Origin of the sequence: Wolbachia endosymbiont of Tribolium confusum (assembly GCF_020405475.1) — a bacterium.
Classification (GTDB): Bacteria; Pseudomonadota; Alphaproteobacteria; order Rickettsiales; family Anaplasmataceae; genus Wolbachia.
The window spans coordinates 57672-144275 of sequence record NZ_JAIZNT010000003.1 but is presented as its reverse complement, the minus strand read 5'-3'; the positions used below and the strand labels follow the sequence as shown (position 1 = coordinate 144275).

61 protein-coding genes, 1 tRNA gene and 4 pseudogenes (1 of these 66 cut by a window edge) are annotated in these 86604 nt (G+C 33.8%); 35 read left to right on the top strand and 31 right to left on the bottom strand.

What is annotated here, in order from left to right:
* The 12 genes from LEM02_RS03165 to LEM02_RS03110 form a co-directional block, all read left to right on the top strand.
* Positions 1 to 826 (top strand): phage tail sheath family protein (locus LEM02_RS03165; RefSeq protein WP_226079691.1); only part of this gene is annotated, 826 nt, incomplete at its 5' end.
* Positions 827 to 837: 11 nt separating this feature from the next.
* Positions 838 to 1344, top strand: coding sequence for a phage major tail tube protein (locus LEM02_RS03160; RefSeq protein ID WP_226079690.1), 507 nt, complete (start codon positions 838 to 840; stop codon positions 1342 to 1344).
* A 61-nt stretch (positions 1345 to 1405) separates the two neighbouring features.
* Positions 1406 to 1606, top strand: coding sequence for a hypothetical protein (locus LEM02_RS03155; RefSeq protein ID WP_007303020.1), 201 nt, complete (start codon positions 1406 to 1408; stop codon positions 1604 to 1606).
* Positions 1590 to 1871: a type II toxin-antitoxin system RelE family toxin gene (locus tag LEM02_RS03150; protein ID WP_143688798.1), complete on the top strand. Its 282-nt coding sequence runs from the start codon at positions 1590 to 1592 to the stop codon at positions 1869 to 1871. The genes LEM02_RS03155 and LEM02_RS03150 overlap by 17 nt, the downstream gene beginning before the upstream one ends.
* A gap of 83 nt (positions 1872 to 1954) precedes the next feature.
* The gene (locus LEM02_RS03145; protein ID WP_017532593.1) at positions 1955 to 2212 is read left to right on the top strand and encodes a phage tail assembly protein; all 258 of its coding nucleotides are present in this window, start codon (positions 1955 to 1957) and stop codon (positions 2210 to 2212) included.
* A gap of 109 nt (positions 2213 to 2321) precedes the next feature.
* Positions 2322 to 4613, top strand: a complete 2292-nt coding sequence (locus LEM02_RS03140) for a phage tail tape measure protein (RefSeq protein ID WP_226079689.1) — start codon at positions 2322 to 2324, stop codon at positions 4611 to 4613.
* Positions 4613 to 4960, top strand: coding sequence for a phage tail protein (locus LEM02_RS03135; RefSeq protein ID WP_226079687.1), 348 nt, complete (start codon positions 4613 to 4615; stop codon positions 4958 to 4960). Before LEM02_RS03140 ends, LEM02_RS03135 begins: the two co-directional genes overlap by 1 nt.
* On the top strand, positions 4957 to 5166 hold the full coding sequence (locus LEM02_RS03130; protein ID WP_226079685.1) for a tail protein X: 210 nt from the start codon (positions 4957 to 4959) through the stop codon (positions 5164 to 5166). The genes LEM02_RS03135 and LEM02_RS03130 overlap by 4 nt, the downstream gene beginning before the upstream one ends.
* On the top strand, positions 5163 to 6128 hold the full coding sequence (locus LEM02_RS03125) for a phage late control D family protein (protein ID WP_226079683.1): 966 nt from the start codon (positions 5163 to 5165) through the stop codon (positions 6126 to 6128). The genes LEM02_RS03130 and LEM02_RS03125 overlap by 4 nt, the downstream gene beginning before the upstream one ends.
* Positions 6129 to 6186: 58 nt before the next feature.
* Entirely contained in the window at positions 6187 to 6732 is a 546-nt protein-coding gene (locus LEM02_RS03120; RefSeq protein WP_214303457.1) for an ankyrin repeat domain-containing protein, read from the top strand.
* Between the two features lie 67 nt (positions 6733 to 6799).
* Positions 6800 to 7021, top strand: a complete 222-nt coding sequence (locus LEM02_RS03115; RefSeq protein ID WP_015589022.1) for a hypothetical protein — start codon at positions 6800 to 6802, stop codon at positions 7019 to 7021.
* An 8-nt stretch (positions 7022 to 7029) separates the two neighbouring features.
* Positions 7030 to 7944 (top strand): patatin-like phospholipase family protein, encoded by a 915-nt coding sequence (locus tag LEM02_RS03110; protein ID WP_226079680.1) that lies wholly within the window; start codon positions 7030 to 7032, stop codon positions 7942 to 7944.
* Positions 7945 to 8039: 95 nt separating this feature from the next.
* On the opposite strand, the gene wmk (LEM02_RS03105) is transcribed toward LEM02_RS03110, so the two are convergent.
* The 8 genes from wmk (LEM02_RS03105) to LEM02_RS03070 form a co-directional block, all read right to left on the bottom strand.
* Positions 8040 to 9026 (bottom strand): WO male-killing family protein Wmk, encoded by a 987-nt coding sequence (gene wmk / locus LEM02_RS03105; RefSeq protein WP_226079678.1) that lies wholly within the window; start codon positions 9024 to 9026, stop codon positions 8040 to 8042.
* 46 nt (positions 9027 to 9072) lie between these two features.
* On the bottom strand, positions 9073 to 9981 hold the full coding sequence (wmk, locus tag LEM02_RS03100) for a WO male-killing family protein Wmk (protein WP_006013992.1): 909 nt from the start codon (positions 9979 to 9981) through the stop codon (positions 9073 to 9075).
* An 86-nt stretch (positions 9982 to 10067) separates the two neighbouring features.
* A complete protein-coding gene (locus LEM02_RS03095; protein ID WP_226079676.1) occupies positions 10068 to 11255 on the bottom strand; it encodes a hypothetical protein in 1188 nt (395 codons plus the stop codon).
* Positions 11256 to 11425: 170 nt separating this feature from the next.
* Positions 11426 to 12091 (bottom strand): JAB domain-containing protein, encoded by a 666-nt coding sequence (locus tag LEM02_RS03090; protein WP_226079674.1) that lies wholly within the window; start codon positions 12089 to 12091, stop codon positions 11426 to 11428.
* Positions 12092 to 12260: 169 nt separating this feature from the next.
* Positions 12261 to 13199 carry a WO male-killing family protein Wmk gene (gene wmk, locus LEM02_RS03085; RefSeq protein ID WP_226079672.1) on the bottom strand — a complete coding sequence of 313 codons (939 nt, stop codon included), beginning with the start codon at positions 13197 to 13199 and terminating at the stop codon, positions 12261 to 12263.
* A 68-nt stretch (positions 13200 to 13267) separates the two neighbouring features.
* Positions 13268 to 15064, bottom strand: a complete 1797-nt coding sequence (gene mutL, locus LEM02_RS03080; RefSeq protein WP_226079670.1) for a DNA mismatch repair endonuclease MutL — start codon at positions 15062 to 15064, stop codon at positions 13268 to 13270.
* A gap of 118 nt (positions 15065 to 15182) precedes the next feature.
* The gene (locus LEM02_RS03075) at positions 15183 to 26909 is read right to left on the bottom strand and encodes a DEAD/DEAH box helicase (RefSeq protein ID WP_226079668.1); all 11727 of its coding nucleotides are present in this window, start codon (positions 26907 to 26909) and stop codon (positions 15183 to 15185) included.
* Positions 26910 to 26918: 9 nt separating this feature from the next.
* On the bottom strand, positions 26919 to 31448 hold the full coding sequence (locus LEM02_RS03070) for a hypothetical protein (RefSeq protein WP_226079666.1): 4530 nt from the start codon (positions 31446 to 31448) through the stop codon (positions 26919 to 26921).
* A gap of 465 nt (positions 31449 to 31913) precedes the next feature.
* Here LEM02_RS03070 and murD point away from each other — a divergent pair, with 465 nt between their 5' ends.
* From murD to LEM02_RS03050, 4 genes are all read left to right on the top strand, one after another.
* Positions 31914 to 33269 (top strand): UDP-N-acetylmuramoyl-L-alanine--D-glutamate ligase, encoded by a 1356-nt coding sequence (murD, locus tag LEM02_RS03065; protein WP_226079665.1) that lies wholly within the window; start codon positions 31914 to 31916, stop codon positions 33267 to 33269.
* 18 nt (positions 33270 to 33287) lie between these two features.
* Complete coding sequence (locus LEM02_RS03060) at positions 33288 to 33878, top strand: COQ9 family protein (protein WP_226079664.1); 591 nt, start codon at positions 33288 to 33290, stop codon at positions 33876 to 33878.
* A gap of 302 nt (positions 33879 to 34180) precedes the next feature.
* Positions 34181 to 34462, top strand: coding sequence for a helix-turn-helix domain-containing protein (locus LEM02_RS03055; protein ID WP_226079663.1), 282 nt, complete (start codon positions 34181 to 34183; stop codon positions 34460 to 34462).
* A 307-nt stretch (positions 34463 to 34769) separates the two neighbouring features.
* On the top strand, positions 34770 to 36110 hold the full coding sequence (locus LEM02_RS03050) for an ankyrin repeat domain-containing protein (protein ID WP_226079662.1): 1341 nt from the start codon (positions 34770 to 34772) through the stop codon (positions 36108 to 36110).
* Positions 36111 to 37019: 909 nt separating this feature from the next.
* On the opposite strand, the gene LEM02_RS03045 is transcribed toward LEM02_RS03050, so the two are convergent.
* Complete coding sequence (locus LEM02_RS03045) at positions 37020 to 38057, bottom strand: class I SAM-dependent methyltransferase (protein ID WP_226079695.1); 1038 nt, start codon at positions 38055 to 38057, stop codon at positions 37020 to 37022.
* Between the two features lie 82 nt (positions 38058 to 38139).
* Between LEM02_RS03045 and LEM02_RS03040 the strand changes: the two genes are divergently transcribed.
* Both LEM02_RS03040 and LEM02_RS03035 read left to right on the top strand, forming a co-directional pair.
* Positions 38140 to 38532 carry a hypothetical protein gene (locus LEM02_RS03040; RefSeq protein WP_226079661.1) on the top strand — a complete coding sequence of 131 codons (393 nt, stop codon included), beginning with the start codon at positions 38140 to 38142 and terminating at the stop codon, positions 38530 to 38532.
* The gene (locus LEM02_RS03035) at positions 38533 to 38814 is read left to right on the top strand and encodes a DUF2610 domain-containing protein (protein ID WP_007302102.1); all 282 of its coding nucleotides are present in this window, start codon (positions 38533 to 38535) and stop codon (positions 38812 to 38814) included.
* On the opposite strand, the gene dapD is transcribed toward LEM02_RS03035, so the two are convergent.
* The gene (gene dapD, locus LEM02_RS03030) at positions 38815 to 39657 is read right to left on the bottom strand and encodes a 2,3,4,5-tetrahydropyridine-2,6-dicarboxylate N-succinyltransferase (protein ID WP_226079660.1); all 843 of its coding nucleotides are present in this window, start codon (positions 39655 to 39657) and stop codon (positions 38815 to 38817) included.
* 38 nt (positions 39658 to 39695) lie between these two features.
* Here dapD and LEM02_RS03025 point away from each other — a divergent pair, with 38 nt between their 5' ends.
* Together LEM02_RS03025 and sdhA are read left to right on the top strand one after the other, a co-directional pair.
* The gene (locus LEM02_RS03025) at positions 39696 to 40106 is read left to right on the top strand and encodes a zinc-ribbon domain-containing protein (RefSeq protein ID WP_226079659.1); all 411 of its coding nucleotides are present in this window, start codon (positions 39696 to 39698) and stop codon (positions 40104 to 40106) included.
* 287 nt (positions 40107 to 40393) lie between these two features.
* Positions 40394 to 42193: a succinate dehydrogenase flavoprotein subunit gene (sdhA, locus tag LEM02_RS03015; RefSeq protein ID WP_226079657.1), complete on the top strand. Its 1800-nt coding sequence runs from the start codon at positions 40394 to 40396 to the stop codon at positions 42191 to 42193.
* Here the strand turns inward: sdhA and LEM02_RS03010 are convergent.
* The 9 genes from LEM02_RS03010 to rpmE all read right to left on the bottom strand — a co-directional run bounded on the left by LEM02_RS03010 (position 42165) and on the right by rpmE (position 53503).
* Positions 42165 to 44450 (bottom strand): ankyrin repeat domain-containing protein, encoded by a 2286-nt coding sequence (locus LEM02_RS03010; protein WP_226079656.1) that lies wholly within the window; start codon positions 44448 to 44450, stop codon positions 42165 to 42167. The genes sdhA and LEM02_RS03010 overlap by 29 nt on opposite strands.
* A 250-nt stretch (positions 44451 to 44700) precedes the next feature.
* Complete coding sequence (gmk, locus tag LEM02_RS03005) at positions 44701 to 45309, bottom strand: guanylate kinase (protein ID WP_226079655.1); 609 nt, start codon at positions 45307 to 45309, stop codon at positions 44701 to 44703.
* Positions 45310 to 45343: 34 nt separating this feature from the next.
* Positions 45344 to 47113, bottom strand: a complete 1770-nt coding sequence (locus LEM02_RS03000) for a pentapeptide repeat-containing protein (RefSeq protein ID WP_226079654.1) — start codon at positions 47111 to 47113, stop codon at positions 45344 to 45346.
* A complete protein-coding gene (locus LEM02_RS02995) occupies positions 47097 to 48071 on the bottom strand; it encodes an ankyrin repeat domain-containing protein (protein ID WP_226079653.1) in 975 nt (324 codons plus the stop codon). The genes LEM02_RS03000 and LEM02_RS02995 overlap by 17 nt, the downstream gene beginning before the upstream one ends.
* A 648-nt stretch (positions 48072 to 48719) precedes the next feature.
* Positions 48720 to 49607, bottom strand: coding sequence for an aspartate carbamoyltransferase catalytic subunit (locus LEM02_RS02990; protein ID WP_226079652.1), 888 nt, complete (start codon positions 49605 to 49607; stop codon positions 48720 to 48722).
* 80 nt (positions 49608 to 49687) lie between these two features.
* A complete protein-coding gene (locus tag LEM02_RS02985) occupies positions 49688 to 50704 on the bottom strand; it encodes an extracellular solute-binding protein (RefSeq protein WP_226079651.1) in 1017 nt (338 codons plus the stop codon).
* Positions 50705 to 50793: 89 nt separating this feature from the next.
* Positions 50794 to 52383 (bottom strand): hypothetical protein, encoded by a 1590-nt coding sequence (locus LEM02_RS02980; protein WP_226079650.1) that lies wholly within the window; start codon positions 52381 to 52383, stop codon positions 50794 to 50796.
* A gap of 91 nt (positions 52384 to 52474) precedes the next feature.
* Entirely contained in the window at positions 52475 to 53269 is a 795-nt protein-coding gene (locus LEM02_RS02975) for an NAD kinase (RefSeq protein WP_226079649.1), read from the bottom strand.
* Between the two features lie 21 nt (positions 53270 to 53290).
* Positions 53291 to 53503, bottom strand: a complete 213-nt coding sequence (gene rpmE, locus LEM02_RS02970; RefSeq protein WP_226079648.1) for a 50S ribosomal protein L31 — start codon at positions 53501 to 53503, stop codon at positions 53291 to 53293.
* A 125-nt stretch (positions 53504 to 53628) separates the two neighbouring features.
* On the opposite strand from rpmE, the gene fabD reads away from it, so the two are divergent.
* Positions 53629 to 54588, top strand: coding sequence for an ACP S-malonyltransferase (gene fabD, locus LEM02_RS02965; protein WP_226079694.1), 960 nt, complete (start codon positions 53629 to 53631; stop codon positions 54586 to 54588).
* Between the two features lie 333 nt (positions 54589 to 54921).
* On the opposite strand, the gene gpmI is transcribed toward fabD, so the two are convergent.
* The gene (gene gpmI, locus LEM02_RS02960) at positions 54922 to 56418 is read right to left on the bottom strand and encodes a 2,3-bisphosphoglycerate-independent phosphoglycerate mutase (RefSeq protein WP_226079647.1); all 1497 of its coding nucleotides are present in this window, start codon (positions 56416 to 56418) and stop codon (positions 54922 to 54924) included.
* Positions 56419 to 56613: 195 nt separating this feature from the next.
* On the opposite strand from gpmI, the gene LEM02_RS02955 reads away from it, so the two are divergent.
* A complete protein-coding gene (locus tag LEM02_RS02955; protein WP_226079646.1) occupies positions 56614 to 57270 on the top strand; it encodes a leucine-rich repeat domain-containing protein in 657 nt (218 codons plus the stop codon).
* 87 nt (positions 57271 to 57357) lie between these two features.
* Here the strand turns inward: LEM02_RS02955 and LEM02_RS02950 are convergent.
* Positions 57358 to 57429: transfer RNA gene (locus LEM02_RS02950), tRNA-Asn, on the bottom strand.
* 495 nt (positions 57430 to 57924) lie between these two features.
* Between LEM02_RS02950 and LEM02_RS02945 the strand changes: the two are divergent.
* The 3 genes and pseudogenes from LEM02_RS02945 to LEM02_RS02935 all read left to right on the top strand — a co-directional run.
* A pseudogene (locus LEM02_RS02945) lies at positions 57925 to 58578 on the top strand (transposase); the annotation flags it as partial.
* 66 nt (positions 58579 to 58644) lie between these two features.
* On the top strand, positions 58645 to 59877 hold the full coding sequence (locus LEM02_RS02940) for an IS256 family transposase (RefSeq protein WP_226079221.1): 1233 nt from the start codon (positions 58645 to 58647) through the stop codon (positions 59875 to 59877).
* A 48-nt stretch (positions 59878 to 59925) separates the two neighbouring features.
* Positions 59926 to 60084: pseudogene (locus LEM02_RS02935) on the top strand (transposase); the annotation flags it as partial.
* On the opposite strand, the gene LEM02_RS02930 reads toward LEM02_RS02935, so the two are convergent.
* Together LEM02_RS02930 and alaS are read right to left on the bottom strand one after the other, a co-directional pair.
* Positions 60079 to 61098: an ankyrin repeat domain-containing protein gene (locus tag LEM02_RS02930; RefSeq protein ID WP_226079645.1), complete on the bottom strand. Its 1020-nt coding sequence runs from the start codon at positions 61096 to 61098 to the stop codon at positions 60079 to 60081. The pseudogene LEM02_RS02935 and the gene LEM02_RS02930 overlap by 6 nt on opposite strands.
* 258 nt (positions 61099 to 61356) lie before the next feature.
* On the bottom strand, positions 61357 to 63927 hold the full coding sequence (gene alaS / locus LEM02_RS02925) for an alanine--tRNA ligase (protein WP_226079644.1): 2571 nt from the start codon (positions 63925 to 63927) through the stop codon (positions 61357 to 61359).
* A gap of 218 nt (positions 63928 to 64145) precedes the next feature.
* Here alaS and LEM02_RS02920 point away from each other — a divergent pair, with 218 nt between their 5' ends.
* The 6 genes from LEM02_RS02920 (at position 64146) to fmt (ending at position 68406) form a co-directional block, all read left to right on the top strand.
* On the top strand, positions 64146 to 65102 hold the full coding sequence (locus LEM02_RS02920; RefSeq protein WP_226079643.1) for a hypothetical protein: 957 nt from the start codon (positions 64146 to 64148) through the stop codon (positions 65100 to 65102).
* 288 nt (positions 65103 to 65390) lie between these two features.
* On the top strand, positions 65391 to 66161 hold the full coding sequence (locus tag LEM02_RS02915; protein WP_226079642.1) for a hypothetical protein: 771 nt from the start codon (positions 65391 to 65393) through the stop codon (positions 66159 to 66161).
* A 205-nt stretch (positions 66162 to 66366) separates the two neighbouring features.
* A complete protein-coding gene (locus LEM02_RS02910; RefSeq protein ID WP_226079641.1) occupies positions 66367 to 66810 on the top strand; it encodes a PAS domain-containing protein in 444 nt (147 codons plus the stop codon).
* 90 nt (positions 66811 to 66900) lie between these two features.
* A complete protein-coding gene (gene rpmI / locus LEM02_RS02905; RefSeq protein WP_226079640.1) occupies positions 66901 to 67107 on the top strand; it encodes a 50S ribosomal protein L35 in 207 nt (68 codons plus the stop codon).
* A gap of 21 nt (positions 67108 to 67128) precedes the next feature.
* Positions 67129 to 67494: a 50S ribosomal protein L20 gene (gene rplT, locus LEM02_RS02900; protein ID WP_226079639.1), complete on the top strand. Its 366-nt coding sequence runs from the start codon at positions 67129 to 67131 to the stop codon at positions 67492 to 67494.
* Between the two features lie 12 nt (positions 67495 to 67506).
* Complete coding sequence (gene fmt / locus LEM02_RS02895) at positions 67507 to 68406, top strand: methionyl-tRNA formyltransferase (RefSeq protein WP_226079638.1); 900 nt, start codon at positions 67507 to 67509, stop codon at positions 68404 to 68406.
* 87 nt (positions 68407 to 68493) lie between these two features.
* On the opposite strand, the pseudogene LEM02_RS06885 reads toward fmt, so the two are convergent.
* A pseudogene (locus LEM02_RS06885) lies at positions 68494 to 68641 on the bottom strand (WPE palindromic element domain-containing protein); the annotation flags it as partial.
* Positions 68642 to 68768: 127 nt separating this feature from the next.
* On the opposite strand from LEM02_RS06885, the gene purH reads away from it, so the two are divergent.
* Positions 68769 to 70289, top strand: coding sequence for a bifunctional phosphoribosylaminoimidazolecarboxamide formyltransferase/IMP cyclohydrolase (gene purH / locus LEM02_RS02885; protein ID WP_226079637.1), 1521 nt, complete (start codon positions 68769 to 68771; stop codon positions 70287 to 70289).
* Positions 70290 to 70744: 455 nt separating this feature from the next.
* On the opposite strand, the gene nth is transcribed toward purH, so the two are convergent.
* The 3 genes from nth to icd all read right to left on the bottom strand — a co-directional run bounded on the left by nth (position 70745) and on the right by icd (position 74207).
* A complete protein-coding gene (gene nth / locus LEM02_RS02880; protein ID WP_226079636.1) occupies positions 70745 to 71383 on the bottom strand; it encodes an endonuclease III in 639 nt (212 codons plus the stop codon).
* Between the two features lie 21 nt (positions 71384 to 71404).
* Positions 71405 to 72706 (bottom strand): molecular chaperone DnaJ, encoded by a 1302-nt coding sequence (locus LEM02_RS02875; protein WP_226079635.1) that lies wholly within the window; start codon positions 72704 to 72706, stop codon positions 71405 to 71407.
* An 82-nt stretch (positions 72707 to 72788) separates the two neighbouring features.
* The gene (gene icd, locus LEM02_RS02870) at positions 72789 to 74207 is read right to left on the bottom strand and encodes an isocitrate dehydrogenase (RefSeq protein WP_226079634.1); all 1419 of its coding nucleotides are present in this window, start codon (positions 74205 to 74207) and stop codon (positions 72789 to 72791) included.
* Between the two features lie 89 nt (positions 74208 to 74296).
* Between icd and LEM02_RS02865 the strand changes: the two genes are divergently transcribed.
* Positions 74297 to 74854 (top strand): RDD family protein, encoded by a 558-nt coding sequence (locus LEM02_RS02865; protein ID WP_226079633.1) that lies wholly within the window; start codon positions 74297 to 74299, stop codon positions 74852 to 74854.
* Positions 74855 to 74928: 74 nt separating this feature from the next.
* Here the strand turns inward: LEM02_RS02865 and LEM02_RS06880 are convergent.
* The 3 genes and pseudogenes from LEM02_RS06880 to serS form a co-directional block, all read right to left on the bottom strand.
* Positions 74929 to 74994 (bottom strand): annotated as a pseudogene (locus LEM02_RS06880) (WPE palindromic element domain-containing protein); the annotation flags it as partial.
* Between the two features lie 183 nt (positions 74995 to 75177).
* Entirely contained in the window at positions 75178 to 76449 is a 1272-nt protein-coding gene (gene purD, locus LEM02_RS02860) for a phosphoribosylamine--glycine ligase (protein WP_226079632.1), read from the bottom strand.
* Positions 76450 to 76482: 33 nt separating this feature from the next.
* Positions 76483 to 77763, bottom strand: a complete 1281-nt coding sequence (gene serS, locus LEM02_RS02855; RefSeq protein WP_226079693.1) for a serine--tRNA ligase — start codon at positions 77761 to 77763, stop codon at positions 76483 to 76485.
* 136 nt (positions 77764 to 77899) lie between these two features.
* Between serS and LEM02_RS02850 the strand changes: the two genes are divergently transcribed.
* Positions 77900 to 79387 (top strand): hypothetical protein, encoded by a 1488-nt coding sequence (locus tag LEM02_RS02850; RefSeq protein ID WP_226079631.1) that lies wholly within the window; start codon positions 77900 to 77902, stop codon positions 79385 to 79387.
* A gap of 12 nt (positions 79388 to 79399) precedes the next feature.
* Positions 79400 to 80350, top strand: coding sequence for a tRNA dihydrouridine synthase DusB (gene dusB, locus LEM02_RS02845; RefSeq protein ID WP_010402373.1), 951 nt, complete (start codon positions 79400 to 79402; stop codon positions 80348 to 80350).
* Between the two features lie 34 nt (positions 80351 to 80384).
* Here the strand turns inward: dusB and LEM02_RS02840 are convergent, their stop codons facing one another.
* Positions 80385 to 86604, bottom strand: partial view of a DNA-directed RNA polymerase subunit beta/beta' gene (locus LEM02_RS02840; RefSeq protein ID WP_226079630.1) — the 3' portion only. 2300 nt of this gene lie beyond the right edge of the window; the window shows 6220 of its 8520 coding nt (coding positions 2301-8520); its start codon lies off the right edge, out of view; its stop codon occupies positions 80385 to 80387.

The window sequence follows — 86604 nt, the reverse complement described above, 5'->3', positions numbered from 1 at the left end:
AGAGGCGTTCCTCAGTAGTGAAAGTATAGTTCATGTTGCGCCAAGAATACTAATTGCACCTCAGTTTACTCATCAATTATCTGGAGATGCTGGAAATCCAGTGGTTAGCGCTTTAATTCCTATAGCAGAAAAGCTAAGAGCAATAATAGTAGCAGATGGACCAAATACCAATGATGAAGAAGCAATAAAATGGAGAAAAAGTGTACGCAGCTCAAGAGTTTACGTGGTTGACCCATGGATTAAGTTATTTATTGAAGGAAAAGAAGAAATCTTGCCATCGAGTCCATTTGTAGCTGGTTTAATAGCTAAGATAGACAGCGAGCAAGGCTTCTGGCACTCACCTTCAAATAAAGAAATAAACGGTATTGTTGGAACAAGCAGGCCTATTGATTTTACTCTCGGTAATACAAATTGCAGAGCAAACCACTTAAATGAAAATGAAGTAACAACGATAATTCATCAAAATGGCTATAGGCTTTGGGGAAATAGGACATGTTCAAATGACTCAAAATGGGCTTTTTTGTCAGTGAGAAGGACTGCAGATTTAATTAACGATAGTTTACTTCGAGCTCATTTATGGGCAGTTGATCGCAATATTACCAAAACCTATATAGATGATGTGATTGAGGGGGTAAATTCTTATTTGGCCAATTTAAAAGCACAAGGAGCGATTATCAGTGGAAAATGTTATGCAACTCCCGAACTCAATACACCGGCAAATATTGCAAGCGGAAAAGTGTCTTTTGATTTTGAGTTTACACCGCCATATCCAGCTGAGCAAATAATATTCAGATCCCATCTTGTAAATAATAGTGTAATAAGTTAGGAGAAAGTGAAGTGTTACCCAAAATATTGAGAAATTTTAACGTATTTGTTGATGGTAGAGGCTATGCAGGGAAAATAGATGAAATAACGCTACCAAAGCTTACAATAAAAACAGAGGAGTACCGTGCTGGTGGTATGGATATTCCAATAAATATTGACATGGGCATGGAAAAGCTTGAAGCAGACTTTACTTTTGCTGAATACGACACAGAACTCTTTCGGCTATTTGGGTTGATAAATGGGAATTCAGTAGCTTTGACACTCAGAGGTGGAATGCAAGGAAGTGGTAGTAACGATATTGAAGGAGTAATAATCAACCTTAGGGGCATATTCAGAGAATTTGATTTTGGTAACTGGAAACCTGCTGAAAAAGCAACGCTGAAGTGTACTGTAGCTGCTCATTACTATAAACTTACCATAGGTGGTAATGAACTGATAGAGATCGATGCTGAAAATATGATAAGAAAGATAAATGGTGTTGATCAAATGGCCTTGCTACAAACGATTCTAGGGATCTAATATGGTTGACAAAATTACATAAAAATGTTAAAATATAAGAAGTTGTAGGTATATAGTTAATATGGATTCTAAAGCTCATACAAATTCCATAGAGCAGCTAACTGGTTTACTTGTTAGTGTAGCACAATCTCAAGACAAGTCCGTTTTAAAGTTATTAACTGAATTAATGGAAGAAGAAATTGAAGATATGGAATTATCTAAGATTGCTGACGAACGCTATAAAGAAAAGAGGGTTAAACATCAAGATGCCTTCTGGGATTAAGCCTTACAATATAGACTATTCAGAATCTGTTATAAAGAAAGACATTCCGGCTCTTCCAGCAAAAGTAAAGTTAATGATTAAGAAGGCAATAATGGAGCGTCTAACAGCTGATCCAATTGGACTTGGAAAGCCATTAAAGCACAACTTAAGCGGGCAACGTAGTCTACGTGTAAGTACCTACCGTATACTTTATTACATAGATGCGCCAGAGCATACAGTAGTTATTACTTCAATTGAACATAGGAAAGATTCTTATCAAAGCTAATCCTATTTATAGCACCATACAAAGAAATTAGTTATGTAAAAGCCGATATAGACTTTTATTTAATTAGCTTTTTAAGGAGGAATATGCAAGCTATAACACTTAATAATCCAATAACAGTAGATGGAATTTCTGTCTCAGAACTTACCATTAGACGTCCAAAAGTTAGAGACTACTTGGCAATAGAACGCATTAATGGTAGTGACCTAAATAAGGAAGTAACTTTGACTGCCAATTTGACATCAGTTGCAAAAGAAGCAATTGAAGAGTTAGATATTGCTGATTATGTGAAAATTCAAGAAGTATTAAAGGATTTTTTTTCACCGATTATCCAAAAAACTTGAGATTAGAAATACTAGTGCTTGGCTCTATCATAGGTGGTGGAGTTGAGCACATTCTTGATATGGAGATTAGTGAGTTTATTTTATGGAGCAAATTAGCTAGGAAGTTCAAATGTCAGTATTATCGATAAAAATAGGTGCGGTACTTGATGGCAGTTTTAATACTGTAATAAAGGGCAGTAGTAATCAACTTACTTATCTTGGTGAGAATATAAGAAAGCTTGATTCATCTTTAAAATCAGTATCAAAGTTTAAGCAGTTGGGTAGTGATGTTTTGACTAGCAGGAGGTCGTGGAAGGGCTTTGAAGATCAGGTAAAATCTTTAGCTAAACAAATGAAAGCAATAGAGAAACCAAGCAAAACTTTAAAAGCTGAGTTTGATAAAGCTAAGTTTTCTGCAACAAAAGCAAAAGAAGCATATTTGAAAAAGAGAGATGCTTTGAATTCATTTAATGAAGAAGTAAGAAAAAGTGGAAGAAATATTAAGTCATTAGTAAGTAATCAATATAAACTTGGCTCATCTGTTGAAGCGCTAAAAGGTAAGTATGGTAAGCTTGGGTCTGCAATACGTAATCACCAAAGTTTTTTAGCAAGCAAAGCACATTTTAAGTCACAAATTATAGAGACTATTGGACTAGGTCTTTCGCTTGCAGCTCCGATCAAGGTTGCGATTGATTTTGAAAGTGCTATGGCTGATGTAAAAAAAGTAGTAAAATTTGTGCAAAATGATACTAAAGATGAAGCATCAAAGTTTGCTAAAGAATTAAAGAAATTATCTCGTGAAATACCCTTGTCAGCTGCAGAATTAGCACAAATAGCTGCAAGTGGTGGTCAACTTGGTATTGACAAAGATGATCTTATGAAGTTTACAACAGTAGTTGCTAAAATGACCACAGCGTTTGACATGTCTTCAGAAGAAGCTGGTAATGCTATTGCGAAAATATCCAATGTCTATGGAATTAAAGTTGATGGTATGGAAAATGTAGGTAACATAATAAACCATCTTTCAGATAATACTGCTGCCAAAGCTAAGGAAATGGTTCTTACACTGAATAGAATTGGTGGTAATGCTAAACAGTTTGGTTTAGAAATTGATCAAGCAAGTAGCTTAGCAAGTGCGTTCATAAGCTTAGGTAAACAACCTGAAAAAGCAGCAACTGCTATAAATAACTTTCTTAGTAAACTACAGACTGCAAGAGAGCAAAGTCCTGAATTTCATGATGCATTAGATGAGATGGGAACAAGTATAGAAGAGCTTGAACAAACCATTAAAAAAAATCCTCAAGAGGCAATATTGCAATTTCTTGAAACTTTAAAAGAAATAGATGATCAAGAGCGTGCCGGTATTCTTATGAATCTATTTGGTGCTGGGTTTCAAGATGACATTGCTCTTTTAGTAGGAAGCTTAGACATTTACAAGAAAGCTATTGAACATTTAGCTGATAAAGAAAAATATAACGCTTCAATGCAGGACGAATTTAACAATCGGGCAAATACTACAGCTAATAAATTACAATTACTTAAAAATGCAGTATTTGAAGCTGGCATGAATCTAGGGTCAGTAATGTTACCTACTTTAAATTATGTAGCTGGAAGTTTGAAAACAATAACAGAGCGTATAGCTTCTTTTGCAGAAAAACATCCAACTTTAACTACGGCAATCATGAGTACTTTAGCAGCTTTGATAAGTTTAAAAATTGCAGCAGTAGGACTAGGATACGGATTTACATTGCTAGGAAGTACGATTTTTGGTCTGAAAGCAAACCTACTTGGAGTATTTTCATTTTTATCAGCTACAGTTTTTCCTGCAGTAATAACAGGACTAAGAGCAATAACGTTTGCTGTAATGAGTAACCCGATTGGACTTTTAGTAGCAAGTCTTGTCACTGGTGCAGCTCTTGTTATCACTAACTGGCAAAAAGTGAAAGACTTTTTCTCTAGCTTTTGGAAATCACTCATTAAACCTATAGGAGAAGCTTTTTCATGGATGGGAAATACAGTAAGTAGTATATTTGCTGAGAATAGTCCGATTAGAAAATTTGAAAATAATGGAAATGTTGTTAATGAGCTTTCTAAAAATAGCATTTTCAGTAACGGAACCTCATTGACAAATAATAGTGCTATTAAACAATTTTCAGAAAATAGCAAAAGCAATTTTGAGAATTTTAAAATTAAAAGTGTTATAGAAGAAAAAAGAGCTATAGAACAAGAAGAAGTTGAGAAAGCATTCAAGAAAAGTAGATATGAAAATAGGGAATCGAAAGTATATAACCAAGCATTCTATCAAACGTTTAATATCAACATTAAGTCTGAAGATGTGCGCAGTGTTGCTGATGCAGTAATAGAAAGGTTTAGAGAACAAGCACGTGGAGCACTTTTTGATATAGTTGAAGAGTTGCATTAATGTTGCTTGGGAAATGTAAGCTTGAACTAACAAGCCTAAGATACATTAAAGAAGAAAGGTGGTATACAATTGAATGTATTGAAAAAACGTCGCTACAAAACATTGGCTCAGGAATTGAATGTATTGATTTGACAGGAGTGATTTATCCACATTATCAGAGTAATGGCTTAGAACAGCTAAAAAATATACGTGATACTCAAGAACCACACGTTCTAGTTGATAATTCAGGAAATGTGCTTGGAAATTTTGTCACTACTAATGTAGAAGAAAAACAGATATTATTTTTTCCTGATGGAAAACCAAGAAAAGTTGAGTTTATTTTGAAGTTAAAAAGTTACAGCAAGTGATTTATTATTACACTAAAGAAAACGAAATGTTAGATGAAATTTGCTGGAAACATTATGGATACAGTAGTGGAGTAGTGGAGGAAGTATTGCTTAAAAATCCAGGACTTGTAGAACATGGAAGTTTTTTGCCCGCTGGATTAAAAATTAAGCTTCCTAAAATTCAGAGAATATTGAAAGAATCTGTTATAAATATTTTAGATGAATGACACCAGATTTTGATATAGTAGCAAAAAATAACCCAGTAACAGAGGTTTTAAAAAAGAGTTTAATATCACTACGTGTAACTGATGGATCCGGTACTACAAGTGACGAAGCCGAGATATATATTAGTTATAGCTCTAGCGCTTTAGAACTTAAGGGTAATTTACAAATTTTTCTCGGATATAAAGAAACAGGTTTACTACCTATGGGAGTATATAAGGCAAATCAAATTACAATACAAAGTCCACCACAAACTTTAAGAATAAAATGTGATGCTGCAAGTTTAAGAGGATCATTAAAGGAAAGAAAATCAAAGGAATGGAAGGACATTACCTTAGGAGATTTAATTAAAGAAATAGCACAAAAGCATGGGTATGAAAGTAAAGTCGCTGAAAGATTTGAAAATATATTTGTACCACATATCATCCAAGCAGAAGAAAGCGACATGAGTTTTTTGGAAGGATTAGGGAAAAAATATGATGCACTAGTAAAACCAGCAGGAGGATATATAATTTTTATTCCAAAGGGAGAAGCAAGATCAGCAACTGGAAAGATGTTAGGCACAACAGTACTTACACCTAAAGATGTTATAAATTGGGAGGTAAATTTTAATGTGCGTAACAAATATGGATCTGTTATTGCAAAATGGCACAGTTATGAAAAGGGAGAAACTATAGAAGAGGAAGTGGGAAATGAGGGTCCAAGTTATACTCTGCAAACGCTTTACTCTACTGCAGAATCAGCAATTAGTGCAGCAGCAGCTAAGTTAAGACAATTAAAACGTAGTACATCAAATTTAAATGTAACTGTTCCTGGTAATCCAGAATTATTTGCAGAAGCTAAGATCAGTCTTTCAGGATTTTGTCAGGAAATTGAAGGTGAATGGATAATTAGCAAGGCAGAACATATTCTCAATAATAGGGGATATCAAACTATAGTAGAGGCAACAGTGAGCAAAGCTGTTTAAGTGAAACTTAAGCAAATGATTATTTAATTCTAGATGGGTATAATTATTGCAGTACTACATGAGCAGAAATGTAAGAAGGCTTTTTCATAAAAATTCAATTATACGTCAAGGAGAATTTGATGGATTAATTTTTCTTATAGTGCTAACGGTGTGTATTGTGGTTATATATTTTTCCTTGTTTAAAAAAGGAGATGAGAGTTACAGCGCCACATTAGAAATCGCAGCTAAGAACTGTGACTTAGAAACTGTGAAATCCTTGATAAAAGATAATATAAGTATTGGTGAAAAATCATTACGTTATGTTGCAGGAGAAGGATGTTTAGAAATCGTAAGGTTTTTAGTAGAAGATGGTATTGATATTAATGCTACTAATAAATTTAAATGGACAGCGCTACATTCTGCTGCAGATCAAGGCTATTTAGAAATCGTTGAGTTTCTATTAGAAAAAGGAGCGAATCCTAACATAAAGGATAGCAATGGAAAAAGCCCTAGAAGAATAGCTGTAATGGCATCAAGGCACAACAAAGATAAACCTTACAGAGAAATAATAAAGCTACTTGCAGAAGCAGAGGATCGATACAAATCAATAGAAAGAAATCACTAAAGCTGTAAGTTTTCTATAATCTGTATATAAACTTCTAAAACTATCCATAACAAGTTAATATTTTCACATGAAAAAGCAAAAAATCCCAATAGCGGTAATAATAACAATAGTTCTACAGACTGTAGGATTCATATGGTGGTTGGCAAAACTTGACTTACGTGTACACATCCATGATAAATTTATAGAAAAAAACCAAGGACTAATCGAAATAGTCTATCGACTTGAAGAGAGAGTGAAAAACCTCACTGAAGAAGTCAACGAACTTGAAGCTATTCACAAACACAAATAAATTTTACAGTGACAAAGTACATTTTATCTGTAGATGGAGGTGGCATTAGAGGGATAATACCTGCCATTATTCTAGCAGAAATTGAATCTAGGACAAAAAAGCCAATTTCCCAGATTTTTGATTTAATGGCAGGAACCTCAACCGGTGGGATTATTGTTGCTGGACTTTGTAAAAGCAATAAACTTCAATACTCTGCCAATGATTTGGTTGAACTTTACCAAGAGTATGGAGCATATATCTTTCAATCATCATTTTGGAGAAAATCAATTGCTTCTTGGCTGAGTGGTTCTCAGTACTCATATAGAAATATGGAATTTATTCTCAACAAATACTTTGGTGAAAGTACTATGGCCGATGTTGCGAGTAATCTACTACTCACCAGTTATGACATTCACAATAGTTGTGAATTTTTCTTCAAAAGTTGGAAAGAAAAAAACATTAAGTTGAAAGATGCACTCAGAGCTACAACAGCTGCTCCAACGTACTTCACACCAAAACGTCTGAAAATTAGCCAAACAGAGAGAGTATTGATAGATGGTGGAGTGTTTGCCAATAATCCAGCGGCTTGTGCATATGCAAGTGGCAAGAGGTTATTTCTAAATGATGAGATTATACTGCTATCAATAGGCACTGGTGGAACAGATAGAAGTATAAAGTATGCTAACTCAAGGAAATTTGGCAAAATAGGGTGGATCAAGCCACTACTGAATGTGATGTTTGCCTCTGGATTGGATTGCGTTGATTATCAACTAGAACAAGTAATAGACGATAAATATATAAGAATACAATCGCAATTGAAAGTAGCATCGACTGAGATGGACAATATTACACTCAAAAATATCAAATCTCTTCAGCAAGAGGCAAATGCAATGATAGAGGACAACCAGAAATTAATAGATAAACTTTGCGATTCCATATCTTAATTTATACCAAGCAAAATTCAACTGAGCCAAAAAAGTTGGTTAGCAAATTCTGCTGGTTAAATCATTAACTAACTTTACTTATATCTTAAACATATTCAATTTTCACACTCACCCAACTCATCAGCAGTTAGGCCACTTGCTCGCACAATAATATCAATAGCAACACCTTCCTTAACTAGATCTTTTGCAATCTTGATTTTCTCTGCTTTTTTAACCTTTTCTTTACCAGTTTGCATTCCTTCAGATAAAGATCTGGCTACCGTATCCAGTAATTCTTGATCCTCAATTTTTTCGCATTTACCTATAAACCCAAAAACTGGCTCATTTTCATATTCTGTTAGTCCAAGAGCTTTAATGTTAACTGATAATGTCTTTGCTATCTTATATAATATTTCAATTGGAATGTCTGTATATCCTCGTTCATAGTCGTGTATTTCTTTAGGTGTTGAACCGATTTTATTTGCCAAGTCCTCCTGAGTGTATTCCCGTATTAATCTCTGCTCTTTTATCCTTTTCCCCACTTTGTAGAGTATAGAATCAGTACAAATTTCTTTCTCTATATCATCATATTCATAAGTAGATAAGCGAGTCACTTGGGAAATAATATCAACTGAAACTCCTTCTTTCACTAGATTCTTTGCTACTTCTATTTTCGCTTCTTCTTGGCTAATTTTCTCGCTAATATATACAAACCTTACTAATGGATACAGCTTCTTGCGTAATTCCTGATCCTTAATTTCTCTATGTATTTTTGTTAGATAGACTATTTCTTTATCCTCATCTTCATACCAACTGTTTTCTCTTAGTACTGTTGGTCCTGGAAGTAGATCTATAACATTAACTGACAATGCTCCTGCTATTATATACGATTCTTTGATTGTAATAGCCTTGCACCCTAGTTCAAAGTTATGTATTTCCTTATATGTTAAACCAATTTTGCTTGCTAATTTTGCCTGAGTATACCCTTGTACTATCCTACAACCTTCTATTTTTTTCCCCAGCTCGTAGCTTACTGAGCCAATATGCTCTGAATTATCATAGATAAATCCTCTAAAAGCTGTTTTTCCTACAGAAGCAAACATATATTCTATCACAAAAAAATCCACTATTGGCTAAGTTTTTATGAAATCACAAAAATTTCTCAATCATATAATTTGATAAGCCTGTCGTTTGCAAGATAATATCAACAGAAATTCCTTCTTTCACTAAATTCCTTGCAACTTCAATCTTCTTTTCCTCTCTGACCTTTTCTCTATAAACATGTATACCTTCAAATAAAGACTTGATTAGCATATCGCGTAATTCCCGACTCTCAATCTTTTTGTATTCTTCTATCAACTTTGATAGCTTTTCTTCCGCTTCACTATCCTCATCTGATTCGGGAAGTAGATCTATGATACTGATTGATAATACCTTTGCTATTTCATCTAACATTTCAAGTGAGACAGCAGCTCTCCCTTGTTCATATTCGTATATTCCTTGATTTGTTATGCCAACTTTATTCGCTAAATCTTTTTGTGTATATCCTCGTATCAATCTCCACTCTTTTATCCTTTGCCCTACTTTGTATGGAACCGGAATTTTGTTCTCCTCATACTCACCAATAGATAAGTTAGTTGTTCGAGAGATAACATGAGCAGAAACTCCTACTTTCATCAAACCCCTTGCTACTTCTATTTTTACCGCTTTTCTGCTTCTTTCCTCACTCAAACGAATAAATTTGGTTAATAAATAAAATACCTCGCTTAATTCTTTATCTTTATAACCCTTTACTAAATTTAATATTTCTTCATCTTCAAAATATCTTTTTTCATTTGGTAGCGTCTCTCCACAAACTAGACCTTTAACATTTACTGATAATGCTTCTGCTATAGCATATAATTTCTTAATTGGAATTTTACGACTCCCTTTTTCATATTGCAGTATTGCCCAGTACTTTACACCAACCTTCTCCGCTAAATCCTTCTGAGTATACCCTCTCTCTAACCTCCAATTTTTTACTTTTTGCCCTACCTCACAGTCTAGACTTTTTTCCATACAAAGAACCATACATATAATATTTTCTACTATAGCTCAAAGGCTCCAGATATAATGGTAGACTCTGGAACCTTAAAATAAATGAATTAAAGCCCCCTAAAAGTTTCTTTACTATTTTCACGTACTTTATCTACCCATGAAGACAATTTTTCACTTGGGCTATCAACCTCCTTCATAAGCTGCTTGCTATTCCATATGCCACATCTCATAAAACTTCCCTTTTCTACTGCTTCTTTAAGTTTTACTCCAGCAAAAAGACAATTTTTTCCTATTTCTTCGCCTCTTTCTTGTAATTTAGACCACATTTCCTTATTTTCTACTCTGACTTGTACTTGATCATATTTTTTTACATCGTGGTACAATATAATATCTAGCTTACCAATGCTTGTAGGAAATTCTAATATAATAGAGCTTCCATCTGACATATCGATATAGTTTCTTATACCTCCCTTCTCACTTTTAACCTCAACTGCATCATTGCCAATTTTTAAAATATTACTTCCTAGCTCTCTTTTTGCTTCCAGTATTTTGGCTACCTCTACCTTGCTATCCCCAGAAAATTCTATATACGATGTTGTATTATCTATTTCAACATCTATTAATTCTCCTTCTTGCACAGCACTTTCGCCAGCTTTCTCTAGTTCTTCTAGTCTCTCATCTATATGTGGCTGAACTTCTGGTTGTAGCTCATTATAGATTTCACCTATCAATTTATTCTCCAATAAAGTATCATGAAACTCTGCACCGTTTAGCATTAATTTACGTATTAGCTTTTTACGATCAGCCTTATCAAATTTATGAAAATGTGTGCCCAGTATCACATATTCCGCGAAGCTCCACTCTCCATCATTACATGCATTTAGCCTTGCTCCAGCAGCTAGTGCTTCGTCTACAACCTTGTGCAGTTCATTTGGACTTTTTGCTCTTACCACAGCACTCTTAAACCAGCTCAACTTTTCTGCACTTGGCTTTATTTTTTTCAAAGCTGAAGCAAATGGATTTTTATCTTCTTGATCACTTACAGGTTTTGTGCCATAAACATAGTCAAATCCTTTCCCACAGTTGATTTTGTTTTCGCGAACTTCTCTACCAGGGAAAGGTGCTATTTCCTCAGGCTTTTTAGCCTTATTAATTTTGCTTACAAAGGTGTTAGTACGACCTATTCCTACAATAGCATTTAACACCTCACCTTTTGATAATCTATCAAGATCAATGTTTAACTCGTAAGTACCTCCTTCTTGATCATCAAAAGGTACAATTATTTTATTACTCATATTAGCCTCCGCTATTAAATATACTTTACTAAGTCTACAACCGACTTTATTACTTTATTATTAATTCAATATATACTTTCTCATTAATTATAAGCAATGGTTAATGTACTTGCAAATACTTTCTTCATTCAAGTAGTTAAACAACTCATGAAAATCTTCAAATATCTGCTTTATAACAGTCCTTGCTCTTTAAAACTAAAATATCCAACACTTGTAATGATAATGTGATCCAGTAACCTAATCCCTATAGTCTGACAAGCTTCAGCCAAGTCTTTAGTTACAGCTTGATCCTCATCAGATGGCTTTAACCTTCCTTCTGGGTGGTTATGCGATATTATTATTGACGTCGCTTTTCTTATTAATGCCTTTCTTGTTACTTCTCTTATGTAAAAAGGTACCTTATCCACTGTACCAGTGAACACTTCTTCCCCCTTTAAACGGCACTTTTGATCAAAATATATTATTTTCATCTTTTCCTCCTCTGAATAACCAATACTCACCCTCAAATATTTTACTATGGTTTCCAAGTTATCCATTACAGGTCCTTTCTTTAACTCTTCTCTTGGTACTCTCTTTGCAGCTTCCTTTAGGCATAAAATTACTGCTACTGTAGAGTCAGTTATCCCTTCTATAGTTTTCAAGTCATCTATTTCCTGGCCTAAAACTCCTCCTATTCCAAAACTATCTATTAGCTTTCTAGCAATAATTCGAGCTTCTTCCCTGTCATGCACTGCACTTAGAAACGTTTCTATTACTTCACGATCAAGTAGTGCTTTACCGTTGCTTTCTAATGCTCTGAATTCTATTTCTTCTCTACGATCTTTCTTATTATTCATAAAAATTACCCTTCACTAATAACAAAATGTTTTTATATATTTACTGCTGTTTTTTGTCAGCATTGGCATAAGGCCATAGCTTTTGAGTGAAGTCAAATCAATTTTTCAATCTTTTTTACTTATTTTTTCATCAAAAAGTAAAGATATTAATAGATACTGATTTTTTATTTTAAATTTGTTGAATTTCGTCTAAAGAGATGCCCACTGTTTTTAAAATAATATTGATAGAAATTCCTTCCTTAACTAAATTCTTTGCAATTTTCATCTTTTCTACTCTCTTCACTTTCTCTTTGCAAACTTGTATGCTTTCAAACAGAGATTTTATTAGTACATGACGTAATTCTTGGCTTTTAATCTTTTTGTATTCTTCTATTAACCTTGATAGTTCCACTTCACTATTCTCATTTTCTCTTGTTTCTGGAAGCAGATCTGTAATATTAATTAATAGCATCTTTGCTATTTCATCTAACATTTCAAGTGAAACAGCAGCTCGTCCTTGTTCATATTCATATATTCTTTGATTTATTACGCCCACTTTGCTTGCTAAATCTTCTTGAGTGTATCCTCGTATCAATCTCCATTCTTTTATTCTTTGACCTACTTTATACGGAATAGAAATTTTTTTCTCATCATTATCATATTCATCAATAGATAAACTGGTCGTTTGAGAGATAACATGAGCAGAAACTCCTTCCTTAACTAAACCCTTTGCCACCTCTACTTTTACTGCCTTTCCACTTTCTTCCTCACTAATACGGATGAATTTAGTTAATAAATAAAACGTTTCACGTAATTCTTGGTCCTTAATCTCTTTATGTCTTCTTACTAGATTTAATATCTCTTCTTCCTCATACCTTTCCTCATTTGATACTTCTTGTCCGCAAGCTAGATCTCTAGCAGTTGTTGATAATGCTTCTGCTAATTCATATAACTTCTTAATTGAAATTCTGCGTGTTCCTTTTTCATATTGCAGTATTACCTGATATGTTGTATCGATTTTTTTTGCTAAATCTTTTTGAGTATATCCCTTTGCTAACCTACGATTTCTTACTTCCTGTCCTATTACTTTGTAATCTAAAAAATTAGAGCATTTATTCTCTTTTTTCACATTTTATACTCCATAACCAGAAGAGCTGTTACGTATACTTAATTGGGAACCTTTTTGACAAACTGAACTCATCTCCTTTCAAACAATTTTTCTATATCAATTAGTTTCATTTCTATATAAGTTGGTCTTTCATGACCAGAATATGGAGTTTTCTCAATTTGTCTTAGTATCCCATTCATCTCTTCCAATTTCATTTTTCTTCCTGCTCCATGGCAAGCGATTGTGGCTGATATTTTATTCACCTTATCCTCTATTGGCAACGTATCTTCCATTTCCATTAACTTATCTACTATATCAACTAGCATCTCTTTTATATCTATTGTTCCCAAGATTGCAGGTATTTCTTTTATCGTTACTTTATCTTCTGATTGTATTTCAATATCAAAACCCATTTCAAAAAGCTCATCTTTATAAGTTTTAACCATCCCCATTCCAGCTTGGTTTTTAATTTCAACTGTTTCAGGAAGAAGTTTTTGTCTTTTTATGCTTGATTTTTGCTTTAAGCACTCGTATATCAACCTCTCATAGGCTGCATGTTGATCTACTATAATCAGCCTATCTCCAGCCTCAGCAATAATGTAAGTATTGTGGACCTGACAACGTGCATATCCTAGGGGATGATCCTCTACCAAATCAATTTGCTTCCTTTCTAAAACCATCGTTCCCTTTTGGGGTGGGGATTCTCCATACTTAAAAGTTTCTGGTAAGCTTTGCCTTCTTTCATCTGGTGCATTGAATTCTTTCATTAGACGATTTTCTAAAAGACTTGGTCTCTTTTCATAAAACTCTTTTTGATCTTTTTTCTCTTGACTATCAACCTGCTCTTGGCTTTTACTATCATTAAAAATTAGCTCCTCTTCAATACCTTGATCACCCGCTGCAAATCTCGTTGATAGTGTTTTTATTATCCCTCTTCTCACTATTTCATATATTAGCCTTTTATTCTGAAATCTTACTTCCGATTTATTTGGATGCACATTTACATCTACTTGGTCATATGGTACTTCTAAATGCAACACTGCAAAAGGATACCTATTGTTTGGAATAAAATCGTGATACGCATATCTAATTGCACCAACAAGTAGATTGTCTTTTATTGGCCTTCCATTAACAAACGTATAAATCTGAGTTGAGTTGCCACGATTGACATTATGTTTACAGATGTGTCCCTTAAGTTTGATGCCTTCTTCTTCCTCTTTAACTTCCAGTGAATTGCTTTGAAATTCTTCTTCTATTTCACATAATCTGTTGAACAGCGAAGTTTGCTTAACATATTTTAAGAGCTTTTTATTACCAGAAGTGAGAGTAAACCCAATACTATAATTAATCATCGCTAAGTTATTCACAATATCAACAATACTTTGTGTTTCTGCCCTTTCGGTTTTTAGAAACTTTAGTCTATTTGGTGTAGCAAAAAATAAGTCACGAACTTCAATATATGTACCTTGCAACAAAGAACAAGGGGTAATCTCTCTTATTTTTTCTCCTCCCTCATACCTTATAGACCATGCTTCCTTTGCTCCACTTGCCTTAGACGATAATTTCATTCTGCTTACTGCTGCAATTGAAGGTAAAGCTTCTCCCCTAAACCCAAGGTGCTTGATTTCTATTAACTCACTATCGCTTAATTTTGAAGTGGCATGCCTCATAAATGCTAGTTCTAAGTCGTCCTTTTCTATTCCATTTCCATCATCTGTCACAGTTATAAGGTTACGCCCACCACTTTCTATTTTGACTTCTATCTCTAAACTTCCAGCATCTATTGCATTTTCCACTAATTCCTTTACTACACTTGCTGGCCTCTCTATTACCTCTCCTGCTGCTATACGGTTTATAGTTTTTGTATCTAAAAGAATTATTGCCATACTTCCAATTCTCATTCTGATTAGTTTAATGTCAATGAAAATCAAGTTCTAAGCTACTGAATTACCTATTAGCAAGATCAAAAAACTTAAAAAGGAAAATATTTTTTAAATTTGTATCTCAAAAATCTGGGCTTGGGTATGAACGACCTCTAATTTCATCTCTGTTGTTAATTTGAGATATGTTTCCTGTTTCAACTCTTTCTAGATAGGTGTTAGGCTTATTGGGTGGAAAAAATACTCTTGTTATAGGTATCGTAGGTATACTATTATCATCAATACTATATTGACTGCGGCTTCGATCAGGAAGTCTTTTATTTTCCGCTGGATTTATAAGTATATGTCCAGTAACTCCTTCAGGGGCTTGTTTATTATGGCGGATAACATCATATCCAACATGAGGACCATGTGGTCCCTGTAAATCTGATTCAATTATAGGGTTATCAACGTCAATTCTTAATGTATATTTCACGTTTTCTTTAATATCTCGAACCCATATTTCAACTGTAGCTTCCATCTCTACTGGATATAGTGCTATGTCTATTTTACCGAATTTTCCAGTACATAGTATTGTATCATATCTTGTTGCCTTAAAATTTGTGGGATCAACAGATATACGTTTTTTACCAATATTAGAAAGTGCTTGGTTAATTTTATCAAGAGCTTCATTGTAAGCTTTAGCACGTTGTAGATGAGATTCCTTATTTGTTAGCACCCTATCTTCCCGTAAGTCTACGTCTTTATTTTTATCAAATTTCCATTCCCCTCTGGAATTAGAATGTTGATATGGCGATTGATTTTCTGCTTGTTCATTTAGTGTGCTAGTAGGTACAGAAATGTAACGCTTACCACCAAACGCACCAAGAGATATAGGAAGCCGGTGCCAGCCTTGCTGAATGTGATACCGTATTCCTTTATCATGTTTAATACAATCAGCTACCTTATCTCTGAATCCTTCTGGTGATATTATATTTTTTAATTCAGGTATAGCTTCTGATAAAGCCTCATATAAGCAATTATTTTTTGATTCACTACTTCTATTGTTTTCTGATGTGATGCTTCCACAAAACTCAAAATGATTATCTTTGAGCTCAAGTGGAATAATTATCCTTTCTGATCCTTCAGACATAGAGGAAAATTCTTGTCTTATACCACCATCTCCTTCGACAATAATGGTTAGTCCTGAAATTACAACTCTCTGCTCTTTTAGTATCTTATATACTACTTGAGTACACGCACTAACACATATCATATCCATTGGAATGTTTTCTCGGACTATATCTGCGAGCAAGTCAGGATTTCTAGTTTTAATCATCAACTTTCGCAAATCTTTATGATATTTTTCCGTAATATGGTTTTCTGTTTTAGATGTATTGTCACATTGTTGTTCACTCTGTAGCTTTTCCTTGTGCTCCTGTTTCAATCCTTCAAAGCGCTCAAAATACCCACTTTCTTTGTAAGACTGATATGCTTCTTGCACTTTTTTTCCAATACATCTAACCAGATGATTAGCGCCTTCTTTAAGGACAGGGCTCACAATATGCCGTGCTATAATTTGCCCAGCCTTTTCGCGAAGCAATGATTTCCACTGATCAATTACTCCTTTTTTAAAACTCTCATAATCTTTCTCCACTTCTTGTTTTTGATTGCGTTCTAAGTCTTTTTCCAGCTTATTTAGTCTACCTTTTATTTCCTGATCTAAGTTACCTAAAAGATTATTAGTAATCACTATTATATTGGCAATCTGAACAGAACGTTCTGACCAAACCATTATCTTACTAATAGCATGAATAGGTAATACCAGCTTATTACTTGTTTTGCTTCTTTTTTTAACAGCTTCTGCAATTCCTTGAGTTACACTACTAGCTATCTTGTTGGCAATAGGTAAAAACTCTTCCACATAACTTTGCCTAGTAAAGACACTCTTAGTTAAGTCACCTATAACTTTTTCTGCTCTTTCTCTTCCTAATACTTTATAGGCTTTTTCTAAACTTATAGAGATATTATGTTCTTCTACTTCGCGTTCAATATCTGACAAAATATCAGAGGCTATGCCTTCACATAGTGCTTGAAGGTAATTTTCAACGAGTGTATCAACTCCTGCATTAGCTAAGCCAAGCGCTAACCCTTCTATAGTTTTTAATGTAATACGCTTTGCAACTTCTTTTCCTACTACTTTCCAACCTGCAGTTTGAATCAGCTGAGTTCCGGACATTTCTGCTACTTTCTTACCAAATTCAAAATTAGGTCCAGCTAGTTTATGACCAAAACGTGATACCTTAGCACCTCTTGAAAGATAAGCTCCTATACCAACAGTAACAGCTGTCATCATTAAACTTTCAAGCTTATGTTGTCTATAATCTTCCCAACTAAAATGGCCTGATTTTAAAGCACCTGCTGCAAAGAAGAGATCATTTACACCCTCGCTAACAAATGCAGCACCAACATGGGTCATAATACCCACTGAATATAACTCTATAGCAGTACCTACAGCTATTTGGCTTACTCCCATAGCAGTTACTGCTACAGTGTTGATAAGCATTTCTTGTGTCCATTTCTTCTCTTCTAATTGTAAAAGTTGATCTAATCCATTGAGAAAAAAGACATGCACTTCCTCTATATTTGCAAATTCACCTTGACCACAAAACTCAGTTAGAGATTTTAGTTTACTATCAGGAACCTTTAAAGCTTTCAATGAACTTCTTGATCTTTTCAAGGTGCTAACAATATTTTTAATTGTATCTTTTTTCGCTAGTTGTAATTGATTGTCTAAAACTTTTTCCACTATTTTATCAATACTTTGCAACTTGGTCAGTACGTTTTCATGGCTTCCTTCGGGAAAAAAGTTTAAAGGTTTTTGTCTTTTGTCAGGGCTATTAATATAATAAAGATCTTGTACTAAAGATTTGCCAGCATTTTTAATGTTTTCCTTGCTAATACCCTCATCTTGTATAGACTGCATTGGATCGTACTGGGTAATCCATCCTTTCTCAACCAAGAAGCCAAAAAGCTTTTCTATACACTCTTCTTGAATGAGTGTACTTTTAGAAAGTATACATTTAAAATTATCTTTAGTCATTTTTTGACTATATATACTCTTCAACTTTTCCTCTAAGTCTTCATCTTTAGTTGCTACCATAGTAGGTCTGATAATTTTCTGTTCTAATAATTCCAAGACTAAACTTTGATGTGGTTTTGTTATTAATTGCAGACGAACAGGAAAGTTTTTTTCTTCTAGCTGCACTGCAATTTTTTGAAGGGCTATTCTATAGGTAAAACATGTAGATAATAGTCCTTTTAGGACATTCTCATAAACTGGACAGAAAGAAAGCTGAACTTGTTTGATTTCATCAAATTTGATCTTTAGTCCATAAGCACTATTTTCTGAGCCATCCTTTTTTTCAATGACCTTTTGTTTAGCTAGTTCTGCTAAAATTTTTTCAGCTTCACTTTTAGTGATATTTACTTTAGTAAAGTCTTCCAGAGTAATGGAATCGTAACAAGGAAAAGTCATAGATTCAATTTTACTTTGGTCTATATGCGCTTTTCTGTTAAATGAAAGTACTCCTCTCTCTTTCAATATTTTATATTTGTCTTTGCCTACAATCTTTATAAAATCATCTTTTTTAAAAATATTACCTTTATTTTTCTGTTGTGTAACCCATTCTACATTTAAAAGAATCTGTTCATTATTGAGCTCTAGAGTTTGCTTTTCTAACTCTTTTTGGTTTATTTTTCCAGTCAGATGATCCAATAATGAAGGATCTGTTTCTTTCAATTTTTCATTATTAACTACAACACACTTAACTTCTTCATTTAAGATTTTTTGTTTAATCAATGACTTCCAAAATGCTTCTCTGCTAGGCAATTGTACTTCTTTTTTTAATTCTTTTTGAAATTCTTTCTCATTAATTTCCTTCCCTTCATATTTGGAAAGAAAAATTTTTAATGTTTCAACTGATACTCCATAGCCAGCACTGATCACTTTTAGCTCTTCTTCAGAAATGCTCTTTTTTACTCTCGGCTTTTTTAGCATGCCCTTTTCAAGAAGATCCTTATATAGACTTTCAGCCAGCTCTTCCTTAATATCATTATTAGCAAAAGATTGTGGAGTAATAGTGTGTCCAAAAATATCATCTATAGACCGTGAAAACATATAACAAAGGTTAGCCAAGCTCTTTTGCTGTTCTTCATAAGCGTCGATTTGAATGATACTTTCGTTATTATTCTTCTTAATCTTACCAATAATACCTGCTGCATTGATAGCAAATTTACTATGCTCATCTAAAAGCCTTGCAGCTTCTCGCAATTCTTGCTTAAATTCTTTCAAAACTTTCTCATCTTCTTCTTTTAAAGGCTTTTGTTCTAAATCAACCTTCTTTACTAATGCAAATGCCTTGTAATAACGTGCTGCTTCAGAAAAATATGGCTCTTTTTTAATCACCTCATCAAACAGCTCAAGGGCATTTTTATGAGCATTTTTATGTTCCTCATTTTGAGAGAGATACTTTCCAAGTTTAATCATTTGAATTGGATTTTCTTTAACCCAGGCTAACCAGTTTGTGCTATCATATTCAATAATTAGAGTTGGAGGTCCTTCATACGAAGGTAACCACTTTTCGCTATACCCAGTGTCTAAATTCTTTAATCGTGAGATAAATTTGTCCAGTAGGTTGTAAAGATTTCTTTTATCCTGTTCACCTGTCAAATTTCTTACATATTTAGTGTGTTCATCTAACCAGAAAGCCCATTTGTCCAAGCAACTCTGCAATAAAATTTCTTTAACTTCAGTAGGTACTTTTTTATCATCAAGGTCTTTCTTCAATTGTTCGTACTGCTCTTTGAATGCTTTAAAACAGCTTTCTTCCATAGTAATCTGAGTATCATAGTAAGCTTTAATGTCAGATATACGATGTAATTCTTCCACATCACGCTCTTTCTTTAAATCAAGTATTTTTGAGTTACTATATTCTTGTCCTTTTGAATCCATGATGATTAACTGACCAGAACCCTGGTCTCCACTTCTTGCTGCTCGCCCAAATGCTTGCTGTTCAACTCGAATATTGCTAGGTAGGTAAGTTAAACAAACATGTAATCCTTCTGCTTTCCTCAATTCTTCTGTAATTTTTATGTCAGTTCCACGGCCAGCTAAGTTCGTTGCAATAATAATCTGTCCTTGCCCCAGCTCTTTGTTACCTTGAACAATTTCAAACCCTTTATCAAACTCTTCGTAATCTCTTGTATATGTATGAACATGTTTTGCATCCTTTCCTCCAAAAGCTTTGTATAAAGTCTCTACATCATTTACTGTTTCACAGATGATTAAAACAGATCGTTTTTTTTCCTCAGTTAGCCTTTTTGTTTCATTACATATGCGCTTTATCCATTCATCTTTGCCAGTACAAAGAATAGGTTTTTCCTCACGAAATTGCTTAGACTTGGCTGTAGGGATAGTTACAAAGTCTACCTCATGTATCTCCTGCAATAAATCTCTTTCTCTCTGTGACCCTAAGGTGCCTGTTAATCCATATAAGTTACTGTACAATTTAAAGAAAGAAACATTAGAGATAAAAACAGCTTTTAAGCTTTGTAAAGATAATTTACATCCATGTTTGAGTTGTAAAAATTGGTGTAATGCTTCATCCCATTGAGAATTAGCTTGATCTGTTCCTGTATCTCTATCAAGAATTGTAATATTAGGATTGCGATCTGGACTACTTCCGGTTTTATCTACATCCACTACATAATCCTCTCCTGCTTTCATGAAGAACGCGGTTATAGCATTATTAATCCAAGATTCTAAGTGCTGTTCAATAAACGGTCTGAGATTATTGGGAACATGTATAAATTTTTCTCTTTCAATGCACTCTTTTAAAAGGTAAAGAAAACGATCTTTGTAACAATTAAATTCAGGTGAAAGTACTTTATTAAGTTCATTGTCATTAATGTTTCCTTTTAACAATTTGCCCTGATCATCTAATATCTCAGTTTTGATTAAACGTTCCCACATAATATTTTTTTGCTGCTCGCTTAATTCAGACCCAAGCTTTCCAATATCTTCTTTTTTCACCAATCCATATAAGTCACTTATCACTGCTTCTTTAATTGCTTTAGCATCAAAAGCATAGCAAAGTTCTTTATTATCTCTAGCTGGTCTATTAATCCACTGCCAAATGTAAATGTAAACAGATTCCAGCTTATCTAGTCCTGCCAGATCATGAGATAAGTACAACATATTGTTACCTTTATCGAGCAACATACTATCTACTTCATCAACAATTACATTGTTAAAATTACGATCTCCTAAAATATTTTTCCCATAAAATTTATCTAATAAATAATCGCGCTGGAAATTAGATAAATCACCATATACCACTTGATTACCTGAATATGCTTCCTTTCTTTTTTCAATATCTTCACTACAGTTATGTGATACATTAATACCAAATAAACTATAGATATCTCTATTATCCTCAGCATCACGTTTTGCCAATACAGAAGAACTAGTTATAACATCTACTTTCTCTCCACAAAGTGCTTTCATAATTGATGCTGCTACTACAATTAATGATTTTCCCTCTCCAGTAGACACTTGTGCTAGGGTGCTGCGATCATTTGTCAATAACGCCAATACAGTTAATTTTTGAGTATCACGAAGCTTAAATACTCTTTTTAGTTCTAATTCTTTTTTTAACTCTATTGCTCTATATATTACAGCAAGCATTTCCTCTTTTACATCTTGCTTTCCTTTACCCATATTGCTCTGAAATTCTTTTACCCAATTTTTAATATCATCTTCCGTAAAACTACCTATAGGTTTTTCAGCAGTTATATACTTATCAATACTTTCAATATAATTCTTAATTTTTGGCAATTTGTTTAAAATTTCTTTCGAAGTATTAGCATTACTTTTAATTAGTTCAACTAACTGAGTTATCTTCCGTTCTTCTTTATTAGCAGTAAACTTCTCCTGCATTTTCTGTGCCCAATCATCAATTCTACAACTGTTAAGGGTATTTAACTCTTCTGTACTTAAGTTCCATTTTTCATTATGAAAATTAGATAAAATGTTAGTAAGCTTATCAGATGACAATTCTTGTTTTTTCTTTTCTAGAGCCTCTATAAATTTCTCCGATAAAAGAGCGCCAAAAATATTCTCTATAGATAAAAGATAGTAAGAAGCTGTTGGTAAGTCATCCTTTTGCCAATCTACTAATTTTGATAGCTTGCATGTCCAGTATTTTTCTTTCAGTGCATAAGGCCACTCAGATAACTCTAGTCCTTCTAAACTAACTGTTTCATTTGGAATATTACTTAATAAATGCAGAATATCTTCAATGCATTGAGTAGAAATAGGATTGCTTGATTTATGTTGATCCAACTTTACTTTAAATAACAGTAAAACGTCCTTACTTTCTATTTTCGATAAGTACTTTCTCCATTCAGGTTTCTCTATTAATGTTTTTTTGAAATAATCTTCGAGTTGTAATAACATCAATTCATCTATCCAACTCTTTTGAGGATAAGCTGCAACTATCCAACAAAAGATATTCAATTCTTTTTTATCTTCAATAACAGAAGTTAGAATTGAGTTCACTAAACAATATAATTCTTGAGAGGATACATGTCTTCCTTCGCTAGAAAAGCTTTTCAACATGTTATGCAAAATTCCTTGCTGCCCAATATATTGAGATGTAATTTTGTTCAATCGCTCTTTTAACTGTTGTTTTTCCCCTTCAGGAAAGTATTCTATAATTTTTTCTATATCTTCCTCTTCATTAAAATATTGTTCATCTTCTGAAGGACTGTTATTAGATAAAAAAGCTTTATTCTTTAAATAATTATCAAATTCTTGTTTTTGTTTAAATGGTTCAATTTCTATAAGAATCCTTGCGTAAAAATTATCTTTTTTCTTACGCTCTTGCTCTAACTTTAAGTAGTTTCCATCTATATTTAATTGTATAAATTCATTATCTCTACATAATATGTGAATAATTTGCTTAGATGAAGGATTGTGATCACCTTGCAGAAACAATTTATTATCTTGATTTTCAGCGTATAATCTAATATTAACATCGAAAATGTAGGCTAATAATTCCCTATAGCTTTCTGATAATAAGCCTTTTTCTTGAATATAATCATCGTATTTCTGAAGAACAGCTTGATCTTTGCAACACTCTTTCCAATCATATTCTTGTCTAAGTTGATTATTAAAACGATTATAAAGAGCCTTCAAAAAATCGTCTTTTTGTATTTTTTCTTCTAGCTTACTTCTTAGAGATTTATCTTTAATACTTTCAATCCATAAACCAAATACTTCTGCATGTCTTGGCTGGGATAGCTCTCTTTTAAACGCCTCAAAGAATATATTCAAACTATGTTCTTGATCTTTTAGAAATTTTTTATGTTTGTTATAATATTTTTTAACATCTGTATGTTCCTCTTCTAATTTTCCTACTTCTAAAACAAACGCTCTAATTGAGTATTTTAAAGCTTTATTCTCTGTATTCTGTAATTCTTCTTTACCGAATTTAGAAATTTTCTCATGTTGTTCTGTACTATTTTTATAAAGATATTGATTCAGAGTTCCTAAAATATGGTGAGAAATATTGTTATCATTTCCTTTTGCTTCAATGAGATATCTTGCTGCATTTTCAGGTGTTAATTCTACATTATTTGTAACCTCCTGATAAGGTGGTAATTGCTTTACAATTTCTTGCAATGTAGCAAGTCTATACTTATCAATCAAAAGCTTCTCTATGTCTTGTAGCTCTGTATTATTTTGTAAGCTACTCGTTTCAGGAGGGCTACCTTTTAAGGTTTCAAAAACTAAAAATAACTGACTAAGCTGAGATAAATTAAGTTCTGCCTTTTTTAACTGAAACCAATTGTCTAGCAGCAATGGTTCTTTTTTTAGCTTATCAATAAAACTTTCAACATCAATAGTCTCTCTGTAAGTGGTACTAGATGTTGTAATAAAGATATCATTATGATGCTTACTTTTGTTCTGGTAAGGAGAATGACGCTTAATTCCTAATTCTGTAGTTTGCTTTTCCTGCTGCTCTTGATTTTCAACAATTGCTTGCAAAGCATGTTGTTTAGTACTCTCTAAATCGGATTGTAAATTCTGCAACGTACTTCTTTCTATAGAGCTCAAATGATGAGAATAGTTAGCTAAAATGCTACTTTGTGAAATGTTTTTTTTCCTTACAGCTTGTGCGTGATGTTGTCGGTCATTGTTTTGTCTGGTATTTTTTCTTTCTTCACACCTTTTTTGCTTTTTATTTTCAATACTGGTAGCCTTGATGCCAGCATATTTGTCCTTATATGGACACCATACTCGATCACTTGGATCATTATCTTTATCATAATATTCTAGTGTACATTTACTGTTTTGATCTCCACCACGAAACTTAAATTCTTTCCACGATTGATAGTCCAAGTAACCCATATCCCAACCATTTTTCCCATGGATACCATGTAGACCTCCCTGTCCTTTTTCTCCTTCTTCTACTTGCGTAGCATTTTTTACAATGCCAAATTCCTTGCTGCTATTTTCTAGATTTCTTACTATTATCTCTCCGGCATATCCTCCTTGACCACCTAAACCATATTCTCCACCATGTCCTCCATGTTGCCCTAATGATCCTTTATAGAGAAGAAAAGCTTGATAGCGCGATGAAAGGCTACCATGACAATAAGAAAAAATTACCTCATTTCCTTGATTTTTTGTTACTTCTATAAAAATATTACCTGCTGAACTGTCTTCACTGTTTTTATACAATTCGTTTTTTATCATTAAGGAATTTTTCTTTATGTTCTTAATAGTTTTTGAGACTAATTCCTTTCTAACTCCTGGTGGAGCAGCAAGCTTAACAACTGAAGGAAATTCATTATCAAAGTCTGCTTTTGTAATACCTACTCCATCCTTACCATCTCTTCCATTTCCACCATCTTGTCCTTTACTACCCTTACCACCATTTGAAATAATGGTAAAATTTTCCGGATTTTCTATTTTCTCTACTAGAATCAAGACATTGCCACCACTTTCCCCAGGATAACCATCTGCCCCTTGTTTACCATGACCATCTTTTCCAGTACCTGCATTATCAGAATAGGTATGATTGTTATCTTTCCCAGATACATTCCAGGTTACTTTATCATGTACTTTTATTGTTTTGGTTAAAACAACTACATTCTTTCCGTACCAAACTTTATTTTTAAAATCTGCATCAATATGTATAACATCAGCGCCAACAAAGCGTACTTCCTCTATATTTGAATTCTCTGAAAGTGTATTTTCTAATTGCCATAAAATTTCACTGACAACAATGTTCTTACCTGTTACTTCAACAACTAATCGACCATCTATTCTTCTTTCTTGTACTTCTACTGGTTTTATATAAGCACCTATAACCTCCTTAAACTTGTCTATTAAAAAAAGATCTTCTTTCTCCTTTAAGCCTTCTGTCACTTTTTTCAAAACTATAAGATTTTCACCATAAGTATCTACTTCAAGCTTCATAATATTATTGATCAACTTATCAAACGATAAATCACCACGACAAAAGTCTTCTAATTCTAGTTCAACAATAATTGATTGAAGATTTTTAGAGGAACTTAAAAAGTCAACAAAAGTTTCTAGAAAAACTAATTCTTTTTCAGCAGAATCAATATAGGCAACTATTTGTTCCAAGCACTCTTTTTTAAACCGACTTATGAAAACTTTTTCATCTTCTTTCCTAACCAATTTATAGTGCTCCATTAAAAGGGTGTAATACTCAAGTTGGTTTAAAGGATTAGGAATCTGGCTAAAACCCTGTATGTCATCTAGTGAATTAAAAATTTCTTGAATAACAGTACGGCTTTTACTTTCAGTCAGTTCTTTTAGTAAATTTGTTGTTTCTTGTAGCCAAAGCCTTGCGCAATATTTTATATATTTTCTCTCAATATAAGCATTGTCAATAGTGCTAAGCGATCTATGAAGCCTTTCTTCTATATAATCTTTAACTTGTACTAAATTACTTCTATACTCTTTAACTTCTTTGCTAATAATATCTTTTATCTCCTGTTTCTTATCACTATGTTCCTTCGTTGCATTTACAGTTTTTTTGAGATTGTCACTAGTTCTCTTATATCGTATACTCAGTGCAGGTTGGCCAGCCAATTGATACACTTGACCTAAATAGTCAGACTGCTCTGCAGTAATGAAAGTATTTTTGTACTCAGGTACAGTAATTGCATCTTCTAGCATATTAATGACTTTTAACAGCTGAATATTTTGAATCCGCTGTCTATTCTCAGCAGAGCATTGTTGCAAAGGAACCTGATTTATACTACCTAAAACAATACATAATTTTGTGTACTTTTTGAATTTATTAAAAGTGCTATATTTTGTCAGCAGATCTTCTTGCTGCTCATGTATTTTCTTTACTTTTGTCAAAAACTTTTCAGCATCATTCTTTAATTCTTTTGTCCTGTCTGAATAGCCTTCTCCAGAAACTTCAGCAAGCTTCTCTAAACATTTTTCTAAACATTGTTTTACGCTTTCTAAGTTAACCTTATATTTATTAAACAGCTCATCATTATAGTAGCACGCAAGGTTATAATAGTGGTAAGCTAAACGCTCATAATACTGTGAATAAGACCAAGAATTAGTATTTTCTCTTATGTCCTTCCTTAGCTCTCTATACCGTTTATTTAATTCTTCTGACACGTTTGCTAGCCAAGGCTCATTTCCTACCCAACTCCCCAAAGAATTTAAATACTGAATAGCTTGCTCAATATTCAAAACAGAGCTTACATTTCTTCCACTGTCACTAATCTGTTGATTTTGAACATTAAACATACATAACTCCTACCTATTTTGTTGTCTACTTACTGCTGGTTCCACAGATGGCTGATCTATATTAGTGCTACATTCTTTTTGAAAAAAAGATTCAAGAAAATCCATCGTTGTCTTATGATTACTTTCTGACTCTCTAATTCTTTTTTCATTGTTTGAGCCTTTTTCTTTTACTTTTTGTTCTCTGGATTTATTCAAGCTTTCATAATTTATAGTAATTTCTTTTTCTTCTTCTTTTAGAAACCCAGCATTTACCAAATGTTCTTTACAGAGTATCAACTCATAACTACCCTTATTATCTTTACGTGCAGTTCTACCCTTAATCTGTGTTTCTTCTTTTATATCAAGTGAAAAGAATGTCTGTATAACATGCACCCCGCCGCTATTTTCTACAGCAACACTAGACTTAAAATCAACACCACGACCCATACCTCTTGTTGCTAGCGTTACTGTTTTTGCAATACCTGCCTCATCGATGTACTTTTCTTTGGTATGCTCTTCCGTATTTTCTGTTAATATGTGTAAGCGATCAAATTTACCGAAGAATTTTTCTTTAAACTTTCTTATTTCTACATCTGTATCAAAAAATATTAACACTGATTGTCCTGAACCAACCTTAGAGTTTGCACGATTAAAAATTTTACTGAGCCATTCTTCTTCTGAATTCTGAGATGTAAAATTTTCACTTGAATTAAATTTCAAATGAGAATCACCAAAAAAAGATGGCATGATGGAATTTTCTCTGATGTTATAAGATTTTCTTACCGCTTTTTTTTCATGCTCATCTAGCGTAGTCAAGGTACCACTTACTCCTAAGATAAGAGGATATTCCTTAGGCAATTCTGCATAAGACACTTTGCCACAGTCTATATTCAAATACCCATAATTTTTACAATCAAAGTCTTTTTTCTTTAACCTAAAGTAATTAAATACGTTGTAATAGCTGCAATAAGTGAAAGTGGAATAAAATCCATCGTCTCTTCTATAACTTATGATTCCTTTATCGTTAATTTTATAGTTGTTAATGTACCAGTCTTTATCACTTCCTTTTGCAACCTTTATTGCAGCATCAATCATTTTCTCTAGATGTTCTTGATAGAGAGAATGATTAGTATATTCTTTTTTAATAACCACATTATCTTCTTCTTTCAAAAGATAGTATTTTCCAGGTTTAAATAAAAATTTACTAAATTCTTTAAAATTTTGATTTCTTTCTCCTATCTTTTTCTTAATGAATTCTTCTACCGCTTTCAAAATAGTACTTTTTTCATAATTTTTGCTGGCCATTCCCCATATTTCTTCTTGAATACTAGCTAGTCCTGGAATACCTATAGTGTTACATGCACCATAAGTATTCCCATAGAATTGATCAGAAAAGAAAACATCCACTTCATCTATTAAAAGAGTAGTATTACTAATATCCTCTTGCTTTATCTGTCCAGATTGCTCCGCACTGTGATTTAAAATAAGACCTTCAACTAATTCTCTTAAACCTTGCTTCTTGCCATTTACCTCAGGCTTTATCACTTCATTTGCCATCTTCTCAAATGTACCATAAGTTATCTTGTCACCAATACCAAACTCCTTAAAAAAGCCGTTAAAATCTTGTTGATCTCGAGTTGCTAAGTATTCACTATAACAAACAGTTCTGACCTTATGACCTGTCAATACTAATAGTGAAGAGAGTAAACCTAGTACAAGCGATTTCCCTTGCCCTGTTAAGACTTGCGCAAGATGCTTATCAACACCTTTAGAGTCTTTATCAACACTTAACAATCGCAAAATGCATAATATTTGAATACAATGTGGCTTTAAGCTTTTTCCTGTACTTGCAATATCCTTTGATTCTTGTATAGACCACACAGCAGCTAATCCAGCAAGAAGATCAGGTAAAGTTTCTCTCTTGAATTTTGTGTTCCATTCATCAATTTTAATTTGTTTTGATTGCTCCCGTACCTTTTCAGTAATAAATTTAATTTTATCTTGGTAATTTTTGTCAGAAGTCTCTTGTATATAGGAGTTAAATTCTTTTAAGTATCTGTTATAGCAATCTCTTAGTGTTTCTACTGTGCTATTATTGTTTTCTTTTCTATATAGCTCTAAAGCTTTGTCTATATCAATCTCATCTTGTTTTCTTAAATACCAAAAAGATTCCCCTATGATACCAATTCGTTTTTTAAAATCCTCATAAGATATGCTATTCTCTACTACAGAAATAAACGGCTTTGTACTTTCTTCTTTGAATATATCGAAAGACACGTAGTTAGGTTGCTCCTTTAGATAAAGAAAAGATTTCTTAATTGCTGACAGTAACTCACTTGCTGCACTCAAATTATCGTCATCAGACCATTTTTTTTGCTCAAGTAAATTACTTACACTATTTAATAGATCTTGAGTGATTTCAATTAAGTAGTGATTAGGGATATTATCCTTATATTTTTTGATGAAATTTTCAGGATCTAAAACCTTATATGAATTTTTATCTTTATTGGCTACTTCTACTTCAGTTAAGTCATTATTAGTTCCTTTAATAAACCAACTGAATTCTATACTATTTAAATCCTCTAAAAACTCATTAAATGATCTAAAGTACTTAATTAACTCTTGTGATTTTGCTTTTTGATCAAGTACAGTACTTGCAATATTAAGTAATGTTTGACGTATTTCTTCCATGTCTTGCTTGAACTTCCCATAAGGAAATTTATCAGGAATTTTTTCTAAAATAGATTCCCTATTCTTCCAATACTCATTATATACATCTACCAAATCTCTAAAATCACCAGATTGTTTATCTAAAAACGCCTTCTTAATAGATTCTATTTGTTTTGTTAGAATAGTTTGATCAATTACTGAAATCTCTTTTGAAAGATAAGGACTTGTTTGTGCTATAAATCTTATAACATTATGTGTTGCTATTCGAAATGACTCATAATGATCACCTTCTGTGTTTTTAATAAAATCCATATAGCCTTGTATGAGAGGTTCAAATAACTTTAATTCTTTTTCGGAAAGCAGATTAGTAATTGCACTGTCAATAATATATATCCATGCTAAGCGCTCTTGAGATATGGATGATAACTCATTATTGCCAAATAAATTGGAAACAGAGTTTTTTATACGTTGCAACCACGTTTCATCACCAGGGTCCTGTAACGATTTAAGTTTGTATTCAAATTCTTTTTTGTCAGAATAATAACCGGGCTCAAAATGTTTCATTAGTGTAAAGATAAAGTGATATTGCTGTTCGAGAGAGCGGTTTAGAGAGGAAGTTAATGGCCAATTTATAGTTTGTATTAAGCCCCATTTTCCTTGACCGTCTTTTTTCAGTAGATCATTAACAGAAATATCTGTTTTACTACTAATCTCTAAAATTAGCTCCTGAAAGCTCTTACAAAGATAAAAATACATAGGATGAGTTAAAGGTGTAAAACTTTGTGAAGAAGCAAGTTTCCCTAGTGCTTCTCCCCTCATTTCCTTTATCCTTTTAAATAAAGCATTCCATGAATCACCTACAAGATCCAGGAAAGGTTGCTCACTCATCATATCAACAAGATCTGCAAACAACTCCATATCTTTATTACTGATATAAAATACCGATTTATCATGCAAGTCAGATAAATGATCTACCATAACAGATGGAGCCATTACAGAAATAGACCAAAGATATTTGTCATATAAGATACTTCCGTGATTATTTATTCCATCTTTACAGATTTGTTGTAATCCTGTCAGCAAATCCCTTGTATAAAATTGATCAACTCGAGAAAACTCTTTCTTTCTTATATCCAGAGCTCTTTCTCTATTAAGCAATTGTTGACTACTACTATTTGTCTCGCGTGAAATGTTCTGATTATTAACTACATCATCTAATATCGATATATTACTAGAGAACTTTCTCCAATCTTCTAATCTTTTAGAAAACTGAAAAAGATCCTCTGCATACTCAAGATTATCTGCAGTTTTACCACTTCTATCCTGCAAAAACTGTTTAAATTGTTCATAAGCTTTATCCCTGTTATTTAATAATTCATCTTCTATAATTTTAGTAATTTTAAGCTTTTCAAGAAAATTTCGTTTTATATCTATAGGATGCCCAGCAAAATCTAACTCTTCAATCTTGTTGAAGCTTACTCTTGCAATAAAGTTTTCCTGATCAAAAGTAAATAAATAACCTGGACTTTGCTTCCTAATATAAACTGTTTTATTATTATGTGGATGAGTAAATTGACACGAATCTAGTTCTATCAAATGATTGTTCTTCCATTGTCCCTCTATATATCCATTTTCACCAAATGACTTCCTTGTTCCCTTATTTTCATTAAAGCTACTTTGGCCAACTTTTTTAGATTTGCCGTCTTTCCAAGTATGCTGCTTAAAATGTGATACAGTAGGAATAGACTCCAGGTCAGAATCACTTTCACAAGATATAGAAGATCTCTCAACCTTATCACTAGCATCACAGTACTCCTCATCAGAGGAATTAGCTGAAAAAGACAGCAAATTCTGACTTACCTGCTGACTATTAGAATTTCCTACGTGCATAATACCCCCTATAAAGAATTATCAATATTCTTAATTTAAGATGTTTTATTCTTTGAAAAGAGGCAAGAAAAATTTTATATGTCGATAAATAAGGTTCTCAAAACACGGTGTTTTTTTCCAAAATTTGTTGATTGAGTTATGGTGGTTGAAATAGCAAACCAATTAAGTTGCTTCGTCCAGCGCTCTCTTTTAGTTAATTATTGTTTTTTCCTTATAAAAATTTAGCTTACCTTTTACATCTAAATAGCTAACAAAATTCGGCCTTTTATAGATGAGTAACCCTCTAGGAATTATCTTCTTGAATTCTATGATATTATTTTTTGTAACATTGTTATACATATCATGGCAAGGGAGTTGGCAAAATGTGTCAAGGAGTTTTCTATTGGCTAAGGTTGCAACAATAAAGTTAAGCGCTGCCAAAAACTATGGAAGAAGTCATTATAATTTGTATTATATCTTTATAAAATGGTTCGCATAAGTTATCTAGAAGTGCAACTAGACAAATACAAAAATCAAAGTGTTGCGGTTTTCGGCCTTGGTAAAACTGGTTTGTCCGTTATTAATGCTCTAACAAAAAGCAGTGCAAAAATATATGCATGGGATGATAATAAAGAGCAAATAGCAAATGCAAAAAAGATATATAAAGAGTGTAACTTTACTCATCCCAATGAGTATAATTGGCATGAGATAAGCACACTAATTTTGAGCCCTGGAGTGCCAATACCAACGCATTGGGTAGTAAAACTTGCAAGAAGCTTTGACTGCAAAATAAAATCAGACATTGAGTTATTTCTTGAAACTAAAACTACAAGCCAGAAGGTTGTAGGCATCACCGGAACAAATGGCAAATCAACCACCACGTCACTAATAGGGCACATATTAAAATCCACAGGGAAAAAAGTAGCTATTGGCGGGAATTTAGGTGTGCCTATTTTGGATTTAGAAAGAGATGCAGAAATTTATGTAATTGAATTCTCCTCTTTTCAATTGGAGCTAATAAATAAAATTAATGTAGACATTTCTGTATTGCTCAACATCACACCAGACCACATAGATAGACATGGAAATATGAATAACTACATAGCAACTAAATTAAAACTGATAAACAGTAGCAAGATTGCCGTGATAGGATGTGATAACAAAATTACCGCTGATGTATTCAATAAATTCACTGGGAACAAAATTCCAATCTCAGCTTCGATGTCACCCTCTTTGTCATCCCAGTGCCTAGGCACTGGGAAACTAGAGAATCATAGCTTATCAGTAAGCGACGTGAAAATAAACCTAGTATCCAATGTAGAAAATATAGTAGCTGCACACGCTGTATGCAAGTTACTTGGAGTAGATAGCAGCACTATTGTCAATGAAATCAAATCCTTTCCAGGGCTAAGACACAGAAATGAATTTCTTGGCAAAATACATAATGTACTTTTTATCAACGATAGCAAAGCAACCAATGCAGAATCGACCGAAAAGGCAATTTTATCTTATAAAAACATATATTGGATTGTTGGCGGAAAAAGCAAAAAAGGCGGAATAGAATCATTAAGCAAGCATTTCACCAAGATTAGAAAAGCTTTTCTTATTGGAGAATCAACTGAAGTTTTTGCAAACATTATGGAGAACAAAATAGATTATATGAAGTGCTATAATCTAGAAAACGCATTTAAACTGGCTTTTGAAGAGGCCATAAATAGCAAAGAAGAAGTAGCGATATTACTTTCTCCTGCATGTTCTTCTTTTGATCAGTGGAAAAATTTTGAAGAGCGCGGTGAAGCATTTTGCAGAATGTTTGAAAATCTCAGGTACAATTATATGTGATGTTTAGTATAATATTGTATGGAACAAAAGTTAATAGTAGATGAGCTGATTAAGGTTATTCCATTTGAAGGAATAAGTAATGCAACCTTATTGAAAGTGTGCACGAACCTTAACCTAGCCAATAGTTTTTGTAAATTTCAAAATGGAATATATAGTGCTTTGGAGTACATAGCAGAGGACTTAAATAGCTCAATGGAAACTGAACTTTGGAATTCCAATTTAGAAGATATGAAGGTAAGAGAGCGGATAAAGTTAGCTGTCCAAATACGCCTTTCAAACTATGCTAAGTTACCAAATTACAGAGAGTTTTTAAAAAATGTTTTATTATTCTCTATATTACCCCAAAATACATATTTTTCTAGTAAACTCTTGTACAGAACTGTTAGCACGATTTGGTATGGCATTTATGATCAATCAACAGATTTTAACTACTATACAAAAAGAGCAATATTAGCTGGAGTGTACTTAAGTACGATACTTTTTTTTATCAATGATTATTCAGAAGATTTTGCAGATACCCTGTCGTTTCTTGACAAACGTATCAACAATGTCATGACATTTCAAAAGTTTAAAACCCGTTTGAATAGAATGGTAAGAAACTTCTTATAGCCTCTTTACTTATACGAGTTACTCGTATTTATACCTAAAGCTGCCTTGATTTTTATGTTAAGATAATTGAACATCCACTAACAGTGAGCTTAATAAAGAACTTGATTGAAAGCAATACATTAGAAAGTAGTTTTGCTGGAAACTTGAAGTAGACAGAATTTATACACATAAAGCTGATTCATGTACAAAAGTATCTGTTCAGATACACGACTAATGCTGTGTGATCCATAGAGGTTATTACAATAAGAATGTAGGATCAAATAGAAATTTGGATTTGCAGTAGTTTATAGACCTTATTACAATTGCAAAGGATAAATTCTAGGGTTAAACTACGTCTGAGTTGGATAAAACTATACAAAGAGTTGGGTCATGCAGGAAAGGTATGTCAGCATTATGGTATTTCACGTTTTACCTTACGTAAATGGTACAAACGTTATGAAGAGTTAGGTGAAAAAGGATTAGTAGATCTCAGTAGTAAGCCTAAAACTTCACCTTTGCAAAAGATCAATGAATCAAATGAGCAGCTTATTCTTCATCTAAGACAAACTAGAAAGCTAGGGGCAAGGCGTATTCAACCGAGTTAAGATGTCTATATGATTTATCCTTGTCATTGGCTACTATACACAAAATTTTCAAAAAACATGGTGTAAGTCTTCTGCATGTTAAACGTCATTATCGCAAACAGGTCAAGCGTTATAACTGTAAAGTACCTGGAGAGCGTGTGCAGATGGATGTGTGCAAAATATCGTCAGGGCTTTATTCAGGAAATTGTGGACTTTAATATATCGGAATTTAGTAACTTCAATAAATTGTGATATATCTCTTATAGATTCATTCAAACTTAATTAAGTGGGAGTATTGTTAATGCGAAAAGGGTTTAATTAAAATGGTATGGCGTGTGAGGAAGACATACATCAATTGGTAGAAAGTGGATTTGATATTAACTCAAAAGATGCAAGCGGAGTCACTCTCTTGCATAAGTTTACAAAAGAAGGCGATTTAGTTGGAGTAAAATCATTATTAGAGCACGAAGCTGACTTTAATGTTGTGGACAACGAAAATAGAAATCCACTGCATTATGCTATTATGCATGGACACAAAAAAATTGCTAAACTTCTTGTTAATCAACTGACAATTAATTCTAGAGATAAAAATGGATTTACTCCACTTCACCTTGCTACACTACAAGATGACACAGAATTAATGGATTTTTTAATAACAAAAGGCGCAAAAATTAATGAAAAAGATGCTGAAGAAGGCTATACTCCTCTTCACATAGCTTCATTATACGGTTCTAAAAAGAGCGTCCAGATTTTAATTGATAGCGGAGCAAATCTTGAATGTGAAGATAACAACTTTCGTACTCCTTTATTTTTGACCATTTATCAATGTACTACACATTATGAAAGTAGAGCAGAGATTATAGAATATCTGATAAAGAAAGGTGCAAACATAGAAGCAAAAGATGCAGAAAATAATACTACGCTTTTTCTAGCAGCATATAACAACAAAATGCAACTGGTAAAGCTTATTGTAAAGCAAGCAAAAGCTAGGTTAAAAGAGTTTATTTGCACAAAAAACAAACATGGTTTTGATGCACTGGATTGCGCTATTGAGCATAACAATAGGCAAATGGTAACATTTCTTGTTTCAAAGGGAATAGAAGCAGATGACCAAGATTGTAACGGTAACACCAGGTTACATAAAGCTAGCTATAATGGTGATACTAAAGCAGTTAAGTTCTTATTGGAGCTTAAGGTAAACGTTAATGCCGTAACTAGATGCAACAGAACTCCTCTGCTACTTGCAGCTAAAAAAGGCCATGTAGAAATTGTAAGAATGTTATTAGCAGTAAAAGCCAATATGAATATTTGTGATCAACAAGGTTTTACACCTCTGCATCTTACTATTAAAAAGGATTATTTTGACATAGCTCAGCTGTTAATAGAAAAAGGGGCAATTAAGTGTAGTAACAGTTATACTGCAATAGATATATTTATTAACAAGGCTCATAGCAAAAAAAATATTGAAGAAAATTACAAAAAATTTTGTAGGTTTTTGATACTTTATTTGAAGGAGCTAAATAATAAACACAAAGCCTTTTGTGTACTTTCAATCCTAGCTCTAAGCTTAACAATTATAGGTTTACCATTTATTTTCAAACCTATTATTAAATATAGAGAAAGAAGTAAAGTATATAAAAAAATTAGGGCTATGCTGATCTATATTTAAGTATAACAGGAGAACTAAGCTAATATATGACAATTATCTGCTCGATAAAAATGGAATTAAATGTATCCGTTTAGCAGAGTGGCAAAATAAAATAGACAAAACCATAAAAATAAATGGTGTCATGCAATTTGAGCTTCGGCATAGATCCCACATAAATTTTTTGGTACATATTTTTTCAACATTAATTTCGTATTCCATTCAAAGAATATTAATATTGGCATATAAGTGTGAATATTATGCTAATATAATTACTTTTTAGGTATACATGGCAAATTTATGCCTGGAAACAGTTTTTCCTACACTTTCTTTATAAAAATCACAGGTGCCTGTTATTAGCTAAAGTAAAGGTCAAGTATCTGGAATTCTGGACATAAAATCCTCCTGTATAAAAAGATTAGAAAAAAATGCAGCGCACATATGACAGACCGCTGAAAAAGATACGCTACGTTTTTTATTGAAAAGTTAACTGAAAGTCTGCAGACAAAGATAGATTTTGAGCTCTTAAAATATCTCTAATTGTCATTATAATCAGATTCAAAATATGCGGAAGTAATTTTTTTGACAATAGATTTATTGCATAGCCAAGTGTCATTCCAGCTGGGATTCAACTAAACACTTTACAACGTTGCGCGAAAAGGCTGGATGCCAGTGTCAGCTACTTGCATGACATCGTCTTGGATGAAAATCAGTACGTGATGCACCAAAAATTGTGCATCAAAAGGGTGTCATTTGAGTAACTTTTTTGTTGTCATGCCAGTGTTAGCTACTTTCATGACACCTATTTGTTCCTATGATAGTCTTATCTGTCTATCTTATTTTGCTACTCTGCTGAACAGATACGTTTCTTTTACCTTTTTTATTCTGTAAATTTTTTAGTATTTGTATGTTTAACATAAGAACTACACAAGACTACAAATGGTGAATCAGCATTACCTTAAAGAGAGTACCCATATTTTCAGTTAACCTTAAAAATTCACTGAAGATCTTATTCTTCTGTTCATTACTTGCATTTTCCATTAAAGCTTGCGCTCTTTCCTTTATACCAAACAAATATAAAAATTCTCTTTGAGTTAAAATCTCACAATTTAAGTATTTTAATGAATCTTTTAACGCTTGAAAGTTTACAAGTGCAGTAATATCACTGTTACCAATATTTTCAAGAAAATTAGCATACTGATGCTGCCTTATCGATTGCAAAGTGCTCTTGTATGAAGGATATATATAGCCATAATCCATGATCAAAGCAGCTCCTCCATTATTGACTATCTTCTTCTCAAGCTTTCTTAATATTTCAATTCCAGTTAAGCATACTTCTACTACCGCACCATTAAAAAGTTTTCCATTTGTTATCTGAATAGATGATGCTGGAACACATGATCCTTTTCTTCTGGATTTGAGTGTCAAACACTGACCGCCATCCTGTTTCATCACTCTATTTTCATACCACTGCCCATCACGATAAACAAACTGATCAATTGGAAGAGCATCAAATAACTCATTTGCAAAAAAAATAGTTGGCTGATTTGGTAAGTTGTTGACATTTGTGTGCCAGTTAATATCTAATCCCTTTAATTTTCCCTTTTGTGTTTTCTGTAAAAGAGGACTTATTTCAATTAGGTGAATGTTCATTGAGCTAAAAAAACAGCTGTATTTTTTAGTAACTCTTATTATATCGTGAATGAGTGTTCCTTTACCTGGTCCAAGTTCAACTAGAGAAAATTTTGATGGCTTTCCTAATTTTTCCCATGTATGCATTACCCAAACTGCGATTGTTTCTCCAAATAATTGACTAATTTCAGGTGCAGTAATAAAATCACCATCTTTACCAAGTGGTAATTTATTCATGTAATAGCCGTACTCTTTATGATATAGAGCAGCGTTCATAAAATCACTGATGGATATTGATCCTTGGCTTTTATCAATTAATTCGTGTATATAAGTGAGCATATTATTAATAAACATTTAACTATAGCGTGCCATACTATAAAATAGTGGAGTATTTATATATATAATATAAGTTTAAAGACATATGAGTAGTAGTGCTTTGGTTATGGACAATCAAGATACGGATTATGTTACCCTTATACCTCAAGATGATGGTATTGAATATAAATTTAAAGAAGCTATCAATTTTGTAGAAAATAAGGTTGTAAGTGCTGACGGATTGACTTTAGCAGAAATATTTCAAGCGCTAGTTCGAATGTTAAATGGTGATCTAGAATTAGTAAAAAAAGTGCTAGCATGTGCTAATGTTATGGTAAAGCATGGAATGAGGGTAGCAAAAGAGTCACAATTGAACAGAGCTGATGTTCGTCGAGCTTTAGAAGGCAAAGAAAGTATGCTCAATAGACAAGATTTTATCAAAAAACCATCTCTCCCACCTGCTATAAAATCGATTAAAAAGAAAAGTAGAGGTCTTTAAATGGCTGAGTCTATAAAAAAATTTACTGTACAGTGTGATTTCAAAGGACAGAATGCACCTTTTGCAGTATATATAGGAAATCCAAAGGGTGATACTCATCCAATTCACCATCAAGATTCATGGCTTGCAAAGGAGCGTGGAGGAAACATTCCTAATAAAGTTAAAGAAAGTTTGCAAAAATTATACAAGCTGTCTCAAGAAAACGGGATCTCTTTTCCAGAATTATGCGCATATGCCATTACTATAGTTAGTAATAATGATAAAAAAAGTGACGGTAAGTAGTTAGATTCTCAATATTTCATTTATAGAAGTTTTTGATCTTGTCTTCTTGTCCACTTTTTTTACTATAACTGCGCAATAGGTTGAAATGTTGTTTTTAGGTGGAGTAGATCCTGGTACAACTACAGAGTAAGGTGGTACTTCACCATAAAATATCTTGCTTGTTTCTCTGTCAATAATTTTTGTTGATGCTCCAATAAACACACCCATGCCAAGAACTGATCCTTCTCTTATTATGACACCTTCGGCTACCTCACTGCGCGCTCCAATGAAGCAATTATCTTCTATAATGACTGGAGAAGCTTGAATAGGCTCGAGAACTCCGCCTATTCCCACTCCACCGGAAATATGGCAATTTTTTCCTATTTGTGCACAACTACCAACTGTTGACCAAGTGTCTATCATTGTACCAGAATCAATGTATGCACCAACGTTGATAAAGCTTGGCATTAGAACAACATTTTTACCTATGTAAGCAGATTGGCGGACAAAACATCCAGGGACTGCTCTAATTTTTGACTGGTAAAATTTTTCCTCATTCCATTCACTAAACTTGCTACCAATTTTGTCAAACCAGCAATTGGTATTGTCTATTATTTTGCTTTCCTCAGTGAGAAAATGTAATAATATTGACTGCTTTATCCACTTATGTACTATCCATTCTCCACTTGATAGCTTTTCTGCTACTCTAATTTTACCACTGTCAAGTAACTCAATTACCTCTTTGATTATTAATCTTGCTTCGTGTTTTAGATTATAGTCGTTAAGTTTTTCTTTATCTTTCCAAATATTTTCTATCTCATCTTGTAATTTTTTAGTTGCAAATTTTTCATTTATTATATACATATTGACATCAAGTTTATATTATTTTATACGTAAGCACTATGAAAATACAATGTCATAATTGTACTAAAACTTACTTAATATCTCGTGGGCAAATAGGTGAATCTGGAAGAAAAGTGAAATGTACAAACTGCAATCACATGTGGCACGAGTATCTAAAAGAAATGTCAAGTGAATTGTGCCCTGCTAGTATACAAGAAAAAAAAGCTAACTGGAGGCAAAGTTTAACTCTAGCTTTTGCAACAGTTGCAGGGTTATGCGTTATAATTGTTGGTGGTATCTTTCCAGGAGAGGTAAGTAAGATATATAAAGCAGTTAGTGCATATAAAGATTCAATAAGCCATAAATTAGGATACAAAAAAGTGCAAACGGAAAATTCAAGTGCGAGAGAACTTGTTGTAAATGAGTTTTATCAAGATTACCTTTTTCTATCTAATTTTAGATCTAATTAAATAGGCATAAGTCATCAATGTTATGCAAGTAACTACACTTACTCCTCTATGATAGTGTTATCCCAGTGCTCAGACACTGGGATCCAGGAATTTTGATTGTGGATAAGCATATCAAACGGTTTGGTATAATAGAAGTCGGATTCCAGTGTCAGCTACTTTCATAACACCCTATGGTTGTTATGACATTATTTACTATAGGTTTGTTTCAGAAGCTTACATTTGGAAAACTAGTATAGATTTTTCCTATTATGTGCTACTATAAGCCTGTAATGATAAAATAAGTGAATATGGATAAGTCAGAATACGAAATCATAGAACATGAATATGATGTGGTAATAGTAGGTGCAGGAGGAGCGGGGCTTAGAGCAACACTTGGAATGGCTGCAACTAATTTTTCAGTTGCCTGCATTTCTAAAATTTTCCCTACACGAAGTCATACAGTTGCAGCGCAAGGAGGAATTAGTGCAGCTTTGAGTAATATTGCTGAAGATGACTGGCGCTGGCATGCATATGATACAATAAAAGGTTCAGACTGGCTTGGCGATCAAGATGCAATAGAGTATATGTGTAAAAATGCTGCAAAAGCTGTGATTGAACTTGAAAATTTTGGTGTACCCTTTTCTCGTACGGAAGATGGAAAAATATATCAGCGTGCCTTTGGTGGAATGACAACTCACTTTGGTAAAGGAAAATCGGCTCAGCGTACTTGTGCAGCAGCAGATAAAACTGGGCATGCAATTCTTCATACTCTATATCAGCAATGTCTTAAATTTAACGCTGAATTTTTTGTTGAATATTTTGTAATCGATTTGATTATGGACAAAGGGACATGCTGTGGGGTGATAGCTTGGTCGCTGTGTGATGGTACGTTGCATAGATTTCGTGCACATTCTGTGGTAATAGCAACAGGTGGTTATGGACGTGTTTATTTTTCTGCAACAAGTGCACACACCTGCACAGGTGATGGTAATGGCATGGTGGTGAGAGCTGGGTTGCCACTTGAAGATATGGAATTTGTGCAATTTCATCCAACAGGAATATATGGCTCAGGGTGCTTGATGACGGAAGGATGCCGCGGTGAAGGTGGGTACCTCGTTAATTCTCAGGGTGAGAAGTTTATGGAACGTTATGCGCCAAAGGCAAAAGATTTGGCTTCTCGTGATGTAGTAAGTCGAGCAATGACAATTGAAATTAGAGAGGGAAGGGGAGTTGGGCCAAAGAAAGATCACATGTACTTGAATATAGCCCATCTTGATCCGGAAGTAATAAAGCTCAGATTGCCAGGTATTAGTGAAACAGCAAAGACCTTTGCAGGAGTTGATGTTACTAAAGATCCGATACCTGTTATTCCAACTGTTCACTATAACATGGGAGGTATTCCAACCAACTATCATGGGGAAGTGATCACGTTGCAAAAAGGTAAAGAAGAAGTGGTAGAAGGATTATTTGCAATAGGAGAGGCAGCATGTGTTTCTGTACATGGTGCAAATCGACTAGGTTCCAACTCGCTTCTTGATCTTGTGGTTTTTGGTAGAGCTGCCGCGCTTAGGGCAAAAGAAAAATTGAAACCTGATACACCACATAAAAAATTGCATTCAGACTGCACAGACTTGATAGTAGATAGATTTAATAAAATGCGATTTGCTTCTGGAGAGTTCAAAGTAGCAAAAATACGAAGTGAAATGCAGCACACTATGCAGAAATATGCATCGGTATTCCGTGTTGCTGAAGTTTTAGAGGAAGGTAAAAAAGCTATAAAAGAAGTAGCAAAAATGATGCCTAACATTGCAGTTGAAGATCGCAGTATGATATGGAATAGTGATTTGGTTGAAGCGCTGGAGCTTGCCAATATGATTCCACAAGCAGTTATTACCATGGAATGCGCAGCTAATCGCGAGGAAAGCAGGGGTGCTCATGCTCGTGAAGATTTCCCTGAACGTGATGATAAAAACTGGATGAAGCATACTATAGCATGGCTTAAAGAAGAGAAAAGCCAAGTTAGTGTAGAAATTGACTATAAAAAAGTTGCTGAAAAAACTCTGAGCGATGAGATTGATTTCATCGCCCCGGAAAAGAGAATTTATTAGTTAACCCATCTGGTTTATTTATAAATTGACGTAGTATTGATACATAGCTCATTTGAGTAGCTGGGCTTTCTGTATGCTCCGATTGATTTGACGATCTTTGTACTTCTTGCTCTGCTGAGTTGTTAGCTAAATTTTGTTGTTCAGTAACATTTTCAGGTTGTGTTGCAGTTTGGAGATTATCTTTACTGGTTTGCTGATCGTTGGTTAATTCTTTAACATGTTTCCTAATGCCGCTAAGTCCCAAAGTGACTATCAGACAGACCGTGCCCGTTATAGCTATGATGGGTAACGCTGCTCCAATTGCAATTTGTCCTTGGAAGCAAGAAAGTGTTACCATCGTAATAATAGTAGTTGCTACTGTAATTGCTAACAATATGCTAGCTCTTCTGCCAGGATCAATGCATTTCCATGCAGCTTTGAGGCCATCTCCTGTTTTGTGTAGAATATGCTGACATTTTTTTGAAAAAGTTCTAACGTTATATTTTTTTTCAAGTTTTTTCCTTAGTTCTTTAGCTTTTACCTTTCCTTCTTGTGGAGTTTTTGAGTAATTTTCTAAATTACGTAAAGTGCAATAATATTTTTCAGTATGAAATTCTCGATCTTTTAGTTTCAGAGAACGGGAATCAGCACCTATTTCTAGCAGCTTTGCACAAAACTTTGTTGTATTGTCGTACTTTTTCCCTAGATCAAAAATTGTTTTCACTTGCGAAAGGTGGTTGCCTTTTTCTGCTTTTTTTGTTAGTGATACTTGTAGCGGTGTTCGTCCTTCTTCGTTAATGGCCTTTATGACCTTACCTAACTGATCTTCAGATATTTCTTTTTCTTTTACTAAACTGGAAATCAACTCCAAACATGCAACCTTTTGTTCTCCTTTTAGCGAAGCAATATAGTGCAAAGCATTATTACCCTCTTTGTCTTGAGCAGTAATATCAGCGCCATTTTGGAGAAATAACTCTAAGGCTTTATATCTATTTGTTTTTTCAAATTTTTTATCTGTACATGATCGATCTTCATTTTTTTCTTTTATATGCTGGAATAAATAATAAAGAGGTGTTTGTTTTGCTGTATTTTCAGCATTTATAGCTTTTTTAAACTGTGCTTTAAGATACTCTTTTTCTTCCTCCTTACTTACATTTAATATTATATTTGAAAATTCAAACTTTCGTTTTTGCTTTAATTCTAAAACTATTAGATGTAAAGCATTATTACCATCTGTATCTTTCAGGCTAATATCTGCTCCTTTTTGCAATAACTCCTTAAAGGATTTCTCATCTTTATTTTTAATTGCTAAATGTAATTGATAATTATCATTACTATCTGGAGTATTTATGGTATGGGCTATAACTTCTTCAACTTTTGTTTTTATTTCTGGTTTTCGCTCAGCCAATTTCTCTAAAAATTTAAGATAGTATTCATTTTGCTTTTTAGATAATTTTTCTAAATCCTCTGTAGGTAAGCTTAGCTTGGCTCCATACTTTAACAATTTTGCAAGAAACTTAAGTGTATTATCGCTACTTCTAACTGTATTAGACTCATGTTTCCCTTTTATTATCTTGTTAATTAGTGCTACCTGAAAAGGAGTCTTTCCTTCTTGATTTTCGCTATCAACAAGTTGTACTAAATTTTTCTCGTTAGCTATTTTTATCAAGGTATCTAGAAACTTAAGCTTTTGTTTCTTTTCGAGCGATGTAATAAGGTGTAAAATATTATTTCCTTTTTCATCTGTTATGCCACTGACACTTGTGCAATCTTTTAGATATTTTCTAAATTTCCTGTTGTTTCCATTTTGGATTGCATTTAGTAATTGAACGTCATTATCAGAATCCGATATTCCGTTTATTTCATCTTCAAAATCGCTATCAGAATCTGATATTCCGTTCATTTCATCTTCAAAATCGCTACCGTAGCCACTGTCTTGTTCATTGTACCTACTCAAACAACTTTTAGTGATTTCAGAAATTACTTGCTCTTTTGTTTCATTTGATATTTTTTTTGATCGTTCTACTACTTCACCTAGCACTGGAAGGAAGCACTGGATATAATACCTATAATATTTTTCCTGTTCTCTAAGCGATGCTTCTAATTTAATTAATACTTCAGGGCTAGCACCTTCCTTAAGTAACCTTTTGCATTCCTTAAGTGTTCCATCTCGACCTCTTGGTTTTTCATGCTTATGTTTTTCTTTTTTTACCTTTCTCTCTATAGTTTCATACAATTGCTTGTCTTTAGTAACTAATACACTTAGATCTATACCCATACTAAAACCTCAATATTAAAGCTACTTGGCGTTAGCGTTTCAACTAACAACCTATTGAATTGGACTTTTAAATTGAGTTAGATGTTATCGAAATATAGGTGGAAAGCTAGTTTCTACTAGAAAATCTGTTGTCATAATCAAATCCCCACTTTAGCACTTGTCTACTATTTTAACTATTTTATCTTAAAAAATAATAAATGTGGCTAAACTGTGAAGCATGAGTGCTGCTAAAAGAGATAAACAAATATTTTTATAGATCTTTCAAACTTGATTTTTCTTCTAATTTTTTAAGCATTCCTTTACTTAGTATTGATTTTATCTCTTCTACGCTTTTATCAAGATCATCATTAACTATGACGTAATCATATTTATTACTTTTACTTATCTCTTTTTGCGCTTCGGCTAATCTACGCTCTATTTCAATTTCATCATCACTATTACGCCTTTGCAGACGCAGTCTAAGCTCTTCCATTGAGGGAGGTAGTATAAAAACACTTACAACTTTTTCTCTTAAGATTTCAAATAAATGAAATGCTCCTTGCCAATCTATATTCAGTAAAACACTTATGCCACTGCTCAGGTTTTGTTCTATAAAATCTTTTGGTATACCGTAAAAATTCTCAAAAACTTTAGCATATTCAAGCATTTGACCAGCCTTACATAGTTCATGAAACTTTTCTTCAGTAACGAAAAAATAGTCTTTTCCATTTACTTCACCGGAACGAGGTTTGCGTGTAGTCATAGAAACAGACATAACTAAATCGGTTGATTGCTCAAGTAATTTTTCTGATATAGTAGTTTTTCCAGCTCCAGAAGGAGAGGATAGAATCAGTAGTATGCCCTCATTTTTTACGGTCATTTTTCTTTATTTAACAAGTACATTATAGAGTTTTTTAAGACTTTGTATTTTTTTTTGAGTCAAAGTTTAAAAGGCTAGAGCCTTCTAAATTAGAATTTGATAAATTAGCATCAACAAGAGAGGAATTATCAAAAATAGTATAACGTAAATCAGCTTTTTCAAGATTTGCCTTATTCAAATTAACGTTTACAAACTTTGCTCTACTTAATATTGAATTAGCAAAATTAGCATTTTCTAAATTCATACCCTTAAACTCAAAGTAAGAATAATTTACATCAAATTTTTTGCCCTGCGATATTTTCTCTTGCAGATCCTTAATCGAAGTTATGGCATTCTCTAGATTTGTAATTTTTGTCTGTCCTTGATTGTCAATCAAAATTGAATTATCAAATTTGCAATCTGTTAAATGAATATCAGCAATTGAACTTTTATATATGCTTGAAGAGAGAAAAGACATATCACTTATTGTCGAATCACTCAAATTGCTAAGAAAAAAACTAGTCTTTCTAAAGGTATTATCATAAAACACAGAGGATTTGAAATCACTTTTAATAAAATTTGAATTAGTGACTTTTAAGTTAGACCAGCTCGAATTATCAGCTAATAATTTGAAGAATATTGAATTTTCTATCTCACTCGAATCCATATTATGGTGGGAAAGAGTACTATTATAAATTTGAGAGTCTTTAATTTTTGTCTTATGAATTGAAGTTCTAGAAAGATCTGAATCTTCTATTTTTGCAGAGGTAAACAATGAATGATCAAAGAACGAACCACTCATGTCAGAATTCACAACTTTAGTATTATGAAACTTTCCATGACAAATGTTAGCATCATAGGTATTAACTTTATACAATTCACTAAAACTAAAATCAATATTAGATAAATCAGCATCCTGAAGGTCTGCTTCGAAAACATATGCATGTTTTATCTTCGAACCATTTAGTATAGATTTAATGAAGTTTGAATTATCCCCTTTCACATAGGAAATTTGTGAATTGCTTAAATTGGCTTTTTCAAAGTTACTATCAACTATAATGGAAGAGTTAAGATAAGCGCTTGAAAGATTGCTACCTGTAAAATCCGATTTTTTTATTTCAGCACCGTATATATTAGCATTTTTTAGTGAAGAAAATTGTATCTTGAGCTTGTGTGCAGCCACTCCAAAGAAACTTGCATTGTCGAAATTATTCTTCTGCATAACAGTATCGTTTATTTCACTATCACTAAAATTTATGTAGCTAGCATTCGAGTTTAATAGATCGGAGAAATTCATTTTTACATTCAAAAATTTGGTATGCAAACCAATTATATTACGCATACTTACTTTGTTGAGATTAGAATTGATAAAGTCAGCATAACTGATATTAGACTGATCAAATATGATATCTGTTAAATTTGTAGAAGCAAATTTTGAAAAACTTAAATTTGTGCCTTTTATTTTAACGCCATGTAAATTAGCATTGGAAAAATTGGCACCACGTAAATCAACATCGATAAAAGACACATCTGATAAATCGGTGTTAGAAAAATCGGCACCAATTAAACTTACTCCATCAAAAATAGATTTGCTTAAATACAATTGACTAAAATTAGCACCATTTAAATTAGGACCAAAACCTTTCTTAAAATCTTGTGGTATGCTGGCTTTATTACACTGTACTAAAAATTTAGCAAAATCTTTTGTATTGTAAGATACGTATTTTACATCGTGCAGAGCACTTAAAAAATCATTGATTGCATCATCTCCATAGCATAAATGACCAACTAAAATTAATATCAAAAGTCTAATTATCTTTTGCATCGCAGGTACTTTCTTTTGTTTTTATAGCAAAGTTATACATCTCTGAGTCTTCTTCATTGTTTATTTCTTTATCCTCTAAAAGGTATGGCATCATTTCAGCAATTGCGTTTATTATGTTGATCTGCTTCCTTTCGATTGCTATTTCAATAGGAGACCTAAGATTATTATCAACTACTCTAGGATCAGCACCTTGTAATAAGAGAAAGCGAACTGTGTCTATTTGACCTTGTTTCACTGCATAAATTAGAGGAGTATCACCCAATTTATTTCTAAATCTTAGTATTTCTTGAATTGTTAATCCAATTTTTTCTAGCTTATTTATTACTCCTCTTAGACAAATTAAGTTGCCCTTCTTGATGCAGTAAAAAAATTGCTTACTGTAATCATCAGTAAATATAGTTTTAGGAAGGTGCTCATTTAGGCTATCATATTGTCTTTTATATATAGACTTGCTTTTATGTTTTTTTATTTCTTTGTTTAGCTTTGTCCATTTTTCGCTTTCTTCATTTTCTTTGTTCACAGGTGTTATATTGTCAGGCTGTTCTTCTTTCTTTTTCTCTGTTAATTGGCTTGTTGAAAGTTCGGTGTCTTTTTTGCTAATCTCCTCTTCAGGCTGTAGGTTTGTTTGATTATTGTAACTGATTTTCTTCTCTTCAGGTTCTTCTTTTTTTTCTTCTAATAAAGGACTTATTGAAAATTCGGTATCTTTTATATTAGTCTCCTCTTCAGACTGTAGGTTTGTTTGATTACTTGAAGGTACTTCTTCATTGATTACATTTGTTGGGTCTGTGCTTTCTTTGAGTTCGCTCAGAAGCGGAGAAGTTTTTTCAGCATCAGTGTTGCTTTTCGATACGTCTTCTTGATTTATACTGCTTTCATTTTTATTTTCTTCAGGCCGTTCTGCAGCAAGCAGGTTAGATATAACAATTAATAGTATGAAGAATGCTTTATATTTCATAAACATTGCAAATATAGGCTTAATTAAAATGATACTATAATCAAATGATTAATCTACAGTAAAAAGTGCTTTAGTTATTGTACAAGTATGATTATGTAAAAATTTATTTTTCTCTTTTATCTAGGTTTTATCTGAAATTGTCATTCGAGTAGCTGACATACAACTGTACGGACATTAAAGAAATCAGTATACAGCTGTATGAACATTGTGGCAATTTGCGTACTAAACAATGTCATCCCAGTGCTCCGACACTGGGATCCATTTTCTATCATCATTAGAAACGTTATATTTTAGCATAACTTTTAACTCACAAATTTAACTGGATGCCAGTGCTGGCTACTTTTATGACATCTATCATTTTATATTTATAGTATTTTTTGCAAATAAATGTTCTTAATTGTAAATAAATGCAAAAAATTACTTGACACATTTGGTAGTTTGATTCTTCTTAGTAAGAATGAGGGCATTTTAGACTCGAAGTTCACCTTATTCAAGTCTGCAGGCTTTTCAACTAATCTCTCAATAAAAAAATATAGCACAGTCTACTTTAGTGCATACTTAATTTCTATCATGAGGTGTGTTATATTTTTCTAAATCGTTTTTTATAGGAGGATCATTATGTCTAAAATTCCTTAAAATTAATTAAAGTTAAACATTAATTAAATAGTGCAGTACTGCCTTACGCGTTGCTAATCCAAACTTTACTTGCTGTAAAATAACACAATCTGCTATATCATTGCTAATTTCGATACCTCTATTTATTGGTCCTGGGTGCATAACAATTGCATCGGGTTTTGCGTACGATAGTTTTTGTGCATCAAGTCCATACAAATAAAAATATTCTTTTTCTGAAGAACTATTATTCATGCGTTCTTTTTGCAATCTTAAAAGCATAATTACGTCAGCATCCTTTATACCTTCAGTTAATGAATAATGAAGTGAATCTACTTCAGAAAAATGCTTACAAATCAAAGTTGGTGGAGCAACCAAGCTTATTTTTGCTCCAAACATTTTTAGCAATCTTATATTTGATCTTGCAACTCTACTGTGCAAAATATCTCCACATATCACAACTTTGAGGTTTTTTATTTGCTTTTTATGATTGATAATTACAAGATAATCTGCAAGAGCTTGAGTTGGGTGTTCACTGCTTCCATCGCCTGCGTTGATTAGCGAGCAGTTGACATGCTTTGCCAATGTATTAATAATACCACTACTTTTATGCCTGATTATCATATAGTCAGGATTCATTGCATTTAGTGTTTTTATCATATCTTTTAGATCTTCCCCTTTGTTAATAGAAGAAGATTTTATTGGTAAAGTTATAACATTTGCTCCAAGGCTTTTTGCTGCTATTTCAAAAGATGCGAGCGTGCGTGTTGAATCTTCAAAGAATAGGTTTATGACTATTTTATTTTTCAGAACATGACTATTTTCAACTTTTTCTTCAAGGTATTGGTTGGCTAATTTAGTTATATTTTCTACATCACCGATCGTGAGGTCTGAGATATTTAATAAATTCCTTCTCTTGTCCATAGCTCCTTTTTTGAGCTTATTCTACTTTCTTAATTTCAATTACACAACTGTAAAGTAAAGTAGAAGGAAGCTATAAAATTTTATTTCCACTTATATTCATCTGCTATCATAACAGCCTCAAAGAGATGCTTCTCAAGCTCACTTATAGGCAGAGTACTTTGTAGGTAATTTCCCCAAGATTTTAACACATCAGAAGTTTCAATACCTTCAACAATGGGATATTCTTGATTTTTTTTAGCATATAGCTCTTGAGCCTGTTTGCTTACAAAAAACTCCAATAAAGCTATGGCATTTTCTCTGTGTTTTGCGTTTTTTGTTACTGCTGCACCACTAATATTCACCATTACACCATCATTAGGAAAGAAAGCTTCTAACTTTTCTGTGATATTCTTTTTATTTTCTGATGAAAGGATTCTTGCAAAGTAGTAGCTATTTACTATTGCAACATTGCCTTCACCAGCGGCTACAGCATAAATTTGATCTGTGTCACCACCGCTTGGTTTTCTTGCCATGTTGCTTACAATTCCACTCACCCATTCTTTTGTTTTTTCAAAACCATTTTTTGCAATCATAAAAGCGATCAATGATCGGTTATATGGACTTGTGGAAGAGCGTACTAATATTTTCCCTTTCCATTTTTCATTCGCTAAATCTTCATAGGTACTTAATTCCTTAGGATCTACTGATTCTTTATTGTAAACCAATATTCTAGCTCTTTTTGTGAGACCAAACCAATAATCTTCATTATCTCTAAATTTTGCAGGTATGGCATTTTTTAGAGTTTCTGAATCCACTCGAGATAAGAGCCCTCTTTTTTTGGCTAAAATCAAATTCACCGCATCTGCAGTTAAAAACAAATCAGCTTCACCACCATTTTCCATGCGTGAAAGCAATTGAGAATAATCGTCAATGATATAACGTACCTTGATACCGGTATTTTTTGTAAATTCATCAAATAAACTATGTACTAATTCTTCTTTACGTGATGAATAAACGTTTACTACTTGTGAATCATCAATTCCGCTATTTTTATATAAAAAATTAACGACTATCAATATAGCTGCTACTAAAGGTATAAATACTAAAACTTTTTTCATAAACAAACCCCTTTAGCTTAAGGTACTCAAATAGCGAGGCCTTAGCAAGTATAAAAATTCCAATCAATGGACATTGTAGGAGATTTATTTCATCCATCTATACTATAGATAGCATCCTTATAATTGTGAGATTGAACTACAACCTGCTCAAGCGTTAAACTGCTGCGTTTAGCGTCTTTACTATGATTTTCTCCAAGAACATTTGTTCTTTCTCGTTTTATTTCCTCAATGAATTTCCCATTAACATTTTTAGGATCAATCGTTTCTTCAGAATATACAAGATTAGTGCAATTTGTTTTTCTATAGTAATGCACGCCAAGACATACAGCTAGTAATGCAAATATACCTAAGCCTATAAGTGGTAATAATCTTATATTATTGGTCAAAGGGTTTTGGTAAAATTTTTGTATATTATTAACACCACCTTCTGCATAAAGCAATAAAGGGAGCGCTATATTTGCAGCAACTACACCAGTTAATAATGCAGTAAATAGTGGCCTATTATTAATTACGGACTCTATTTTATTAGTTTTACTGATTACTTTTTCATCAATATTGACGAAGCCTTTTTTAGATTCCCAAGCATTAAATACAAAATTTGAATGAGTGCCATTGCTATATTCCAGCCTTACAGACTTTATAACTTTATCTTCTGGCTGGTGTCTCAAAACATTGTCTAAAACTTCATCTGCATTTTTTTCTTGAGTTTGATATTCTTTGGTATTTACAAACTGTTTTATTCCAAGCAGCATTGGGCTAATTGCAAACAATGAAGCAACTGCAATAATCGGTACGACGGTATAGAGTGGACTGTTTGTAAAGAACGTAATAAATTTTGCCTTATCTTGTAAATATACTAAAGCTGTAGATGTGCCAAGCACGATAGCGGCCGCACCAAAAATTACAACGCCTTTCTGCTGTATGGCATATTGCGCTCTTGGCAAGACTCTGTTTATTTTTTTGTTCTTTAAAATTATATCGCTGTCCATATCAGATTTACTATTTGAAATTAAAGGCTGTTCAGAGCCATCTGTCTTATATGATGGCGGAAAACTTGAAGATGTATTTCTACTTAATCCTCTTTTTAACCATGATGTTGTTTTATCGAGATCAAGATCGTCAGGGTTATCAAATACTGTTTCTTGTGAAACTGATCTGCTTAGAGTTGGATGTTGACTATCTGTTTGATTATCAGGACTCTTTTTGGGAATTTTTTTACTTTTATCTATAACTGCATAAGCAGGTTTTTCTGGTTTACTGTCAGCTGATCCGTTTAAAGTAGATAAATTCAACTTTGCATAAGGAGATTCTTCTAATGGATTACTAAGCGAATCTTTTGAAGATAATATTTCTGATACATAAGCATGAGTTGGCTCATCTTCTCCTTGAGAAGAAGAGGTTCGTGGTACTATAGTATCAGGTGAATTTCTATCTAGTAAAGCTTGATGTTTTGGCGGAACAGGAGGGGGTGTTTCATCAAGTTGTGAAACTTGATTAGTTGGTAGAATAGGTGATGGCTTATTCGAGGTAGCTTCTTCTGCTTCTTCAAATGGATTTGTGTTTTTGCCATCTTGTTTTGGAGTACTTGTTCTGGGAGCTGGTGTTGGTGAAGTTGCTTTACTATTTTCACTCACTGCTGTATGAGAAAGCAGTGTGACGTTTTGTTCATTCCCAGGCATATTTGCTCCAAAATTAATTACAATGTTACATTAATTACTCTGTATTTACTAAGATATGGTAAATACTAATTTAAAGATAAATATGAAGAGTTTAGTATAAAAATTGCTTATCAAAAATCCTCTCGTCTAATGAGCAATCTTTATCAAAAAGCAGAGTGACTGTGTTTTCGTGATCTTTCTGCATTTTTATCTGCGATATATCAGGAAATTCCTTGTAATCTGATACTACAAGTGCTGGACGATTTTCCACGTCGTTGATATCAATTTGCACTATTGTATCATTTGAGATCAGCGCCCCATTCCAATGCCTTGGGTAGTAACTATTTATGGAAGTAAGTGCAAATAAATTTGAATTAAGTGGTAATATTGGCCCACCGGCAGAGAAGTTATATGCAGTGCTACCTGTGGGAGTAGACAATATTATGCCATCCCCTCTGAATTTTTCTACTTTTAGCTTATCATTAATGGTAATATTCATCTCTACTATTTGATTTGCATTTCTGAAGACATACACTTCATTTACTGCGATGTAATGGTGTTTTTTGCCACTTATGTCTGTGGCTTCCATTTTTAGTAAAGTTAACTGAGTCGGAACTGCATGTTCTATATGATTAATTAGATCTTCATCGCGGCTACAGCATTTATTCATCAAAAATCCGACATTACCGGTATTTATTCCATACACATGTATACCTTTATTTCCTATAACGTATTTGTGCAGGGTGCGTAGCATAAAACCATCGCCGCCAACAACTATCAGCAGATCAATTTCAGGATTACTTGCTTCTGCTATATTGATAAAATTAAGCTCCTGTAGTAGTTTAGATACTTCTTGAGACTTGGGTAGCGAAGAAGCAATGTAGCCTACATTTTTATATTTATACATGTTAAATAAAGAGGGGAGGAACTAAAAAAGACTCCCGTATTTATCATTAAACTTAGCTATCTTACTATCCTTCTCTCCTGAACCGCTTGTCAAGCTTCCAGTCCATGCAGGGTGAGTAAGAGGATCTCTATCAAGTTTTATTCTTTGACCTTCTTTTCCATAAGTGGAATAGGTTTCAAACTCTTGACCACCTGTCATAACTATAGTAACTTTGTGATAATCGATTTCTGCCATTGTTCTTACAAATTTCTTACCAGCTAAGATTTTAGTGAATCTGGTTCATTTGGTCAATCATTATTGTGAAATATTGACAAAAAATAAATAAAGTAGTATTCTCAATGAAGAATGAAAAATTTTTTATGATTTTTGCTTTTCCTGGTCAGGGCTCTCAATTTGTAGGAATGGGAAAGAGCTTATATGATGAATTTTCAGTTGCAAGGAACGTATTTGATGAAGTAGATGACATATTGGGTAGAAAGTTGTCTCATTTGATTTTCAATGGCCCTATTGAGAAATTAACCATCACGGAAAACGCTCAGCCAGCTATAATGGCAGTGTCAATTGCAACGCTACGTGTTATGAAGCACGTATTTGGTAAATCTCTTTACAATGTTCAATATGTTTGTGGGCATTCAGTTGGTGAGTATACAGCGCTATGTGCTGCAGAGGCATTGACGCTTGAGTCTGCAGTCAAATTGCTAAAAGTTCGTAGCGAAGCAATGCATGAAGCTTCACTAAAATGCAAAGGTGGAATGTTTGCTCTACTTGGAGCAGAAATAAGTGAAGTAGAAGGTATATTAAAATCAGCTCAAATTGATTGTGAAATTGCAAATGATAATGGTGGTGGGCAGGTAGTGGTGAGTGGTACTGCAGAGGCTCTTGAGGTCTTACCTGATTTATTCAAAAACTCAAGTGTCAAGAAAATGATAAAATTACAAGTTAGTGGGCCTTTTCATTCATCTTTTATGAAACCTGCTGATGAAAAACTTCTGGAATTTTTAAAAAGCATCAACATAACTCGCCCTTCGATTCCTTTTGTGTCAAATGTTGCAGCTAAAGAGGAAAGTGATCCAGAAATTATAAGAGCTTTGCTCGCTGAGCAAGTTGTAAGCAGAGTGAGGTGGAGAGAGATGGTTTTACATATGATAAACCGTGGCACTAATAAATTTGTTGAAATTGGGCCTAACAAAGTTCTATCTAATCTAGTTAAGAGGATTGACCAATCTATCAGTGTGAAAAATATAGATAGTATTGGTGATATTAATAGCTTCTTTGATGAATCATTAGTACTAACAGCGAAAAATTTAAAAGTGAGTTAGACTGTATCTATTTGGTATTACCCAAGTAGTATGGTATGGATATTAAGTCGCTTCTTTGTTGTCATTCCAGCGCGTGACGCTGGAATCCATTATACTCCGTAAATTTAACTGGATGCCAGTGTCTGGGCACTGGCATGACACCTATTTCTTTCTGGTGCTTCCTTTCTTGTCATTTAAGTAGCCTTTATCTTATCATTTCAGTGCTTGATACTGGTTTTTCATGATCATAAAAACATCGATTACTTTTATACTCATAAATTTAACTGGATCCCAGTACTGGGATGACATCGGCGGTTGATGTACTATTTCCTTGCAATGCAGAAAGCCTATTTATTACACAATCAACGAACTACCTGTCATTTCATTTGGCTTTTTGAGTCCAAGTAGCTGTAAAATAGTAGGAGCAATATCAGATAATCTTCCATCTCTTAGTTTTAAATTGTCATAAGATATAATGAATGGAACTTTATTTAGAGTGTGTGCTGTGTGAGGTGTGTTATTTTCTTCATCGAACATACATTCCACATTACCATGGTCTGCTGTAATAATGAGTGCGGTGTTACCAACTTCTTCAGCAGCACTCAGCACTTTTGCAAGGCAATCGTCTACAGCAAGTACTGCTTTCTCAGCTGCTTTTATATCACCTGTGTGTCCTACCATATCAGGATTAGCGTAGTTTACAACTATCAGTGCAAATTCCTGAGAATGAATTTTTTTCACAAGCTTTTCTGTGAGCTCAAAGGCTGACATTTTAGGCTGCAAATCATAAGTTTTAACTTTTGGTGAAGGGATGAGTATTCTTTCTTCGCCAGGAAAAGGTTCTTCTCTTCCGCAATTGAAGAAGAAAGTCACATGAGCATATTTCTCAGTTTCGGCGATGCGTAGTTGCCGTAATTTATTATCTTCTATTATCTGTCCTAGAGTATTAGCAAAAGACTCAGGAGAAAAAATGTAAGGAATATGAAGATCTTCTTTATATTTCATCATACTTAAAATTGAAGAGAATTTTATGACTTCATTATAGTCTGCTTTACCAAGTAAAATACTTGCCAATTGTATCATTCGATCAGCACGAAAGTTAGCTAATAGCAATCCATCTTCTGGTTTTATACCTTGATAATCGCCTATTACTGCGGGCCTGATAAATTCATCGGTTATATTGTTTTGATAATTTTCATCAATAAACGATACTGCATCATCATAACGAGGCGCCTTTGCAAATGCGATGGCTTCATAAGCTTCAATTGTTCTTTCCCACCTATTATCACGGTCCATAGCATAATAACGCCCAGAGACAGTGGCGATTCTTATATCATTTTCCTTTATGCTTTCTGTAAATTCTTGAATGCATCTTTTCCCTGAATTTGACAGTGTGTCTCTGCCATCTAAAAATGCGTGTATTACAACTTTGATTCTATACTGTGATATTTTATTTGCTAAAATCGAAATATGCTTTTGATGCGAATGAACACCGCCATCTGATATCAATCCCATTATATGGCATATGCCATTCTTACTTTTTAGATCATTAATAAAATTCTGTAGATTTGCATTATTTTCTATCGTTTCGATTTCTTGATTAATACGCTGAAGGCTTTGCATCACCACTCTACCACTGCCAATATTCATATGGCCAACTTCTGAATTGCCTATTTGGCCTTCTGGTAATCCAACATCAGTTCCACAGGCAGATAAACTGCACTTTGGATAATGAGAGCTAATATATTGCCAACAGGGTGGGTTTGCATTGCTAATAGCGTTGTATTTACTATTTTCTATTCCATTACCCCAGCCATCTAGTATACATAAAACGACTGATTTAAAGTTCATATAAAAGTTAACATCGAAACCCTCAATGGTACCAAAAACAAACTCTTCTCACAACTTTTGTGTTAAAATAAGAGATAGAAAAAGCTGCTTGGAGGCAATGGTATATGAAGTTTTTCATAAAATATTTTATTAAAGTGATTGACAGTTGCTGAAGTGTTTACTAAAACACTTGCATAGCTTTAATAGTGAGGTTAAATGAGCTCTAGCCAATATATAAAAGGTAATACTTTAGCAACATCAGGCGCTATAGTTAATACAAACAAGTTCGTAAACTTTTTAAAAAATAACACACACATTACAAAGCTTATTTTACGATGTTCAAAAATTAATTATGAGGTTATAAAAGAATTAGCTCAGCTTTCTCATCTTACTTCACTTGATCTAAGTTGCTGTTGTATTGGTACAGAAGGTGTGAAGATTTTAGCAAGCGGTAATCTTATAAATCTTACTTCGCTTGATTTAGGAGGAAACGGAATCGATGATGAGGGTGTAGAGGCTTTAGCAAGTGGAAATCTTACAAGTCTTACTGAGCTTAAATTATATGATAATAAAATTGGCGATAGAGGTGCGAAAGCTTTAGCAAGTGGAAATCTTACAAATCTTATTACACTTAAAGTATATGATAACAGCATTAATTACAGAGGTGCACAGACTTTGGCGAGTGGAATTTTGATACGTCTTACTTCACTTATTTTTAATTATTGCAGTATTGATAACACGTTGCCTGAAAATGTCCTGCCTTCATTAAAAAAGAGATGTAATAAAAGAAAAATAGGAGAGGAGCCGGATAGCAAGCTAAGTGAGGTACAGACGTCTTTGCATTTTGACAGTAAAGGCTTTAAAGCTATATAACTTCACAGATTTTGTCTGTTTAAGAGACAGAGAAAAGGTAGTGAATTCTGGGCTAAAAGTGGAATGTACAGATTGTATAAAATAGTGCTCCCCGGGCCGGATTCGAACCAGCGACCAATTGGTTAACAGCCAACTGCTCTACCACTGAGCTACCGAGGAATAAACTGTTTTCAACTTATCATATTGAACGTAGATTGTAAACGATTTTTATGTAGACTTTAAACCCAACTGATCATGTTCTGCTAGCTTTCCCTTAGTTGTAGCACTGTTATACTTATTTTTAGAGTAAAAAATTCAGTTTGGCGGCGGCTCTTTTAATTTTTCTGTGTTCAGCCAAATCACGCTTGTTATCACATACAGCTGGCTACTTGGAGGTTTATTTGTCTTTTTTTAGTTGGCAATTTTTTTAATATTTATAGCTAAAGTAATTTAAGAGATCAATTTCAAGTAATCCTTCTCCTGTTATCCCAGTACTTGTGATACTGGTACTCAGAAAAATTAATTTCCACTATATAAAATATTGATAAAAAGCTAGATTTCAGTGTCGTGCTCTGAAGTGACAGGTCAAATAGCTGAGCTGAAATTCCCTACTATAGCCCTTCCCATAATAGTCCAAAAAGAGTAAGATATGGATTTATAGTAGTGAAGGTAAGGATGCCAGTAGCATATAGTTATGACTTAAGGAAAAGGGTAATGGAAGCGTTGGATGAAGGAGAGAGTGGAGCCCAAGAGATTTAAGATCGGAAAAACAACTTTATATGAGTGGAAGAAAAGACGTGAGAAAACGGGAGATTTTCAGTCAAAAAAGCCTAGAAGCATGGCATAAAATTACCGACTGGAATGCATTTGCCGAATTTGCAAATGAGCAAGGTGGCAAAACTCAGTCAGAGATGATTGGGGCAATATTAGTAGACAAACAATTCATCGAGCACTTAAAAATATAGGATTCACAAGAAAAAAAAGACCTATGGATACAAAGAAAGAAATGAGGAAAAGCGATCTCAATTTGCAAAGGTTATAGCGACAAAAGAACTTAAAGAATTAGTGTATATAGATGAGTCTGGCATTGATAGCAGTGAACTTATGGATATTGTCAGAAGGGAAAGCGGTTTTATGCTCTAAAATCTGGTAAGAAAACTCAACGAATCAGTATGATTGCAGCCTTAAGTGGAAGAAAGGTAGTTAACCTTTGAAGGCCACTGCAATATGGATATCTTTAATAAATGGTTTGAGCAGTTTCTGACACCGATTTTGAAACCTGGACAAACTGTTATCCTTGATAATGCTACTTTTCATAAGTCTAGGGAGTGTTAAATAAACTGTGTCAAACCAAGAAATAAAAATATAATTGATATAAAAAAATGGAGGTTTGACATGAGTCAAGTAAACAGAACTACCGGTTTGGTAGACTATAAAGAACTGGAAGCAAATATTCTATCATCGATAAGAGAAGGAAGGCCGCTGACGGGAAGAGATGGAGCATTAACACCGTTTATAAAAAGGTTGCTAGAGGCAAGTCTGGAAGGTGAAATAGAAAGCCACATGTCAGCTAAAAGTGAAGAAAATAACCGAAGAAATGGGAGAAACGCAAAAACTTTACGCACGAGTGGAGGCTCATTTGAGTTGTTAACACCTAGAGACAGGGAAGGAAGCTTTGAACCCCAAATAGTTAGAAAAAGACAAACAAGCCTACATCCAGAACTTGAAGCAAAGGTCTTAAGCACATTTGCCAGTGGCATGGGATACAGAGATATAGCGTCACATATTGAGGAAATTTACGATCACAAAATATCGGCGGCAGAGATATCAAGTATTACTGACAAACTGCTACCAGTAATCAACGAATGGCGTAGTCGTCCGCTGCAGTCTGTATATCCGATAGTTTTCATGGACGGAATATTTTTTAAAGTCAAGGAGGACGGGCATTGTGTAAGTAAATGTATGTATAATATATTAGGTATAGATCAAAATGGCAGAAAAGAAGTATTAGGTTTTTATTTAGCTGAAAGTGAAGGAGCTAACTTCTGGTTGGGAGTACTAAATGATCTCAAAGAGAGAGGAGTGGAAGATATTCTAATTGCATGTGTAGATGGGCTAAAAAGCTTTCCTGCAGCAATAAACGGTGTGTTCCCTAATGCAGAAGTGCAGATGTGTATAGTGCATCAGATACGTAACTCACTGAAGTATGTAGCTAGTAAAGATGCAAAGAGTTTTTTGAGTGATTTAAAGAAGGTATATCAAGCTTCAAGTAAGGAAATTGCCGAGAATTATCTGTTGGAATTAGATGAAAAATGGGGCACAAAGTACCCTATGGTTATAAAATCTTGGCAGAATAATTGGGAAAACCTATCTGGTTATTTTAAGTATTCCGATCCAGTTAGGAGGATAATCTATACTACTAATCCCATAGAGGGGCTACATAGGCAAATTAGGAAATTCACCAAAACCAAGGGCTCATTTACCAACACAAACGCCTTGTACAAACAGGTATATTGTGCTATAAAAAAAGTAGAGCAAAAATGGGTAATGGCTTTGCCTAATTGGGCATTAACTATATCTCAGCTCGATATTTTCTTTCCCAACAGATTGAAAATTCAGTTGAGCTAAAAATGTGGTTTGACACAGTTTATTTAACACTCCCTAAGTCTAATAAGATTTGCTAAAGGAGTTGGTGCAGAAATTTTATATCTGCCTCCGTATTCTCCAGATTTTAACAAAATTGAGCATAATTGGTTTGCTATAAAAAACAGAATCAGGAAAAACATTCCTCTATTCACATCTTTTCGTCATGCTGTCGATTCTTCCTTCTTATGACCTTTTTGGACTATTATGGGAAGGGCTATATGAAGCAGTGAGAACACTTGTTTCATGTACATTTGTCAAGACTGCCTCATCAATTTTAATACTAGGCTTCAACAACATATATGTAGCACCACCAACTACCAGTGCTGCTGCTGTGACTGCAACCACTGCTATAATTATAGGTATTGCAATTGCTTCAGTTGCAAGAAGTGCCGCTGCTATAACAGTACCTAATAATGCAGTTGTTCCACCGGCAATAATCACATTTTTAGTTACTTGCTGTATTTTCTCTTTTTCTTTCAGAGATTCCTTTATTCTATCATCTAATGAAGCTTCTACTTCTTTATTGTAATTTTGAATAGCGCAACCTAAAGGAATGTACCCGTTTTTATTGACTGCATCAACATTTGCACCACTTTCTTTGAGAATTTTTATCAGCTCTACCTGATTCTCTTGAGTAGCTAAACCTAAAGGAGTGTTTCCGTTTTTATTGACTGCATCAACATTTGCACCATTTTTTATAAGAGTTTTTGCCACTTCTACATGGTTAAAGCAAGCAGCACAATGTAAAGGAGTGTCTTCACTTTCACTTTCATTTTTTACATTGACATTTGCACCATTTTCTATGAAAACCTTTGCTAGTTTTATATTACCAAGTTTAGCAGCCAAAAGTAAAGGAGTCGATCCATCACTACCTATTACATCAACCTTTGCATTTTTTTCTATGAGGGCTTTTGCCAGATGCTCACAATCTATGTAAGTAGCGAGATGTAATAGCCCATATCTAACAGGTAAAAACTCCGCGGCAAATGTAACAAAAGCAACTTCCTCATTGCTATTATTATAATCACTATTAATGCGAAACAAATAATCTATATTAAAATTATCTTTCTCCCACCTGTTATAATCCTTTGGAAATTCTCTTAATTTCTCTTGTATTTTTTCAATTACGCTATCTTTACTTAAATCTTTGTTACCATTGACTGTGCTCAATACTCTTTTCCATTTTGCAAATTTTATCGTCATGATTTTACCTCTACCATCAAAGATGTTTAACTATTATGTATTGTACTAAATAGTCAATATTTATTGTGAACAAGCTATATATAACAATTGCAATTGTTAGTAGTAAAGATGCTATAAGAGAGAACTTTCCTATTATTATTGACATCTCTTGGTGAGCACAACGTTCATACTTAATGCGTTATCGTAGGAACACTTAATAATGTTTATAGAGTGTTATCCATTAGGACGCTGTTTCTTATGTCGGCTGTACAGCGTAGCCTACATTAGCTCTTGTAAGCTACTGCCAATAGTAGTGATAACATTATCATTATTACAGCTTGTTTGGGTAAGTTCGGCATTTCCACCGCAATCCCTTCTGGTTACAGTAGATACTAGCTCTTTTGCATTGATCTTATTAGTTAAATCTTTACTTACTTTGACAATCAAAACTGTTTTATCCTTTTCTGTTACCATGAAGGCTATTACAGTTTTCGGTTTTTGTTGCTGTAGAGCAAATTCCCTTATTATACTTCCTGGAACGTTATTGAAAGTGTGGCTTACAAAATTTATTCCATTTATTTCGGTACTTTTTACATTTTCTACACTGATAAGCTTTTTATAAAGATTTTTTATTTTGACTTCAAATTCTTTGCGCTCCTGACTTAAAATACTGAGTCGACTTGTTATTTCATTTACTGGTGCTTTTACGAATTCTGCAACTTTTTTTAAGCTAATTTCGTTATTGCGTACATAATTAATTGCTTCTTGACCGGTTAAAGCTTCAATTCTTCTTACTCGAGATGCAACGGAACATTCTGCTGCTATCTTAAACAAACCAATTTCTCCGGTACGCTCCACGTGTGTACCACCACATAATTCTTTTGAATCTCCAATTTTTACAACCCTAACATTATCACCATATTTTTCACCAAATAAGGCCATCGCTCCTTCGTCTATTGCCTCATCCATACCTTGAACTTTTGTGGACGTAGAAAGATTTTCTCTGATTAGAGAGTTTACTATATCTTCTACTGAAGACAGCTGATCCTGAGTGACTGGCTTATTGTGACTAAAGTCAAATCTTAGTCTATTTGGTGCAACTAGAGAACCTTTTTGAGTAACGTGATCACCTAAGATTTTTCTGAGTGCAAAGTGTAGAAGATGTGTAGCTGAATGATTTCTTCTTAAGTCTTGTCTTCTTTTTTTGTCAATACTAGCTGTAACTGTGTCACCTTTACAAACTGAGCCAGATTCAACTATACATCTGTGTAAATATAGGTCGTTAATCTTGTTGGTATTTTCCACTGTTAACGTACTTCCATCAGACTTTATAAAATTTCCAGTATCTCCCACCTGTCCACCTGACTCGCCATAAAAAGGTGTTTTATCAAGTATAATAGTTATCTTTTCTCCTTCTTTTGCAGAATCAATCATTTCATTTTTAGGGGAAATTATTGCGAGTACTGTTGCATCCTTTACTTCATCACGTTCATAACCAACAAATTCCGTTTTGCCAAACTGATCGATTAAATTAAACCATACTTGTTCAACAGACTTTTCACCAGATCCAGTCCAATTAGCACGTGCTCTTTCTTTTTGCTCTTTCATTGCATTGTCAAAACCTTTTTGGTCAAAATTTATTTTTTTCTCTTTTAAAATATCAAGTGTGATATCCAAAGGAAATCCATAAGTGTCATATAGTTTAAATGCTGATTCTCCAGATAGAGTGTCACCTGATTTTAAATCTGCAGTGAATTTGTCCAAGAGATTAATGCCTTTCATTAAAGTGTCTTTAAAGTTTTCTTCCTCTGATTTTAACGTTGTTTCTATTAAGCTTTTAGCTCTGATTAGCTCTGGATAAGCATCTCCCATATAAGCCAAATTTGTGCCATCTATGAGTGCAGGAAAAACAAGATACAATAGAGAATCATTATATCCAAGTAGGTGGATATAACGTGCTGCTCTTCTGATCAATCTGCGTAGTATATAATTTCTTCCTTCATTTCCAGGAAGCACTCCTTCTGCGATGAGAAATGCAGCTGCACGAAGGTGATCTGCGATAATCTTATGAGCTACTTTACTTTCCGTATTTCCACAGTACTCTTGCGATTTACTTACCAGAGCAGAAAATAGGTCAATATCATAGTTATCATGAACGTTCTGCATAACAGCTGCTATTCTTTCAAGGCCCATTCCGGTATCGATGCATTTTTTTGGTAATTTTTGTAAATTACCTTCTTCATCTTTATTAAATTCCATGAACACCAGATTCCAAATTTCAACAATTCTGTCATCCTCATGCAAATCAGGATTTGCATGATCGTAAAAGATTTCAGAACATGGACCACATGGACCAGTGCTTCCCATGCTCCAAAAGTTATCATCTGTTGTAATTCTTATGATTTTATCATCTGAAAAGCCACTTATCTTACGCCAAATTTCATATGCTTCATCATCAGTGTGGTAAACAGTTATGGATAGTCTGTTTTTATCAAGAGACAATTCTTCAGTAATAAATTTCCACGCAAATTCTATCGCAGTTTCTTTAAAGTAATCACCAAAGCTAAAATTTCCGAGCATTTCAAAAAATGTGTGATGCCGAGATGTATAGCCAACATTTTCAAGATCATTGTGTTTACCACCTGCTCTGAGACACTTTTGACTTGAGACGGCACGTTTCATTTCAGTTTTTTGCGTGCCGGTAAAGATGTTTTTGAACTGTACCATACCAGCATTTGTAAACATGAGTGTTGGATCATGCTCTGGAATCAAAGGAGAAGAAGGAACTTGCTCATGATTATTATTTACAAAAAATTTTATAAATCTTTCTCTAATTTCGTTTAGCTTCATCGTTTTTACAGAGGTTATCTATGCATAATAAGTTGTAACAGAAGTAAAATCAATTTATCAATCTAAATATTAATATATACATTACTTAGTATAATAAAAGTAACTTTTACATAAAAATTTTAATAAAAAGATATAGGTTTAAATATTTTATCCACTAACATAGAGAAGTATTTGTTAATTCAAATAATACTTTTATTAATTAATTTAAGGAGTGTGAAATGCCAAAAAAATTCCAAAACACTAAGAATAGCATGCGAAAGAGAGAAACAACAAATAAGCAGGAGATGGATGGTCCAACAATTAGAATTGTATCTGACTTGGAAAGTATAAAACAAAACAGAAGGGTAGAATTTTTAATTAAAGGAGAGAATTTAACAGTAAAAGACCTCTCTATATCTTCTAGAGCAGCTGAGATAGGCTTGGTTACAGGAATAGTAAATTCAATAGACATTCCTCAAGCAATTCGTGAATCGACAATAGATGGAATTATTTTAGGTCTTAAGAGTGGAGAAATAGAAAAAGGTAAAGAATATAATTATAGAGAATTTAAGAAAATATATCTAAAAAACCTTGTAGATGAATTGGGTAAGGATAGTTCAAAAAAGCTAAAAGAAAGAACTGATGAAAATAGCCAATTGAGAGAATCTACTACTGAAGAAATTGGTTATCAGATGCAGGAAGATGTAACTATCGAATCAGCTTCTTTAACAAAACAAGAATTCGATTTTGCATCACGCAAAGTAACTACTAAAGAGATTAATGACGTAATAAATGAAATAGAAGAATCAAATGCTAGTTATGGAATTACTCCTGAAGATATAAGTAGTGTGTCCCGTTTTGATAGTAATTCACAAGAAGTATTAGATCATTCTATATTTAATAGCACAGATGTGGAAGGGCCTAAATTACCCGAAATAAATGGAGGACAGTATATAGGAATAGCAGGGATTGCTGGTGGTATATTGGGTGGAGTGCTAGCAGTAGCTTTTGCAGGATTAGGATACTTTGTATGGCATAGAAAAAATAGGGAAGGTAGCTACGATGTTGAAAAAGCGATGAAAAACCTTCTTGAACAAGCTCAACTTGAGCATTCCGGATCTACATCAGAAATAGAATCTTTGCTCAGCAATGCTACATCGGTAGCACCTCTATCTTCTCAGATTAGTGTCGAGTAAAATTCCAGAGTTGATGGCACAACAGTGCCATCAACTTAGCTCTTACAGCACTTATATGCTCTGGAACCAAAGGAGAAGACATTTTCCTGTCTTACAAAAAATTTTATAACTCTTTCTCTAATTTTATATCGTTTTTACTAAGGTATAATAAATTGCAATGAGAAATTCAGATATTAATATATATATTATTTAGTATAATAAAAATATAAAAATCTTAGTGAAAAGATGTGGACTTAAATAATTTATCTTTTATACATAAGGAAATATTGATCAATTTGGAGGTCATATATGCCAGGAAGATTGTTACACGTTAAAGATACTGTACGAGAAAAAGGATTAATCAATAAGGAAAAAAGGAATAGATGGATTAGTATTGAATCTGAATTGCAAGATGTAGAACAAAATAGAACAATATATTTTCTATTGGGAGGAGGTGATTTAAAACTCAGTTATGTGTGCATACTTGACGATTCATCTTATCGTATTCTTGTTGCTGAAGGAGAAATAGTGCATGCAGAAAATCCAAAAGTGATGATTGATGATATTGTTTCTGATCTCAAGAGTGGAAAAATACGAAGTTATAAAAGATATAATGCCAAAGAGTTTTATGAAAAGTATCTCAAAGAATTTTTGAGTAATGAGAATTTGCAAAAGCTGGAAGCTGGTGATATTGAAAGTACAACAACAGAACTACCAAACTTAAAACAAGTAATGGAAGAAATGAAAAAATCAAGCGCTAGTAATGGAATTACAATTCAAAATATAGGAAATGTTAAAAATACGACAAATATTTTGGGTAATCCTATGATTTATGATATGAACTTGAGAAGATTTAAATTATTGGAAACACCTTCAAACGAGAAAAATAATATAGTGTTCACAGTAGGTATGTTAGCAATGGGAGTAGTCTTGTTAGCAGCTATCGCAGCAGCTGTACCATTTAAATGTTGGTTTTATAATAGAAAAAATAAAAGCCATAGTAGTTCTAAGGAAGAAACTTCATCTAGTAATTTATTAAGTGCAATAACCTTAGAAAGTAGAGGTAATAGTATTATTTAGTCAAAATATTGCAAAAATAGAATTTTTTTATTTCACAGTTTCCTCATTTAATAATTTTTATGCTCTAATTATTATACTTAATTTATCATTACCTGTTGTGTAAACAGGATGAGAATTTTCAATAATCTACATCCTGTAGTAAGAAAAAATCAATACATTCACGATAAATTTACCTCATATCTGTGTTTTATATGTGGAATTTCGAATGGAAAATTATGCAGGCAAAGAAAGAAGAATAGCAAATGTGGTAACTGAGCACTGGAGTGGCATAAAAGGACCAGACAGAGATTGGCCAGAAAGGCGCGAAATAGATACTGCAGAAATAATGGAGTCATGGCAGCATTGTTTTATCATTGAAGTCAAGGATCAAGGTTATATTTGTGAAAATGCAGGAGAAAAGGCTGTTGAATTTTATGGTTTTGAGAAAAAGACGCGCATTGATAATAAGTATGCAATTGATGCACCATTTTTGCGGTTATATAAAATAGATGCAGTTATTGATAAACTTGATACTGTAATAGAGAGTAAATGCCCAATCAATGAGGAGGAAGAAAGTGAAAGTGTTAAAATGAGGCAAGTATTGTTGCCACTTGGGAATAAAGAAGGTATAACACATATACTGGGTGTGATTACATTTAAGCTCCTCTAAAACACAATTTTAATTTGATTCTTTAATAAAATTATCTATACTCATAATTAATTACTGCTAAAGAATTAAATAGCGGAACTTGTTTGGGATATGACAAAAATGAAATTAAAAACTAAATCTTCTGTCAAAAAGCGCTTTCACCTTACAGCTAAGGGTAAAGTCATCTCTACTCAGTCAGGTAAAAGACATGGTATGGTAAAGAGAAGTAAATCTAATATTCGTAATCAGCGTGGTACAACGATTCTTAGTAAATCTGACTCGCGCATAGTTAAGCTTTATATGCCTTATGGTATTTAACAAAATGGAGGTAAAATAAAAATGGCTCGAGTAAAACGTGGAGTCACTACTCATGCTCGTCATAAAAAGATATTGAAACTAGCAAAGGGCTATAGAGGGCGGGCAAAGAATTGTTATAGAATTGCATTACAAAGAGTTGAAAAAGCACTGCAATATGCTTACAGAGACAGAAGAACCCGTAAACGTGATTTTCGTGGTTTGTGGATAATACGTATTAATGCAGCAGTAAGAAAACATGGACTTACTTACGGTAGATTTATGCATGGTCTTACACTTGCCGGCATTGATTTAAATAGGAAAATTCTTGCTGAGATGGCCGTTAATTATAAGGATGATTTTGCCAAATTAGTAGAAGCTGTAAATGGCAAACTAGCGGAGAATTCTTAAAGCAAAAACACCATGAGAATTATTTTCATGGGATCACCAGGATTTGCTGTTAATTCTCTGAGCTTGTTGCTGAAATCAAAGAGCGAAGTGGTAGCAGTATATACTAAGGCTCCAAAACCTTCAGGACGTGGACAGAAGCCAACGAAATCTCCAGTACATGTTATCGCTGAAGAAAGTAACATAGAGGTATGTACTCCTATCTCTCTAAAGTCTTCGGCAGAGCAAGAAAAATTTAGAAACTTCAAACCAGACGTTGCAGTTGTTGCTGCGTATGGATTGATACTTCCAAAAGAAATTTTAAATATTCCCAAATATGGTTGTATTAATATTCATCCATCATTGCTGCCCAGGTGGCGCGGTGCAGCTCCGATACAGCACACAATTTTAGCTGGAGATCAAGAAACCGGAGTCAGTATCATGCAATTAGATGAGGGATTAGATTCTGGTCCTATTTTAAAACAGAAAAAACTTCTTATTGAAAAAAGCGATAATTATAAAACGTTGCATGATAAATTGTCTGAATTAGGTAGTGATTTACTGCTGAAAGTGCTAAACGAAATTGAAAAGCAAGTTCCCTTAAAACAGAGCGATAACGATGCGTGCTATGCTGACAAAGTAAAAGACTATAAAATTTACGCAAGTGACGCCTGTGAAATTGCTTATAGAAAGGTTAAAGCATTTTACCCAAAAGCGTTCATTAAGGTAGAGAATAAACGTATCAAGATACTTGATGCTGACTTTGAAGCTTTCGCTTCAGAACAAGGTAAGATCATTAATGATAACATGCACATGAGTTTAAAAGGTGGCATTTTAATTCCTAAAGTTATACAAATGGAAGGGAGAAATCCTTGCAGTATTGAAGATTTTATTCGTGGCTTAAAATCAAGTTTAACAAAAAAATTTATAGAATAGACTACTTTGAAGGGAGGGTGAGGAGAGCTAAAGCAACTTCTACAATTTGGTATTCCGCTGCTTGTTAGCGGAATCTACAACAAGATACCGCGTTTTGGTGTACGAACATTGCAATTTGCAGGTAATTTGAGTAGTAGATGGTGTCATTCCAGTCTGGAATCCAGTTTCTATTGTACAGCCACCTGGTGTGCTCATTTAAAGTGAAGTTTTCTGGATCCCAGTGTCTGAGCACTGGGATGACATCTTTCTTGGTCTCTTGCATCACAATGTTCGTACAGTTATGGATACCGCAGTGGTATGACGTAGTAGCTATATATAGACAAATTTTCTTTTCTTAGATATAATCCTAAGAAACCTTCCATATGAAAATTAAAAGAGCTTTAATATCAGTATACGATAAGACAAATATAACTGAACTTGCATCGTTTTTGATGCAGCAACAAATAGAAATTCTCTCAACAGGGAATACTTATAAAGTGCTATCAGGTGCGGGAATAAAAACGCAAGAAGTTTCAGATTACACACAATTTCCAGAAATACTAGATGGCAGAGTGAAAACTTTACATCCTAAAATTCATGGAGGAATACTCTGTGATCGAAAAAGGCACGAAAAGGAAATGCAGAATCTAGAAATTAAGCCGATAGATCTGCTTATAACTAACTTATATCCATTTTGGAAAACGGTTAATAGCAACTCAAGTGAGAAGCAAATCATAGAACAAATAGATATAGGTGGAGTAGCATTAATTAGAGCTACAGCAAAAAACTTTCATTTCACTTCAGTGATTTCTAGCATTCAAGATTACGAAACACTGAAAGCTGAGATGATCAAAAATAACAATCAGACAACATTAGAATATAGAAAACATCTAGCAACTAAAGCATTTGCTCTGACTGCACAGTATGATTCTAATATTTACAATTGGTTTTTATCACAGGGTAAAAGCAATGAGTTACCAGAGTTTTTTACTTTATATGGATGTAAAGCACAAGGACTTAGGTATGGTGAAAATCCTCATCAAAAAGCTGCATTTTATAGCAATCAATTTAGCAAATATCCACTGGAGAAAATACATGGAAAAGAGTTGAGCTATAATAATATAGTCGACATAGAGTCTGCACTTAACATAATTTCTGAGTTTCAAGAACCTGCAGCAGTGATAATAAAGCACAATAATCCATGTGGCGCTGCTGTTAGTGATAGTGCTTTAAAAGCATATGAAAAAGCTCTATCATGTGATGAAATAAGCAGTTTTGGTGGAATAGTTGCTTTCAATCGGGAGATAGATTTAAAGCTAGCAGAGAAATTAAACGAGATATTTTTGGAAGTGGTGATAGCACCATCGGTAAACAATGAGGCACTAAAAATTTTACAAAAAAAGAAAAATTTAAGAGTGATTATTCATCAATCTCTTCAGCAAAATGCAAAATATCAAATCAAAAATGTTGTTGGCGGGTTCTTAGTGCAAGAAAATAATAACCATACAGTAAAAGTAGAAGAAATAAACCGAGTGACAGAATGCACTACAACAAAAAAAGAGAAGGAAGATCTTATTTTTGCTTGGAAAATATGTAAACATGTAAAATCCAATGCAATAGTGATAGCAAAAGACGGTTGTGCTATTGGCATCGGTGCAGGACAAACAAGCAGAATAGATAGTGTGAATATTGCAGTAAAAAAAGCAGGTGAAAAATGTAAAGGCGCAGCGCTTGCTTCAGATGCATTTTTTCCATTTCCAGATAGTATAGTAGAGAGTGCAAAGCATGGAATTACAGCTATAATTCAGCCAGGTGGCTCATTGAAAGATCAAGACGTGATAGTAGCTGCAAATGAGAATAAAATTGCCATGTTTTTCACTGATGTTCGTAACTTTCTCCATTAAGCTTTGTATCCTGTCAAAATTATACCCACACAGGGCTTTGTTGCATAGCAGCTTATAGGTATGAAAATTGTAGTAAATTTATGTAGTTACTTTAAACTCAACTATACCTATCTGTAATTGTAAGCTGTACTCTTGAGCTCCTGATGCGATTTATAGCAAATCCTAAAATGCCTTGCTGTTTTTCCTTATAGACATTCAGCTTACCTTGCACATTAGTCTATCTGGATGACATTTTACTTTTTCTAGAATATAATAATTCCCTAGAAATTACCCTACTCAATTCTATTGTACCTTGTTTAACATTGAAACATGAGTCTGGAATCTAGAAATTTTTTAAGAACAAAAGTTATTCTAAGTTTTTGTTGGTAAGAAACCAGTGTCAGCTACTCGGATGACACCATCATAGAGATCAGCTACTTGGATGATAAAAGTAAGAAATATCGAAGTGTTGTGTGCTAGACTTTATACCTCTTACATTCAAACTCACATAAATCATGAATTATGCATGTTTCACACGAAGGTTTTCGCGCTTTGCAAACATATCTACCATGCAAAACTAGCCAATGATGAGCATAAAGCAGGTATTTTTTTGGAACCACATTCAAAAGAGATTGCTCTGTTTTAAATATATCTTTTTCTTTCACAAGCCCAACTCTATTGCTTACTCTAAAAACATGAGTATCAATTGCCAATGTTGGAATACCAAGCCCTGAATTTAAGAACACATTAGCGCTCTTTCTCCCAACCCCTGGTAAAGATACCAAATCATCGAAATTAGTAGGCACTTTGCTATTGTACCTCTCAATCAATATTTTGCTGAGCCCGATTATATTTTTTGCTTTGGAATTATATAAACCAATACTGCTTATGTATTTTCTCAGCTCACTTTGCCCAAGATTCAGCATTTTTTCTGGCGTATCAGCGATACTAAATAGCTCCTTTGTAATTTTATTAACACTTATATCGGTCGTCCGCGCTGACAGAACTATTGCAACTAATAACGTAAAATGATTGGTATAATTTAGCTCTATTTTTGGCGCAGGATTTGACTGTTGAAATTTTTCAAATATTAATTCTACTTTTTTTGAGTCCATGCATAGAGCTAAAAGCTTATACTATACTGTTTGCTGTGCAAATTCAATTGCTTGAGGATTAGATAGTCCTTCAGTATTAACATCAGACATATCAGTTTTTACCTCATCAAAATTCCTTTCAGCAAACTCGCTTGCCACTTCTGCAAAACATTTTCTAACAAGAGGCATGATAATTGGCATTAACAGTTTTCGTGGATCATACCGTCCTAACAGATCAGTCTCCTTTTGCACTCTATCTCTTGGATCCTCTTCTAGTAAATCTTTTGTGTGCTTGTCAGCATATATTTCACAGCCTTTTGAGAAAATAGGAGCTAATGCTTCAATTAATACTGCCAATAACAATAGTGGACCAAGTACAGCTCCACCAACAGTTAATCCATTAGCAATGAAATTTATTGTAACTAAATAAACAGAAAAAGCAGCTAAAGGATAGTTGATAAGAAGTTTACTGCTTAGCTCGATATAGCTCATCTTACTTATGAATTCATCAGTAGAAATTTCTGAATTTTTATACTTTTCCATATAATAATTCACTAATAAACCAGAGGCTCTACTAATAGCGATGTTAAATGCTATGATCCACCATGAAAAATAGCAACCTATAGTAACTGTAGTTAACAGGCCTAAGGGTAGAACACTAAGAGTCCGAATAAATAGTAAGGCATTTTTACGTTCTATAAATCTTAACGCTAATTCTTTTTTATCCTCATCTACTAGGTTCTTTTTTTCCTTTAGAGGAGAAATATAATTGAATAATTGTATGCTTGGCTTTGCTATATATTGATATAACTCTTGCATTAACTTTGCACTTTGTACACTCTTCTGAAAATTATCTAAATTTGGATTTAGCAAAATCCTCCCTATTTGAGCCTGAAGTTCATTATAGCTTTTTAGGTCTTCTCCAAACGAACAATCATTTCTTTTTAGTATAGCAATCAACCCATCAAAATCTTTACCTACAGCTTCTTCCTCACTGATTTTTAGCTCGTTAAACAACTTTCTCCTATAGTGAAACTCTCTTGCCGTTAAACGCCCATCACTTTCAGCATCAACGCTGACTTTAACACAAGGATTTCCTGACTCCAAAGGTTCAATGTACTTTTTTAGCTCTTGATAAGCTTTATAAATCTGATCAAATCTATTTTTGTCTCCACCCTTGTCAGGATGGTTTACAAGTATCAATTTATTATATTGTTTTTTCAGAAATTTGCTAAGAGCTTGATAATCCTTACCTACAATTTGTTCAGCTTTTATCTCTAGTACGTTAAACAGATCATTATTATCATAAAACTCCTGACCAGTTAACTTAAAATGTTGACTCATTACTACACCTCACATAAATACACGATACTATTAGTATAATATATTTAATGTTTCACACAAGCATAAAAATATCAAGCAACCACTAAGAGAAGAAACCCTCTTTCCCATCATACAAATACAACTTATCCATTCTCACCACATCAAAATTGTGTTCCTCAAATTTGATTAGCAAGTTATTCACATCACTATTTGTAATTTCATTATTTGCAATAAACCTGCAGGTTATTTGGTCACTTGAAGATTTTGAGCCTCCTGGCCAAATTGCAAGTCCTTTTGAGTATATTGCTATCATTTTCAGATTACTCGATTCAAATAATCCTACTATTTGATCAAAATTGTTGGATTTGTCCCAGGCAAGCGTTATATCACTACCCACTAGCTTTTTAACTTTGTAATCTTGTTTATAATTGTCTTGTACTTTATTTATTTTACTATCCGAATCACTGCTAATTATAAGCTCAGGTAATGTTGCAGGTTTCTTTCCTAGATTATCTATGACGGCTTGTGCAAATTCTTTTGTTCCAACTTTCTGTTTACTCCTTTTCTCCTTATATAAATCAGCAGTGTGTACTCCATCTTCCAAAGTCTTGAGCCATGCATCGTAGATTAGTTTTGCAGTACTCACTTGACCAATATAGACCAACATATGTACTGCAGCATTTAAAAGACCAGAAGGATTAGCTATATTTTTTCCTGCAATATCAGGAGCAGAGCCGTGGACCGCTTCAAACATTGCATATTCATTACCTATGTTGCTACTTCCAGCGAGTCCCACAGATCCAGAGGTTTGTGCAACTATATCTGATAATATGTCGCCATACAAGTTCTCGGTTACTATAACATCGAAATTCTCGGGCTCTGTAGCAACTTTTGCCATTCCAATATCAACTATATAATGTTCTATCTTTATATTTGGGTATTCTTTTGAAATATAACCAAATGCTGCATGAAAGGTGCCATCAGTCATTTTCATTATGTTATCTTTAGTCAGGCAAGTTACTTTCTTTCTGTTATGTTTTTTCGCATATTCAAAAGCGTACCTGCATATTTTTTCTGAGCCAGATCTAGTAATAATTTTAGTGCATTGGTACGAGTCACCAGTGAGCCTATGCTCTATTCCCGTATAAACGTCTTCTTCATTTTCACGTATTACAACAACATCAAATTTATCGAATTTATTTTCTATAACAGGGTGATACGAAATGCATGGTCTTATGTTTGCATACAGCCCTAAGTTCTTTCTGAGCGCAACGTTTAAGCTTTTGTGCCCTTTACCTTGAGGAGTTGTTGTTGGAGATTTGAGTAATATCTTTGTCCTTTCGATAGATTCCCAACCACTCGGAGAAATTCCATGAGACCATTCCTTACTATAAACACGCTCCCCTATTTCAATAATATCTATTGAGATCTCTGCTTTCGCTTCACGCAATATCGACAGCACCGCTTCCATAATTTCTGGTCCGATACCATCACCATATGCGACTGTGATTGGTGTTGACATAACTTCCCTACCTATAAATGATTTAATGTTAATTCAAATAATAAAGTGGGTCAATGTTGCTAAAATAGCATATTTACGGTTATTTAATAATGAACTTTTATAGTGGTTATAGCATTGCAAAATATGGAAAGTGTATGGATACTAAAACAAGTTATGCAGGGATGTTTAGGCGAGCTTTTGCATATGTAATTGATATTGTTTTATGGGTAATAATAGCCTTTATTACAATCTTTTTTCTATATTTTCTACATCATTCATCTACATCATACAATGATGCAGACGATACTTACAAGACAGTTATCCACATGATAGTTTTTATAGTGATACTACCAATATATATAATTTTTAGTATACTAATGACAACAAGACTTGGCGGCACTCCAGGGAAATTACTATGCGGCATATATATAAAAGATGCAAATACATTTACAAATGTTACCCTAAAGCAAGCAACAATAAGATCCTTTTTTAAGGACGGCATTTGGACTATTTGTAATTTTCTATATGATCATCTTCCTGGCTACGTTTCTGGATGTCTTTTTATCGTACAAGTCTCAGTTTTAATGTTTGCAATATTTGACCAGCGCAAGCAGACTTTTTATGATAAAATTGCAAAAACAGTAGTAATAGACTATAAACCTAGTTGATATTTTTCTTTAGTTGTTACCACCAAGGGTGTTATTCCAGCGCGTGACCCACATCTGTACGAACATTGCAATTAGCAGGTAATTTGCATAATAGACGGTGTCATTCCAATGCTTGACACTGGAATCCAGTTTTCCATATAATCTCATCGAAAACGTTGTAACCACTTTCTATGCTAGTGTGCTTTCATCAACCTGGATCCCAGTGTCAGCTACTTTCATGACAAGAAAAGAAGTACTGGTTTCACATGAATCTGAACAGATATCATGTTTTTCTTTAGTTTACTGCTTGCAAAGTGACTTTTTTCGTTTCTGTATGAGCTAAATTAACTACCAATATCATACCTGAAGAACCCACCTGACCATTCTAGAAAATTTAACGCTGAGTACACTTTACTTTTAGCTTCTTCCACAGTGTTTCCTTCTCCTACTATATTTAGCACTCTTCCGCCATCGGAAATCCAATTACCACTTTCATCCAACTTAGTACCAGCATGAAAAACTAGCACACCAGGAATGTTTTCAATTTTATCCAATCCTTTAATTACCTCTCCTTTTTGATAATCACCAGGATAGCCTTTACTTGCAACGACTACACAAACTGTAGTTTTGTGATTAAACTCCACCATTTTTGTATTTAACTTGCCTTCTGCAACTGACAACATCAACTTTAACAAATTACAATTTGGATTAAGTCTAGGTAACATAGATTGTATTTCCGGATCCCCAAACCTAACATTATACTCAAGAAGCTTTGGACTATCTTTGCAAATCATTAAACCAGCAAAGAGTACTCCTTTATAGGATGTTCCCATGTTAGTCAGTGCTTGAATTGTAGGATATATTATTTTTTGGATAATTTTTTGCTCCATCTCCTTACTTATAATCGAAGGTGATGAGTATGACCCCATGCCTCCAGTATTTTGTCCCTCGTTATTTTCACCAACTCTCTTGTAATCTCTTGCACACCCAAAGGTTACTACCTTCAACCCATCAATAAGAGCAAAAAAACTTACTTCCTCTCCTATTAAAAACTCTTCTATAATTATTTCTTCACCTGACTCACCAAGATTTTTCTCCACTAGCATTGAATCTATTGTTGAAAAAGCTTCATTTTCTGTGTGGCATATTATGACGCCTTTCCCTGCTGCAATTCCATTTGCTTTAATTACAAGCGGAAATTTTATTTTATTACTACGGACAAAATTTTTAGCTAACCTTTCATCAATAAAACGCTCATACTTTGCAGTTGGTATACCATACTGTTTACATAGTTCCTTCGTAAAAGACTTTGATGCCTCAAGTTTTGCAGCTGCTTGACTTGGAGCAAAAACATTTATTCCCTCTGCAGCTAAATCATCAGCAAGTCCATTAATTATCGGTTGCTCTGGACCAATAATTACTAGCTCTATATTTTCTTTCTTGCAAAATTGTGTAACATCCACTGAATCTTGAATATTTATATTCACAAGAACTCCAAAATTCTCCATGGCCGGGCGACCAGGAGTAACATATAACTTAGTCAAGGTAGGAGACTTCTTTAGAGCCCAAAGTAAAGCATGCTCACGCCCACCAGAACCTATAACCAAAACCTTCATCTTTATTTCCTCGTTTTTCTATATATGTCAAAATTATTGTTTGCTTATAACAGTATCATTACTCATGTATCTTTGCAACACGTTTGGTATTGTAACTGACCCATCGGAATTTTGATAATTCTCCATTATGGCAACAATTGTTCTTCCTATGGCTAAAGCTGAGCCGTTTAAAGTGTGAACGTATTTTTTTGTTTTTCTGTCAGTTTCCAAGAAGTATTTAGTGTTCATTCTTCTTGCCTGGAACGTACCGCAATTTGAGCAGCTTGATATTTCTCTATATTTATTTTGCTCAGGTAACCATACCTCTATGTCATAAGTCTTTTGTGCAGCAAAACCCATATCGCCACTGCAAAGTAGCATTACTCTATACGGTAATTCTAGTTTTTTTAATATCTCTTCAGCAACACTAGTCATACGTTCAAGCTCGTCTTTTGACTGGTCTTCAGTTGTGATGCTTACCAACTCCACTTTACCAAATTGATGTTGCCTTATCATACCTCTTGTATCTCGTCCTGCACTGCCAGCTTCTTTACGAAAACATTCTGAATATGCAGTAAAACGAATAGGCAGTTCTTTTTCTTCTATTATTTTGTCAGCAACTAAATTTGTTAAAACTACTTCACTTGTGGGAATTAATCTTAATTTATCGGTAGTTAAATATGAGTCATCAGAAAATTTTGGTAGCTGACCAACGTTATACATCGCCTCGTTTTTCACCAGGGCTGGGTGATACACCTCAGTATAGGCAAATTCATTAACATGTGTTTCCAGCATAAAATTTATTAATGCTCGTCCAAGCTTAGCTAACTGTCCTTTTAATATTGTAAACCTTGATCCAGAAATTTTTGCTGCCTGCTCAAAATCCATCAAGCCTAACCTTTCTCCAAGCTCATAGTGAGATTTTGGCATAAAATCAAACTGTCTTTTTTCTCTATATTTTCTCACTTCTAAATTAGAGTTCTCATCTGCGCCTATTGGCACATCTTGCGCAGGAATATTCGGCAAGTTAGATAAAACATTCACTAACTTATCCTTTTCTGCTTGTTCTTTTAAGCTAATTGCCTCTATCTCATTCGTGATGTTTTTTGATGATTTTATTTGCTCTTCACAGGGGCTTTTGCTCATTTTAAGCTTCTTTATTTCTTCTGTGACTTCGTTGCGTTGCTTATTTAAAGCTTGCAGTTTAGTAGTTAGTGATCTTTTTTTATGGTCAATCTCTAATATTTCTTCTGTAGTAAATTCTTTCACCCCTCTGCTTTTTATTGCTTTTTCAAATCCTTCAGGGTTTTTGCGTATATCTTCTATATCATGCATATGTTGTGCTATTACTAACATCATTACTGTACTTCAAAAGCTTTTAATGCTCAATATTTTTACATATAAATGCTAATATTGATTTTACCTTCATAATTTGCTAGAATTAGTTAACGTAGTATTCATAAAATATAACATGTTGGGCATCCGAGAAAAGTACAATACATTTAAAGAGAGTACTCACTTCACCAAACTTAAGGCTGGTGGAAGATTTGCCATTTATGTGCTTGGTATATACTTAGCAGCTACAGTTACTATCGGCTGTTTGGGACTGATAATGGGGTCTTTCCTCTTAACCTTACCACTTGCTATGCTAATTTTTTATCCTGTAGCTTGGATCTTAATGGGAATAGTGCTTGCAGCGACATACAAAATGGTCGTTGAACCTTTATTTCACTTGGTAAAAGGTTATGTTGATGAAAAAGGGACTGTAAAGGAAGAAAAGAGTCCAAAAGAGCAAAAATTCACAAGAAGTAAATCACTGGATAGTGGACTAGATACTATATCAAGACAAACAAATGATTCGGATAAGAGGGTACGTAGAAATTCCTATTCTCCATCTACAGATAGTGGTATTGTACCAGGAAGTGAACCTGCCTCAAGTAACAATAGTCGTAGAAATTCTAATGCTTCAGGAGATAGTGGTTTGGGTGGCAAAGAGTTTCATGAAGATTTACAAACTCTTATGCATCAGACAAATAGAGAAAATTACTATTACTGGCTACAAGAACATGATATTTCTCATATTGCAAGAGCTGTATATAACTATTCAGAAAATTCAAGTGACAATGTACTTTTTTGTATTCCTGGTGATGTGAGTACTTTAAACTCAAAACTGAAAGAGTATAAAATAGAACAAGGGAACACAAAAAAAATCTTTGCCTCGATTATTAATTTAGGAGGAAACCACTGGGTAACACTGATAGTCACATGTAATGGTAACAGACAATTTAGAGCTTATTATTGTGACTCATTTGGTAATTTATTACCAAATGAGGTTGAAGGAAAGGTAAAAGACGATATAAGTCTTGCTAATGAGATTGCTGAGAAGTGTCTAGTACCCTTAAGTAATGAGGCGGAAAGTTTAATACGGGAAAGAGAAAATAATCCAGATAATGCTAGCCTTAAAGAGAAAAGAGATGATGTTGAAAAAACATTAGGTCATGCAAGAGAAGATAGAAATAAGTTAGTTAGTAAGCCAATTGATACTAGTTATATAGTGGGCATATTGCAGGAAACCTTAGAGATAGGGAATGATAGCATAAAGAGTTCTGCGGTTGATCAGCAAAAAGATGGCTGTAATTGTGGAGTATTTGCTTTAGAAAATGCTCATAGGATTACGGAAATGCTCAACGAGGATAAATCATTTGATGAAATTGACAGAGAGTTATCAAAGTACAAGCCTAGGCCAGGACAATTGCACGAGAAGAGAAGAGAGTTCGCAAAAGCACTTATGGAGGATGAAGAGTGGAAAGAATCCATTGCTGAAGGTGGAATTTTACATGATACTATACAGCAGCTCATTTCTGAAGATAGTAAGAAAGAGGAGGCACAATCTACCATAAGTTCGATTATTCAAAATGTTATTACAACGTGTGCAAGACGTTTGGGCTTAAGTAATTAATCTATAAAATCTATGTCCCTACAAATAGGAAGTTTGACGATTGATTCTCCAGTTATTTTAGCGCCAATGTCTGGAGTGACTGACTATCCATTTAGGAGTATTGTAAAGAAACTTGGTGCAAGTTTGCTAGTCTCAGAAATGATTGCAAGCAGAGCTATGATCATGCAAACTCGCCAGAGCATGCAAAAAGCAAAAGTCGATGAACTAACCGCTGTACAACTTGCTGGTTGTGAGCCTGATGTTATGGCGGAAGCTGCAAAGTTAAATGAGGGCATGGGTGCAAAAATCATAGATATAAATTTTGGTTGTCCAGTTAAAAAAGTTGTAAACGGTTACGCAGGGTCAGCACTTATGCGTGATGAAAAAAAGGCTGCTGAGATAATAGAAGCTGTAGTCAAGGCAGTGAGTGTGCCAGTTACAGTAAAAATGCGTACTGGATGGAATGACGAAAATCGTAATGCTCCGCGCTTGGCAAAAATTGCAGAAGATTTGGGAGCAAAGATGATTACTGTACATGGAAGGACAAGGGCACAGCTTTATAATGGTCAAGCAGATTGGAAATTCGTTAGAAATGTTAAAGAGCAGGTAAAAATTCCAGTTATAGTAAATGGAGATATTAAGAGTTTGAATGATGTTCAAAGTGCACTTAAAGAATCTGGGGCAGATGGAGTAATGATAGGTCGTGGTGCTTACGGCAAACCTTGGCTGATTAATCAAGCAATAAACTTTTTGAGTGGAAATAAAGTTTCTGAGCCAACAGCCTCAGAGAGATTAAGCATAATACTCAAGCATTATGACAGCATTCTTGAGTACTATGGAAGCGATACAGGAATAAAGATGGCCCGCAAACATATAGGATGGTACAGTAGCGGGCTTCAAAACTCATCTGAATTTCGTGTAAGAGTAAATAACATAATAGACAGCACAGAGGTGAAAGAAAATATAATTGATTTTTTTAGTTAAAAACAGATTAAACATACTACCTCATTAGCTATATTCAATTTGACTGATCATAGTGCGATGCCACCACACTCTCTTCTTCATCAGAATGTAATTGATAACTATTATCACTCAGCAATTTTTCGTCATAAGTCTCAATATCAAAATATTTTTCATATTTATCTATATTTTCACAAAGCGAAAGTGCTTTCACCTTATTCATAATCAGACCCGTACCAGCAGGAATTAATCTTCCTACTATAACATTTTCTTTTAACCCACTCAAAGGATCACTCTTTCCGCAAAATGCTGCTTCCGTAAGTACTTTTGTTGTTTCTTGGAAAGAGGCAGCAGAAATAAAGGAATTAGTTTCAAGGCTTGCTCTAGTAATTCCCTGCAAAATAGGAAGATAATGAGCAGGTCGTTTTCCAGAGTTATTCATAGCATCATTTTCTCTATCAATTTCCAGCCTATCGATATTTTCTCCAATTAAGTACATAGTATCACCAGGATCGGTAATTTCTACTTTTTGTAGCATTTGCTTTAAGATCACTTCTAAATGCTTGTTATCTATGCGCACACCTTGCAATCTATAAACTTGCTGTATTTCAGAAATCATATAGTGTGCTAACGCTTCTAACCCAAGCACACGTAGAATATCATGAAGATCAGGATCGCCATCCATCAATAAATCACCTTTACGCACAAAATCACCTTCATTGACTATTACATGCTTACTTCTTGATACTAAATACTCAACTGGAGAAGCTTGCTCATCTACAGGTTTAATTACTATACTGCGTTTTCCTCTACGGTCTTTTTCAGAGAACGTTACATAGCCATCTATTTCACTAACGATAGCATGCTCTTTAGGACGACGTGCTTCAAATAATTCTATAACCTTAGGTAAGCCACCAGTAATATCACGAGTTCTAACTGACTCTCTCGGCGTTCTTGTGATAACATCACCTGCATGAACCTTTTGGCCATCCTGTACATTAAGCACTGCACCAACTGGTATAAAGTAACATGCTTCCACACCACTTGAAAGTGTTATTACTTTTTCATTATCATCAAGCAGTGCAATACGAGGACGTAAATTAGCTACACCAGAGTGCAATTTCCAATCTTTTACTACTCTATTTGATATTCCTGTAGATTCATCCATCACTTCAGTGATTGAAATTCCATCTTTTAAATCCTGGTAAGATATTGTACCACTCTTTTCCGTAATAATAGGTAGTGTATATGGATCCCATTCCGCAACTTTATCACCAATCTTTACTAACTCACCCTCATTTACATAAAGTTTAGCACCATAAGGCACACTGTGCTTCAATTTTTCACTACCAAAGCTATCAATTAAGACGACTTCACAGGAACGGCTTATCACAATTTTATTTCCGTTTTTATCTATAATTATATTACTATTGTTTAATTTTATTCTAGCATTAATAGAAGCTATAATATTTGAGGATTCAACACCCCTAGTCATTACCCCACCTATATGGAAAGTACGCATCGTTAACTGAGTACCTGGCTCTCCAACAGATTGAGCAGCGATAACACCAACTGCTTCACCTATTGAAACAATTTTACCAGTTGCAAGGTCTCTTCCATAACACAAAGAACACACACCAGGACTTATTTCACAAGTTAAAGGCGATCTAATTTTTATAGCATCAAGACCTGCAATGTTGATTTGCTTTACTTTATCTTCATCAATTAATTTCCCTGCTTTTAATAATAACTCTTTGGTTACTGGGTTATATATATCATTTGCAGCTGTTCTACCCAGTACAACACTCTCTAGAGATGCAACTATAGTACTACCTTCAACTATAGCTCTTACAATAAGGCCATTTTTCGTTTTACAGTCATGTTTTGTAACTATGCAATTTTGAGATACATCAACCAAGCGACGAGTTAAGTATCCAGAGTTTGCAGTTTTAAGTGCAGTATCAGCTAAACCTTTACGCGCACCGTGAGTAGAATTAAAGTATTCAAATACATTTAATCCTTCGCGAAAATTAGAAATTATAGGTGTTTCTATAATTTCACCAGAAGGTTTGGTCATTAACCCTCGCATTCCTGCTAACTGCTTCATCTGGGAAGTAGAACCTCTTGCACCGGAGCTAACCATCATATATATTGAATTGTACTTACTATTTTCATCATACACAGATATTGCTTTTAACATATCACTTGCTATTATATCTGTGCACTTAGACCACTCATCTATAACTTTATTATACCTCTCACTTTTAGTGATTAGTCCGTCTTGATACTGTGCAGAGAATTTCTTAATTTCACCCCTTGTATAATCAACGTGTGTAGCTTTAGTTTCAGGTATGACCATATCGCAACGACTAAAAGAAGTACCAGAAAATGTAGCATACTCAAAGCCAAGTGTCATCAATTTATCAGAAAATACCACTGTAGCACTTTGACCACAGCTACGATATACTAAATCAACAATGCTAGTTATTTCCTTAACTGTTAATACCTGATTTATTAAATCGAAGCTTAGATTCTCATGTTTAGGAAAAATCTGCCATAATATTAAACGTCCAGGAGTTGTAAAAATAGTTTTATACTGAATATTTCCATCGCTATTGATGTATTCCATTTTGTACTTTATATGAGAATGAATATGTAGAGTACCGTTGTTTAAGGAATGCTCAACTTCACAAAAAGCACAAAAAAGTGGTAAATCATCCTCCTTAAGTTGCTGTAAAGTTAGGTAGTATATACCAAGCACTATATCTTTACTAGGAACTATAATCGGTCTTCCATTAGAAGGACTTAAAACGTTATTAATCGACATCATCAACACTCTAGCTTCAAGTTGAGCTTCCAATGAAATTGGCACATGTACCGCCATTTGATCACCATCAAAGTCAGCGTTAAATGCTGTACAAACAAGTGGATGAAGCTGTATTGCTTTACCTTCAATAAGGACTGGCTCAAAAGCCTGAATACCAAGCCTATGTAGCGTAGGCGCTCTATTTAGCAAAACAGGATGCTCTTTTATTACTTCTTCAAGCATATCCCAGACTTCTGGCTTTTCTGCTCTTATTAACTTACTAGCAAATTTAATAGTTGGAGCCATTCCATATATTTTAAGCCTTGAGTAAACAAAAGGTTTGAATAACTCAAGAGCCATTCTTTTCGGTAATCCACACTGATTTAGTTTCAAAGTTGGACCAACAACTATTACAGAACGTCCAGAGTAATCTACCCTTTTTCCTAAAAGATTCTGACGGAAACGACCTTGCTTTCCTTTCAGCATATCGCTAATAGACTTTTTATATCCAGTAGCGCCAGCTTTATTTACCAGAGTATTACGACGACTATTATCAAAAAGAGAATCAACTGCCTCTTGTAACATTCTTTTCTCATTACGAATCATAATCTCAGGAGGATTTAAACTTAACAATTTTCTCAATCTATTATTTCTATTAATAATAGTTCTATAATGATGATTTAAATCAGAAACTGCAGGTCGACCACTTTCAAGCGATACCAAGGGACGCAAGTCAGGTGGTAAAATAGGTATAGCTGTAAGTATCATCCACTCAGGTCTGTTTCCAGACTTGATAAAATTTTCAACAATACGTAATCTCTTTATAATTTTCTTTCTTCTTACTTCAGAAGCAACAGACTCTAACTCCTGTCTTAAATTCTTCCTAATTTCATATAAATCAAGGCGTGTTAGCAATTCTCGTATAGCTTCAACACCTTGCATAGCTATAAAGCTATCGATCCCATAGCTATTTTTAGCTTCATTATAAGCTTTCTCACTAATAATTTCACCTTTTTCAAAAGAGGAAACAAGGGGATCTATTACAACATAATTATCACTATATAAAATACTTTCGATATCTCTAAGAGACATATCTAATAATGCTCCAATTCTTGAAGGAAGTGACTTCAAAAACCATATATGAGCAACAGGAGATGCAAGCTCTATATGACCCATTTTTTCTCTTCTTACTTTAGAAGATGTAACTTCTACTCCACATTTTTCGCATATACGGCCCCTATGTCTTCTTTTTTTGTACTTTCCACATAAACATTCATCATCATTGACAGGACCAAAAACTTTAGGACAAAATAATCCACCTTTCTCAACTTTGAATGTACGGTAGTTTGCAGTTGAAACATCCATTATCTCTCCATAAGACATACGTTTAATACTTTCAGGGCTAGCAATGGAAATGCTAACCTCATTAAAAGATTGTGCGATATTAGTATGAGATATATCTTCAATTACTATGTCATTTTGCTTCAAATCCACATTAAAACACAAGGAACGCAACTCTTTTATCATGACATTAAAGGATTCAGGAATTCCACATTCAAAGTTACTGTCACCTTTTATTACCGACTCATAAATCTTAACCCTGCCATTAATGTCATCAGACTTCACAGTTAACATTTCCTGCAAAGTGTAAGCAGCACCGTAGGCTTGCAATGCCCAACATTCCATTTCACCAAAACGCTGACCACCAAAATGAGACTTTCCTCCAAGAGGTTGTTGAGTAACCAAACTATAAGGTCCTACTGAACGCGCATGAATTTTACCATCTACTAAGTGATGCAACTTAAGCATGTACATGTAACCAACTGTAACTTTGCGATCAAACTTCTCACCCGAGCAACCATCATATAATACAACTTGCCCAGAGTTATCCAATCCAGCAAGTTCAAATAGCTTTACTATTTGTTCATCTTTTGGACCTTCAAATACAGGTGCAGTAACAGGAATGCCATTACGCAACTTGTACGCAAATTCAATGAGGTGATTATCATTAATATCGCGAATATTATTACAAATAGATAAATCACTGCCACAACTATAAACCTCAATCAGGAAGTGACGTAAACTACTGTGTGCATCTTTGCAAGAGTTAAAATAATTCTCTACTAATGTAGTCAATTCATTATTTAATTCATCCTTATTAGGCGTACCTAAAATAGAAGCCGTTATTTCATCATCATTAATATCCTCAAATTTTTTATTATCAAGATATACTGCTGCAAATTTTACAAAATCATCATCACTGAGAGATCTAATTTCCTCACAAAAAGCACGTTTGATTTTATTGATCTCATCAAGAATATTGCCTACTTTTTCTCCTAATTTTTTACAAGCCCAACCTACATGCGTTTCCAATATTTGCCCTACATTCATTCGTGAAGGAACGCCAAGAGGGTTAAGAATAATATCAATAGGAGTACCATCTTCTAAATAAGGCATATCTTCTACTGGAACAACTCGAGAAATCACACCTTTATTTCCATGTCTACCAGCCATTTTATCCCCTGGCTGCAAACTATGTTTTACAGCAATAAAAACTTTTACTGACATCGACACACCTTGAGGCAGATCATAACCTTCATGCAATTTTTCTACTTTTTGCTTAAAGTTTGCTATTGCATGTGATACTTTTTCATCAAAATCTTTTTTTAAGCTCTCAACTTGCTTAGAAATAGATTGGTTTTTCAATCCTATATCCCACCACCCCTCACGTTCAATAAAATTAATACTTTCTCGATCTTGAGAGCCAGAATTAATAAGAATTTTTCTTAATTCATCATAGAAATATTGATTAATAACGTTGATTATATGGTCTCGCTCTTTCTCACAGTCGCTTACCTCTTTTTGCTTAATAAGAAATGCCCTTTCATTCTCTTCTCCTCCCCTACGTGTAAAGACCTGTACGTCAATCACTGTCCCTTCAATATCCGGAGATGTATATAAAGAAGAATCCACACAATCAAATGACTTTTCACCAAAAATTGTCATTAACAATTTTGTCTCAGGAGGCAATGAAAGAGAATGCTTAGGTGTAACTTTCCCCACCAAAATATAACCTGGACCAACTCTTGTACCAACCTTTACTATACCACTATCATCCAAGTGATAAAGATTTTCTTCATTAACACCGGGTATGGCACGAGTTATTTTTTCCGACCCTAAAGGAGTGTCATGTACAACACATTCAAATTCTTCTATATGAATAGAAGTAAATAGATCTTTTTTAACAACTTCACTAGAAATAATGATTGAGTCTTCAAAATTATAACCTTGCCAAGACATAAAAGCGACTAGCAAGTTTTGGCCAAGTGCCAATTCACCGTTATTAATAGCAGGACCATCAGCTATCACATCACCTTCCTTAACACAATCACCTACATGCACCAGTGGTTTCTGGTTAATACAAGTATTATGGTTAGAACGCTGAAATTTTCTTAGATGATAAATATCTACA

Excerpts from the sequence above, each read along its gene's own strand:
- LEM02_RS03145 (WP_017532593.1), top strand. The coding sequence starts at position 1,955 with ATGCAAGCTATAACACTTAATAATCCAATAACAGTAGATGGAATTTCT.
- LEM02_RS03150 (WP_143688798.1), top strand. The coding sequence starts at position 1,590 with ATGCCTTCTGGGATTAAGCCTTACAATATAGACTATTCAGAATCTGTT.
- LEM02_RS03120 (WP_214303457.1), top strand. The coding sequence starts at position 6,187 with ATGAGCAGAAATGTAAGAAGGCTTTTTCATAAAAATTCAATTATACGT.
- alaS (WP_226079644.1), bottom strand. The coding sequence starts at position 63,927 with ATGAAGCTAAACGAAATTAGAGAAAGATTTATAAAATTTTTTGTAAAT.
- LEM02_RS03095 (WP_226079676.1), bottom strand. The coding sequence starts at position 11,255 with ATGAGTAATAAAATAATTGTACCTTTTGATGATCAAGAAGGAGGTACT.
- LEM02_RS03115 (WP_015589022.1), top strand. The coding sequence starts at position 6,800 with ATGAAAAAGCAAAAAATCCCAATAGCGGTAATAATAACAATAGTTCTA.
- LEM02_RS03075 (WP_226079668.1), bottom strand. The coding sequence starts at position 26,909 with ATGTTTAATGTTCAAAATCAACAGATTAGTGACAGTGGAAGAAATGTA.
- LEM02_RS02940 (WP_226079221.1), top strand. The coding sequence starts at position 58,645 with ATGAGTCAAGTAAACAGAACTACCGGTTTGGTAGACTATAAAGAACTG.
- LEM02_RS02995 (WP_226079653.1), bottom strand. The coding sequence starts at position 48,071 with ATGAAATATAAAGCATTCTTCATACTATTAATTGTTATATCTAACCTG.
- fmt (WP_226079638.1), top strand. The coding sequence starts at position 67,507 with ATGAGAATTATTTTCATGGGATCACCAGGATTTGCTGTTAATTCTCTG.
- LEM02_RS02875 (WP_226079635.1), bottom strand. The coding sequence starts at position 72,706 with ATGAGTCAACATTTTAAGTTAACTGGTCAGGAGTTTTATGATAATAAT.
- LEM02_RS02915 (WP_226079642.1), top strand. The coding sequence starts at position 65,391 with ATGCCAGGAAGATTGTTACACGTTAAAGATACTGTACGAGAAAAAGGA.
- wmk (WP_006013992.1), bottom strand. The coding sequence starts at position 9,981 with ATGGAAAAAAGTCTAGACTGTGAGGTAGGGCAAAAAGTAAAAAATTGG.
- LEM02_RS02910 (WP_226079641.1), top strand. The coding sequence starts at position 66,367 with ATGGAAAATTATGCAGGCAAAGAAAGAAGAATAGCAAATGTGGTAACT.
- LEM02_RS03090 (WP_226079674.1), bottom strand. The coding sequence starts at position 12,091 with ATGAATAATAAGAAAGATCGTAGAGAAGAAATAGAATTCAGAGCATTA.
- rpmE (WP_226079648.1), bottom strand. The coding sequence starts at position 53,503 with ATGGCAGAAATCGATTATCACAAAGTTACTATAGTTATGACAGGTGGT.
- LEM02_RS03070 (WP_226079666.1), bottom strand. The coding sequence starts at position 31,448 with ATGCACGTAGGAAATTCTAATAGTCAGCAGGTAAGTCAGAATTTGCTG.
- purD (WP_226079632.1), bottom strand. The coding sequence starts at position 76,449 with ATGAAGGTTTTGGTTATAGGTTCTGGTGGGCGTGAGCATGCTTTACTT.
- nth (WP_226079636.1), bottom strand. The coding sequence starts at position 71,383 with ATGGACTCAAAAAAAGTAGAATTAATATTTGAAAAATTTCAACAGTCA.
- LEM02_RS02920 (WP_226079643.1), top strand. The coding sequence starts at position 64,146 with ATGCCAAAAAAATTCCAAAACACTAAGAATAGCATGCGAAAGAGAGAA.
- LEM02_RS02955 (WP_226079646.1), top strand. The coding sequence starts at position 56,614 with ATGAGCTCTAGCCAATATATAAAAGGTAATACTTTAGCAACATCAGGC.
- gmk (WP_226079655.1), bottom strand. The coding sequence starts at position 45,309 with ATGACCGTAAAAAATGAGGGCATACTACTGATTCTATCCTCTCCTTCT.
- LEM02_RS03060 (WP_226079664.1), top strand. The coding sequence starts at position 33,288 with ATGGAACAAAAGTTAATAGTAGATGAGCTGATTAAGGTTATTCCATTT.
- LEM02_RS03000 (WP_226079654.1), bottom strand. The coding sequence starts at position 47,113 with ATGCAAAAGATAATTAGACTTTTGATATTAATTTTAGTTGGTCATTTA.
- LEM02_RS03140 (WP_226079689.1), top strand. The coding sequence starts at position 2,322 with ATGTCAGTATTATCGATAAAAATAGGTGCGGTACTTGATGGCAGTTTT.
- sdhA (WP_226079657.1), top strand. The coding sequence starts at position 40,394 with ATGGATAAGTCAGAATACGAAATCATAGAACATGAATATGATGTGGTA.
- LEM02_RS03125 (WP_226079683.1), top strand. The coding sequence starts at position 5,163 with ATGACACCAGATTTTGATATAGTAGCAAAAAATAACCCAGTAACAGAG.
- dapD (WP_226079660.1), bottom strand. The coding sequence starts at position 39,657 with ATGTATATAATAAATGAAAAATTTGCAACTAAAAAATTACAAGATGAG.
- wmk (WP_226079678.1), bottom strand. The coding sequence starts at position 9,026 with ATGTTTGCTTCTGTAGGAAAAACAGCTTTTAGAGGATTTATCTATGAT.
- LEM02_RS02865 (WP_226079633.1), top strand. The coding sequence starts at position 74,297 with ATGAACTTTTATAGTGGTTATAGCATTGCAAAATATGGAAAGTGTATG.
- LEM02_RS02980 (WP_226079650.1), bottom strand. The coding sequence starts at position 52,383 with ATGCCTGGGAATGAACAAAACGTCACACTGCTTTCTCATACAGCAGTG.
- rplT (WP_226079639.1), top strand. The coding sequence starts at position 67,129 with ATGGCTCGAGTAAAACGTGGAGTCACTACTCATGCTCGTCATAAAAAG.
- rpmI (WP_226079640.1), top strand. The coding sequence starts at position 66,901 with ATGACAAAAATGAAATTAAAAACTAAATCTTCTGTCAAAAAGCGCTTT.
- LEM02_RS02930 (WP_226079645.1), bottom strand. The coding sequence starts at position 61,098 with ATGACGATAAAATTTGCAAAATGGAAAAGAGTATTGAGCACAGTCAAT.
- LEM02_RS02975 (WP_226079649.1), bottom strand. The coding sequence starts at position 53,269 with ATGTATAAATATAAAAATGTAGGCTACATTGCTTCTTCGCTACCCAAG.
- dusB (WP_010402373.1), top strand. The coding sequence starts at position 79,400 with ATGTCCCTACAAATAGGAAGTTTGACGATTGATTCTCCAGTTATTTTA.
- fabD (WP_226079694.1), top strand. The coding sequence starts at position 53,629 with ATGATTTTTGCTTTTCCTGGTCAGGGCTCTCAATTTGTAGGAATGGGA.
- mutL (WP_226079670.1), bottom strand. The coding sequence starts at position 15,064 with ATGGCAATAATTCTTTTAGATACAAAAACTATAAACCGTATAGCAGCA.
- LEM02_RS03025 (WP_226079659.1), top strand. The coding sequence starts at position 39,696 with ATGAAAATACAATGTCATAATTGTACTAAAACTTACTTAATATCTCGT.
- LEM02_RS03155 (WP_007303020.1), top strand. The coding sequence starts at position 1,406 with ATGGATTCTAAAGCTCATACAAATTCCATAGAGCAGCTAACTGGTTTA.
- LEM02_RS02985 (WP_226079651.1), bottom strand. The coding sequence starts at position 50,704 with ATGAAAAAAGTTTTAGTATTTATACCTTTAGTAGCAGCTATATTGATA.
- gpmI (WP_226079647.1), bottom strand. The coding sequence starts at position 56,418 with ATGAACTTTAAATCAGTCGTTTTATGTATACTAGATGGCTGGGGTAAT.
- LEM02_RS02990 (WP_226079652.1), bottom strand. The coding sequence starts at position 49,607 with ATGGACAAGAGAAGGAATTTATTAAATATCTCAGACCTCACGATCGGT.
- LEM02_RS03135 (WP_226079687.1), top strand. The coding sequence starts at position 4,613 with ATGTTGCTTGGGAAATGTAAGCTTGAACTAACAAGCCTAAGATACATT.
- LEM02_RS03045 (WP_226079695.1), bottom strand. The coding sequence starts at position 38,057 with ATGCTCACTTATATACACGAATTAATTGATAAAAGCCAAGGATCAATA.
- LEM02_RS03010 (WP_226079656.1), bottom strand. The coding sequence starts at position 44,450 with ATGGGTATAGATCTAAGTGTATTAGTTACTAAAGACAAGCAATTGTAT.
- LEM02_RS03040 (WP_226079661.1), top strand. The coding sequence starts at position 38,140 with ATGAGTAGTAGTGCTTTGGTTATGGACAATCAAGATACGGATTATGTT.
- murD (WP_226079665.1), top strand. The coding sequence starts at position 31,914 with ATGGTTCGCATAAGTTATCTAGAAGTGCAACTAGACAAATACAAAAAT.
- purH (WP_226079637.1), top strand. The coding sequence starts at position 68,769 with ATGAAAATTAAAAGAGCTTTAATATCAGTATACGATAAGACAAATATA.
- LEM02_RS02850 (WP_226079631.1), top strand. The coding sequence starts at position 77,900 with ATGTTGGGCATCCGAGAAAAGTACAATACATTTAAAGAGAGTACTCAC.
- serS (WP_226079693.1), bottom strand. The coding sequence starts at position 77,763 with ATGCATGATATAGAAGATATACGCAAAAACCCTGAAGGATTTGAAAAA.
- icd (WP_226079634.1), bottom strand. The coding sequence starts at position 74,207 with ATGTCAACACCAATCACAGTCGCATATGGTGATGGTATCGGACCAGAA.
- LEM02_RS03035 (WP_007302102.1), top strand. The coding sequence starts at position 38,533 with ATGGCTGAGTCTATAAAAAAATTTACTGTACAGTGTGATTTCAAAGGA.
- LEM02_RS03050 (WP_226079662.1), top strand. The coding sequence starts at position 34,770 with ATGGCGTGTGAGGAAGACATACATCAATTGGTAGAAAGTGGATTTGAT.